Origin of the sequence: Chitinophaga sp. HK235, assembly GCF_018255755.1 — a bacterium.
In the GTDB taxonomy this organism is placed as follows: domain Bacteria; phylum Bacteroidota; class Bacteroidia; order Chitinophagales; family Chitinophagaceae; genus Chitinophaga.
Window position 1 is genome coordinate 4266274 of sequence record NZ_CP073766.1, and the last position, 115343, is coordinate 4381616.

The following is a 115343-nucleotide window of genomic DNA, read 5'->3' on the forward strand; positions in this document are numbered from 1 at the left end:
CGTACTTTTACTGAATTTTAAACGTCCTGCAAAGATAATCCTCACCCAATCCCAAAATTTGTAAATTTGCACACTTTAAACAAAATAAAAATATACATATCATATGGTGCCTATTCAGATGGTGGACTTGAAACGCCAGTATACGAAGATTAAACCGCAGGTGGATGCTGCCATTCAGGAAGTGCTGGAGAGTACTGCTTTCATTAATGGTGGAGCGGTGCAAAAATTTGCGGACGAGCTGCAGCAATACCTGGACATCAAGCATGTGATACCCTGCGCCAATGGCACCGATGCTTTACAGATAGCCATGATGGCACTGGACCTGCAGCCTGGTGATGAAGTGATTACCCCTTCATTCACTTTTATTGCTACCGCAGAAGTGATAGCGCTGTTAAGGCTGAAACCTGTTTTTGTGGATATTGATCCTAAGACCTACTGCCTCGACGTGGCTGCTGTGGAAAAAGCCATCACCCCTAAAACCAAGGCGATCGTTCCGGTACACCTTTACGGTCATGTGGCAGATATGGAGCCGCTGATGGCCGTTGCCGCCAAACATAACCTGTATGTAATTGAAGACAACGCACAGGCTATCGGCGCCAACTATACCTTTGCGGATGGCAGTGTGAAGAAAGCGGGTGCTATCGGCCATATTGGCTGTACTTCCTTCTTCCCTTCCAAAAACCTGGGATGTTATGGCGACGGTGGCGCATTGTTTACCAACGACGACGCCCTGGCGGCAAAAATCAGGATGGTAGCCAACCACGGCCAGTCTGCCCGTTATTATCACGATGTAGTGGGTGTTAATTCCCGTCTCGACTCCGTGCAGGCAGCTGTATTAAGGATCAAACTTCCGTTGCTCGACGAGTATATCGTAGCCCGTCGTGCCGTTGCAGACGCCTATGATGCCGCTTTTGCTGATATGCCGCAGATCACTACACCTTTCCGTGCGGCCAACAGCTACCATGTGTTCCATCAGTACACTATGCAGCTGCATGGTGCCGACAGATATAAACTACAGCAGTACCTGCAGGAAAAACAGGTGCCGGCCATGATATACTATCCAGTACCAGCCCACCGTCAGAAAATGTTCGAGCAATTTGGTGGTGCTACCTTTGAATTACCCGTAACCGATAGTCTCACCTCAACGGTGATTTCCTTGCCGATACACACTGAAATGGACAAAGATCAGTTAGATCACATTATTCACTCTGTCAAATCATTTCTAAACAATCCCCCAGCATGAAGATTACAGTAGTAGGCACTGGTTATGTAGGACTGGTAACCGGTACCTGTTTTGCAGAAACAGGCAATGAAGTTACCTGCGTAGATATCGATGCCAACAAAGTAAAAAAACTGTCTTCCGGTCAGGTTACTATCTATGAACCCGGACTGGAGAAGCTGTTTGAACGTAACCTCAAGGAAGAACGTCTGTTTTTCACCACCAGCCTGGAAGAAGGTATCCGCGAGGCGGAAGTGATATTCCTCGCCCTGCCTACACCTCCTGGTGCGGATGGTGCTGCCGATCTCTCTTTTATATTGAAAGTAGCGGACCAACTGGGTAAACTGCTGACAGACTATAAGGTAATCGTAGACAAAAGCACCGTACCGGTGGGTACAGCAGAAAAGGTCATCGCTGCCATCGCTCAAAACTGTAAAACGGAGTTCGACGTGGTGTCTAACCCTGAGTTTTTACGGGAAGGCGTAGCAGTAGACGACTTTATGAAGCCCGACCGCGTAGTGATAGGCACTAATTCTGAAAGAGCCCGTAAGATCATGGGCGAACTGTATGCTCCTTTTGTAAGACAGGGTAACCCGATCATATACATGGACGAGAAGTCCGCAGAGCTGACCAAATACGCTGCTAACTCTTTCCTCGCTACCAAAATTTCGTTCATGAACGAAATCGCTGTGCTCTGTGAAAAACTAGGTGCAGACGTAGACATGGTCCGCCGGGGTATCGGCAGCGACGATCGTATCGGCAAACGATTCCTGTTTCCCGGTATCGGCTATGGCGGCAGTTGTTTCCCTAAAGATGTACAGGCCCTGGTAAAATCTTCCCAGGATGTGGCATACGATTTTAAGATACTGAATGCTGTGATGGATGTGAACGAACGGCAGAAGCTGTTCCTTGTCCCTAAGATCAAAGCTTATTTTAACGGTGACCTCAAAGGCAAACATTTTGCGCTGTGGGGCCTGGCTTTCAAACCCAATACAGACGACATCCGGGAAGCTCCGGCATTGTACATCATCGATGCCCTGGTAGCTGCCGGCGCCACCGTTACTGTATTTGATCCTGAAGCCATGGAAAACGTAAAACAGCTGATCGGTGATAAAGTACAGTACGCCGAACACCAGTATACATCCCTGGACCACGCCGATGCGCTGATCATCGCTACCGAATGGAGCGTTTTCAGAACGCCGGATTTCCATAAAATATCTGCTTCTCTGAAGAACAAAGTTATCTTTGACGGCCGCAATCTGTTTGAAGTGTCACGTATGAAGGAGATGGGATATCACTATGAGAGTGTAGGCCGTGTCACTATTGCTTAACCATCACCACATACCTTGAATACATGGAAAAAAAGAGAATCCTGATAGCCGGTGCTGCCGGTTTCCTGGGCTCGCATCTGTGCGATCGCTTTATCAAAGAAGGTTTTCATGTGATAGCCATGGACAACCTGCTTACCGGGAATATCAAAAATATTGAACACCTGTTTCCCTTACAGGATTTTGAATACTATCATCATGATGTGACCAAGTTTATCCATGTTCCGGGTAAACTGGATTACATCCTCAACTTTGCTTCTCCTGCCAGTCCGATAGATTATCTCAAAATGCCGATACAGACCCTGAAAGTGGGTTCGCTCGGCACGCATAACCTGCTGGGCCTGGCCAAGGAAAAGAAAGCCCGTATACTGGTAGCATCTACTTCTGAAGTATATGGCGACCCTGCTGTACACCCACAGACAGAAGAATACTGGGGCAATGTAAACCCTGTAGGACCACGTGGTGTATATGATGAGGCCAAGCGGTTCCTGGAATCCATTACCATGGCTTATCATAACTTCCATGGCGTAGAAACCAGGATCGTACGTATCTTTAACACTTACGGCCCGCGGATGCGCCTCAATGATGGCCGCGCATTACCGGCATTTATGAGCCAGGCACTGAGTGGACAAGACCTGACAGTTTTCGGAGATGGCAAACAAACCCGCTCCTTCTGTTATGTAGATGATCTGATAGAAGGTATCTACCGTCTGCTGCTGAGTGACTATCACCTGCCAGTGAACATCGGTAATCCGGAAGAGATCACGCTCAATCAGTTTGCAGAAGAAATCATCGCGCTGACTGAGTCCAAACAAAAAATCGTATACCATCCGTTGCCTAAGGATGATCCTAAACAACGGCAGCCCGATATCACCAAAGCCCGTACCCTGCTGGGATGGGAGCCGAAAGTGAGCAGGAAGGAAGGTTTAAAAATCACCTACGACTATTTTAAACAAGCACTGAAATAATTTCATGAAGCGGAAACTACTTATTACAGGCGGAGCAGGATTTATTGGTTCACATGTGGTACGGTTGTTTGTTACCAAATACCCTGACTACCAGATTGTAAACCTGGATGCCCTTACCTACGCCGGTAACCTGGAAAACCTGTCAGATGTAAGAGACCTGCCCAATTATATCTTCGAAAAAGGAGACATTACAGATGAGGCCTTCATCGATCAGCTTTTCGGGAAGTACCAGTTTGATGGAGTGATCCACCTGGCAGCAGAAAGCCATGTAGACCGCTCCATCATGGACCCGCTGGCTTTTATCAAAACCAATGTGCTGGGAACGGCTGTACTGTTGAACACCGCCCGTAAATACTGGAAAGACAGTTATGATGACAAGCTGTTTTACCATGTATCTACTGATGAGGTATACGGCTCTCTGGGAGCGGAAGGTTTCTTCCATGAAACCACCCCGTACGATCCACGGTCTCCGTATTCCGCATCAAAAGCCAGTTCAGACCATTTTGTGATGGCGTATTATCATACGTATCACCTTCCGGCCATTATTTCCAATTGCTCCAACAACTATGGTTCCCACCATTTCCCGGAGAAATTGATACCGCTGGCCATCCATAATATCAAAAACAACAAGCCTGTTCCAGTATACGGTAAAGGTGAAAACGTACGTGACTGGCTATACGTAAATGATCATGCCCGCGCCATTGATACCATTTTCCATCGTGGCAGGATCGGTGAAACATACAATATCGGCGGCTTCAACGAATGGAAAAATATTGACCTGATCCAGCTGCTGTGCCGTATCATGGACAAAAAGCTGGGACGTCCCGAGGGGACCTCTGCCCAGCTGATCACTTTTGTAAAAGACCGCGCCGGACACGATTTGCGCTATGCCATCGATGCCACCAAGCTGAACAAGGAACTGGGCTGGGAGCCTTCTCTCCAGTTTGAAGAAGGACTGGAAAAAACAGTAGACTGGTACCTGACCAATGAAGAATGGCTGCAACATGTCACCAGCGGAGATTATCAGAAATATTACCAGGAGCAATACCAAAAAAGATAATTTATGGATAACGGATACTGAATCACCATATTCCTTATCCGTTATCCGTAATTCGTAATTATTTTAAACATGTCCTTTTCAGAAACAGGTTTACCCGGACTGTTAGTATACGAGCCTAAAGTATTCGGAGATAGTCGCGGATATTTTTTCGAGAGTTACAACGCTAATACTTTCCGTGATGCCGGCATTGAATACACATTTATCCAGGATAATCAGGCACGTTCTACCTACGGCGTATTAAGGGGTTTGCATTATCAGCTGGAACCCTATGCCCAGACCAAACTGGTGAGAGTACTGGAAGGAAAAATCATTGACGCCGTAGTGGACATCCGGAAAGGTTCTCCCACCTATGGCAAGTCCTTCACGATCGAATTAAGTGCAGAAAACAAACTCCAACTGCTGGTACCCAAAGGGTTTGCCCATGGTTATGCGGTGATCAGCGAAACTGCTGAGGTGATGTACAAGTGCGACAACTTCTATCATAAAGGCAGTGAAGGTGGGATCATTTATAATGACCCGGACCTGAACATTGACTGGGGCATAGAACTGAACAATGCGATCATTTCTGATAAAGACCTGGCATTACCCAGACTGACAGATATTAGCCACAACTTTGTGTTTTAACAGCTGATTATTGTTATGAAAAATATTCTTGTTACCGGCGGCCACGGCCAGTTAGGTCAGTCGCTGAAAAAAGCGGCCACCGCTTATCCTCAGTTCAACCTGATATTTCTGGATGCAACTGAACTGGATGTTACCGATGCAGATGCTCTGTCTGCCTACTTCAGCGCCAACCAGCCAGATGCCTGTATTAACTGTGCCGCCTATACGGCAGTAGACAAAGCAGAATCCGAAGAGGAAAAAGCTTTCCTGCTTAATTTCCAGGCAGTGCTGTTACTCGCCGAAATCTGTGCCGAACACCGCACTCAGCTGATCCATATATCCACTGACTATGTCTTCAGTGGTAAACAGAATGTTCCCTACCGGGAAGATGATGAAACAGATCCGCAGAGTATCTACGGTTCATCCAAACTGCGTGGAGAAGCTGCCGCCCTGGGCTATAATCCGGATACCATCGTGGTACGTACTTCCTGGCTGTACTCTGAATATGCGGTCAACTTCCTTAAACGCATGCAGGAACTGATGCGGGAAAAACAGGAGCTGAGCGTAGTATTCGATCAGACAGGCACCCCCACCTATGCGGGCGACCTGGCTACTGCACTGCTGGACATTCTGCAGTACAAAGCCGGCAACCCGGATGCGGCCACCGGCGGCGTATATCACTACAGCAACGAAGGTGTTACCAGCTGGTACGATTTTGCTGTTACCATCAAGGAACTCACCGCGGCCACCACTACCATATTACCGGTTACTTCCGACAAATACCAGACAGCCGCTGCAAGGCCTGCCTACAGCGTGTTGAACAAGGAAAAAATCAAAGAAACATTCGGCATCCATGTTCCATATTGGAGAGACAGCCTCAACAAATGCCTCAGGCGGATGTAAAAAGATATCATAAGAGAAAGGGCCATGCAAGTTGCATGGCCCTTTCTCTTTATTTCTTAAATCCCGTAATCAGCGTCCCTCCTGCCTCCTTGCCATCCATATATGACAATGTCTTCACTACCCCAAATCCCGGAGCAAACCACTCCACAGCATTGAGTTTCATGGGTACACCGGTGCCCATCATCTGCATTTTAAAAGCCAGGTCGTAGGAGATTTTATAGCAGTCCCAGCTACCGGCCGGTGTGGTGATTTTTTCCTTGCCTGCCACTTTGCGGTTGGTAATAGCATAATTAACACTGACATCCATTCCGCTGACATTACCTGCCATTTCAAATGCACCGCCTTTCAACTCCTGCCCGATGTGCATACTGGCCGGATAATCCAGGAAGGCGTTGGTTGTTTTGGCTTCCATCTTCAGGTCTTTCAACTGGGACATGGAAGGCATGCCCACTTTCATGTCTACGGCCACCCCGTCGCCACTGCATTTGAAGCGGCCTTCACTGGTGGTGAGCATCCTGTTGCTTTTATCGTATATGGTGGCAGTAAAATCAGAAACAGTACCAGTAGCCTCTTTATGCACATTGCTTACTTTGTAGATCGTTTTTCCACTGGCAGTGCCTTTAGCATCATATACGGTCATTTCCACCTCCGCATTGTTCAGCAGATAGTAATACCCGGCACAGTCCTGTGCCCATGATGAGGCGGCCATCAGCAATGCCGCCATCAGAAACAATAGTTTTCTCATAATAAATTAGGTTTGGAGGTAATGTATAACCTAGTGAATAAACCGTACTGTCATCCGCTGGCAGTGAGTCAGATTTAAAAATACAGCATTTCTGCAACGCACCGAAAAATCAGCTTCTCTCCCCCTGTTCAGACAATTTTGTGTAGGTTTGCAAAAATTGTTATTGAATCATGAATCTGATAGAAGAACTACGCTGGCGGGGTATGCTACAGGATATGATGCCTGGCACTGAAGAGCAACTGCAAAAGGAAATGACCACTGCTTATATTGGTTTTGACCCTACTGCAGAATCGCTGCACATCGGTAGCCTCGTACCTATCCTGCTGCTGGTGCATCTGCAAAAGGCAGGACACAAACCTCTGGCGTTGGTAGGCGGTGCTACCGGTATGGTAGGCGACCCCTCTTTCAAGGCAGAAGAAAGGAAAATGCTCGATGACGAAACCCTTCAGCGCAACGTAAACGGTATCCGTAAACAGCTGGAACGCTTCCTCGACTTCGATCCTGCCAAACCTAATGCGGCGGAAATGGTGAATAACTACGACTGGTTTCAACACATTTCCTTCCTCGACTTTATCCGCGATACGGGTAAACACATCACCGTCAACTATATGATGGCCAAAGATTCCGTGAAAAAAAGAATCGAAGGCGACAACGGGATGTCTTTCACTGAATTCACTTATCAACTCATACAAGGACACGATTTCTATCATCTGTATACCAACAAAAACTGTAAACTGCAGATGGGTGGCTCCGACCAGTGGGGCAATATCGTGACCGGTACAGAACTGATCCGCCGTAAGGCACAGGGACAGGCTTTTGCCTTCACCTGCCCGCTGATCAAAAAAGCAGATGGTACCAAATTCGGTAAAACAGAACAGGGCACCGTTTGGCTCGACCCAACACGTACTTCCCCCTACGCTTTTTACCAGTTCTGGCTTGGCACTACAGACGTAGACGCAGAAAGTTATATCAAAATATTCACCTTCCTCGAACAGGCAGAAGTAGATGCCATGATCGAAGAACACAAACAAGACCCGGGAAAACGTCTGTTACAGAAACGACTGGCACAGGAAGTGACTACTTTCATTCACGGGGAAGACAACTACAAATTTGCGGTAGAAGCGTCTTCTATTCTTTTTAATAAAGACACCGCCCAGATACTGCTTGCCCTGTCTGAAGAAGACCTCGTGGAAGTAATGGCAGGTGTACCTCAGCATGAGATTCCCAAAACCGATCTGGAAGCAGGTAAGGATATCGTAAGTTTCCTCGCTGAAACCGGTATCTTCCCAAGCAAGGGTGAAGCCCGCAAAACCGTACAGGGTGGCGGTGTAAGCGTTAACAAAGTGAAAGTGCCTGGTATAGACATGATTATCGACAACAGCTCTCTCCTCCGGGATAAATATATCCTGTTGCAGAAAGGAAAAAACTATTTCCTCGTAAAAGCTGTTTAAAACAACTTATCATAAAAGCAGAAAGCCCCGGACATCAGCATGTCCGGGGCTTTCTGCTTAATATACAACCACTATTTGATGTTGTACTTCTTCTGGTATTTTTCATACAGCTGATGCTGTTTGTTATCCAGGTTGATTTCCCTGCCCTGGATATAAGCGCGGGTGATGATACTGGACTTCATATCCAGCATATCGCCGGCACTCACCGCAATATTGGCATCCTTGCCAGTTTCGAGAGTACCGGTGATTTTATCGATTCCCAGTATTTTGGCGGCATTCAGCGTAACAGCAGACAAGGCTTCTTCCCTGCTCAGTCCGAAAGTGCTGGCAGTACCGGCTTCGAAGCCCAGGTTGCGCTGCTGCCAGAAACCTTCGTTGCTCAGACAGTACAACACACCTGCTTTCTGCAGCTGTGCAGCGGTTTTATAAGGCTGGTCGATATCATCGTCCTGCATCAGAGGCAGACTATGCGGCTGTGTAAGCACTACAGCGATGTTGTTTTGTTTCAACAGGTCTGCAATCTGCCAGGAGTCTGCTCCGCCAACAATCACCACTTCTACATTAAACTCCTTCGCAAAATCAATCGCCAGCAGCATCTCCCTTACCAGTTCACAGTGGATGAACAGTTTCTGTTCTCTGTTGAACAGCTTACGCATGGCCTCATAACGGAGATTAGTGGCTGTATGTTTGTTTTCCTGCTGATAAGCTTTTGCTTCGCGGAAAAACATACGCACTTTTTCAATCTGCTCCAGACCTTCTTTTACCGGATCTCTGGGCTGAGGACCGCGGAAACCACGTCCAGAGCCGACATTTACCAGACGAGGCATATAAAAGTGTACGCCGTTATCTGTTTTGTAGGCGGCATCTTCCCAGTTCCAGGCATCGAGTTGCACAACGGAAGAAGTACCACTTATAAGACCTCCTTCAGGTGTCACCTGGGCCAGCAGGATACCGTTGGACCGCAGGGTGTTGATCACTTTGGAATCTGTATTGTAAGAGATGATGGAACGGATGGAAGGATTGATTTCACCCACTTCCCTGGCATCGATGGTGGCACGTACGCTTTCAAATTCCACCAGGCCTAGTTTGGTTTCCGGGGCGATGATACCCGGATAAACATGTTGCCCTTTCATGTCCAGCACAGTGGCGTCGCTGGCTGCAGCAGGCACGCTGGCGCCTACCGCCGTGATTTTACCTTTGGCAAAAGCAATCGTGCCGTTTTCGATAACCTGACCGTTACCCACATGGATCACGGCGTTGGTAAGATATACCGGCTTGTCCTGCGGGCCTGCCGGGGAGATGGTCTCCTGTGCATAGGCAGTTTGTGCGCCAATAGCCAGGGCCAGTAGATATATGCTTTTTTTCATGATTTTATTTTTTTAGAACCCAGCACCTGTTGTTAATCCCAGACCTTCCTGGTGGCCACCCTGCAGGTCTTCGCAATGGTACATTTCATCCGGTGCAAAAGAAGCCTTCTGCATAGGAGTGCCTTTTTTCTTTTCGCCCAGCAGTTTCTGTGTCAGTCTGTTGCGTTCTGCCGCAATACGCTGACGCAGCTGCAGATCGTAATCGCGGTCAAATTCCACGATACCGTCTACAATGGTTTTTTCTGCTTTAGCGTAGATGCTCAGCGGATGGTCGCTCCACAGTACCAGATCGGCATCCTTACCTACTTTGATGCTGCCTGTACGGCTGTCTACATGCAACAGCTTCGCAGGGTTGAGCGTTACCATTTTCAGGGCCTCTTCTTCAGGTACACCGCCGTACTTCACGATTTTGCCGGCTTCCTGGTTAAGACGACGTGCCATCTCCGCATCGTCGGAGTTGATGGCGGTCACCACACCTACCTTATGCATGATGGCTGCATTATACGGGATGGCGTCCTGTACTTCCATTTTGTACGCCCACCAGTCAGCGAAGGTACCAGCACCGGCGCCATGTGCTTTCATTTTATCAGCCACCTTGTAGCCTTCCAGAATATGAGTGAAGGTATTTACGCGGAAGTGGAAGCTGTCTGCCACATGCATCAGCATGTTGATTTCGCTCTGCACATAAGAGTGGCAGGTGATGAAACGTTTGGCGTTAAGAATTTCCGCCAGCGCGTCCAGTTCCAGATCACGACGTTTGCCGGGACCTTGTTTTTCATAGTCACGGGCACGGGTAAACGCATCTACATATACTTGCTCTACCCCCATCCTGGTCTGCGGGAAACGAACGGTGTTACGATCCCCCCAGTTGGACTGCTTCACGTTTTCACCCAGGGCAAATTTGATGAAAGGATCCCATCCAGTTACTTTTAATTCTTCTGCATTCTGGCCCCAGCGCAGTTTGATGAGCTGTGACTGTCCGCCGATCGGGTTGGCACTGCCATGCAATAGATGAGAGGCAGTAACACCACCGCTCAGCTGACGGTAGATATTCACATCATCCGGATTCAGTACATCACCGATACGTACCTCTGCGGTCACCGCCTGAGAGCCTTCATTGACACCGTTGGAAATAGCGATATGAGAGTGTTCATCGATGATACCGGCAGAGAGGTGTTTGCCGGTACCGTCAATCACGCGGGCATTGCCAGCAGCCAGGTTTTTACCTATCTGAGCGATCTTGCCGTTGCGTACCAGCACGTCGGTATTTTCCAGCCTGCCTTCTTTTTCGTTGGTCCAGACAGTTGCGTTTTTAATGAGGATGTCTTGTTGCTGTGGCAGTTTATCCCAGCCATATCCACTGAATGGATAATACATAGGGCCCATATCCACTGCTGCTTTTTTCTTTGCAGAATCAGCTTTGGCAGGTGCAGTGCCGGCGAATACAGCATTCCATCTGATGGCGCTACCCGCGGTATCAATGCCTGTACCGGACCAGCCGTTATCGCTGATCAGACCACTCAACCGGATGTTGTTGCGGGCATTTTTTGCCAGCGGCAGCGAAAGGGTCACCAGCTTATTGTTGATGTCGATGCGGCCGGCAACGGTGTCTTTCTGCAATACAGCCACTGCAGGCGCTGCAGGTGTACCTTTTATTTCTATTTTAATGCTGTTGCCAGGTGTCAGGTTAATTGTATAAACACCGCGGATATCGTTCCAGGCGTCTGACTTGATCAGGTAACGATTGCCCTGCACCCAGTTTTGCAGCAGCACCGTATTTTCATTGAACACCGGTCCGGAAGTGATGAGGAAGTTGGCCAGTTTGCCTGCTTCCAGGCTTCCCACTTTATCATAAACTTTTAAAGTAGTGGCAGGTGTTTTGGTGAGGGCTTCCAGTGCTTTCTGTTCACTCAGGCCATACTCGATGGCTTTGCGTACGCTGCCCAGGAAAGACTTCACATCTTTCAGGTCAGCGGCAGTCAGACAGAAAGGGATATTCGCTTTTTCAAAAGCGGCGGGCTGTGAAGGGGCCATTTCCCAGTGTTTCATATCGGTGAGTGACACAAAACGGGCATCGTTGGGATCTTCCATATCGATGGCTCCCGGGAAATTGAGCGGCAGGATAAAAGTGGCTTTGGTAGCGGCTATTTCAGGCATACGCTGATATTCGTTGCCACCGGCTTTGATGATATACTGGACTCCGAATTCATCGCCGATTTTGTCGGCACGGAGGGCATCCCATTTATCTTTTACCTCGAAGATGGAGGGCAGCTGCTGATTGGCATTCCAGGCCTGCAGACTGAGGTTAACCCCTTCTTTAGCCGGCTGGGATTTATACCACTGTGCGTCAAGATAAGTCTGGCGCAGCAGGGCGATATAACCCATCTGTGAGCTGGGGTAGTTCTGGGTAGAACTGCCTTTATCAAAAGAATAGCCGGCTGCTATTTTTTCTTTGATGATCACTTTGTTTTCCTTGCCATTGGCGAGGGTCACCAGCGTAGCGGTACCACGGGCCACACCGTCTGTTGGCTGCGATACCACTGTACCAAAGCCCGCCTCGCGGAGGGTAGCTGCTTTAGTTTCATCAACAGCAAAGAGGTCTACTGCATTGATTTCACTTCTGATAGCCTGGTTCCAGCCATAGGCGCCTTTGGTATTGGAAAGAAATTGTGGTGCTGCATTCCAGGAGCCGCCGGTGCGTTTAATTTCAGCCTGGCCATAGCTGCTGAAAATGTCTACAAAGGAAGGATAGATGTACTTTCCTTTACAGTCCACTACCACCGCATCTTTAGGGATTACGGCGGCGGGGCCGGCATCCACAATTCTGCCATCACGTACCACCAGTGTGGCGTTGCTCAGGGTAGTCTGTGCATCTTTAATGATGGTGGCATGGGTAAATGCATAACAACCATCTTTAGGGTCCGCAATTCCATTAACAGGATAGGTTTCCTGTGCATGGGCATAGGAGCCAGCCAGCAGTAACGAGAACACCAGCAGCTTGCTGCGGTGCCGGTTCAGGGCATAGGCGACGCCACGGGATAGCAAAGCCCTCCCGGGTTTCTCAAAAGCTCTTTTCATGTACAACAGTTTTTTCGATTTAGATTCAGTTGCTCGGCTTAAATGTAATAAATGATTAGTCGGGGAGATAGCAAATAGCACTTTTTTTTATGAGTGGTAGCGGTTCCGGGGCCGAATAAGTTTTTGCATTAACACGAAAAAGGGATAATTTGAAAAGGGTTTACCCATTAAGTTTGTCTAAATTTGATATAATACTTGCTGACTATGAAGATATTCTCACTCTATACGGCACTTTTGTTGTGTTGCCTCCTGGGAGGCTTCCAGCTGACCACTGCTGCGCAAACCAAAGACAGCACCTCTCTGGGAGGCCGGTGGGGAGTGGAAGGCAGAGCAGACAAAATCAGTGATAAGATATCCAAACAGGTAGGCCTCAACAGAGATCAATATCAGAAGATCTATGCCATCAATGAAGACATTATCCGACGCATTGATGTGATCCATACCAATAAAGAACTTCCTAAAAAAGAGCGGATGCAGCAACTGAAAGCCCTGGACTCTGAACGCAGCCAGCGGTTTAAAGACGTGCTCACTGCTACCCAGTATAAAAGATGGAATGACTGGGAGATGCGCAAAAAAGAGCATCTCGAAGCCAAGATGGAGAAAAAAAGGCAGCGTAAACAAGCTGCCCGTGAATAGCGATACAACAAAATCGTTGTTATACTGTTATTCATTGTCCATCATCCCAAAAAACCAACATCACCATTTCAGCCATCCGGGACATAAAGACCATTTTCCTGCATGCCGTATCTGCTGTGCATCCCACTCAACTGGTACGCAGACATGTAGCGGTACGTGATGCTACTACCGTTGTTATTTCGGGAGATGATTATGTATTGCCCCCTGGCGGCCGTGTGATCGTACTCGGTGCCGGCAAGGCTTCCGCTGCGATGGCGAAGGAGCTGGAGCAGCTCCTGTCAGCACATTTTCCCCTGCAAGGACTGGTCGTCACTAAATACGGCCATGGTTTGCCTTTACAGCACCTTGACCTGCTGGAGGCCGGACATCCTGTACCGGATGCACGGAGTGTAGCCGCCTCCCAACGTTTTCAGGAAATAGCAGTCGGTACAAAAGAAGGCGATCTTGTGATACTATTGTTATCTGGCGGCGCTTCTGCCCTGCTGGCCGATGTGCCGGAAGGCTGTTCCCTCGCAGATGTACAACAAGTGTTTCAGCTATTGCTGGCCAGCGGAGCAGAGATCCATGATGTCAACATCGTGCGCAAACATCTCTCCCAAATCAAAGGGGGAAGGCTGGCACAAAAAATATATCCGGCCACGTTATGCTCCCTGATATTAAGCGATGTAGTAGGCGACGATCTGAGTGTGATCGGCTCGGGCCCTACAGTTCCCGACCCTTCTACTTTTGCGGACACCATGGCCATACTGGAAAAATATGAGCTGTTACCTCAGGTGCCGGCAAGTCTGCGCCATCACCTCGACAGTGGCGTGGCGGGTAGGATACCCGATACCCCCAAGCCCGGCGGCGAAGGTTTCTCTCATGTGCATAACTATCTGGTGGGCACTAATCGTATTGCCATGCAGGCCGCAGCAGAAAAGGCCCGCAGCCTGGGATATCATCCGCAGCTGTTATCCTCTGCCACTACCGGTGAAGCACATACGGTAGCAGCAGCACTGGTACAGGCAGCTATACAATACAATGGGCCACGGCCCGGTTGCCTGCTGATGGGCGGAGAAACGACCGTTCATGTCACCGGCAGCGGCAAAGGAGGACGTAATCAGCAACTGGCGCTGGCAGCGGCTATCAGCCTGGCCGGACAGCAGGGCATCACCCTGTTGAGCGCAGGTACAGATGGAACAGACGGACCTACCGATGCAGCCGGAGCCATTGCAGACAATCATACGCTACAAAAAGCGGCGGCAATGCAATTGGATGCGCAACAATTCCTGCAACAGCACGATGCCTGGACATTTTTCTCAAAAGCAGGCGGGTTGCTGATTACAGGGCCTACACAAACCAATGTGATGGACCTGATGATCGTACTGATCGAGTAACTGATATGATGAGTCATCAGCTTTTGATATTTAAACTTTGATTATCTGCTGATAGATTCTATTTTTGGGGTTTGATTCATAAGTTTTGGATATTACTAAAACCAATATTGCATTATGCTGAGAATGGAACAGACATGGCGATGGTTCGGACCTAATGATCCGGTAAGCCTGTCTGATATAAAACAGGCCGGCGCTACCGGAATCGTGACAGCATTGCACCATGTTCCCAATGGAGTAGTGTGGACGAAAGAGGAAATTTCACAACGTAAAGCGCTGATCGAAGCAGCAGGCCTTACCTGGTCTGTAGTGGAGAGCATTCCCGTTCATGAAGATATTAAAACGCAGAGCGGACAGTTCAGGGAGTATATTGCCAATTACCAGCAATCTATCCGTAACCTGGCTGCATGTGGTATCAACATCGTAACCTACAATTTTATGCCGGTGCTGGACTGGACCCGTACCGATCTGAGTTACGAAGTGGCCGACGGCTCCAGAGCACTGCGTTTTGAGAAAGATGCCTTTATGGTGTTTGACCTGTTTATGCTGAAGCGTCCCAACGCGGAGAAAGATTATACCGAAGAGGAGATCTCCCGTGCGAAAGAACGTTTCGACAGCATGACACCGGAAGAGAAACAACTGTTACAGAAAAATATCATTGCCGGTCTGCCAGGTTCTGAAGAAAGTTTTACACTTGAGCAGTTCCAGGCGGCACTCGACAAATACAAAGGTATTGATGCCACCCAGCTGAAGCTGCACCTGTTCTATTTCCTGCAACAGATAGCGCCGGTAGCAGAAGAAGAAGGGGTTAAACTGGCCATCCATCCGGATGATCCTCCGTTCCCGATTTTTGGGCTGCCCCGTATCGTGAGCACGGAGCAGGATGCCCGGGAGCTGCTGATCGCTGCACCTTATGCTGCCAATGGCCTGTGTTTCTGCACCGGTTCCTATGGCGTAAGGGCCGACAACGACCTGCCTGGTATGATCGAACGACTGGGTGATCATATCCACTTCATCCACCTGCGCAGCACCCAGCGTGATGCACAAGGCAACTTCCATGAAGCCAACCACCTGGAAGGCGACGTAGATATGTTTGCCGTGGTAAAAAACATCCTCCTCACCATGAAACGCCGCAATGTTTCCATTCCTATGCGGCCGGATCATGGGCATCAGATGCTGGATGACCTGCATAAAAAAACCAATCCGGGATACAGCGCCATCGGCCGCCTGCGCGGACTGGCTGAACTGCGGGGCCTGGAAATGGGTATAGCCGGGGCCTTAGGCTCTGATTGACTGACATCTACCAGCATCAGGTCTGCACAAAGAGTAAAGGTGGGGATAAGCAATACCATCGTCGGACTGAGATGCTACGCCAGGGCAGAAAGCATATTTGAAACCATACCGTAATGGCTGATTACGCGTACAAACAGCACTGTTCTTTATCATACTTAACGAAGGGTTGACAACACATGTCAGCCCTTCGTTGTTTCGACCTTACTAAACCTACATACTAAACCTACACAGTATCATGAGCACAGATGAAAGATACGAGGCCTCCCTTGCGCGGAGAACCTCCAGCCTGGGCCGTTTGCTCAGCCTCGTAAAAAAAGACCTCGACCAGCGATTAACTGAAAAACTGCTGGTACTGGGCTACCACAACTTCCGCCCCAGCGATATGGTAGTACTGATCAATATCGACGATACAGGCACTATCAACAATGAACTGGCTAAAAAAGCCCGCATCAGCAAACAAGCCATGAGTAAAGTGGTCAAAAACCTGGAAGCAGACGGTTATATCGCCACACGTAAACATGAAACCGACAACCGCGCCAGCCTCATCTTCCTCACTGAAAAAGGAAAATTGCTGCTGATGGACGCTTCAGAATCTATCCGGGAAATTGAAGTCACTTACATCGAAACAATCGGGGAAGAAGATATTGCCACTTTAAAACAGGTACTGCTGCGCCTGCACGCCGGCCTGAAACTATAATTACCCACTCTCCATTTACCACTTATATACTGTACTGTAGCTTATGGCCTGCTCCTACCGGTGCCAGCAGACTACCTATGCCTTTTTTATGATTACTTAAGTGTGAGGTAATACCTGTCTGTGCTGTCTTTAGCGAGATGTGCAGACAGGCTTTTCTGTAACAGGGAGATCATTTCCCGCTCTGATTTTTTTCTGAGGTCGATGGTCAGTTTTTTGTGAAGCAGTTTTTCTGCAGAAGGAGGTACGGAGATTTGTATTGCGTAACAGACACTGACAGCGTCCAGTATTTCCGAAGCTTCGATATTGTGGAAGCGAAGCATGCCTGTTTTCCAGGCCAGTGGTGCCTGGCTGGCCAGTTTTTTTCTGGTGGCTTTTTTCTCTTCAAGCGTTACCAGTGTATTGGCAGGGAGAACCATATCATCTGCTGCTTTACCTGATAAGGTTACCTTACCCCGTGATACAAACACCACGGCACCGGTAGCAGACACGTGCACATTAAAAGCGGCTGCAGCGGCATTCAGCGTATAGTCACCCGGCGTTACCACGGTACAGGGTGTTTGCTTCCGCAGATCGAAAAAAACATCTCCTTTCATCACTTCCGCATAGTTGTGATCCTGGTGGTTCTTATCGTACAAAATGGCTGCATTTTTGTTTAACACGATTCGGCTGCCATCAGGTAACCGTACAGAGTCGATATGAGTGGCGGAGTTGGTATAGGCTCGCAGTTTTCGGGGTGTTTTCCGGAAGCAGCAGAAGAGGACTACTGCCATGACAACGCCCACGGCACCCAACATCCATGGTCTGATGGCATGCAGTACAGATGGTCTGGAAGCTTGTTTGACCGTCAAGGTAGTCAGTGCAGCCGGCTCAATATCTTTCATGAGCCATGCCTGCAGCCTGCTTTCAATATAGCGGGCATGTTCTGGGCTGTTGGCTACCAATTCCGCAACAGATGCCTGTAAAGCAGGGTCCTGCGGGGATTGGATAAAATGCATAATCAGCTCGTCAATAGCTGGTATAGGCTGAAGCATAGGTTACTGTTACTGTCCTGTGGCTGGTAATCGGTATAACCGGCAATATACGAAAGCCTGCGCACAGAATAAATAATTAGGCTACCTCAGGAAGGTTTAATATTTTTAATACAGACGAAAAGGCAAAAACGAAAGGTATGTCACCTGAAACACTACATGACCAGGACTACATTGAGGGCTTGCTGCACCACACCCCAAACGTAATAGACGATATCTACCAGCGATTCGCATCCAAAGAGAAACGTTTTATCCTGCAAAAGAGCGGCACTGTCAAAGACGCAGCACATATTTTCGAAGAAGCATTGATGGACATCTACTTTTATGCACGGCGTCATCCGTTGCAGGTAAGTTCCTTTGAGCCTTTTCTGCAGCTGCTCTGCAAACGTATCTGGGAAAGGGAACTGGAAAGACACGGACAACGTATAGCCGGCCTGGAAGCAGAGGAAAATGCCGCCCTTAGCCGCGACGATATGCTGGATATGGAAGAAGTGCTGCGTGAAGGCGAAAAAAGACGGCTGGCCTACAGCTATTACCTGCAACTCAGCGACAGTTGCAAAGAACTGCTGCGATGGTCGCTCGCTGACCATTTACAGGAAGATATCGCGGTAGAAACCAAGATTCCGGTAGCAGAACTGACTGACAGAAGATGCGACTGCTACCTCTCTCTTTTTAAGGATCTTGAAAAAAAGAAACCGGGCATGCTGTCTGATGAAGACATGCAAGCCAGTGACCGCTACCTCTCCGGCCTGATGCCGGCAACTGAAAGAAAGGATTTCGATGCCCGCCTGAAATCAGACCCTGCACTCATGCTGCAGGTCAAACGTTTTGACATGTTCCGGCAGTTGCTGGCCCAGCGCATATGCAAAGACACTTCCCGCGATGAGTTGCAACATCTGTTGTTTTCTCACCGCAACGCCTGGTTTTCTCCCAAAGACAGTACTCCCACGCCTATACGTAACACCGTGATCTTCATCGCGATATTTGCAGCAGGCGTGGCCATTATGCTGTACATCAGTCCCTGGAGAAAAAATTTCTATAAACAGTTTGCCTCTACGGAAATGCAGGTGCCCGACACGGACAGCCTGCGGGTGCCGGCAGAAGTCATCCAAAAATTCAACCGCGGCCACTTCAGCGATGCGATCATGCTGCTGGACAAGGTATTGCAACAGCATCCCGGCAACCTCTACGCCCGATACTACCGGGGTGTTTGCAAAGTAGATCTTAACCAGATGCAACCAGCCAGAACAGACCTCTTACAGGTATATCAGGAAAGCAGTGACCTGCGCTACGAAGCAGCCTTTTATCTGGCGCTGAGTTATCTCAAGGAAGGACACAAGCAGGAATGTCTGGATTGGTTACTTAAAATACCACCCCAGGCAGCCAACTATCTCAAAGTGAAGAAACTGAAAGAAGAACTAGGCGGATAGCAGATATGGTCTGCTACTGTAATGGATAAAACTCTCCACTTCAACCTTAATCAGTTCATAAACAGGGGCCTTTTCCCTTTTAATATGTAAAAGCTGCTGTAAAACCAGGAAGTAGATCCCTCCCCTGGTGCAGCCATCTATCTGAGCTTTAAGTATATCATTTTTTACCTCTTCACAACTGTTGGCATCCAGTTTCTGGTAAATAACATACAAGTCGTTCATCCAACTCATACCTCTAAAGTTTTTATTTCATAGGACTTTAAAGATATTAAAAAAAATTCTTAATCACAAATAAATCACAGGGTTACGAACGGGCAGATTACGCAGTACTTCTTCTACCTGAGGATCATGATTTAACAACAGCCAAAGCCGGTAGTATTCTTCATTATTGAACGCGCTTGCCCCAAAGAGCAAAAAGGGATGTGCCACCGGCCATTCGCTCCAATACATCACATCTTTATCATTAGGCCAGGTACTTTTATCCTTTACATAGGGATACATAAAAGTGAGGCCTTTGCCCATATTACGCTGCTGATCAGCAGTATAGCGCCATAGGTCGTGGTCCTTATCACTCAGCAGCTGACAGATGGTGCTCATTGCATCGAGATTAAACAACGAGTAGCCGTAAGGTTTAGTACGCCGCAGCTCCTGTGGAAAACTGCCGTCTTCGGCCATCTGAGAAGGTAACAGCACCGTTTTGTAACGGTTGATACAAAAGTCTGTCCATTCCTGGTTGCCGGTAAATTGCGCGAAAGCAGCCACCTGCATCACCCAGCAGGTACCGTGATTATTTTTGGCATTCATTTCATCCTTTCCGTAAGGGTGGGTGGTCATCCATTGCAGATAATCGGCGAACCAGCCTTTGAGGGCCGCCAGGTCTGCCGGAGGTATCATCCCTGCTTTTTCCATGATACGCAATGCCTGCACTACCTCCAGAAAATGAATGGTGTCAATGATACCGATGCCTCTTCCGGTAGCCCTGCCTTTGATGGCCTGTGCATACAGCAGATTGGGATTCATCCGGGTGGCGCTGTTGATGAACCATGCCCTGGCATGCACCAATGCCCGCTGCAGATAGGTTTTGTCTTTGGTGGCCACATATCCTGCTGCCAGCGCGCCCATCACCCGGCTGAAACGGATCATCACCTGCCGATGTGCCACAAAGTTGGCCGGATTACTTTGCCCATCCCGCTGTATATAAGGACTGTCGGTACTCACCGGGTCCGGCCACCAGTAATCCCCTTCCGAATAAAAATCATGTTTACCGCCGGCACTACGCTCACACCTATACGCAGTAATCGTCTTTGGGGATTGTTGCAAAGCCCATTTGGCATGCTCCAGTATAATTGGCCGGGTATCCGTCAAAACCCGGCTCAGATACGGTGATTGGGCCTGCAGCAGACAAGGCAGCAAAAGCAGTATTAAGAAGCTGTATCGCATAATATACAATTGTGAGAAACAGCAAAGACACAAAGTGCGATAGGAGCGCTCTTTGAGCCTTTGCTGATGAATGCTTTATTATTTAAACGTCAATACCTTACCATCGTGGCCGGCCACTTCCATGGTGAAACTGCCGCTGTGTTTACCCAGGCTTTTACCGGTCCAGTAGTCCAGTATTTCGCAGGGTTTATCCAGTTTTACCGTTAATTTTTTGGGAGATGTTTGCCAGTTGAGCAACACCACTTGTTTTCCTTCCGCAGTTTTGACTTCTCCCACTTCAAAATCAGTATTGGCAAATGCTGCAGCCCTGGCTGCAGGCGGCACGGCCTTACGCAGCATATTCAGGCGCTCGGGCGTGATTTTGGTAAGATCGTCGCCACTCAGCAGCATACCACCGGTAGCGTATATCAGTGCTGCATGGAAATTAAATTCATTATCGGGCATGTTGCCGGTGAGCACAAGACAATCCGGGTCGTTCCACCACAGACGGCCGTTTTGCCAGGCGCGGTACAGGTTTTCCCGGCCCGAACGTTCAAATACAGACCAGGTGCGTTTAATATCCATGCTGCTGCGGGAACCATGCACCAGCCCCAGAGAAGGCCACAGCGGATGATTACAACCGAGAATAAAGGCGTCGCGGGTGCCTTTAATGATAGCTTCCATACCACGACGGTAAGCTTCTACCCGGGTAGCATTTTTATCATAAAAAACACCGCCATGGATAGCACCCCAGAAATTGGCGTCCAGCTTAAAATAGGTGACACCCCAGTCGTTACGCATGGTCCGGAACAACTGTTCAAAATGCTGCTGTACTTGTGGATGAGTACCATCCAGCACATACCAGGGTTTCAGGCGCCAACCGCCAAAAGTAACGAGGTCGCTGCGCAGCGGCTTACCTGTTTTGTCTTTCACCAGCCAGTCCTGGTGTTCTTTGAAAATAACGGAGTTGCTGTCGCAGATAAAAGGTGCCACCCAGATGGCCGGCTCAAAACCTTTATCCCTGATAGTATGCAATACCTGTTGCACATTGCCACCAAAGGAATTACCTACCGCCAGCCAGTCACCCATATGTGGCTGGTAACCATCATCCAGTTGGATGTATCGGAGGTTGGGTATATTGGCTTTGATATAATCCAGGTTATCGTAAATATTCTGTGCGGTCACTTTAGGACCGAAACAATACCAGGAGCACCATCCGGTAGGCGGGGCCTTGAATTCCAGCCGCGGATGAAAATGATGAATACGATCAGCAAACCTATCAAGGAGGATGTTGCCGTCTTTTCCACTTAGCACCATCAGCTCTTCCAGCTTAAACTCCCTGCCAGGGGCGAGTTCCAGGTTTTCCAGATCTACCACCGCTTTGATTGTATCGGCAGAGAGATAAAACTTACCTACAAAACGGTTGCTGGAAGTGTATCCCAGCAGTAACTGCGCATCTTTGGCCGGATACAGGCGCAACAGATTGTATACCGCCAGATATCCTTCCGGCTGTGGTATTTTATAATGCCCTGCATCGGTGTAGTTACCCAGCGTTTGGGGCTGTGCCAGTGTACCGGCAGTTTGGGTGAGCATCTGAAAACCTTCTGCATAAAAAGGCGTAGCCGGTGCCAGTACCTTACCTACTGCTCCCAGCACCACTTCTTTCAACCTCACAGGGGTACTACCGGTATTGACTACACGAACATCACAAAGTTCTCCGTTCCATTTTCGTACTACCTTCACCGTAGCAGGCGCCATCGCGCCGTTGGTCTGAAAAGCCGTAGCAGGACTTGCTTTCAGCGATTGAATAAACCGGTCTGTTTCGCCTGCCCGCGCCAGCATATTGCTGAGCAGAAAACAGCCCATGAGCACCAGGGATTTTTTCTTCATAACGATTAAGAATTTGGTTGCATAGTGATTTCAAATAATTTCATCAGTTCCGATCCGCTGATCTGCGTGGGTTTCACCGTGATCTCGTATTCTCCGGCGGGCAGCTTAACTTCCTGCAATGCCTGTGTAATGATCTCCTGTTTTTTCGCAGCATTTACTTCAGCACGGATAACATTTTTACCGATGTGTATTTCGTAAGTATTGCCCGGAGGCTGATCTGTAGCGTATTTGATGCCGACTTTAAATACTGCATCGCGGGTAGTCCTTACTTTCCAGCTTATATACTGATCCGTTTTTTTCCAGCCTTGTACAAAGTAGGCAGCCTTTTTACCGTCGCCGTATCCGAAGCCTTTGCCGTGGAGTGTAGCATCGAAGGCTCTCAGCACGTTGGTAATATTGCGGGTATCCAGCACTCTCACAGCATCGCCTTTCATATCTTTCATTTCCAGCACAATCACGCTGCAGCTACTGTCCGGCGCTGTTGCCGGCAGGCTGATACTGATATCTTTCGGATTTACGCGGAGTACTTTCAACGGCTGTTTACTAGTCAGCAAATAAGCTTTTTCCACTTTACCGGCAAGACCACCTACATACAGCGGGTTGCCCCATTGAAATACATGCAGGTACAGTTTATTGCCTTTACGGGTGGTTTCGCCCCAGGGCTGCACCGGCAAAGGAGTAGCGGTCGTGCCATAAATACTTTCACCGTTCTGTTGCATCCAGGTACCGATGCTGTGGAGGATAACGGTATCACGCGGATCGATGCTGCCATCGCCTTCAGGGCCGATGTTCATCAGCAGATTGCCTCCTCTGGCGGCAGCTTTGGACATCAGCCGGATAAAGAAAGCAGCCGGTTTATGACTGTTATCAAAACGGGAATAACCGTAAGACTCATTGGTAGTAGGAATCGCTTCCCAATCACCATCAACCGGATAAAACTCTGCCGGCCTGTCGGAAGTATTTTTGTAGTCGCCGAAGGAAATGCTGCCGCTGCGGGCCAGGCGGCCGTTGACCACCACATTTTTATCCACAGCCCGTATCGCTTGCAGGATGCGGATGTTTTCGCTCAACGGTAATTTATGCGGTGTATCAAACCAGAGTATATCAGGATGATATTTACGCAATAGCTCCTGTATTTGCGGGATGGATTTTTCATTGACATATTTTACCGCTTTGGGCAGCAGTTCGGGATGTACGTCATACCAGGTGGCGCCTCCATGCAGGTTTTTATCGCCACCGGGATTGTTGTAGTCCCAATCGTTGCCTGGTGCATCCGGATGTTCCCAGTCGAAGGCATGGGAATAGTAGAAGCCAAAGCGGATACCATATTTCTTACAGGCGGCAGACAGGGCAGCCATCGGGTCTTGTTTGAAAGGAGAACGGCTGATGCTGTAATCACCGATAGCAGTGGGATACATGGCAACTCCGTCGTGATGTTTGGCGGTGATGATAAGATAACGCATCCCTGCATCTCTGATCATTTTCACCCAGGCATCTGCATCAAATTTTTCCGGGTTAAAATGACTGATCAGTTTATCTGCATATTCCTGGCGACTGATTTTTTCTTTTCGCATCAGGTGTTCGGCATATCCATCTACCTTCTTACCATTCCATTCTCCACCGGCTACGGAGTATACGCCCCAGTGGATAAAACATCCGAATTTAGCTTCCCGCCACCAGGCAATACGACTGGCATGATCCTTCATAGAGGCTGTCCACCAGCCATTTACGGCTGAGTCGATGGCTGCTTTGTCGCGGTTAGCTGCCTGCTGGGCGAGGATACCATCATCATCTCCCTTCACCTGGGCCATAGTTGTTGAGATGATAACGCTAACGGCTATACTGAGTAATGTTTTTTTAAGGCTCATTTTATATCATAGGTTTTCCCTGCTACTGTAGGCACATCGTATTCATACACTTTTTCAAGAGACAGTTCGGCCAGTTTACCGGCATCTTTTACGATTGTTTTCACAGGGATCGGTAGTGGATAAAAAGGGTTGTTGTTATTGCCGGTAGCGGTTCCGGATGTAGCACCATTTATCTGTATAGGTCTGCTGGTGCGCACCCGCAGATTGCCGCCCAGTGCGGAGCGTACTACAGCATGAGTGAGTTGTCCGTTTTCCCATTCCATATCTACTTCAAAACCACCACGGGCTTTCAATCCTTTCACGCTGCCGGAAGGCCATGCGTCCGGCAGGGCGGGCAGCAGCTGTACTACGCCATCGTGGCTCTGCAGCAGCATCTCAGTGATGCCGGAGGTTACGCCGAAGTTGCCGTCTATCTGGAAGGGCGGATGTGCATCAAAGAGATTGGGATAGGAGCCACCGCTGTTGTCGGCTACGCTCACAGCCTGACCACCAGCGAGGAACAACTGTTTGTTGAGCATCGTGTAAGCGTGGTTACCATCTTCCAGACGTGCCCACCAGTTGATCTTCCAGGATTTGGACCATCCGGTGCCCCCATCGCCGCGCAGCAGCAGGCTACGTTTAGCCGCTGCCGCGAGTACCGCATCCCGGCGAGGGTTGATAAAGTTACCCGGAAACAGGCCATACACATGAGATACGTGGCGGTGTGTGTCATTCGGGTCGTCCCAGTCTTTATACCATTCCTGCAACTGGCCATGCTGGCCTGCCTGGAATGGATACATATCTTTCATCTTATCCTTTATACGGGCCACCAGGTCTGCATCCTTTCCCAACACTGCCGCTGCACGAATGGTGTTGGTAAACAGGTCGTGGATGATAGACAGGTCCATCGTGGATGCAATGCTCACAGAGCCTTCCCGCTTATCCTTGATGAGGAAATTATTTTCGGGAGAAGTGGAAGGATTGGTTACCCACCGACCTTGCTCATCTTTGACCAGCCAGTCGAGCATAAACTCCGCAGCCCCTTTCAGATCAGGATACATTTGCGTGAGTTGTTGTTTATCACCGGTAAACATATAATGCTCCCACAGGTGACGGCTCAGCCAGGCCCCGCCCATGGGCCATATCGCCCATTTAGGGTTACCATTGGGATCCCCGAAGTCGAAACCGCCGGCGGGGTTGGTCATCGCCCAGATATCGGTGTTGTGATGGGCTGTCCATCCTTTCGCTCCGTAGTTAACGGTAGCGGTTACACGCCCGCGTTTAGCCATCTTATGAATGAAGTCGAACAGTGGCTGACCACATTCCGACAGGTTAGCTGTTTCGGAAGGCCAGTAGTTCATTTCGGTGTTGATATTGATGGTATAGTTGGAACCCCATGGTGGCTGCATTTCCTTGTTCCACAAGCCTTGCAGCGTCATGGCCGGGCCACCCTTACGCGAACCGGCGATCATGAGATAACGGCCGTACTGATACAATAAAGTCGTCAGCTGGGGATCGCGGTTACCACCATTTTTCGTGTATACTTGCAGACGCTCATCGGTAGGCAGCTGTTCTCCACCATCTGTGCCCAGGTTAAGGTTTACCCTGTTGAAAAGACGCTGATAGTCTGCCAGATGTGCCTGTAATAATGTTTTATAAGGGAGGAGCTGTGCTTTTTTCAAAGGAGCTATGGCGGCGGCAGCAGGATCGCCTGCCCAGTCTTCCGGGCTTTTGTAGCTGGTGCCTACAGATACCAGCAGCACTGCTTCTGTAGCGCCGGACACCGTAATGCCAGCTGTATCCGTGGTCACTTTTCCACCGGTAGTGCGGGCATCCACATGTACTTCGTAATTGATACCCTTGTCGCCGTAAACAATCTGCCGGGGCTCATAGGCGCGGCTGGCCACATATTCGGGACAACGGCCTTTCATCACCAGATAGTGGTTGCTCACCACTTTGTTGGTATGCGGCATCGGATTGGCGAAAGCGGTATGAAAACGCAGCATGCCCGGTTTACTGGCGGTATAACGTATTACCAACAGCTGCGCAGGATAACTGGAAAAAACTTCGCGGGTATAATCCACACCGGCTGCTGTATAAGATACTTTGCTGATGCCACGGGTGAGGTCCAGCTCCCGGTGGTAATTCATCGCATCATGAGGCACATCATTATCGATGAACATGCTGCCCAGTGTAACATACCGGGCACTATAGGTGCCCATCATTTTTTTGGCCAGCTTATCTGCCTCCATGTATTTGCCTTCGACCAGCAGCTGCCGCATGAGTGGCAGTGTTTCCTTGGCTTGCGGATTGTCGCCGTTACGGGGTGTTCCGGACCAGAGGTAACCTTCATTGAGCTGCAGCTCTTCCCGTTGTATACCACCAAAAACCATGGCTCCTATACGGCCGTTACCTACAGGCAATGCTTCGACCCACTGTTTGGCGGGCTGTCTGTACCAGAGCTTCAGCAGGGAATCCGCCGGTGTGGCGGCGTTGACCTGCCATGAAAAAATCAGCAGCCCTATCCCGGTAAAAAGTTTTTTCATTTATCGCGTTGTGTTTGAGTCTTCTTAAAAAGTAATAGTCGTTAGCCCTGTCTGTAATTCTTTGCCGCTGGCTGCTACTACAGCTGTTCCCTTGTTGCCGCCTGTCTGAAGGTAGATACAGGCCTGACCGTTGGCCAGCTGCACTTTGCGGGAACCGCTGGCCGTGCCCTGATCTATCTGTAACGCACCATCACCAGCCTGCGAAAAAGTAATCTCGTTGGCAGCATCCAGGCATAGTACGCCTTTTTCATCCACTGCCTTTACACAGATCTTTCTGGTGTTGTTGCCACTAAACGTTTTATCTTCTTCCACCATCAGTTTTACAGGTTTGGACCAGGTATCGGTTTGATATTGCCAGGTTACTTCATCGGTGATGGTTTGTTTGGCGTTGCGGGCCACTACTTTCACCTGATTACTGCCGGCCTGCAGTGGTACATTCCAGCGCAGTCCTGCTGCCGGAAAATCCTGGCTGTTGCGCTTTTTCACGCCGGCGCTTTTACCGTTCACAAACAGTTCTGCTTCCTGACAGTTGGAGTATACACGTATCTCTTTAGCCTCTCCTTCCCTGCCCCAGCGTATAGGCCAGTTGTGCCCGTAAATATGGACCATAGGGGTTTTGAGCCAGTAAGACTGGAACACATAATATATTTCCTTGGGTGTAAGGTCTCTTGCTACAATACCTTTCTGGTTGACATAGGGCACCGGATTTTCCGGTCTTAGTGGTGTGGAGAAATCTTTGAATACCCAGTAAGCGGTGCCGGTCAGCTGTGGCATAGTCTCCTGTTCCTTCAGGTGCCAGTCTACGAGGTTGACAGCATAGGATTCTGACCAGTCGCCATCTTTGGAAGCTCTTGCGTTGCCGCCGCTGAGGGCGAAGTCGCCGCTGCGTTCATCAGCACCTTTGCCGGTGGCTACTTGTCTGACAAACTTTTCAGGATCTTCTGCAAAGCGGCCCTGATGGCTGTCGGCGCCCCACTCTGCATGGAAGAAGTGTGGTACTTTTTCTATTTCCTTCAGGCTTTCCTGTTTGTATTCCGTATAACGGCCACGGTACCAGCCCGCCCAGATAGAAGGGGAATACACATCTACAATATCCTTACAGAAATCACAACGGCGGATGGTTGTTTTCCGGGTGCTGTCCAGCTGATGAGCGAGTGCATTTAGTTCCGACATAAAAGCACGGATCTGCTGTTTATCAAACTCGGGAAAGTCGCCGGGCCAGTCGTTTTCATTACCCAGTCCCCAGAGGATGACGGCCGGATGGTTGCGATGCTGGCTGATCATATTGGTGAGCATTCTCCTGGCTTGTTCTTTATATACTTCACCACCGAGACCTCCCCTGCACCAGGGAATTTCTTCCCATACGAGAATACCCAGGCTGTCACAGAGTTCCAGTACAGTGCGTGACTGTTGATAATGTCCCAGGCGGATGAAGTTGGCGCCCATTTTTTTGATGAGCAGCATTTCCTGCCGGATCATGTCTTCTGTCATGGCAGCAGCCACGCCGGCGTGGTCTTCATGGCGATGGGTACCTTGCAGCAGCAGGCGTTTACCATTAAAGAGGAAGGGGCCATGTGTCACAAATTCAAAATGACGAAAGCCAGTATGGTCGGTCCATTGGGCGGTTCCGGCAGCAGTCGTTAGTGTTGCATGGACAGTATATAACTGAGGTTGGTCAGGTGACCATAATACCGGTTTTTTCAGGGAGATGCCAGCCAATTGCTGTATCCCTTGCTGTATACTGATTTCCTGGCGGACCTCTTTGACCACTTTGTTTTGCGGGTCGAGTACACGCAGTTCCAGCGTGCCTTTGGAGAGGTTGCCGGGATTGCGGAAAGCGGCGCTGACAGTGAGAGTGCCACTGTTGCCGGCAGGATCGGTTTGTGCCTGTAACTGCAGCGTTTCGAAAGATAACGCCGGCGCATATACGAGATTAACATACCGGTATAATCCGCCATACACGTTAAAATCAGACATATCGGAAGGGATCATTTCCAGGTCACGGGTATTATCACAACGAACAGATACCGGTATTTTTCCTTTGAAACGTTTGGCTTCGGGTGATTGCAGGAAACGATTGACAGCTTCAGTGATATCCGCGGTCCATTCGTCATAGCCGCCGGTGTGGGAAGTTACTTTTGTCGTGTATACGTATACGGTAGTTTTCTGTCCGGCACCTTCAAAATGCAGCAGGGTACGGCCCTGCGTATAGGGATTTTTTATATCCAGCAAAGTGCGGTACCAGCCGGGACCTTCGTAGTAGTTGTCTTCGGGGCTGACAGCATCAGTGGCATTAAAACAATGTGGCAGGGTTACTTTTTGCCACAGGGGCACTGATTCCGGACTGCCTTCCGTAGCGGGCCTGACGGCTTCCCAGATCCCGCCCAGGTCTCCTTTAAGATATTCCCATGTCTGGGTAATCCGTGCTGATTGTTGCGCCCGGGAAAGTTGACTGCATAATAATATGCCCCATAACATCCACCAAAATCCTGTTCTTTTCATATTCCTGTTTAATAGGTTGTTATTTTAAGTTGACCAGGTAAACCCTTCCGGCGGCCGGTGTTGGGCCGTTTCTATTGTATCTCTCCTGTTGGTAACCTTGTGTTTGGCCGGTTGGTTGATGACCGGCTTTTTCAATCGTTGTTTTCTCCCTTAAAACAGGCCTGTTTATCTTGTTGATCTTTCATAACGTATCGGTGTTTCTGCTGGCCTGCCGGGTTCTATTTTCCCTGCCTGGTGTTTCTCTCATAACGTGTGTACAGCAGGTTTAAAATAGAATAGTGAAAGTTATGCAAACGGTTGCATAACTTTCACTATTATTTTGTCTTTTATCGGTGTTTTTTGAGCCTGTAGGGCAAAAACCGGACTGACAGCCATTTTACATGGCTATCGGTGTCTTGATTTTTCAGAAGAAGCTGGCTGATTGGCTGGCGCGGGTCAGGCAGTTGGCAATTAGGACTTTACTACATTCCGTTAACAGGCATCCGGGGAAATTACACCAAATTTTCTTTCATCGCTTTCACAATGGCATTCGATCGGGAGTTCACATCCAGTTTGCGGTAGATGTTCATAATGTGGGAACGTACAGTACCTACACTGATGTGGCAGTGTTCAGCGATCTGTTTGTAAGTATCACCGCTTACCAGGCACCGCAGGATTTCCTTTTCACGGGGTGATAAGCCATAAGGATCGTGATAACTTGCACGTTCTTTCCGGAAAAATGCCAACACTTTGTTGACTGCGACCAGATTAGATTGCATCGCAGTCTCATAGACCTGCGTAATAAACTCTGACAGGGATACCGGTGGTATGTGGTCCACCGCCAGCCCCTCTTCCTGAACAGGCATCTCTTTCAAAGATTTCCCCTTCTCATTCAAAGTCAGCAAAATCACATTTATATCCGGATATGCAGCTTTTACAATACTCGCAGCTTCTATCGCGGTCAATCCAGGTATCTCTATATCCATAAAAACCAGGTTACAGATATCTTTAGCTAATTGTTGTAACACGTTCGTTGATTCATTGTGTAATGCCGCAACCTCATAAATCTTCCCTTCTCCTAAATGACCAGCATTTAAAGGCCGCACTTTTTTCATATTATTCTTTTTGGGTTATGTATATTTCGTATGAAAATCTTCCATTTTAAACCGTAAGTCTGGAAGTTGGTATGGCTGATTATTTTGTATAATGGAAAGTTCACACGGTTTCCATACCCCAAACAAATTTGATACAATTACAAGCAGTAGTCAATCGGATACGTATATGGTTTTTCAATAAATATTAATATACAATTTGTTCAATATTAGACAAAAAACTAACAACTAACGTGGTTAAAATCAACAACTTAAGGATTAACTGCATTACAATCAACTAGTTATCAACTGCTTGAAAGTTGCTTCTTCCCGCAATTCTAACAAATTATATTTAATCATATATATTATTTTTTAACCAATTCCGGCATTTTTCTATCGCTTTCGCCTGTACTATTTCAAATTTGATTTTCCGGAACTGATTCACATAATCCCGAAAAGTAGTCATGGTTTGTTCCTTTCCACCCCTTCAGCCAACCACTTATTTTACACATGCATCCATACAATTACTATAACAGCTAAAACCCATCCACACAAAAAGCATCATCGCTTTTCCAATATTGCATTCCCATTACAGAATCGAGCTACATAAGGTGGTTATACCAGCGAAACCGGTATCCTGAAGCTGAAGAAATATTGCCGGCATACAAGAAAACCCGGCTAAAGCGCTTCATCCCGAATGTTTAACAATAAAGAAATGGTGCACTAAAAATAATACCTTTTCTCACAAAAAGAAATAATTCCCACCAGGACAACATGTTAATCATTTAAAACATGGTCAGCGCTTCACACAATCATGGCAGGTATCTGCATAAAAAAGCGGAGCGCCGTGTACAACCATACACAGCGCTCCGCTCCAGGATATTTGTAATGTTTACTCCATCACCAGCTCAATCACCGGTATTTCCACATCCGGCTTCCGAACCGGCAAATCCAGTACCAGCGCACCTTTATCTGTACCTTTCATCTTCACCTCTGAACCATCATGCAACAACTGCGCATACTTTACCTTGCCTTTTAATCCCGGTAATTCAATGTGCTGCAATGGATAATCCAGCAGATGCACGTACAACCGCTTGGTGTCCGGGTTGTAGGTCAACAGCGTATTATCCGGCCGCTGAATGCCTGCCGGCGCTTCTGTACAACCGTAAATGGAACGGCTGTTTACCTTCATCCACTCTCCCATACCTTCCAGTCTGTTTTGTGCACGGGTATCAAACAATCCTCTGGAAGTAGGGCCTACATTAAGCAGCAGGTTACCACCTTTGCTCACAGATTCAATCAGCAGCACCAACAGCTGTTTGTTATCTTTCCAGGAGGTTTCATCCCGATAATATCCCCATGAACCGGAGAAGGTCTGACAGGTTTCCCAATGCACCCGTTTTCCGTTGCGGGTGGGCCATTCAGACACCTTGTATTGTTCCGGCGTCACAAAATCGCCTCCATCTTCATACTCACCCAGGTCCAGCCTGTCGTTGATAATAATGCCCGGCTGCAGCTTACGCACCATCTTAATCAGCTCGATGGAATTCCAGTCGTTATGATCTTTCCCATGTTCTCCGGGATAGGAAAAGTCGGTCCACAGGATGTCTATTTTACCGTAGTTGGTCATCAGCTCCTTTACCTGATTATACAGGTAAGTGCGGTATTTGGCCATATCCCTGCCTTTATTGAGGCGTTCGTACTCTTTGGCATCATTCACACGCTGCGGATGTACACCGTCGATTGTAAAGTCAGGATGGTGCCAGTCAATCAGCGAATAATAGAAGCCTACCTTCAGGCCCTCTGCACGAAAAGCATCCACCCATTCCTTTATCAGATCTTTTTTGATAGCTGTATTAGTGGCTTTGTAGTCTGTAAATTTGGAATCAAACAGGCAGAAACCCTCGTGGTGTTTGGTAGTGATCACCGCATACTTCATCCCTGCTGCTTTGGCCATACGGGCCCACTCCTTCGGATTGTACAGGTCGGGATTGAAATTATCGAAGTATTTCTGATAAGCGCTGTCGGTAATACGCTCATAATTTTTAATCCACTCATGACGGGCAGGCAGGGAATACAGACCCCAGTGGATAAACATACCGAAACGGTCATTCAGCCACCACGACAGCCGTTTCTCCATCTGCTCCGGCGTTTCATTAAAGATCTTCTTCTGTTGTGCCTGTATCTGCAGACAACAGAGGAAGGTAATAACAGCAAGCGTTAGCTTCTTCATAATAACTAAATTATACAATAAAAAAATATGAATTACTCCGCCACCAGCCAGGTGTATCCTGATGCCGGGATGGTCACTTTAACGTGGGCGGTATAGTTACGGTCAAGGGAATACGATATCGGACGGCCTTCTTTCTCCCGGATGCTGACCGTGTTGGTAAGCCCGCTATAATACAATGGCAGGGCTATCACCCGGGTAACAGGCTGCGTAGTGGGATTATACAGCATTACCAGCGCTCTTTGTTTCAGCACCGGGCTGACATGCATGATCCCGTCCCAGTCACGCCCATCCGCGCGGCGCAGATGGATCACATCCGTATTGAGGATATCGCGGTATTTTTTGTACCAGCTGATCACCTGTTGTACCAGGCGCTGTGTGCTAACGTCGTCGTATAAACGTGGACCACGGTAACAGGCCTGTACGCCAGCACCATAGTATTGCATCATCAGTTGCTCGTAGGCATCCAGATGGTCTTTCAACGGTTCCAGTGTAGCCGCGGCTCCGCCGCCCTGGTACTCGCTGAGCGGCACAAAACCCCAACTCATGGAAGGCGTTTTTTCCCAGGTACCATCAAAAATATTCTGGCGGTTCAGGATCAGCTGCTCGGCGCGTGGCAAAGAGAAATTGACTTCCCGATAGCCCAGCGCTATCTTATTGGTACCATCCATGAAGTACCAATCGGGCGCGTTGATGTATACACCGCGCTCATTCAGGAAATGATACAGTCCTTTCTGCAGCTGTATCTGTTTCCATTGTGAATCGTCTTTGCCGATATGTCCAGGGTGGGTAGTAGAAGCGCATACATCACCGGGATAGGGACCGTCGTTTTCGAATATATCGAAGCCGGTAGCGATAATGAAACGTTTTAATTTAGCCAGATAACCGAGCCCCCATTTGCTGCCCAGACAGGGCGCATTGCCGAAGAAAGCGCCACCCGGCTTACCGGTGGCCGGGTTGATCACATCATCTTCATCACTGATACGCCTGCTCGAAAACAGGGAATAACCACCCAGCAGTACCTTTTTACTATGTGCATAATCAGCCAGGGCTTTGAACTTTGCGATATTCACCTCACTGGTATCTTCCATGTTCAGTCCGCTGCCAAAGCTCAGGATCACCCCTTCATAACCGGTGGCGGCGCACTGGTCAATGATATTTTTCACTTTTACCGGATCGGTGCTGACCAGGTGCATGAAGATGGGATTTTCTGTTGACCAGGGTGCAATCGTACGGTACATGCGACGTTTGGCCAGCCCGTTGCGTTCCCGGTCATAACCATCCAGCAGCAACTCATAGGTACGGATAGACTCAAAATGTTCACCGGCAGCCAGCGCTATGCCCACCGGCACTTTAGGGTGTACTTCCAGCAGACAAGGCGTTTGCAGATCGTAGTTCACTTGTGAAGTATAGGTGCTGTCTGTTTTCCAATGGGTAGTCTGATCGCTCAGCCTGGCAGTCATCGAGTTATTGAAAGTGTAATTGCTTTCCACATATATCCCGTGCGGGGTCCGGATCTTATCGGGCTGACCCACTACGGTAGATTCTTCTTCCGGTGTGGCCAGTATTTCGTTGACTACCTGATCGAGTTTCAACGTTTGTGCGGCACCGTTAGTAATCTCCAGCCACTTGGCCAGCAGGGGGATGCCGTCAAACAGTTCGTAATGCACTTTTACGGTGATACCCTGCAACGCAGGCGCCTGTGCACGATAGGTGAAGATCAGTGCTTTACCAGTAGGCATATGGGGATTGGAACACCAGCCTCCGGGTTTCCAGTTCAGCATTGGCTTAATTTCAGTCAGCTGATGGCCGGTATATATAAAATCTGTTTTACCGGACTGCAGGCTGTCCAGCCAAACAGGCAACAGGTAAGCTTGTTGTCGTTGGCCGCTGGCGCCACCGATTTGGTAGTCATGCCCATCGATGGTGAGCCTGGCTTCCGGTTTCACAGAACGAAGCAGCTGTTCTCCGCTGGTCAGGTTACGGAAATCGGTACAGATCACGTTGGGGGCTGTACGAAAACTGCGGCTCAGCAAACCGTTGCTGAGTACAATTTCTTTCCCTTTTTCCGTAACGGTGGCCGTATAACCTTTGGGGTCTATGAGCCAGTCACGGGCCGGCGGTTTTGTCTGGGCCACTGCCAGCGTGGAATATAGCGCTGCAGACAGCAATAGCGGTTTCATTTGTTTCATTGTCACCATGCTTTAAAGAGGATATACTTATTTTACAGGTTGCAACACGATCTTCCGGAGGCGGAATAGTTCCTTTTTATTGCCTGATACAGGTTTCACTGTCAGGTTGTGTTTGCCGGGCTTGTCCACATGCAGGATACCGATGGCATGCTGAATAAACATAAAAGGTTTATGACTGTCGTAGGCGCCGGTAAACAGTGTCAGAAAGGGCAGCTGCTGTCCGTTGAGTGTGACTACTCCTTGCTGGGAGGCAGCAGACTGGTCACAGGCGTAGTCGAGTATGATCTTATAATCACCTGCCTCCTGGATGTCGAGCGGGAACACCAGCGCATCTTCCGGATCTTTCATATCATAGGCGCAGTTGTCGTGTTTCCAGTCGCCGAAATAATGAGAATAGGTGAACAATTTGTTTTTGGCAGCACCGTTATAAACAGCCCATATGGAAGGAATGTCTGCCTGTGGATACTGACTGCTGACGGTTTGTGTACGCAGCTGCGACAGATCAGCCTGTGTACCGCCGTATTCCATTACCAGCACTGTATTACGTGTATCCGGTAACGTTATCGGCAGTTGTATAGTTGTTTCATCAGCACCTTGTGTAAAGGCCAATGTTTTATTACTGCCAAGGATTTTTACCGACTTTACTTTAGCGTTGACACCGGGTACGCGGAGTTGCCTGTTAGCCGGGGCTTCCCATACATGCAAAAACAGTTTTCCTGGTTTGCTGGTCGTAACGCCCCAGGGCTGTGCTGGTATCAGGCCATAAGTAGTGCCATAGATACTTTCTCCGTATTGTTGCAGCCACTTACCGGTAGCTTTCAGGTATTCGACAGAATATGTTGGCCATTTACCCTCTCCATCAGGACCTACATTCAGCATCAGGTTACCACCCTTTGATGCCGCGGTAGATAACAGATGAATGATTTCTGCCGGAGATTTGAAATTGAGATCATGTTGAATATAGCCCCAGGAATCGTTGTGTGTATAGATACATTCCCAGGCGCCGGAGATAGGCACTGGTGGCATTTCAGAGTCACCGAAGTCGCGGTAGTCGCCCAGGCCATGGCCTACCCTGCTGCTGAAGAGGCAGTTGGGTTGTAACAAACGCAGACTATCTATCATCTGTCTGGTTTGTTCAGGTGTAAGACCTCCGGGCATATCAAACCATATGAGGCCCAGCGGACCGTAGTTCGTCAGCAGTTCTTTCAGTTGCGGGATAGATTTACTACGATAGTATTGCTGATAGTCTTTGTCTTTTACTTTGAAATCCCAGGTGTTACCGCCACCGTTGGGCTCATGCCAGTCGAGAAACTGGGAGTAATAAAACCCGAATTGTATGTCTTTATTACGACAGGCTGCGGCCAGTGCTTTCATTGGATCCTTTCCATACGGTGACGCATCTACGATATCGAAGTCGGTCACTTTGGAATCAAACATGCTGAAGCCTTCATGATGTTTGGCTGTGATCACCATGTATTTGATACCGGCTTCCTTAGCAGTCTGAGCCCATTGGTTAGCATCAAAACCTTGCGGGTTAAAGGTTTTAGCGACCTGAGCATATTTATCAGCAGGTGCTTTAGCGCGGTTCATCAGCCATTCTCCGCTGCCGTAGTAGCTGCTGTCGTTCCATCGGCCGCCTAATCTGGAATAAAGTCCCCAGTGGATAAAGAGGCCGAATTTAGCTTCAGTAAACCATTTCAGGCCGGGATGCGTGTTGTTGTTATTCCCCGATTTTGTCCACATATCGGGCATATCCTGTGCGGAAAGACCATGGCAGAGGCATACCATGCATAATAGCCATACAATTCTGTTTTTCATAACGCCGGATTTTTTATAGCACCGGGGAAAAAATATACATAAGCGCCGGCATCTGCAAGCGGCTGGAAAATGCTATCAGGGAAAGGGAAAATGATACAAGTAAAAGCAAGCGGTGAAGGCTATACGCTTTCATTAACGAACGGTTAACCAATAATACAGAATGGAATTTCTATCTTCGGTACAAGAAGTTAATCGGTTGCATGGCGACATGATAATTTCCAAATACTAGCATTATATTATTCAACATATTAGTAGGCTTCAATTTTGATTTATTACATCTGTCAGTAACTTTTTTATTTCTGCAGATGACATGTGAATGTTTTTTTAAGCCCTTGCTGTTTCAGCAAGGGCATTTTTGTGTGTGATGAATTATGATGATGGTGATGAGTATGATACTGCGATGTGATAGCAGGGTTATAGGTTTTATATCAATATGCCATCCGTTTATCCGTTTCTTTGTTTTTTAGTGTGTATTATTTCCTTTTTCGGATGATTTGTTCCTTCGGATTTTTAAGCGTCGATATCACGCTTCTATTTTCATCAACATCAACACCTTTTTGGGGTCATGCTCTTTCCTTTGCTGGCAGGGCTTTTCGCTGTGTCAATTTTGGATTTGTGGATATCATTTCCCGGACGGTGTTGTATTTCCCGATAAAAATTTGTTCTCCGCAACATATGGCCTTCGCATCAGCAGTGCGTTTCATTAGTTATTAACACCCCATGTGGATATCGCGTGTGGATTGATGTGGATAACTGTGGAAAAATACCCCAACTTTCAAAACACTTACCAGTAAAGGCTTTCAGGTCATTTTACCAGTCCTAAAATTTGTTAATCCGACCCCATTTAGATTCTGTTAACTAAACCAGGATGGATTGCCAGTAATATTACGGTACTAACACTGCGTTACGAAAAATAGTAACAAATGAAATGCATACATCTAACAAATATCTCAGCTAAACCCCAATCGGCTTGTCCAGGCCAGTTGGATTTTTTTAATCAATGGTTGACTAATTTAAACATGCTGTTTAAAACAGGCTACCACCAAAGCCTGGTTTAATCAACAAACTAATACCCCCGTGGTATAAACTACGGGGGTTTATCAGAAGGGGTTGGCTTCCCATCGTCTTTCCTTCACCCGCACTTTCTGCTTTACACAATAACTCCGGATATCATATCCACCTTTGCTGTTCTCCATAAAACCATTTCTACCACACTTACATCCATCAGAAAACCGGGACTTTTACAGTTCCCCGCCCCTGACAAACCCAGCCTCCAAAGTACCGCCCACAAAGCGTTTACAGCCCCATCCATCCGTTAGACCTGCCCTGTTGGAAGTACGACAAAGAGATGACACTTATCATTTTTGGTGAATAATTATTCACTTATATTTGTAGTGTGAAATTGAAAGACGATAAGAAGTATGCCCGGATTTTCAGGGCTGTGCTCAAGCTGGTGGCTAAAAAGGGGCTAGCCGGCATGACCATGGGCGACATCTCCAAAGAGGCCGGTATTGCCACCGGTACTCTGTATGTATATTTCAGCAGTAAAGATGAGCTCATCAACGCCCTCTTCGCCGCCTGCCGCGAAAACTCCGTTACCATCTCCTTCAAGGGATATAATGCGCAGCAGCCGTTTAAGCCCGCATTCCGGAATATCTGGATGAACATACTCCGTTACCGCCTGCAGAACTTTGAGGAATTCATTTTCCTGGAACAATGTTACCACTCCCCTTACATCACCGCAGCTACACGCGAAAAAGCCAGACAGCTGACCGAACCGTTCTACGCGCTGATCTCCAGGGGACAATCAGAACAACTGATCAAAAACATTGAAACAGATTTGCTGATCACATTTATCATCGGCAGTATGAATGAGCTGGTAAAACAAATCCATTACAGCGGCATAGCCCTCACCAGATCAAGGATGAACCATACCTTCGACCTGTGCTGGGATGCTATCAGAGCCTGATGGTCCATCGGTTTTAAAATGAATAATTATTCACAATAAATTCACCGCATATGTCAGAAATATTGATCGCAGTTGACCTGGGGCCCTTCTCCGAAAACGTTATCCGCACAGGCGTGGAACTGGCCGGCAAAATGAACACTTCCGTAACATTGTTTACCGTGATCGAAATCGGCATCGGCCTGGGCCTCCCCGAAGCCGGTCCAGTATTTACCGATGATATCCAGGGCAGAATCAAAGAAGCGGAAGATATCCTGCAGACATACAAAAACGACTATCCTGATGCCAATATCAATATTCAGGTAACAGCCGGCAACCCGAAAAACGAAACCCTTGATCAGGCGCACAACGGCCAGACCTCCATCCTCGTTGTTGGCACCCACGGCCGCACCGGCCTCAATCACATGCTGGTGGGCAGTACCGCCGAATACATCATTCGTCATGCCCGTATACCCGTACTCGTTGTTCCTTACAACAAGGAAGATCATTAAAGTAACCACTCAACAATCATAAAAAACAACTACAACGGCCCTGTCTGTTGTTGATCCCGGCTCTCAATGGCCGGGATTTTTTTATTTAAAATTTTACCCGACAAGCCCATCCAATCCCTATAAATCCCCCTTCCCCTCGCACTTCCTAATGAAAATGGACAGATTATACATACAAAAAAAATCGTATTAATTGATTTCCTACAATATTAAAATCCGCTTAAACTCGTGCTCATTCAAGTTCTGCACAGTCTGATGGCTTAACTTTGTGAGTTAACAAAATCTCAAGTTACCATTTACCATGCCTCTTGAAAAAAAGATCCTGTCTGCGGCTTTTTTGCGGAAACTCCACTGGAAGGAGTTATTAGCATTGTTGTTTATTCTGTTAGCCATCTATTTTTTCCGTTCACAACGCCATGAATTATCCTCTCTGGTGCCTGCCATCGAAAAGGCAGACCGGGTATGGGTGTTTATCGGTATTGCTGTAACAGGCATATACATTCTGTTACAGGCCCTCATGTATGTATTCAGTTTCCGTGCGATAGGCTCCAGGCTGAGCACCTACCTGAGCACTGAACTTTTTCTGAAACGTAACCTGCTTTCCGTGTTTCTGCCAGCCGGCGGCGTTAGCTCCCTGGCTTATGTACCGCAGAGTTTGCGGCGTGCACAACTCCATAAACAACAGATACACCAGGCATCCGGTATTTATGGATTTGTAGGGATCCTGTCTGTTTTTCTGGCAGGCATACCGGTAGTGATGTATGCCATGCTGCATACCGGCAGTATGAAAGACGCCGGCTGGGGACTAGCCGCTATCTGTGTATTGCTGGCCGCTGTAGTGTGGGTGGTACATTCCATGCAAAAAAGGGGAAAAGCCTATCAGCTGTTGATAAAATATTTTCCGGCCACTGCCCATAAGGTTGATGAAATCTTCTCCTTTCAGTTGTCCATGCCTTCTTTTACGTATACCGTGCTGGCATCGGTGCTGATTGAAGTCACCGGTGTGGCCCATCTGTACCTCAGTATGTTGGCAGCAGGGGTAGCCCCTTCGCTGGAAGCAGCCTGTGTAGGGTATATTGTGGCCACTATCTTCCTGATCATCTCTCCGTTTCTGCGGGGCCTCGGCGCCATCGAGCTTTCGCTGGCGTACCTGCTCAGCAATTATGGTTACTCGACACTGGAAGCACTGGAGATCACACTGTTGTTCCGTTTGTTTGAATTCTGGCTGCCCCTGGCGGCCGGTATCGTGGCTTTTGCACTGAAAGGCCGGGACCTGGCGCTGCGGCTGCTGCCGCCCATCCTGATCTTTTTACTGGGGATGGTCAATATTTTCTCAGTACTCACCCCTCCGCTGGCTTACCGTATGCATCTGTTGCGGGCTTATATACCTGGTACTTCCATCCATGCCTCCAACCTGCTGGTGGTATTTTCCGGGCTGATATTGCTGGTAACGGCCACCTTCCTTTTCAGGGGGCTGCGCAGCGCCTGGATCGTAGCGCTATCAGTATCCCTGATATCTATATTTGGTCACATGGGTAAAGCGCTCGACTATGAAGAGGCATCCCTGGCGCTGATCACCAGCATCCTGTTACTGGTCACTGCCAGACATTACCGGGTGAAAAGCAACCGGCAACTGGTGAATATCGGAGTCGTCACGGCGGTGGCCACTTTCCTACTGGTATTGATATTTGGAACCGTCGGTTTTTATTTCCTGAATGTGCGGCATTTCGGTATTGACTTCACCTGGCAGCAGTCCTTACGGCATGCCTTCCACTGTTTTATGTTGCTGGAAGATGATGGCCTGCGCCCAGGGACCCGTTTTGCACGGGAGTTCATGTCGGCCATCCGTGTGCTGGGTGTCAGCTCCTGGGCCTTCCTGTTTTATACCATTATCCGTCCATACCTTCAGGTGGCCAAGCCTACCAACACATCTCTTGAAAAAGCGAAGTTTTACCTGAGCCAGTATGGCGATTCTCCGATGGATTATTTTAAAGTAGGACAAGATAAGATCCTGTACGTATCTGATCAATATGAAGGTTTTATTGCCTACCGGGTAGCCAGTAGTTTTGCTATTGTGCTGGAAGAACCGGTTTGCAGCGAAGACAATAAACTGATGTTGCTCGAAGAATTTGAGCAACAATGCCGGAAGATGGGCCTGCGGCCCGCTTTTTACCGGGTAGATGAAGACAGCACCTATTATTTCAGCCAGCTGAAGAAGAAAAAAATGCTGATTGGTCAGGAAGCCATTATGGATATCCGTGATTTCACCCTCAGTGGCAAAGACAAAAAATCGCTGCGTAATGCGCTCAACAGCCTGGCCAACAAAGGGTATGTGACCACCCTGCATGCAGCACCTCAATCAGCGGCTATGCTGGCTGAGCTGAAGCAGGTAAGCGATGAATGGCTGGAACAGTATGAGGTGAAGGAAATGACTTTCTCACAGGGCCTGTTTGATGCTACCGCCATGCGGGAACAGGACATGATCACCGTTACAGATGCCGAAGGCAAAATAGTGGCGTTCCTGAATATTATTCCCGACTATACGCCGGGAGAATGCACCTACGATCTTATCCGTAAGCGTACCAATGCGCCCGGTGGTGTAATGGACGCACTTATCATCGCATTAATACAGGATGCGCAGCAGAAAGGGCTGCAATACCTCAACCTGGGCATGGTACCGATGTCCGGTATCAGTCAGCCTGAAAACACGGCCGAAAAAATGGTGAAATATGCCTACGAGAAACTGCGTTTCTTCCGGCATTACCAGGGCTTAAGGGAATTCAAGGATAAATATGCCACTGTGTGGACCAACAAATACCTGATTTACGAACATGACTTTGACCTTCTTCAGCTGCCAGCGGCCCTGAGCAAGGTGATGCAGCCTTAGTGCGGAACAAATTTTGTTTAAGAAGAGGAAGATATATTTGTATATGCGAACCAGAGATTTAATACATGCAGGAAGGTTTTTGCTGATAGGAATGTTGTTTTTTTCAACTGTTCAGTTGCGGGCCCAGTCCAACGTGAACAATTTACCTGTACAGGCTAAAGCCCCGGCACCTGGCACTACGGCCCCGTTGATATTGTATATAACGGGCGACGGAGGTATGAAGAAATTTTCGGTCAATATGATCGAGGCATTCCGGCAGCACAACTACCCTGTGGTGGCGCTGAATGCGTTGAAGTATTTCTGGAACAAAAAGACGCCGCAGCAGGCGGCATCCGATGTAGCAGAGCTGATCCGGCATTACCAGGCGGCCTGGAATGTCAACAACGGCGTGGTACTGATTGGGTATTCCATGGGCGCCGATGTGTTGCCCTTTATCTACAATCATCTGCCTGCCGGTATTGAATCGCAGGTTACCCAGATCATCTTTCTTTCCCCTTCCCGTTTTACTGATATGGAGGTACATATTTCCGATATGCTGGGCAGATCGGGCAATAAGGGGATGAATGTAACGGCGGAGATCAACAGGATCACCAATAAGCCGGTACTGCTGGTATTGGGGTCGGAAGAGAAGGATTTCAACATCGCAGACCTCACCCTGCAGCATTATAAAAAGCTGGTGTTACCGGGCGGGCATAACTATGATGAAGATGCCAATGGGGTGGCCGGTAAGATCTTATCGGCTATCCGCTGAGTAGCCGGCCATTCCGGCAGCCAGGGCCAGGAGCGCCTGACGGGTCACCGGGATTTTGACCGAGCCTATCATCACATGGTCTTCCCCTAGTTGGGTAATATGCCGGTAAGACACTACAAACCATTGGTGGACCCGCTGGAAGGTGGTGAGGGGTAGTCTGGACATGATCCAGTCCAGTGTTTCCAGGGTAGCCAGGTGATATCCTTTCATATGTAACAGGATGTGATCGTTCATTACTTCGAGGTATTGCAGTTCATCATACCGGATTTTTTCGTGCCGATCACCACACCGGAGGATAAAGTAGTCATTTTGCATAGCCATCAGTTCTCATTTGCAGGTTATGAATGTGAATATGTTTAAAATGGGTAACGCGCTGTTCTTTATGCAGTTTAAAGAAGCAGGTGACTGGAGAGAAACCTGCGTGTAATCTAAAATCTAATCTAAACCGCGTTATAAAAAAAGTCGTTTTATGTTATCCTCCCCGGGTAACAGGTGTATCCCCGGAGTGCAGGTGTATTTCAGTGAGGGTAAATATGGGGGGAATAAAGAAGGATTTTGTTAACCACTTGTAAACATTTAAAGAATAATAAAAAAATGGACAGGGCAGGTATGTGGTACATACATTCCCTATCCATTTTAATGAATTTAACAAAAGATTCTGTACGGGTCGGAGTTGAGGCCGGCCAGGGTAAAATCTTAGGCCCACAGGGGGCAGCTGAGGCGCAGTGACAGCTTCCCGGTTTCCCGGCAGGCAGGTCAGGCGCGGACTTTTACCAGAGATTAATCAGGAGGAGCATCATTACTGTACCCACGGTGACGAGGTTCTTAGAGAACCGGATGTTGAAACCACCTTTTTCTGAGTAGTAATAACTTTCTTTGTACCGGTCGTACTCAATGGGAGCACCTAACTCCTTCATCATTTTGAGGAATTCATAGAGTGTTCGTTCGGAAATACGAAGCCGCTTGGCTAGTTGAGCGGGTTTACCGGTCCCTTTGATCCTGATGAGGTAATCAATGGTTTGTAGTCGATCAAAATAACGCTTTGGCATGTGGCATAGAGGGGCTTAACGGTTATTAATTGAATTTACGATAATGTTCAGGATTAAACCAAGATTCCCATATATATATTTTATTGTAAATATTAGTAATCTGATTTAAACGGGTTTCTCAAAAAAATCGGCTGCGGGTCAATGGCGTCAATGCGGTTGTTCTGCGTACTTTTTATTAACGTGGAGAAGGGTAAATTATTGGATATAAGGACTGAAAGATGTCTACTGCAATAATGCTGCATAGATTATATCGGCAAGTGCTGCGCCGTGATCGGCAGTGGGGTCTGGTGGCCGGGTAGCATAGATGTTACCATTCCTGCCTATCACAATCAGACTGGGATACTGACTGATATTGTACTGTTCCAGTATCCCCGCACCCTGGCCACCAGCCTGCAATTGCACACCGGGATATTTGCGTGGCACACCCTTGTTGCAACAGATATGTACAAACACTACATCGTCTTTATTAAAGCAGGTATTGATTTCAGCGAGTGAGGGCAGCAACTGGTCACTATCATCATAAAAATGCAGGAGCACTACCTTTCCGGTAAAATAATTCAGACTGATATTATGTCCACTACTATCGGGGAACGTGAAAGGAGGCGCAGGCGCCCCTTTGCTGAGGCCTTTCTTTAACTTGCCATATTTGGTAGCAATAGCCTGCCTGCATGCTGCATGCTGAACCAGCGTCAGATAATCTTCCGCACATCGTGCCAGCTCCTCCGGTTGCCCGCCGGCAGCAAGGCTTTGCAGCAGATGATGCGCCAGTAGCTTATCCCGCATCACTCCTGTGTAATGTGTTTTTATCCATTCATAGATATCGTGCTCAGTACACTGACTGTGCTGTTGCATAAAGTAGTCAGCTTCCGCCTTCTGCAACAGGTAATTTAAATAACGGACAGCCACCGACGTAGTATCCGAAGGTATGATCGCCGGTAATGCAGGCCTGATCATCTGTTGGTATAGTATGGTTTGCTGCGCAGCCGCATTACCGTCCTGCGGGATACGCCACAAACAACTCACCAGCTTGCCCGCTGTTTCCCCCAGCACATTGGCACGGACTACCGCATATACAGCCGGTGGTAAACTATCGCGATAAGCTTTCAGCACACTTTCTGCAACCCGCAGCTGCTCCCGGTGCCAGGCAGCCCTTGATGCCGCATCTTCATCCACAGGCACGGGAATACGCTCCTGTATATGTCTGGCAAGATATTGCACCCGGCAAGCCAGCGCACCACGTCCAGCAAACACCATCGTATCTTCCTCAAAAAATAATTGTACACTATCCCCCGCACGAAGCATCCCGTAAAAATTGCCGGCACTGCCCGCATCGATATACACAAAGCCCTCCCTCACCTGGTCTGCAGGCAACCGGAAACAAAAAGTATCCTGCTGTAACGGCGCCTCCTCCGTCACTGCCTGCGATACACCAGGCTCACTCCACCAGGATACCGATACCTGCTGGCCATTATGCCCTTTCACCTTTCCGGAGACTACTGTATAAACCTGTGCAGTCACTGCCTCCACCATCATCAGGAATCCTATTGAAAATAAAAATGTCCGTTTCATGGGGTGTTGCATACTAGATAATTTTAAGGGGCAAAAAAAATCCCCACAGTAAAAACCGCAGGGGGTTGTATTCACAACGATAGTAAATGAAAACTCTGATGTTTTGAGCTGTTCTAGTTTTTTTAGGATGCGGCCATTGTGTTTTTACGGATCACAATGATAGAAGGAATTACGAATAGATATGTTAACGAGATCTAAACATCTGCTTATTAACAAATTTTCAGACAGACTGAAAGGCAACAAAAAAGACAGGGTATGCCCCGAAACCGGCGCACACCCTAAATAAACCGTCACGAGACCGGCTATGGAAAATACTATTGATTAAATATTAAACCAATACACCAGCTTCAGCACCAACGCCCTGTTTTTAACATGCAGCGGCTCCGGAAGATAGTTGTCGGTATACACAATAAAGAGGTCGGAAGCCGGCCGGTAACGCCACTGGAAACGGGTATTCAGGTTCATGTTCTTCTGCTGCTCGTTATACTGCATAAAACCGGTAAAAAACAGGGTATTCGTCATCGTCACATCCAGCCGGGGACCAACGAGCCAGAAAGAAGTATTGCCCCAGGGCTGAGGAAGCCGGATATGGTTGTAATTGGCACTCAACGCAATACTCACATAAGGCTGGAAACGATATCCCAGCTCGGCGTTGGTCATCAACCGGGTCCCTCCTTCATAATACCCCCCATAACGGGCAGAAAAAGCATAGGTAAAAAGGCTTTGAGGCTTGGATACATAGTCTGCCCCCACCGTATTCCAGTTATGCCGCGTACCGGTCTGTAAACTGTCTTTATCCGTATTGGTAGGATCAAATGGATTCAGCAGCCGGATATAAGTGTTGGAACCCCATACATTCAGCGTATTCCGCTGCCGGAAAACGATCCCGTAGGTAAACATCGTTTCGTTATCAGTACGGTTAAAACGTTCATCCATAAACCAGGTAGTATTCAACTGAGGCCCATGGCTCAACACCCCACCCAATTGCGGAAAAAACAGACGGGTCACCTGCGGCATCAGCTTGATGTATCCCTGCCGGGGCACATACCCCACTTCGGCATTATAGTTCCGGCCCACATATTCGTGCTGCCAGCTTACATTCCATACTTTGCTGGTATACTGGAGATTGGCCGCATGGGCAAAGTCATGGCCTGTTTTACCAGGACTATACGACTTGAGCAGCATCGCCTTACCCGTCCAGAAATTATTGGACGAAGCCAGGTTATACTCCAGACCCATGTTACGGTTGTAACGCGAATACACCGGCTGGTCCTCCACTTTGGAAGGATCGTAGTTCAGCGATTCCTTATTGATAAAAATGAAGCCCACATTAGACCTTGCAAACACTCTCCGCTGCAGGGCCGCCACTGTGAAATTCTGTGCCGGCAGGCCAATCTCCTCCTTCTTTCCCGTTTGCATGTTCATCACACCCAGTCTCCAGTCCTTATTCAGCTTGCCACTCAACCGGGCGCCAAAATGTATAGGCGTTCCCAACCCGATACGCCGGGAGAAAAAGGGCCGGATATTAGCATAACCGAAGTTGGAGAGCTGATCCCCGTTTTCCAGGAAAAACTGCCGTTTCTCAGGGAAGAACAACTCAAAGCGATCCAGGTTGGTCACCTGTTTATCCACATCCACCTGAGAGAAATCAGGGTTTACCGTGAGGTCCAGATTCAGAGAGGAAGTCACCGCTACCTTGGCATCCAGACCTACATCCCTGCGGAATTTGGCAGGCGTGCCCTTATCATAGTCTTTGGCAACACCACCCAACAGATACGGTATCAGGGAAATATTAGGCCCTGCTGCCGGCGGCACCGTATCCCAGTCGAGGCTACCGGTATACGCCAGCGATGCAGTGGCAAACTGCCGCGGCACCGGCGCCCAGGCCGATTTCTCCGTTGTCTTCAGATCATTACGGCTGAAGTTAATCCCCCAGTGGGTTATCCCTTTCTTATAACGGATCGTCTTAAACGGAATAGCCGCTTCAAAAACCCATTTGTCATCATAATTTTTAACAACAGAAGTCCATTTGTTATCCCAGCTCAGGTCTACCTTACCTCCATCATACATAAGGCCATCCCATTGCGCTCCCGCAGCATTGGCACCGAAAGAAAAACCATTTGTCTGATCATCAAAAGGGTCCATAAAAAGCAGGAAGTTGTCGTTCTTCAGAAAAGCAAAGTCCCGCCGCAACGACTCCACCATATAAGGCCCATCACCCAGCTTGTAGTTTTCCACCAACAGATAAATATGCTGCTGATCATAGGTCATCCTTACTGCTGTCCGCACGTTGGCAGCACTGGTATCCATCGGTAATACCATCCTAAAGTTAGTGGCCACTTCGGCATCTTTCCAGGCCTGTTCATCAATTACACCATCAATCTTTACAGGTGAAGTTGCCTTTCTTATCTTCAGATGATAAGATTCATTTTTCTTTTGTTGCTGAGCCATCACAGTAACCGATACAGGTATGCTTAACAGGCAGCAGCACAATAAACGTGGAATTGTATGCACTGTCAGAAATTAAAAGGGTCAGAGAAACAAAATACAACAGTGATTTTTATGATGGGGGTGATTTATATGATGAGGGTGTTTTACATGATGAGCGGAGATTGAGTAGTGATGATTGAGGTAGAGATTACGAATAAATAAAAAAGAACGTCCCCATTGATGTGTATCAATGGGGACGTTCTTTTATTTTATGTAGTATATAACTAGTTCTTATTGTTGAGTAACTGCGTAGTAGGCTGCGGCACTTTTACGGTAGTAGTACGGCTGCTGCGGCCACGGGTGTTGAATACGCGGAATTTGACAATTTTTCCACCCGCTTTGACAGGTCCTGTATACACCGGGCTTTTTATCGTAGGCTCTTCACCGTTAGTAGTGTATCGGATTACCATTCCCGGCATCTGTACATTGGCACTTACTACACCCTCTTCAACAGAAGTGCCTGCTGTGGGGATACGCCAGTTATAACCACCGTTGTAATAGTCGAGACGTGGCATTTCACGTTTGCCCAACACGTTGGAGAATACACTCCAGGCCTGTGCATACATCGCATCTGATTTGGCTGTGTCTTTTTCGGTAGCCCATGCCGGATCCTGTGCCCAGGCACGTTCTGCCAGTCCGAGTAACTTAGGCAGCATCATATATTCCATACGGTCGGAAGTGGTAACCGTTTCACTCCACAACAAACCTTGAATACCGCGGATATTGGACTGTCCGAAACCAGTGAGACGATCTTTACCTACAAACATAGCAGGCGTCACCGGATTGCCTCTTCCATCCACTTTGGAATTCCTGTAGTAATCGAAAGGAATGAAGTAGAAAGGTTTATCCACATCTACAAAACCACCCCAGTAAAAACCTGGTTCATCGAAAGATTTCATGGCAGCCATATCAAAGTAGAAGTTGCTCACACCGGAGAGAATCACCTTGTAACCCGCATTGGCCAGGCGATAGGAAAGATCTTCCTGACCACCGCCGATAACATTGTTCCATACGTTCAGCTGGAAATTATCATTAGCGAAATCGGGATTCGGAATACTGGACACTTCTCCGTCGAGGGTGGTTTTACGCATACCTGTTTCTTCCCAGCCGGCCAGTTCCATACCACGGACTTTAAGCAGATCGTTCACCTTACGGTAAAAATAATACCACAGGTCGTTTACATTTTTCACGCTCTTATCCTGTTGCATCAGCGCCAGGCAGGCAGGTGATTTTTCAAACACACCATGTGGCACCTCATCTCCGCCCATATGTACGGCAGGCAGTGGCGCACCAGCTTCTTTATACATCGCCTGCAGCTCTTCCACTACTTTATCGAGGAAATGATAAGTAGAGGGCAGGGCTACGTTCATTACGTTGTCATTCCAGTTTTGTACGGAACGGTACTGGGATTTATCTTCCAGGTCTGTCAGCAGATATTCGCTGGCTTCCTTGTCTTTACCCACCGCTTTCAGGCGATAGTAGCGGGCTTCCATAGATTTCACCGCAGCACGGGCATGGCCGGGCGTTTCTATCTCTGGCAATACGCGTATATGCCTTTCCGTTGCATAACGCAGCACTTCGATAAAGTCGTTGCGGGTAAGGTAACCGGTACCGGCAGCATTGCTGGTGTCGGGGCCGGAGCCGTAAGAAGGCGGCAGCATGTTTTTCCAGTCAGTGCTGTGCCCGCGTTTGGCACCTACCTGTGTCAGTTCAGGCAGAGAAGGTATTTCAAGACGCCATCCTTCATCGTCGCTGAAGTGGTGGTGCAGCACATTCAGTTTGTACAGAGCCATTACATCGAGGATACGGAACAGGTCACGTTTGCTGTGATAGTTACGGGCCACATCGATCATAAAGGCGCGGTAGTTGAAGCGGGGATAATCTTTCACCTGGACAGCCGGTATGCTGATAGATTTCTGCACACCGGACCATGCCGTAGGTGTTATCAGGGATTTCAGGGACTGTATACCATAAAAAGCGCCTTCGTCGCTGCCGGCAGTAATGATAATGCCTTCAGGTGTTACCTGCAACGTATAGGCGTTAGCAGCCAGGGTTTTGTCGAGGTGAAAAGCAACGGTCTTTTTACCTAAACTACGTTTACCCAGCAACGTTATCATTTCTTTTTCCAGAAACTTACCACTGGCTTCCAGTGCGGGATCTGCGGTGATCACCGGAGGAGCGTCCAGCAGCAGGTTTCCGCCGGAGTTGGTAACAGATACCGGCGTAGGGAAAATCGGAGGCAGCTGTGCAGCAGGGATATCCTTAATGGCAGCATTCTGTTTAAATATATCCGTTGGCGTTACTACGGCAGTTTTATCACCGGGATAACGCATGAGTTGTTTGGCGGTAGTAGAAGGGCGGATGCTGTAGTCTTTAATCGGCATGCCTGTTTCCTTCTGGTCATCCCATACGATGTACAGGCCGGAGGGTGCGTCGGTAAAGTTAACAGCCCAGGCATCTCCTACGATGCCCAGTTTCAGGGAATCTCCGGGAGCGATACCGGCAAAATTTTCTGCTGGTGTAAGACGAAACAGATCACCGTTGATATGTTCTACTTTCACATTTCCTGGCAGTACACCAGCTTTCACCATGCGCACAAAGTTGAAATACAGTTCCCAGCCTTTGGTGGGAAAAGGTTTATCACTGTTGTTAACAAAAGTGAACGTCGACAGAAAATTGGCTTTGCCCTGGTGGTTGTTTTCAACTACTTCCCAGCTGGTTTTTAAGCGCGAAGGATCAAATGGAGCTGATTTCCTGGTCTGGGCAAACACGGTAGTGCTGGTGAGCAACAATCCCGTTGTCATGAGTTTCCCTAAAAACTTATGCCTGATCATGGTTTTGATTAAATTAGAAATAACGATATAATGAAATGCTACAATGGCAATTAAATACAGGCGGATGGTGAAAAATGGCAATTATCCCGGTCGTGTCTACCACCATCAATAGAATCCGTGTAATATAAAACGTATAATGCAAATATGCAAATAAGCGTATTCTGCGCCCCTGTTGGGAACAATACAAATTATTCCATTGTTAAGGAATACTGATGGTGGATACCTCCTGCGGATAATTTTTTTAACTTTAGTGATATAACGATTAAATGATTCATTATGGCAAAAGCGTTTATTGGATTTTCGATTACAAGCCTGTTTATCATTATCGGTCTTGGTATGTTTTTCCCTTGGGTTTACTGGTTGCTTATTCTTGTCTTGCCTGTTATTGTAATGGGCATACTGGATATGCGACAAACCAAACATGCCATTATCCGTAATTACCCGGTAGTAGGGCGAATGCGTTACTGGATGGAAGCCCTGCGGCCCAAGATCTATCAGTATTTTGTGGAGAGTGACATTGATGGAAGCCCGATTAACCGTGTAGACCGCTCCACCATCTACCAGCGTGCCAAAAGAGAACTGGACACCCAGCCTTTTGGTACTCAGTTCAACGTATATGCGGAAGGGTATGAATGGATGGCGCATTCCATTCAGCCACGTGATTTTGAATCCATGAACAAAGACCCGCGGGTAACCATTGGAGGAAAAGATTGTCTGCAGCCCTACGCTGCCAGCATCTTTAATGTGAGTGCCATGAGTTATGGCTCTCTTAGCTCCAATGCCGTAGAAGCCTTAAACGGCGGCGCGCAGATCGGCAACTTTGCCCATAACACCGGCGAAGGCGGTATCAGCGATTTCCATCTGAAACAAGGTGGCGATATTATCTGGCAGATTGGTACCGGTTATTTTGGCTGCCGCGATGAAGAAGGTAATTTCTCTGACGCTCTTTTTGCAGAAAAGACTGCCCTTCCCCAGATAAAAATGATCGAGCTGAAACTGTCACAGGGCGCCAAACCCGGCCATGGCGGCATTCTTCCGGCGGCTAAAAACACTCCTGAAATTGCAGCCATCCGCCATGTAAAACCTTATACTACCGTTTACTCCCCTCCTTACCATAAAGCGTTTAACAGTCCCCGTGAGATGATGCTGTTCATCAAACGCCTGCGCGACCTGAGCAAAGGCAAGCCGATAGGTTTTAAACTGTGTATCGGCCAGCAGCGGGAGTTTTATGCTATCTGTAAAGCGATGATGGAAACCGGCATCTACCCTGATTTCATCACAGTAGACGGTGGAGAAGGCGGTACCGGCGCAGCACCGCCGGAGTTCTCCAACTCTGTAGGCATGCCACTCATGGACGCACTGGCTTTTGTACACGACACACTAACGGGCTTCGATATACGTCATCAGATAAAGATCATCGCATCTGGGAAAATACTGACCGGCTTTCACCTGCTGCGTGCGCTGGCACTGGGAGCAGACACCTGCAACAGTGCCCGGGCCATGATGATGGCCATCGGCTGTATCCAGGCCCTGCAATGCAATACCAACAAATGTCCTACCGGCGTGGCCACACAGGACAAATGGCTGGCCGCGGGCCTTGTAGTGGACGACAAAAAACACAGAGTAGCCAACTACCACCGCGATACCATCGAGAGCGCAATAGAGCTGACAGCCGCCATCGGACTACCGGAACCACATCATATCACCCGACGCCATATTTTCCGCCGGGTGTTTATGAACCAGATACGCACCTTTGAAGATATCTACCCCAGCACTCCTGCCGGTTTCTTGCTGGACGGACAAATGCAGCTCACGATGAAAGAAGAGCTGCAGGCGATGACGATAGACAGCTGGGCTTCCCAGGGCTGAAGCCCTGGGCTAAAATAGATTTGGGACTTGGGGCACACAGATGAGGAGAAATTGCTGAAGCCCTGGGCTAAAATAGCTTTGGGGACTTGGGGTACGCACAGATGACGAAAAATTGATGAAGCCCTGGGACCCAAATAGCTCTGAACCAAAGCTAGCCCAGGGCTTTAGCCCTGGGAAATATGATACAAGGCACGGGCATTTTCGCGGCAGATCTTTTCTGCCAACGGTAACGGAAAATTTTTGGTGATCAGTTCCAGGTCGGCCATGGCAAAGGACTTTGGCGCTCTCGTAGCAGGTAGGTCTGTTCCAAATACCAGGGCAGCCGGATTGATGGCAGTGATCTGTCGCATGGCGGTGAGCACATCAAAATCACAGCGGCTAAAACCGGTAGCTTTTACAATAGCACCTTTTTCCACCAGCGGCAGCAGGTATTTGAATCCAGCCTTGGACAGGCCAAGATGATCGATCACTATTTTGGGCAATTTGTGCAGGGTGGTGGATATTCCGGGCAGTTGTCTGGAATCGATATACAGTTCCACATGCCATTTTACCAGGTCATATACTCTTTTTCCCAGTTTTTCCAGGTGTTGAATACTTTCAGACCCTCCGCGCTGCACATTAAAGCGTACGGCGCGCACGCCGGCTTGGTGCAGGGACATAATTTCCTCGTCTGTGGTATCTGCCGGTATCTGGGTAACGCCGGCAAAGCCAGGGCCCAGCGCATGAAGAGCTGCCAGCAGGTATTGCTGGTCAAATCCCTGGAAAGATCCCGATACCACAGCACCACCGGTAACGTTCAGGTGTAATGCCGCTACACGCTCACGGTAATCAGCAACGGTAAAGGGAGCAGGTACGTATCCCTGGTTGGGGGCCACTGGATACTGAGGATCAATAATATGCAGGTGTGCATCAAAAATGGGCTTATCAAACATATGCTATCGCTTATAAGACACAAGCTACAAAAAAGGACTGTGATTTTAACTGATGTAAATTGATAGCCCTGATATATCTAACAAAATACATCAGGGCCATCGGTATATATCATCAAAAAATCATCAATACTTCGCTCCTATCAAAAAATACATCAGGAGCATCAGCATCATCACAAAAAATCTCCGTTACAGTTCCATGGCGGAAGCTGCGGCTTCATCTACAAACCAGTGCAGTTCACCATCCTGTGGTCTGATCAGCTGTGAAGGGAATTTATCTGCGTCAAAGGTACCTTCAATAACACTTTTCAGCGTCATAGCTTTATTGGCACCTGTGGTCAGGAACAGCACACAGGCAGCCTCGTTGACTACCGGTGCGGTGAGGGTAATGCGGTACATATCCTGTGCTGCCAGGAAAAAAGCTTTCACCCAGGCATCTTCTTCGTGTACTACGGGTGTGCCGGGGAAAAGGGACAGCGTATGTCCGTCGTCTCCCATTCCCAGTAATACCAGGTCGAAGGTGAAGTCTTCATCTTTAAAATACGTCTTCAGTATTTTCTCATATTCGGCGGCTGCCTGCTCGGGTTCAATATCAGTGCGCATCACGTGGATATTGTCCGGGTTTACCGGTACTTTGTCCAGCAACACATCAAAAGCCATGCGTGCGTTGTTACGCTCATCTTCAAAAGGGACAGCACGTTCATCGCCCCAGAAGAAATGTATTTTTTCCCAGGGGATGATTTGTTGATAGGGTTCTTTGGCCAGCAATGCATACAACTGTTTGGGAGTATTACCGCCGGACAGTACAAAGGTGAATTGTTCCTGGTCCTGTAACACTTCCTGTATGTAGTTGCTAATCCAGGCGGCTACGTTGTCGCTGAGCTGGGCCGGATCTTTGGCGATATGTAATTCCATAGTATGTTGGTGTTTCCGTTAAAGACAGAAAGCAGCAAAGAGAAAAGTGAACACCTTTTGCGTCTTTGCTGCTTTGTTATTTTACAGGATAAATTATTTAGAAGGTAAATTAATCCATGTATGACCATCTCTGGCGATGAGTGCGTCCGCATCGTCGGGGCCCCATGAATCGGGGGCGTAGTTCGGGAAGTCCTGCGGTGTGCGGTTTTCCCATGTTTCCAGGATAGGCATGATCACTTTCCAGGCGGCATCTACCTGGTCGCCGCGCATGAACAGGGTAGCATCTCCTTCCATTACGTCGAGCAGCAGTGTTTCGTATGCTTCCGGAGCGTGTTCACCGTTGGCGTCTTCGTAGTTAAAGGTCATGTCTACCGGGTCCAGGGTCATGGTCTGACCGGCACGTTTGGCCTGGAAGCGGATACGGATATCCATTTCCGGCTGAATGCTGATGGTGAGCCTGTTGGGGCGCCATGTCTGGGCAGCTTCCTGCGGGAAGGCGTAGTGTGGAGCTTCCTTAAACTGCAGGATGATGTTGGTAGCTTTCTGGTTCATGTATTTGCCAGTACGCACGTAGATGGGTACACCCTGCCAGCGCCAGTTGTCGATATAGAATTTCACAGCAGCATAGGTTTCCACGTTGGATTTGGGCTCTACGCCCTTTTCTTCGCGGTAGCCTACTACTTTCTCTCCTTTCTTCCATCCGGAAGCATATTGTCCGCGTACGGCGTATTCATGCACTTTATCAGGCGTAATACGGCGGATGGCGTTGAGCACGTCCACTTTTTTGTTGCGGATTTCGTTGGCATCGAAGGAAACAGGTGCTTCCATACCTACCATACAAAGGATCTGCAGGATATGGTTTTGTACCATATCGCGCAGGGCACCGGCTCTTTCGTAGTAACCGCCACGGCCTTCGAGGCCTACGCTTTCAGCGGCCGTGATCTGGATATTTTCGATGAAATTGCGGTTCCATACCGGCTCGAAGAGCGCGTTGGCAAAGCGGAACGCCAGGATATTCTGGACAGTTTCCTTACCCAGGTAGTGGTCTATACGGTAGATCTGTTCTTCTGTAAATTTCTTTGCCAGCAGCTCATTCAGCTCATGTGCACTTTTCAGGTCGTGGCCGAAAGGTTTTTCGATCACGATGCGGGTGCAATGTTTATCACTGCAGAGGTTGAGATTACCCAGGCAGGTAACGATGTTGGGCACCAGTTGCGGCGCTACGGCCAGATAAAAGATCACGTTGGGATGTACGCCCCATTCCTCTTCCTTCTGCTTTACGTAGTCGGTGATTTTGGAATAGGCTTCCGCATTTTCAGCGTCCATCTGGAGATAGGTCACATGCTGACTGAAATCTTTCCAGTGACCATTTTGTTCACCTTTCCGGCGGGAAAATTTCATGATGCCGTCGAGCAGGTGGGTATTATAATCTTCGTTAGTGTAAGGACTGCGGCCCAGGCCTGCGATAGCAAATTGCTCGGGCATCCAATCATCTAAAAAAAGATTGTATAACGCAGGTGATAATTTCCGGTAGTTTAAATCGCCGCTGCCTCCAAAAATAAAGAGGATGGAAGCAGGAGGGCGTTTATGGATCTGCATATATTAAATTAAGAATGAAATTTATTTGTTGTTACGCTGCCATTCGGTATGGAATGTTCCGGGCAAGTCTATACGTTGATAGGTATGTGCTCCGAAGTAGTCGCGTTGAGCCTGTATCAGGTTGGTAGCCATTCTGCCGGTACGGAAAGCGTCGAAGTAAGACAGTGCGGACATAAAGCCAGCAGCCTGAATACCGGTTTGTGCTGCCTGTGCCACCACACTGCGGGTGTTGGCTTCTACAGACTGTACCAGCGCAGCTACGCCCTTGTCGAGCAGGATATTGCCCAGGTAGGCGTCTTGCTGGTAGGCCTGAGAGAACACTTCCAGGAGGGTGGAACGGATGATACAACCGCCTCTCCACACTTTTACCACTTCCGGCAGCGGAATTTCCATCTGCAGGTCGCGGGAAGCTTCGTGCAACATGGCCAGTCCCTGTGCATAACTCAGGATGGTAGCGAAATACAGCGCATCGTGCACCTGTTTGATCCACATCTCTTTGTTTTCGTGGATAGCAGGGTCCGGAGCGGGGTATAATTTTTCGGCTGCCAGTCGCTGATCTTTGTAACCGGAAAGGGTGCGCATAGCCACCGCTGTATCGATTACCGGTACTGCCACCGGCAGTTCCATTGCATCCTGGGAAGTCCATTTGCCAGTACCTTTTGAACCGGCTTTATCAGAGATCACATCTACCAGGCGGGCTTCTGTTTTATCATCCTGCTGTTTGAAAATGTCGGCAGTGATTTCTACCAGGAAAGATTGTAAAGCGCCATTGTTCCACTCATTAAATACTTCATGCAGCTCGTCGTTGTTCAGTCCGGCGCCTTTCTGCAACAAAGCATAACTTTCGCTGATCAGTTGCATGATAGCATACTCGATGCCATTGTGCACCATTTTCACGTAGTGGCCGGCACCTTCTTTACCCAGGTATGCCACACAAGGGGTACCGTTTACTTTAGCAGCAATTGCTTCCAGCATGGGTTTTACCTTGCCATAAGCTTCGAGGTCACCACCCGGCATAATACTGGGGCCGGTGCGAGCGCCCTGCTCACCACCGGAAACGCCCATCCCCATAAAGTGGATGCCTTTTTCACGGAGGTATTGTACACGGCGCAGTGTATCTGTATAATGGGAGTTTCCTCCATCTATCACCACATCACCCTGCTCCAGCAGCGGTATGAGGGAAGCAATCACATCATCTACCGGCTGACCCGCAGGTACCAGCATCATCAGCTTGCGCGGACGTTCCAGCAGTTGTACCATTGTAGCCAGCTCTGCAACTCCTTTAACAGTTGTTCCCGGTGTAGCGGCAGATTCCAGCGCAGCATTCTTAGCAGCGTCCTTATCAAAGCCGATCACGGAAAAGCCATGATCCGCCATGTTGAGTAACAGGTTCCGGCCCATTACCCCCAGGCCAATCATTCCAAAGTCATATAAGCTGTTTGCCATATTGAAGTGTAGTTATACTAATAGGAGATGTAAAAGTAGGTAAGAATTGGGAATTCTGCTCACCAATTATGATTTCCTATGTAGAAGAAGACCTTAGCAGAGACATGCTCTGCTAAGGTCTTCACTGTTATCTTATTGTTATAATACTATTAAGCAACTGAGGCATCAGGCCGAATTCCTGCCGGCATTGATAATGCCAAAAGAACAGCGCATGATCAGTTTCTCATACGTTTCCCTACCATGGCTGTTGTTGGAATCAGCATCCAGTTCCCGCAAACGGGTAAGGGCATATTGCTGTGTGGTAAGCAAAGGCAATACAATCCTTTCCCGCATCTGAATAGACAGCTGGTCTATCGGACTGGCTTCCATCAGCTCAGCTTCACCCGTAAGGCGGAGCAGGTATTTTTTGGTCAGCTCAAATTCGTCATAAATCATCTGCCATACTTCACCATACTGCGGATGTTTGGCCAGGTAAGCGGTGAGCGGGAAATAACTCTTCTTCATCGCCATTTCACAGTTGTCCAGCAGGGTCCTGAAAAACAGAGAGTGCTGGTACAGGTGTTCCACTTCGTTCCACTTGCCCAGGTCATACAACTGTTTGAGGGCGCTGCCCACACCGTAATAGCCAGGCACATTCTGCTTCAGCTGACTCCAGGCCCCTACATAAGGTACGGCCCGCAGATCATTGAGATTGAGTTTGGCACTGGCGTGGCGCTTACTGGGACGGCTGCCGATATTGGCTTCTGCGTAATAACGGAGCGGACTGGCGTGGTCCAGGTATTCCAGAAAATAAGGATGATTTTTCAGTTTGTTATATGACGCATAACCGGCGTCGGCAAGTGATTGCAGCAGATCTTCCTCCTCCGCCGTAAGCGTCACTTCCCGGGAAGAGAACAGTTCATTGGTAATACCGGCATGTATCAGCTGTTCCATATTAAACTGAGCAGCGTCTATGGTGCCGAAGTTGGAACTGATGGTCTGTCCCTGAATGGTCTGCTGTATTTCCTCGTTGGCAATATTGCGGCCCATAGAAGCGTAGAACTGGTGCGTTTTTCCGCCGCCACGTGCAGGAGGGCCTCCCCTGCCATCGAAAAAGACCACATCAACCCCGTATTCCTTGGAGATGCGGGTGAGCTCTTCTTTGGCTTTATAGATGCTCCAGTTGGCCATCAGGTAACCACCATCTTTGGTACCATCAGAGAAACCAAGCATAATGGTTTGCTGACTGTGACGACGACGCAGATGCTCACGGTATTCAGGGTTTTCGTACAGTTCCTTCATCACCTGGCCTGCATGATGCAGGTCATCGATCGTTTCAAACAGCGGTACAATGTCGATGGTCATTGTTTCTTTCTGCCATCCGCTGAGCAGGAACATGCCAAACACTTCCATCACATTCAGCACGCTGGTAGTGTGACTGATAATATAACGGTGGCAACCTTCTTCTCCATTAGCCTCCTGAATCTGTTTGATAGCGGCGATGGTCTTCAGGCTGTCCTGATGCAATGGATTCTCCAGCAGCTGCGGATCTACGGCAGCTTTGATATTCGCCAGGGCATTGATTTTCGACAGATCATCGAGCGCAGTGTAGTTTTGGGGCAGCGCATCCGTTTTTCCTGCGATGGCATTCAGCAGCTCCACATGCACGGAGCTGTCCTGGCGCACGTCGAGGGATGCGAAATACAACCCGAAGATCTCCACTTTGCTGATCAGGTTGTCTACCAGGTGAACGAACAGGCCGTTATGCTGTTCTATAATCGTATTTCGTATATCCGTCAGCGTATCCAGAATGATCTGGCGGCTGATATCCGCCTTATGGCCGGCAGTAAAGAGGTTGCGTGACAACCTGGCTTCCAGCGCTGCCACCACGTTTTCCACACCTTTGAAAGTAAGGCGGCGCTTCAGGGTACGTACTTCCCTGAAATAACATTTCATGATGGAAGCACGGAGGGCAGCAGCTACTTCCAGGGTGGTAGCGGCATTCACGAAAGGGTTGCCATCGCGGTCACCGCCGGGCCAGAAGCCCATGCGGATAACGGGATTATTGCTGGTGACAGCTCCGGGGAACTGCGCTCTCAGGAATGAGAGGATGCGGCCACCGGCGCGGTAAAATATATTTTCGAGAAACCATACCAGGCTGATAGCTTCATCATATGGTGTAGGTTTTTCTTTTTTGAAGAAAGGTGTTTTACCCAGCTGTTGCAGGTACATATTCACCTCTGAGGTGTTTTCTTCTACCAGTGCGCGGGCCAGGTCGTTGATGATACCCAGCACTTCACCGGGATAAAACTGGGTGGGGTGAGCTGTGAGTACCAGCCTTATACAAAAGTGCTCCAGCTTTTCCTTGAGTTTGTCCTGTGCCTGCTCCTGTAGCACCTCAGACTGCAGATGGCGAAGGGTACCGGCGCCCTGCAGGTCGCGGATATAGCGGAAGGCGGCGTCTTCCAGCGCGTCGAACAGCACCACCTGTCTTTCCGCATACTGTACAAACCGGAACAACAGATCGGTCCGCTGTTGTTCATCGCGGTAGGTGGTGTATTGCTCAAAGAAAGAGTCCATGATGGTTTGGGGGCTGTTTCCGCGGGCATATCCTTCTTCACAATGCAGGAGAAAGAGGGATAAAAAGATTCCTGTCTTCTCTACCCGATGAAAGGGCAATGAGGTGAAGAGGCTGTTATACAGCTGGAACTTGGTACCAACAAGGTTTTTAAACTGTTGCAGCGAGTTGTTAACCGGCGCTTCCATACTAAAAATCCATTTATAGTGCTGAAGAAGAGAACTAAGCGGCCGTTAAATTAATAATTATTTTGTTTAGTTGTTTATTTATTAAACGCTTTATTTTTTGATTATTATTTTACATAAAAGATAAATGTTTGAATATTTTCTAATAAGAATGTAAAAAAAAATCCCGGCTGCAAAAAGCAAACCGGGATGCATAGGTATTAGAACTGGCGGAAAGAGATGACAGGACATAAAACTCCCTGTACAATCTGTCGATTGAATTTTTTTTTTAAAAGATCAACGATAAATAATCAGTGAAAAAGGTAGAGAAGTGGAAAGGGAAGTATATGTATTCAGGTTAAATGGATGCAGGCCGGCATTATTGATTTTCCAGGGAGAAGCGGATCGGCAGGTTGTACAGTACGTTCACAGTTCGGCCATTCTGTTTACCGGCCTTCCAGTTGGGCATTTTATTGACAACCCTTACTGCTTCTTCTTCCAGCCCGCCACCTTTAGCTGCACCTACTGTTTTTACCTGAGAGATAGTGCCGTCTTTGCTCACCACAAACTGCACGTATACAGGGCCCTGTATACCGTTCTCCACGGCCATATTCGGATAGCGGAGATTCTTTTGCAGATATTTACGCAGCGCCTCTTCTCCACCAGGGAACTCCGGCATGATTTCAACGAAAGTCAGTGTTTCTTCTCTCTCAGGTGCTACGGGAGCAGTCACTACGCCTGGTGTGCCTGCAGATACATCTGCTAAACCATCTGCCACACCATTCAGGTCACCTTCGGTATTCTGCAGCCCTACTGTTTTATTACCGATATCACTGATTTTGGGTGGCTCATCTTCAGGACTTACCTGATCATTGGGCACCACTTTCAGGCTGGCAAAATCAATGGTTGGTGCAGCAGCGGGAGGCGGTGTAGCCTGCACTGGCGGCGGAATTACCGGATCTGGCTCCGGTTGATCGATTTGTGTAAGGGTGGTGGTTTTGTCGAGAAACACCGGTTTGTTGATGTTGTCTTTAGCGCTTAATGTATTATTCAATACATAGCCACCTACCATCACCAATACGATGGAAGCTGTACCCATTACGGCATTGCGTACACGGCGGTCGTAACGGCTGCGTAATGCATAGGCCCCATAATCTTTGTTCCTACCATCGAAGAGGATGTCGAGGAAATCATTCCCCTGGATTTTAGCTGAGTCCATGGTAATTTGTTTTTTAACTAGATGAGGCAGGAAAATATTTTCCATAACAAAATGGAAAAATATTTTTTCGGGGATATATAAAAGAGAAGCCCCGGCTCGAGACCGGGACTTGCTGGCACTGGGAGCCTTACCTGGAAACAGGTGGTTCCTTCATGATAAATTAGGCTTTCCGAAAAAAGTATAAGCGTTTACGTTAGCAGGTAGTCATTCATTTATTTCCTGTGTGTTCAAAACAGGAGTTGCCATAGGATAAAAATAATATCGTCATAGCAGTTCTCCGGCTGTCGAGGCAACTACCCCACAACACCCACCAGTATTGCCGTGGATAGCGCCCCTTATGACCGGAGTATATATAGCTTCCGTTGTTATTTTGTTGCGACAGCATTAGCCGGATGAGCGGTCAGGAACCCGAAGTGATGCAGTTGTGTCTGTCCTTCCCGTTGTATATACTGTACCCAGGATGCGATCACCGGTTGTGTTTTCTCCAGTGAGCGGTCGTAGCTCAGCACCACCTCTTCTATCGGGATACCCGGTGGCGGTGCGGTTTCCAGCCGATTGATCAATACATCCAGGTTAGTATAGAAATTTTCTTCCTGCTCTAAGCGCCCGTTGTTGTTGAGGTCGAGCGGAATAACGGCAATATCATGAACGGGTTTCCGGTTGCGCAGATCGTAGATAAAACCGGGGTTATTAAAGGATACTGCGGCGGGATCTTCCTGTACTGCTTTCAGCAGCTGCTGGTCATCGCCGGGCACCTGTTTTCCTTTTATATCTTCAAAAGCAGCACCATAAAAGGCTGCGAAAGTAACCGGTGCACAGGATTTTTCCAGCCGGTTGTATACGACTACCTGTTCAACGGCAGCATCTTTTTGTTCCCGTTTAAAATACAATTCCTTCAAATGCTCTACTGTCAATGATTTTCCGGCATGTGTACTGCGGATATTGGTAACAGGTAACAGTGCATAACGGGCAACTGCTACATACTGATATTGTTCTTTATGTTGCGGGATACGCTGCGCAGTAATATGTATCACTGCCTGCGCTGCGGCTGGATCTCTGGGAGACACCAGGCGAAATACTGTTCCGGGGTGGGTTTGCTGGAAATCGTCGATCCAATCCTGTACCAGCGGAAAAGTAAAACGTGTACCCGTCACAGTTATAGTATCTTGATTAGTGGCAGCTTTTGCAGTGTTGGCAAGGGTTATTACTAAAAGAGCTGTCAGCAGGAAATGAGCATGAGTTTTCATGGCAAACAATTTTGTGTGAACGATATGCCGGGGAGGCGCGGGTAGGTATGATACTGAAAAATTTACCACCAATAAATTTGCAGCATACCTTTCCCGCAAGCCCGACCAGGCATTCTATTTACAGCTTACAGAACGCAAGACTTCAGTGTCAGCAACTACTGCTACAACAGCAGTGCAGCACAACGATGTAACGGGAACAGGTATTGTTTACCTTTGCTGATATCAACGCTTGGGAACGTAGTCCACAGTCCTGAGTATGCCGGTTCATAGTGTATCGTTTTACACAATTGTTCAATAATGGCGGCTGCTCTTTGCTGGTGGATCAAAAGATGCCGGGAGTATTGCCTTATTTCTCCCTGTTGTGGTTGTAAACTTATTAGTCTACTGATTTGGTAGACAAATATACATCGAGTTTTATTAATTACAAATAATTTTTGTGTTTTTTTTCATACATGGATATTCGTTTGTAAAAGACGGTCCTATTTCCGGCCCCCGATTATTAACTTTCGGGAAAGTCCTTTACGTAAGCGTCTTTGAGCTCCATCATTTGCATAAAAAATAAGCTATTTTTGCCCCATGAAATCACATGTGAAGAATATCCTGCTGCTCATTATCGGTGCGCTGATATTTGCCGTAGGCATTAATTATCTGGCCATCCCCAACAAGCTCTCTGAAGGCGGGGTAATTGGTATCACCATCGTTACCTATTATTATTTCGGCTGGTCTCCGGGTATCACCAACCTCATCATTAACGTGTTCCTGATCATAGCAGGGTACAAACTGCTGGACAAGCGGGGGATGTTGTATACGATCCTGGGTATTATTTTTTGTTCGTTGTTCCTTTATATCACGGAAAACCATCTCACACCGGTAACTTCCAACCCCTTGCTGGCAGCCATTTTCGCCGGCTTACTGGTAGGCATTGGCATAGGACTCGTATTCCTGTCAGGCGGCACTACCGGCGGCTCAGCCATTGTAGCAAGGATGTGCAATAAATACCTGGGCTGGACCCTGGGCAACGCTATGCTGATATTTGATATCGTCGTGATTGCTGCTTCTTCCTTTATCATCGGCCTGGAAAAAACCATGTATACCTTTATCGCTGTATACATTGGTGCCAGAACAGTAGATTATATAGTAGACGGTCTTAACACCAAACGGGCCATTACCATCATCTCCCAGCATACCCCACTCATCGCACAAAAGATCACCGGCGAAATGGGACGTGGTGCAACCGTACTGCATGGACATGGTGCCTACACCGGCGACAGAAAAGAAATATTGTATGTTGTTATCGGCAAACAAGAGCTGATGCACCTCAAATCCCTTGTACAGGAAGCTGATCCCGAAGCATTTGTGGTTATCCACGAAGTACATGAAGTACTGGGCCGGGGCTTCTCGATGTAAAAAATTTCCAACTCTTTTTTCCCCGTATTTGGATTTTGAAAAAGAGATGTCTATATTGTAGACACTCAAATGCGGCCCATTTCCTTACCATCTTATCAACCAACTTAATACGGGGAAAAATGACACAAAGCTCCCAACGCTTTTTACCGCTGGATGTATTCCGCGGCATGACAGTCTGTTTCATGATCATTGTTAATACCGGCGGCACAGGGGGTACTTACTGGCCGCTGGATCATGCCCCCTGGCACGGCTGGACACCCACAGACCTGGTATTCCCTTCCTTCCTTTTTGCTGTAGGCAATGCCATGAGTTTCAGCATGAAAAAATATGAACAGCTGGGCAACGCAGCTGTGCTCGGTAAAATCTTTAAACGCACCCTTATCATTTTTCTGCTCGGTTACCTGATGTACTGGTTTCCCTTTGTGGAGCATACCAGCACGGGACTGAGCTTCAAACCCTTCAGCCATACCCGTATCCTGGGCGTATTACAACGTATAGCCCTCTGTTATGGTATTGCCTCCCTGCTGATTCATTATCTTCCTAAAAAAGGCGTGTGGACGGTCAGCGCCCTGTTCCTCTTCGGCTACTGGGCCATCCTGTGGTTTGCCGGTACACCCGGCGACCAGTACGGCATCCACGGCAATGCCGGCATCGCACTTGATAAGCTAGTAATGGGCGACAATCATATGTATCATGGAGAAGGTTTTGCCTTTGATCCGGAAGGTATCCTCAGCACCTTCCCTGCTGTGGTGAATGTAGTAGCCGGTTATTATGCAGGCCTGTTTGTACAGCAGCAGGGCCGCACCCAGTCCGGCCTGCTACGGATGATAGCCACCGGCGCCGTGCTGATAGCCCTCGCCTACGCATGGAACACGGTATTCCCCATCAACAAAAAACTGTGGACCAGCTCCTATGTGCTGCTCACGGTGGGCATCGACCTGATACTTTTATCCCTGCTCATTTTACTGATCGATATTGCCGGCTTAACCAAAGGCACCGGCTTTTTCACCATATTCGGCAAAAACCCACTGTTCCTATACCTATTGTCAGAAGTGCTCGCTATCCTGATGTACTTCTTCCGGATAGGTAACCAATCATTGTATCAATGGATCAATGATCAGATTTTTCAGCCCTTGTCTCCCGGTAAATTCGGCTCTCTGCTGTTCTCACTGGCGTTTATGCTGCTGTGTTGGACAGTAGGTCTGATACTGGATAAGCGGAAGATCTATGTAAGGGTATAACAGATAAAGCGGATTATCATTTTATTGGGATATTTGATATTCCAATAAAATGATAATCTATGAACCTATCCTTAAAAGATAAAACCGCACTGGTGTGCGGCAGTTCACAAGGCCTCGGCCTTGCCACCGCCATAGAGCTGGCTTCCCTGGGCGCCACCTGCATCCTCACGGCCCGGAACGAAGAAAAACTAAAAACCGCTGTAGCACAACTCTCTGCTGAAGCCGGACAAGCCCACCGGTATATCGTATCCGACTTCTCAGACCTGGACGAAGTAAAGGAGCTGGCTGCCGACCTCGCTCTCGAAGGCCTGGTACATATCCTGATCAACAATACCGGCGGCCCTTCCGCAGGCCCTATCCTGGAAGCCTCCACAGACGCCTTTACAAATGCTTTCTCCCAGCACCTGCTCTGCAACCAGGTACTGGCGCAGGCGTTGGTGCCAGGCATGATCCAGGCCGGCTATGGTCGTATCATCAATATTATATCTACATCCGTAAAGGCACCGCTGAAAAATCTCGGTGTGTCCAATACTACCCGCTGGGCTGTTGCCGCCTGGGCCAAAACGCTGGCCACAGAACTGGCTCCTCATGGCATTACAGTCAATAATGTATTGCCCGGGTCTACCCGCACCGCCAGGCTGGAAAGTCTGTTCAGCAGCAGTGCCGCTGCCCGTAACGTCTCTCCTGAAACGATCGCAGCCGAATGGCTGGCAGACATACCCATGAAACGTTTTGGCGAAGCCCAGGAAGTAGCCGCCATGGCCGCTTTTCTGGCTACACCCGCAGCCGCCTACGTGACAGGCACCAGTATAGCAGTAGACGGAGGAAAAACACCAGTCTCCTGATTTTCCGGTCAACCAACACAGCGACTTGGCTGTTATGCATAAGTATATCATGCAAATAGTCCTGCGTATGAAAGTTGGTTTGTTTATTCCCTGCTATGTTGACGCTATCTATCCGGAAGCCGGTATCGCCACACTGGAGCTGCTGGAACGTTTTGGCCTGGAAGTGGTATATCCGCTGAACCAGACCTGTTGTGGCCAACCTATGGCCAATGAAGGTGACCAGCAGCATTCGGCCGCCGCTGAGCAACTGTTTATCGAAAACTTCCGGGAGTTTGAATATATCATCGGTCCTGCCGGCAGCTGTGTGAAACACGTAAGGCATCACCTGGATGCGATCCCGCAGGAACCCGACGTACTGCATGTACGGCAACGCACCTACGAACTGGTAGAATTTCTTCACGATATACTACAGGTAGAAAGTTTCCCCTGGGCTTATTTCCGCAATAAGGTAGGGTTGCATAACAGTTGCAGCTCCATCCGCGGCCTGAGCATAGCCCTGCCCTCCGAAATCATGGGTACTCCTTTCAACAAAACCGCCCGGCTGCTGCAGATGGTAGAAGGCCTGGAACTGGTACCCATGGACCGTCCTGACGAATGCTGTGGTTTTGGCGGCACCTTCTGTGTGACAGATGAAGCGGTAAGCGCCAGTATGGGCCTGGATAAAGTCCATGATTACGTCCGGCATGATGCTGAATTTATTGTGTCTCCTGACATGTCCTGTCTGATGCACCAGCAGGGTATTGCCCGCAAAGCCGGTATACGCATAAAATTCCTGCATGTGGCACAGGTACTCAATGGTGGTCCTTTTTAATATTTTTTTATGGGAGAAGAAAAAAAAGTAGATGTAGCCGCCAACGCCGCCGCCTTCCTCGAACAGGACGAGGTACATGAGCCCATGCACGATAAAAACCTGTGGGCTGCCCGCATGCACCGGGACGCCGCTGCCAGAGCGGTGCCCGAATGGGAAGCCCTGCGCGGGATCGCCTCACAGATAAAGGAACATACCCTCACCCACCTCCCACATTACCTGCGTGAATTTGAAAGCAATGCCCTGAAACGGGGCGCTAAAGTATACTGGGCCAGAGATGCCGCAGAACATAACCAGCATGTATGGGACATCCTGCAAGAGAAAAACATCCGTGCTGTCATCAAAAGCAAATCCATGCTGCAGGAAGAATGTGGCATGACCGCCTTTCTGGAGCAATGGGGCATTACCGTTACAGAGTCTGACCTGGGCGAACGGATACAGCAACTGGACAACCAGCCACCCAGCCATATTGTAATGCCTGCCATTCACAAAACACCGGAAGATGTAGCACAGCTGTTTGCCCGCAGCATCGGCACAGACCCCGGTAATACCGATCCGCATTATCTGACAGAAGCCATGCGTAACGATGCGCGGAAAAGGTTTCTGGAAGCCGGTGCCGGGATGACAGGCGCCAATTTCGCCATTGCGGAAACAGGCAGTTTTGTGGTTTGTACCAACGAAGGCAATGCTGATATAGGCGCTGCCGTACCTCCTGTACATATCGCCAGCATCGGTATAGAAAAGCTGCTGCCTAAAGTGAGCGATCTGGGCATCTTCATCCGGATGTTGTCGCGTAGCGCACTGGGGACGCTGGCCACACAATATACTTCTCATTTCAGCGGTCCCCGCCGTGGCGGCGAGCTGCATATCATTCTGACAGACAACGGGCGCAGCCGGCGGCTGGGCATGCCCGACTTCTGGACATCGCTAAAATGTATCCGTTGTGGCGCCTGCATGAACACCTGTCCGGTATACCGCCGTAGTGGCGGGTTAGCTTATGGTGCTACCTATTCCGGGCCTATCGGCATTATCCTCGACCCGACCTTCGATGAGTCCAGATATAGTGAATTACCGTACCATTCCTCGTTGTGCGGCTCCTGCACAGAGGTATGCCCTGTTAAGATTGACATCAGCGACCAGATATTAAAATGGCGCAAAGTGATGGCTGCCAAAAAATATCTGCCTGTCAGCAGGCGGCTGGCCTTTGGTGCCGCCGGCAGGATCTTCGAACATCCTCAATTGTTCCGCAGCGCCGAAAGCATGGCCAGCGGAGCGTTACGTTTCACGCCTCATTTCCTTCTGTACAACAAGGTACTGAATCCGTGGGGGCGTCACCGTGAGTTACCCCATTTCGCCGGACAAACATTCCGGGAGTGGTATTTACAATACAGAGCCAAAAACAACGATCATGGAGAACAACACACGTAGCCACGTACTGGCAGCTGTAGAAAGCCAGCTGCCGCTTAACCGTATCGCCTACCCGGCCATTCCCGCTTTCCCCAAAACAGAGACCGATCTGCTGGCAGCATTCGAACAACGTGTAGCCGACGCCGGTGGCCAAATTTTCAGGCCCGCAGATGCAGTGGCCGCACAAGCCTTGCTGGCATCCCAGTACCCCGGTGCCAGCGTGATCTGCTCCGTAACCCCGGAGATAAAAGGCAATCGCGACATTCATGCCGTGCAGAACCCGCATGAGCTGGCAGATGTGGATGTAGCGGTGATCCGGGCCCGGTTTGGCGTAGCAGAAAACGGAATGGTATGGCTTACCCAGGAAGACCTGGAAGTAAACGCACTGGGCTTTTTATCACAGCATCTGGTGATCCTGCTGTCTCCCCAGTCTATCGTATGCGACATGTACGATGCCTACCTGCGGGTACACCTGGAAGATACGGCCTATGGCTGTTTTATGATGGGGCCTTCCGCTACCGCAGATATCGGAGCTGTGTTGGTACATGGAGCACAAGGGGCCAGAAGCCTGAGTGTTTATCTGTTGTAATACTTAACAGGGGATAAAATAAACGATCCGTACCAGTATACCATTTTCAAAGAAAAACCGTACACTGCTATCACTCTCTTTCACATCCGCGTCCCGCAGGGTGATCATATCCGTATAACCTTCATTCTCCGCCTGGCGCACGGCTTTGGGGAAACGTTTCTTCATATCGGCCCAGGTAGTATTGTGGCTAAAAGTAATGCCTTCATAGGAAACCGTTTGCGCGGGTGTAAGCCTGAATTCATCGCAGGCCAGGGAGTCTTTATAAAGTTCAAAACGGGAACCGTTTTTATAGAAGTATTCAAATTCTTCTTCAAACTGGGCATCGCAGATATAAGTCCAGTCAGGTGTTACAAGACTATCCGCCTCTCCAAACGCAGCTTTAAAACGCGACAGGCTGGTATGTAACGGCACTTTATTATTGATCATCACCCTGGAGAGCTGAATCCCTTCTATCTCATCCCAGGCAATATCTTCATGCGCTTTAAGTACTGAATCCTCTTCTTCCAGTGATGTTACCACAGATTCGGATGGAGCAGGAACAGCAGAGGTTTCGTCATCGGCCGTATTGTTGTTATTACTGCAGGCAGTGGCACCTATGAGCCATAAAGCTAAAAATACTCTGTACATATCATTCCCCGTTTTCGACTACCTATCTATCGTTGAAGGCAGGCTAAAATTAAAAACTTTCTCTATTATATGTAAAATTTCTACATGTATATTTTAAAATTTTTTCATAATTTTCCATTGGATATCCTCTCCGAAAAAGTCAGGCCATGCTTTCAGGAAACCCGTGCCATTTATCGACAAAGCATATGAGAGAAAAATCAGGGGAGATCTATAACCACGTGCTGTCACTTTGTTTTCCTTAAAATAAATCCCAAAATAAATACCACTTTAATCAAACCCATCCCCTTTATGCAAGACATACACAACGAAGTAAAACGGCTGCGCCGCCAAATGAATTTTTTCCGCTTATACGCTATTATCTCATCTGTTTTGATATTCGCGTTTATCAGCTATGGTTTTCGGAGAACAGAACAACCTGATATTATCAAAAGTCTGCGCGCTGAAAAGATTGATATTGTAGAACCAGACGGAACTGTTAAACTTTCACTCTTCAACAAAGGTCACCTGCCTACTGGTGTTGTTAATGGGAGAAAGCTACCCCGCCAGGGCGGAGATGAGTCAGGACTGATGTTTTACAATACAGAAGGAGAAGAATGCGGCGGCCTGACCTATTCAGGGAAGGGTGAAAACGGCAAGGGCCAGAACGAATTAAGCCTGACATTCGACAAATACAAGCAAGACCAGCAGGTATCACTAACTTACACTCAACGTGAGAATGGAAACCATACAAAGGGATTGACGATTTCCGAACGCCCTGATTTTTCCCTCGATAAAACAATGGCTATCATCGACTCTGTTCGTAATCATGTAAAAGATGCACAGGAACAAAGCAGGGTAATGGAAAAATTATATAAAGAAGGAGTGTTTGGATACCACCGTATGTTTGCTGGTCAACAGGGACGACGGACTGGCGTCTTTGTGAATGATGATAAGGGTAGGGTGCGCCTTGAGATGATCGTTAATGAAAAGAATGAACCGGAGATACTGTTTTATGATGAAAAAGGAGCAGTGCATAAGAAGATCACTTATTAAGAAAGCAGGATTGCTCCAAATATATAACCCAGGGCTGAAGCCCTGGGCTATGTATTTATTTTATGGCAAACAGGATTTATCAGTACATATCAAACCATAATTTGGTGGTCAGCAGATCAGCGCCCTGCCTCGCTACGGCAGCTTTGTAATTGGTTCCGTTCAGCGCCTGTTCGCTCGAGGGATACTTAAAACGCAGGGGCATATTGCCATTCAGGGCACCTGCATAGGCAGCCTTCAACTGAGGATAATCCAGCCTTCTCCATTCTGCAAAAGCTTCCAGGCCCTCACCGAAAAGTGCCAGCCATTTCTGTTCCCCAATAGACTTTTTGAAATTGGTTGCATCATAAGCTACTGCCGGCTGTAGCAGATAGGCAGCTGCTGCGGTGGAAGACAGCCCATACTGAGCAAAGGAAGCTGTCACCGCCTGATTGTACAGATCGGCCGCATTACCATTGGTGAGGCCACGCTGTGCGGCTTCTGCCAGGATAAACAGCTGTTCTGCATAACTGAACAACACCGCCGGCGCCATGGTAGCCGTAAATACAGCACCGGCATCCGACGTTTTGCTGAAGCCCAGGCGAGCAGCAGAATCACTGGGCAGTCCGTTGGTCACCCCAATGATCACGTTGGTATCTTTGGGTACGGTAGCGTATATGGGTAACCGTGGGTCATTGAGCGCTTTGAGTTTATCTACTATTGTTTTGCTGATGCGGTAGTCGTTGCGGGTTTCGCGGTTGCGCCCTACAGGGTTCTGGTTGGGAGAAGCCTGGTAAATCAGCTTTACATCAACACCCTGGGGCAGCAGCACATTACCGCCGGCAGCTACCTCATCAAATACCGCTTTAGCCGTATTGAAATCGCGGTCGGCAATACGTAATGCGATACGCAGCCGAAGCCCGTTGGCAAACTGTTTCCAGGTATTCATGTTACCTCCCAGCAGGATGTCTCCATTGATAGCATTACCGGTGGTGGTAATGGTGGTCACCGCGTCTTTCAGTTCTGCCAGCAGCCCGTTGTACACAACTTTCTGGCTGTCGTATACGGGTGTAAGGTATTGCTCGATTTTACCGGCTTGTTTATAAGGAATATCACCATAGAGATCTGTGAGCTGCTGGAAGATCCAGGAGCGCATGATCACCGCTGCGGCTTTGTAGTTGGGGTTATGCAGACTATCTCCCAGCTGGGCCAGGGTGGTGAAGTCTTCGATGCCCTGCGCGTAAAAATTACTCCATACGGTTTGGGTACCAGTGGCACCGGCAATGTAGCGGTCTGCATCGGTATACTGGATTTTAGCCCAGTACTGGATATAGAGCAAACTACCGTCCATAGCGGCATCGGGGCCCCAATAGGTATCTACGTTTGCTTTAATACCGTTGCTCAGGAGATAGTCCGGTTGCACGGTAGTTGGTTCATTCGGGTTTTTGTTGATCCGCTCCAGCTCCTTCCGGCAGGAAGCCAGCAGGATGATGGCGAACAACATATAACAAGGTATCAACAACTTTTTCATATCCGGTGCTTAATTAAAATGAAACATTCAGGTTAATGCCAATGCTGCGGGTAGTCGGTATCTGCAAGGTTTCCAGCCCCTGGCCGTTGCCGGTGTTAAAGGCGGTCTCCGGGTCGATATTGGGCACATGCTTCTGCAGATATCCCAGGTTTCTGGCTACCAGCGCAACGTTTACGGCTTGCAGCTTCCACCGGCTTGTCAGTGATTTAGGCAAAGTATATCCCAGTTTGATTTCACGCAGTTTGATAAAGGAAGCATCATACACACTGCTTTCATTCAGACTGCTATTATAAACAGCTTTGTAATAATCTTCTGCACCCAATACCACCGTGTTCTTTTTTCCATCTGCCGCATAGCCGTCGAAGATGATACCATCGTGGTGCACTTCAGCGCCATTGGGAGCTGCAGCAGTGTGTGATGGCAACTGTATATTCTGCTGGCCGCTGCGGTAATAAGGCAAACCACCATGTTCTTCATCTCTGCCAGGCAGTGTGGTAGCCAGTACGCCGGTGTAATTGCCGGTGTAGTTGGTACCGGAGTAGATAGAGCCTCCTTGTTTGGTATCAATCAGGAAACCAAGGCTGAAACCTTTAAAGCTGAAGGTGTTATAAATGCCTCCGGTCCAGTTGGGTGTATAATAACCCAGTACTTTTTTGTTGGGATCGATGGCTGGTGTACCATCCGCATTAACGATGATTCTGTTTTGCGCATCCCGCTGAAATCCGGTACCGTACAGGGCGCCATAACGTTTACCTTTGCTGGCCAGCACCTGCATGTTACCGGTACTTCCCAGCACATAGTTATTAAGAAAACCTTCTTTATCCAGTTCCACTACTTCGCTCACGTTGCGGGCATAGTTGATGTTCAGGTCCCAGCGGAAACCGGAGCGTGTAGACATCGGCGTTAGTCCCAACATTGCTTCCACGCCTTTATTGCTGATTTCACCGGCATTCATCAGTTTCTTCAGGTAACCGGTGGTAGGACTTACATCAGCCAACAGTATCTGGTTGCGGCTATTGGAGTGATAGTAAGTGAGATCCAGCCGGATACGGTTGTTGAGGAAAGCAGCCTCCACACCGGCTTCTGTAGAAGTGGTGATTTCCGGTCTGAGGTCTTTTTTCAGAAATTTATCGGACACGGTCAGCAAAGGATTTGGTCCAAAAGGCTGATTGAATGGATAGGTATTGATCAGCTGATAAGGATCTGTGTCTTTACCTACCTGTGCCCATCCGCCGCGTATTTTGAGCAGTGTCAGCACTTTACTTTGCAGGTGCAGTGCTTCGGACAATACAAGGCTACCGTTGACAGACGGATAGAAGTAAGCATTATTTTCCACCGGTAATGTAGAAGACCAATCGTTTCGGGCGGTTACGTTCACAAACGCATAATTGCGATATCCCAGCTGTGCGGAGCCGAAGGTGCTGTACACTTTTTGTTTGGAGAAATAGCTGGTGGAGAGGAGCGGATCGCGGGAGTTATTGAGCGTATACACATCTTTCACAGCCAGTTTGGGCGCCTGCTGGTAGTTTTGTTCGAACTGGTTGGTGCGGATGTTTCCACCTGCCAATACATCGAGGTCGAAGTCACTGCCCAGTTTTTTCTTAGCGTTGAGGGTAAACTCTCCGTTTGTTTCACCTACGGTGTAAGCATCTTCAGTATAGGAACCGAAGGGTGTTCCGTTGGTATAATAGGCAACTTTGTATTTTCTTCTGTCCTGGTAATAGTCTGTACCGATACGAAGGTTGGCTGTTAACCAGTTGTTGATTTCGTAAGAGAGACGGGCATTACCAAAGAAACGGTTGCGCAGCTGCCCTACTGTATTTTCGTTCTGTATCCAGTAAGGGTTGCTATAGTAGCTGTGGTTCCAGTTGTAGTCGGTACCATCCGGATTTTTATAGTCTTTCAGTCGGGATACATCTACCTGGCGGCCAAACCAGATGAACTGGAGGGTAACGCTGTTGCCTCTTCTACCATCTACACCGGGCAGGTTATCGGCGCTGGTGCGGATATAGTTGGCATAGGTGCTGAGGGTGAGTTTGGGTGTAATACGGAAGGTATTGCTGGCCGTGAAGGTGTTGCGGGTGATGCCGGTATTAGGCAGAATGCCGGCCTGTTTGGTATTATTATAGGAAAAGCGGTAATCGATTTTATCGGTACTGCCGCCTACAGCCAGGCCGTTGTTCAGCGTATAGCCGGTCACGTAAAAGTCCTTTACGTTGTTGGGATGTGCTACAAAGGGCACTGCTTCTCCGTTGGAGAAAAACTGCGGGATGAGGCGACCATCCATTTTAGGGCCCCAGCTTTCATCTGTGCCGTCGTTGAGGCCACCGCCTTTACCATCTTTATAGGAAAATTGTCCACCGGCACCCTGACCATAAACGTTCTGGAAGTCGGGTAATATCAGTACACGTTCGAAGGTAGCGTTGGAGTTGACAGTCACGCCCAGTCCGCCTTTGGTGTCTTTACCGGTTTTAGTTTTGATGAGAATCACGCCGCTGGAGGCGCGGGAGCCATAGAGGGCGGCAGCGTTGGGGCCTTTGAGTACGCTGATGGACGCGATATCATCCGGATTAACGTCAGATATGGCGTTGGCGAAATCGCGGCCGGTGCCGATGCCCAGCTGGCTGTTGTCTACGGGGATACCGTCGAGGATGAACAGGGGCTGGTTGTTGCCGGCGATAGAGGTTTCACCGCGGATAACGATACGGGAAGAGCCGAGGTTACCCTGGCTGTTGGTCACCTGCACGCCTGCAATTTTTCCGGACAAAGCGTTGACCAGGTTGGTTTCCCGGGCTTCGGCGATATCTTTTGATTTCAGCTCCTGCACGGCGTAACCAATTGATTTTTTCTCGCGGGAGATGCCGAGTGCCGTCACCACTACTTCCTGTAGTTTGCTGTCGGTATTTTCCAGTGCTATGTTGATAACATGACTGTTGTTGATGGCGATCACGGTTGTTTGAAAACCGATGGAAGAGATTTGCAGGGTGTCAGTGGTATTGGCGCTGATGGTGTATTTACCGTCTGCATCCGCCTGTGTTCCACGGCCTGAACCTTTTACTCTGATAACAGCGCCGGGTATACGCTGAGCATCGCTGCGGGAGGTCACTACACCGCTTACCCGGATTTCCTGGGCAATACCTTGCTGCAGCCACAATAATGCGGGCAGCAGGCATAGAAGCCTTTGTAAGTACTTCATTCCTGAATATTGATTTAAAGCTGTTGTGGTCGTTGGCGGATAATTATGGATCTTCCGTTTACTACCGATTTGGTTTTGGTCTTTTCAGTTGGTGTATGATCGCAGATATCTACCGCAAAAATAGTTCACAATTATTAATCCACAAAATTTATAGACTAACAGAACTAAGATAAATGCTGATGTTTTATGATTCTCCTGATGAGCGGAGATGAAAGTGGGGATAAGAGCGAAGACCAGGCAGATAAAGAAAGATGAAATGGAGCGGGATGGTGCCAGGGCTCAACAAGATGTTGATGGTAATTTTTACCGGCTCCTGAAAAACGGAAGCCCCGCCGCAAACAGCAACGGGGCTTCCAGCATTGGGTTGCAGGCACCTTTAAAAATCATCCTTAAGCAAAAACAAATATGCATTTCGCATATCAGGAGAATCATAAAACATCAACACTCATCACAGTTACGGTTACTTACCGATAAGTTTTTGCAGCTCCGACTTGCAGGCATCAATATTTTCGGCAATGAGTTTATCATCGCAGACAGTGCCTTTGTATTTGATGGTAATTTTGTTTTTCCGGAGTACGATCTGGTAGTATTCCGGCGCATCGGGAGAGTTTTCCCAGGTGGTGATACCTTTTTCATCGATACCGCCGGCGACTTTGTCTTCAATAAGATCATGTACTTTTTTTCGCAGGCCGTCAGGGAATTCGAAGGCGGTTTCATGTTTGACCAGGCAACTGGTGTCTGCTACAGGTTGGTAATGGATTTTCGCGGAAGCGTACTGAGGACCGGCAGCGAGCAGTAGTAGCACGATGGATGCCAGCAACAGTAAAGGAAATTTGTTGGTGTTTTTCATGGCAAGAGAAATTAATATAACGATGGAAAAGAGGTAATAACAAGTCCGTAATAATTCAGGTCTCAGATTTTGGTATGTTGGCCGATTTAACTCATTATTAAAATACTCGATTTAAGGCAGATCACAAAATAAAGTATTGGGTAGCCTTATAAAAGACCGGCGGCCTGCTCACTGGTAGCAGGCCGCCGGGCATCGGATAACGGGCAGGGATATACTATAACCGTTACAGGTATTTTTTCATTACGTTAAACAGTACTTTGTTTTCGGCATCCGGCGAAGGGCTGATGGTATCCTGCGGCATAAAATGCCGTTTGAAGGCTTTCATGGCGGCAGTGGTATCTTTCAGGTCGTAGCCGATGATACGGAGGGCCTGCCATTTATCAAAAGAGGCCGGCAATGTGGTGTTGGTGGTATCACCGTACCAGAGGCCAAAGCCTTTGTCTGCCAGCTGTTTCCAGGGGAAATAAGCGCTGGGATCATTTTTCCTGGTGGGTGCAATATCTCCGTGTCCGATAAAATTGGCTGCGGGGATACCGTGGCGATGCTGCAGCGTATCCAGCAGTATGAGCAGGCTGTTGATCTGTGCGGGCTGAAAAGGTTCTGCCCCGTTGTTGTCCAGTTCGATACCGATAGAATTGGAATTGATATCAGTGATCCCGCCCCATTTGGAAAGTCCGCCATGCCAGGCACGGAGGTAATCGTTCAGCATATGATGAATGGTCCCGTCGCGGCATACTACGTAGTGGGCACTTACCTGTGTTCTTTCCAGGGTAAATGTTTTGAGGGTTTGTTCACAGGAATTCTGCGCAGTATGATGGATGATCACCATATTCGGTTTTCTCATGTTGAAGTTGATGGTGCCAGCCCACCAGGCAGGTCTGATACCATTATCACCGGGCAGGGTACCAGGCTCCTCCCGTACTGTACGGGCGTATCCTTTAGCTTTTTGTTTGTAGATTTTATTGGTTTGTGCATACGGCGAGCGGGCGCAGTAAGTATACAAACAAAGAATAGCGGCCAGACAGCCCCATCGTGTCAGGTGTTGGATAGTATTCATCAGCATCAGTTAAAGTTTACAAAACATACACGGATAAAGATAATAAAACATAGTAATCCCTTGTTTGTTAAAGCCTTACCCCGCATGTTTTGTAAAAGCAGCTACCTGAGCTTATGGTTCCGGTGCTGTGGGCATCCCTTGTTTCTCCAGCAGCTCCCTTATAATGGCTCTTCTTTTTTCCAGCATCAGTTTGGTCAGTTCCCGGGTAGCCTGTAATACGGGCGTGCCGGCGGTATGTGGCGAACCAGCCCTGAAAGGCGGAGCCGGATTATATTCCAGCTGCAGCTGTACGATCCGCGCCAGTTCCTCCCCTCCTATCATGGCGGTAAGTGTAAGTCCGAAATCGATGCCGGCAGTAACGCCGCCACCGGTGATACGGTTACGGTCTTTCACTACTCTCTCCTCCACTACTTCCACACCCAGCATCCTTAAAAGGTCCAGCGAACGCCAGTGTGTAGTGGCTTTGTAACCCTGCAGCAGTCCTGCTGCCGCCAGTACCAGTGCGCCGGTGCAAACGCTGGTAATATATTTCGCTCCCAATGCCTGCCGGCGCAGGAAATCCAGCACGGTCCGGTTGGTCAATAGCTGATTAATACCTTTGCCTCCCGGCACAAAAAGAATATCCAGCTGCGGGCTGTCGGCCAGCGCTACCGTGGGTTGTACCATTAAACCACCTTCCACTTTGAAGGGTGCCGTTGTTTCTCCCAGCAGTACCACTTCAAAACAGGGTGCTTTCACAAACACATCATAAGGGCCGGTGAAATCCAGGATGGTCATGTCCGGGAAAAGGAGCATACCGATTTTCAGCTTTAGCATATTATGGGGACGTTTGATGCTTTACAATTATACGGGATCTGCCTGCACAGCCATTAGCGGTACTGGTCATATTTATTAACAGACAGCACCTGTTGCAGCTGCAGTATTTCCGCTGGCGTCAGTGGCGGAGCAGTAACTGCTTTAAGCGCGTCTGTCACCTGTTCGGGCGTGCGCATCCCTACCACAGCGGATGTTACGGGCGATTGCTGCAGCACATACCGCAGCGCTGTTGCCGCCGGACCTCTATCGGGGGTGGCTATACGCTGAATGGCTTCCGCTACCCGGGCCACCGCTGCCGCATCGTAGTTCAGATAGGCTTCCGGCGTTTTGCCAACGAGCAGTCCTTTGGCTACTGCGCCTCTTACCAGCACGCCGATACCTTGCTGTTCCAGCAGCGGAAAACAGCTCTCTTCCGGCCTGCGGTCCAGCAGACTGTATTGCATCATCACACTCACGATATGGGAACGGTCTGCAAAAGTGCGTACCACATTGGGCCTTATGGAAGAGATACCATAATACCGGATTTTGCCCTGCTGCTGCAGGGTTTCAAAAGCCGAAATGGTTTCATCTGTCGGGTCTTCGATGGTGCCGCCATGCAGCTGATAGAGATCAATGTAGTCCGTATTGAGCCGTCGCAGGCTCTCTTCTACGGCGGCCAGGATATATTCCCGGCGTGGATTCCAGTCCCATCCGCTACCGTCTGCTCTCCACTGGTTGCCTACCTTGCTGGCGATGATGACCTCATTTCTTTTGCCTTGCAGCGCTTTTCCCAGCGTGGTTTCATTCCGGCCATGGTCATACAGGTCGGCTGTATCAAAAAAATTGATGCCGCCAGCTATGGCCTGATGTACCAGGCGGGCATTGTCTTCGTCGTTGCTACCCAGGGACATACAGCCATAGGCTATTTCGCTAATATGGAGATCTGATGGGCCTAACTGATGATATTGCATAAGAAACGGGTTTAAATTTCCGGAGAAACAAACGATGAACGAAGGTATAAAAGCGGGGCAGTTTAAACAAGCGTCCCCTGCTTAACCCATTAGTCATCATTAACTGATAACTAATGAACAGGCCGCCTGGAAAAGCAGCCTGGATGATATTGATCTTACCATTCTCAATCCGTCCTTAATTATTAACTTCTTTAAAGGGGACCGCCTGGAAAGACGGTCCCATCCATAATCCACCGTTTCGCTTATGAATAGCACATTTGATATATGATGAAGATTGCCGGGGCAATCTGAATTGTCTGGCAGGGGACTGTCTGAAAAGACGGTCCCTGTAGCTGAATCAATCGTACTGCGAACAAATCAGCGGAAAGCGGTTGCTCACAGGGTTCATATGGCACTTTACATTTCTTTTCTACTGCCATGCAGGCCGGGAAACCGGACCATCTTGAAAGATGGTCCTTTTCCTATCCTTCTATACATGGCATTCCAACACGTTTATAGCGCAAGTCCGCAGCAGGCAGGGATGGCTGCTTTCCGAAGGGGGACTACCTGGAAAGGCAGCCCCATCAGCATTCATCTTATATTACCTGCATTTGGACTCAGAACATTTCTTTAGAGAGGACCGTCTAAAAAAACAGTCCCTTTTCATCCACCTATTCCCATAAAACTTGCTGCCGAATTAATCAGTAAGGGGGTAATGGCTGGTCATCATTTTTTCTGTTGCCGGCTAATTGAGCCAGACAAAAGAAAAAATGGTGCAATGATATTTACCAAGGAAAGTGCATGTCCTCGCATGCGTATTAAACAGAAAAGCGTGCATATTGGTCTTAGTTTTGGGCATCTTCAAACAATGACATTTAAGGCATCTCAACAATAAAAAACAACAGGGGCAGTTATTTCTGCCAGAAGTACAGTATGAGGTTAACAACGGGTGATAACATCGGGTGATTTTTCCGTACATGCTTCCGGGTTACCAAAAAAGTTTACCGGGTGACTGCGGGTAACAGTATTAAATGTTACAATGCAAAGATAAAACGCCAACCGTACAAACAGACAGTCATCGGGGTCATAGTATGAATGAACAAGACTGAACATACCGGAAATCGCTGAATAGACTGAACTACTCCAGCGGCTTTCACAAACCTAAAACATTTGTTGGCACGTTTTTCTGTGTATATTAACTGTATAAATCCCCATTCTATGCAACAACATATAACAGGTGCATTTCTGGGTATCGCCATAGGCGACGCATTGGGTGTTCCGGTTGAATTTAAGACCAGGGGCTACCTCAGAGAAAAACCTATACTTGACTTTATCGGTTACGGATGCTGGAACCAGCCTCCGGGAACATTTTCAGATGATACCTCCCTTACTTTTTGTACAGCGGAAAGTCTCACCCACGGATATAATCTCACCCTGATGGCCACTACCTTCCTGAAATGGTACCGGGATGGATACTGGGGCGCACATGAACAGGTCTTTGATATTGGTCATACCACCCGCCGTGCTTTACAACGAATTGGCACAGGTACTTCTCCTTTGTTTTCCGGTGGTTTTGAAGAATTTGAAAACGGCAACGGCTCCCTGATGCGTATGATGCCGCTGGCGCTCTACCTCGCGAAAGAAGATAATATACGCCAACGTTATCATGTTGTTAAAGAAGTTTCCGGCATTACCCATATGCATTTCCGGTCTGTAATGGCCTGTTTTATTTATGTGGAATTTATCCGTAATCTTTTAACCGTAAAGGATTTACAGGAGGCTTACCAGATTACGCAGGCAATCGTGAATGATTTTATTATAGCCAATCAGTTCAACCCTGTTGAGGTGAAAATTTTTGACCGCATTCTGCAGGATAATATCACCAATCTGAAAGAAGATGATATTCTGAGCTCCGGTTATGTGGTATACACCCTTGAAAGCGCGCTCTGGTGTCTGCTGAATACCGATAATTACCAGGATTGTGTGCTGAAGGCAGTCAACCTGGGCGGAGATACAGACACTGTCGGAGCAGTGGCTGGCGCCGTTGCCGGCCTGCATTACGGGATGGGCAACATTCCGCCGCACTGGATAGTAGGTATTGCCAAATCCGATAAAATCATCGAATTGTCACAACAGTTCTCAGATGCATTGAGCACGCCTTCTGCATAAATACCGCTTCATCCTTAAACTATTTGACACCGATCCAGTCTAACAATTATAACCCGTAAGACGATGAAAAACAGATTTTATATGCTGTTTGTGTTGATTGGGCTGTTATGCACAACTACAGCAACCGGCGCCTTTGCCCAAAGACACGGTGGTGGAGGCGGACACATGGGAGGCGGCCATATGATGGGAGGTGGCCACATGATGTCTGCACCTCATTTTTCAGCTCCCCGTGGCAATTTCTCTTCGCCCAGAGCCATTGCTCCTGTAAACAGAGGATTTTATCATGGCTATCGCGGCCCGGTATACCATGGTGGCGTTTATTATAGCCACGGATGGTATGGACCTGGTTACCGCAGATTCTATCGGTATCGTCCTTATTACTTCCCTCCGATAGGCTTCTATGTTTCTACCCTGCCTTACGGTTACTTCGCACTCGGTACCGGGTTCGGACCTATTTACTACTATAATGGTATCTATTACGAATCTGAAAACAACGACAACGGTTACCGCGTAGTAGACCCTCCTATGGGCGCTGCCGTTCCGGATCTGCCGGATGGCGCTTCTGAAGTACAGGTGAACGGTAACAGCTACTACGAACTGAATGGCACCTTCTATCAGGAAATCATGACTGAAAACGGACGACGCTTTAAAGTAGTAGGTAAGGATGGTAAAATCGGGGATACCGTAGTAGATCCACAGACCAACGGCAACAATAATGATAGTGGTAACATTAACAACGATAACAACAGCAACAGCAACAACAACAGTACCGCTCCGCTCCCAGGCAATATTATAAAAGACCTGCCACAGGGCAGCCGCTCCGTACAGATCAACGGACAACAGTACTTCCTGTCACCCGACGGTATGTACTATCAACAGGTTAACACCAATAATGGCACAGGATACCAACTTGTAGGAAAGATGGATGCCGGCCAGTAATTCAGGAACATTATTTACGAAGCACATAACAAACAAAAGGCTGTCTCTTAAAAGAGATAGCCTTTTGTTTGTTATGTCGGCTTTTACCAGCTGCTGCTGGCACCACCGCCACCGGAAGAACCTCCGCCCCAGCTGGAAGAAGAAGATGATGATGAGGAAGACGAGGAGGAGGAAGACGAGGAGGACTCACGGATACGCGGTATCTCAAAAGTATAATCATGTATATAGGTGCAAGCAGCACAGGCATAGGTTTTGACACCCCATCCTGCCGACCTGGTGGTAGCCCGTTTTTTAGTGATCACATGGGTACACTCCAGGGTTTTATGAGTGCAGGCCGGACACTCGGCCATTTTTGTTCTCACACTGGTATAGTCGAGCACCAGTCGGTAATCGCAGGTATCACATTTCCATACGTCGTAATCCACAGAAGAAAGGTTTTCTTCTATCACCTGTGCCTTATCCAGATAAGGGTCTTCATCTGTTTCACTGAGCTTGTGCAAGGTGGTACGGCAGTGCGGACATTCATACGGATCATTGCGCATCTGGTCTAACCGGCGTTTGCGCCAGTACAGATACAACCAGAGAAAAGGCAATGGGAAAATATAACGGGCTATCCGCAGTTTATCCATCGCACGGGTCCAATCCTGCCAGCGGCCATGCCGGTCTTTTCCACGCAAAACCACGGAAGCCCTCAGCTCCATCAGCAACACCGACAGGTGTAAAAACACCGTCCAAACCACATAATATATCAGCATGATCTGCCCGAGGTTCAGGGACCAGTGTCTTTTATAATACAGATATCCCAGCACAAAAAACGCTGTAATATGGATCAGTAATAATCCCAGCCAGCGGGGCCGGAGAAAGGCGTTCGGCAGCTCATTCATTGCTATGGGCATGGGCTCGCCTTTCTTCTGCCCTGGCTTTTTCCCAAAAAATACGGACATCATTGCTGCCGATACCAGCAACCAAAAGAAGACTCCAAAAACCATCCAGCCGGTAGGTTCGGGCAGTTGAAAACCTCCTGATGGGACCTCGGCCGCCGGCGGTATGGCTGCCAGTGACTGTACCATTTCCACCGGTTCCGATGTATCCGCTTCGTTCGATGTGGTCACCGGTTTGCTGTCTGAAACAGCCATCAACGAACTATCTTCCGGTGATGCCGGCAGCTCGTATGTTTCACTATAAGCGTAGTTGCCTTTATACAACAGGGAGGAGATGGATTTAAGTCCTTCCTGAAAAGCCTGATCATAATCACCTTTCTTGATATAAGGGATCATATAGTCCTGCTGAATACGGAAGCAGAGCACATCGGGCATATCCGCTTCCAGGCCAAAGCCTGTTTCAAATACAAGTCTGTGGGCATCTTCTACCAGCAATACCAGCAGGCCATTGTTGGTGCCGGCATTCCCTATTTTCCAGTAGTTGAACAGTTTATGCGCAAAGTCACGTGGTTCGTTATCACCAATAGAACGCAGCAGCACCATGGCAACCTGTGCTTTTCCGCCCGCATCCAGCGAGGCCAGCTGGCTATTGAGGTTGTCTGTCATCTGGCTGGAAAGGAGATGATCGGGGTTACTGATATATCCACCACCATTTTTTTTGGGGTCCGGCACATCAGCTACAGTATACTTTGTTTTTTTACTGGTACAGGACAGCAGCAGGGAAATAAAAAACAGGAACAGGACATTTCGCATTATAAGGATGATTCTGACAACAGTTAATAAAAAGCGGGCCACTGTGCCCGGATGGATTTAAAAATACTATATTTTAGTATCTGTACGTTTTAGATATTCCGGCTGTTACCACAGTATTTTCAATGGTAATGGCAAATATTACATAATTTAGTGATTCTCAAAGTAGTCACCTTTTTTCACTATTACTATCATTCAATACCGCGCACATGAAAAGGTTTTTTGTATTGATTGCCCTGATCCTACCGTTAGCTTTAAGCGCGCAGACGAAGCTTTCAGAGGCCCTTGCAGATGATTTCTCCACGAGGGTGGCACATCATTACCAGCTAAAAAATGATTCCATCTCCGGGTATATTGCCGAGCAGCTAACCCGTAGCGGTGCCGGAGGGCTGGATATCGACTCCACCATGTTTAACCTGAAAAACGACCCTACCGCCCTGGACGCAGCCCTGAAATATCTGTACCAGTACAGCGACTGTAACCGGCAACGGTTTATCAGCAATCTGCGCAGTATGAATGTGCAGGGCAACAACGTTTTTCCACTGGCCACCTATACGGCCAACAAGTATAAAAACGATACCAAAGCGCTGTTAGAGGATAAAAGCGATTTTCTGAAGACCTATACCGGCCCTGTGACTGGTAAAACGCCGCCGGTAGCTGTTTCCGCAGCTCCTGTGGCCAGCAGCACTTCAGCAGTAGCCTCAGAGACAGCCGCTGCCGGTAGCACCACAACCGCCACAGAGACCAACACCGCCACTCCCACAGCAGCTGTAACACCTACTGTAACGGATACACGCAACTGGGAAGTAAGGCCACTATTCCAGATCCGCAACCCGGAACAGCTGGTTGAAATGTACGGCAAGGATAATATTACCAAACGGGATGCCTCCGACCTCGCCGGCAACAAAGAAGGAGAAGCCTATGTGATCTATCCCGACAGCGACGATGAACTGGAAATACAGTTCGACGGGGAAAACGGTAACATCCTCACTTTCTCCCACTTCCCCTCCAAATGGAAATCGCCCTATGGCATCAAAGCCGGCGACCCGCTGGACAAACTGTCCAAAGTAAACGGCCGTCCCTTTAAAATCAATGGTTTTGAATGGACCAATGGAGGCCTGGTAAGCGACTGGCAAGGTGGTGCCCTGCAAGGCAAAGGCGTGACCATCCTGCTCAAAGCCAACAATACCGGCGATCCCAAACAATACGACCAGGTGACCGGCGACAAAACCCTGCGCTCTGACCTCCCCGTATTAAAAAAACTGGATGTCATTATCCAGTCGGTAGCCTTCAAAAGCAACTAACATCTACTTCTTCATACACACAAAGACCCGGGCAGTATCCAAACTTTGCCCGGGTCTTTGTGCTTTTATCCGCCGGTATTTTTTTCTATCTTGTTTGAATGAAAAACACGATTCTTCTTCTTTTCTTTGCCATCATGGGAATTTCCACGAGCATTCAAGCACAGACAAAAAAATATCCGTCACTCAACCACATCGCTATCTATGTAGTCAACCTGGAAAGCAGTACCACCTTTTACCGTGATGTAATAGGGCTGGAAGTGATGGATGAACCTTTTAAAGACGGGCGCCACAGCTGGTTTAGAGTAGGTGAACACAGCCAGCTGCATATCATTTCAGGAGCTGCCAAAGCAACAGAGCATCCCAAAGACACCCACCTCTGCTTCAGCCTGCCTTCCATGAAAGCGTTTATTGCCGTACTGGAGAAAAATCATATTACGTATGAAGACTGGCCCGGCAGACCCAATACCATCAATAAAAGGGTAGATGGCGTACAACAGATTTATTTCCGGGATCCCGATGGTTACTGGATTGAAATCAATGACGATAAATACTAGTTATTTCAGCTCTTTTTCGAGCGCGGCCGCTTTACCCGCTATAGCCGCGTCTGCAGGTATTTTGCGCAGCCATGCCAGGGCATCTTTTTTGTCCTGCTGCTGCGCATAATACAATGCGGTATAAAAAGCAGCATCATATTTAAAGAGTGATGCACCCCGGAATACCTGATCCAGATCGTTCAGCCCGTCAGGAATGGCGCCGGAACGCAGCCGGGCAATACCGCGGTAAAACAAAGCGGTAGCACTGCTACTGTCTGCCCGCAGGTACTGGTCGAGGATAGGAACGGCTTTATCGTAAGCCTGCTCATTAAAAAAAAGCGCGGCCGACTGCAACAGGGAATCCTGATTGCTACCCCGTTCCACAGACACCTGCATATCGATATGGCCATAGGTGCCCATATAATCTGTTTTTCCCGTATGCCGCAATAACAGTATCACCATCACAATGGCAGCCGCTCCCGCCGCTGCCGCCACCAGTCGTCTGATAGCAATGACCTTTCCGGAAGGACCGAAAAACTCCTGCCGGCGCCGTTTCAGCTCCCTGCGCAGCTCAGCAGCATGGACATCTTCCGGCAGCCGCTGTGATAATGTTTCCTTCAGCAGCTGATAAGTAGACACCGCCGCAGATAACTCAGAATCTTCTGCCATAGCAGCCACAAAACGCCGCCGCTCTTCCGGCAGCATATCATCTTCTACAAAACGGATAACATCTTCGTTACTATAAGCCCCCATAAACCTGTGATTAGTGTGATTTTACTGATTCTTCTGATGAGAGAAGACCGATACGAACCTGTAAGAAGACCGATGCGGACTGTGCGTGAAGGTCCTTGCGGATTCAGCATTACAGCCTGGTTTGTTGTTTCTGTACATATGATAACAACGTTGCCATACATTCGGATTTCTTTTTTCGCAAATAACCATAAGTTACGCCCATGGCCTGTGCTATCTGTTCCTGTGCTTCTCCGGCCAGGTAACGCCCGAGTATTTCCCGGCATTTTTCCCCTAACCTGGCAAACTGTTCCAGGAACATTCCGGCCTGCGCTTCCTCCTGCACCACCTTTTCCGCCGCGGCAAAAACATCTTCTCCTACATCATATAAATCGTCGAGCTTTTTTGTTACCGGCTGACGGCCTCTTTTTTTCAGCTCATTAAGCCACTTCCGTTTACAGATCAACAGGAAAAATGGTTCAAAAGGGCAGGTTAGCCGCAGCTCCTTATGCCGGGCCTGATGGTACAGATCCATAATAGCCTCCTGAAAAATATCGGCCGCATCTTCATCCGACCCCTGGTGCTGTGTAATAAATCGCCTGATTTTTCCGGCAAAACGCTCATAGATTTCCTGTACCAGCCTGGTGTCGTTGCTGAGCAGACCATCAAGATACCGCTGATCGGGGTGAGTAGTCATCAGAGATGGATTTGCATTTGGTTGACAAGTATACTGCACCTAAAGTACATCATTCCAAAAATATTTTTTTCAAACAGGGGTAACAAAAGTAAAAAACGGTTGATCTACCTGTAAACAAGCAAAAATTCATCATCAAAAACAGATAATATGAAAACGCTCTTTCTACGCCCTGTCCTTGGTTTACTGGCTGCCACCCTTGTTGTATCTTCCTGCAAAAGAAACAACACCGAGTTACCCGATCTCCAGAAAGGAGTTGACGGGAAAATGCTCTCCGACCTGCTGCAGAGCCGCGCCCCCCAGTTCGAAACATTCTCCGTGGACGCTGCCGCCGGTGGAGTATTAACCACCGCCAAAGGAACAAAATTCACTATACCAGCTAATATATTCACTACAGCCGGCGGGGCACCTGTTACCGGCGCTGTTTCTATCACCATCCGGGAAATCAGGGACGCAAGCAGTATGATACTGGCCGATAAGCCCACCACCACCAGTGATGGCCGTATCCTGATATCATACGGAGAGTTTTTTGTTCAGGCAAAACAAAACAATCAGAACCTGGTGATACAACGCGGCAACAATGATGGCATCAGAGCACAGGTGCCCGCCAAGCCGGCCAACGGCCAGCGTGAAGTGCCTATGTGGACCGGCGACACGACTGTCACCTATTCACTCAATGGATACAGCTATATTAACCAACCGATCACTGTCACCTCCCAGGTATCTGTCAACAAAGGCATCCTGTGGAACCAGAACGCCAGCAGCTATGCATTGTTCAACTCCACCAACGGCACTATGGATTTCCGGCTCGACAGTCTGATCAGATGGATCAACTGTGATGCACTTTATTCCAACCCTAACCCCAAAACAACTGTGATGGCCTATTTCACCAATCACTTCAACTCCGAAACCGGCAGCATGTACAGCGGAGAACAGCCCAGCATGTTGTTTTTCAAGCCCCGCAATCAGAACACATTGATCAAGTTCTATAACGTTATTCTCACCCCTCCTGCTGGCAAAGAAGGCTTCCATAGCTATCAAAACTCCATCCCCATCGGGCAGGAAGGCACTTTTCTCGCTATCAGCGCTGTCAACGGACAATTCTATGCGGAACAGAAAGATGTCACCATTGCTGCACCGGATAGCGGCAACAACTACACCACTGTGAGCTTCAACCTGCAACCGGTAGACGCCAACGCCTTACTGGCATTGATCAACAGCATGAATACAAAGTAGCAGGCCTCTTATCCGTTTACATGTACTCCAGGCGCAATAAGTCAATCTACCGGTTGACTTATTGCCTTTTTTGCTGATATTTATAGCACAGTTGATAATCCCCTTACTTTATGCAAAAGACCTTCGTCGCTGTCACATTTTTTTTCCTATGGCATCTTATCTGCCCGGCACAGTCGCGGCAACAGCCGTTGCCACCGCCTTTCCCGCAAGATACCATACCGGCGGAGATCAGCGTACAAGGCAGCGATGACAGCCTGGTGCTTGCACCCGCGCTGCGTCCCCTGCGACAGATAGCCGGCGCGCCCGGCGCCTTCTACACCTACTTCTGGGAGATGGGCGACGGTACCTTCAGCTTCAGCAAAAATCCAGTATTACAATATGCTGATACCGGCACCTATCAGGTAAGGCTATACGCTACCAACAACTACGACGATGGTAAAGCTCCTCCTACCCGGCCCAGACCTATCAAAATCAAAAAGCCGGTAAAAAACAGTAACTGGGCCTCCCACTTTTTCCGTGGTGGAGGTAACATAGAAATGAAGACCAACCGCAATCCCAGGCCCGGCGAGCATTTCATGACCCTGATCGGTTACCGCAACCTGTCTGGCGATGTGGGCAGCGGCTCGCTGGTGCTCTTTTACAATGAAAAACAATTCGGACGCGATGGTTTTCAGCTCGCCGAAAAAAGAAGTTACCATGGAGAAGACAGCAGCTCCATGCAGTCGCTGATGGCCCGGCTGTACCTCGCAGACAACCACCCCGAAACAGCCATCGCCAAAGGCCCCGCAGCTAATATCACTACCGGCAGCGAAGCCGCCCGCAGCATGGTACAGTCCATGCTGAGCACCTACAGCGGACATACCGTTTTACACTACAGTAATGCCAACACCAGCCAGGAACATTTTCTTTTCGCAGAGATGTACACCCTGCCGGAGATGATACAGGACACCAACGCCACCGTAACCATGACTGCCATGCTGATACCAGACAATCCTGCCTTGCTGCCGGAGACGTATCAGCTGGAAATGGCCGTAGTAGCCTCCCACGACCCTAACCGCTTTCAATTGAAACGACACCGTATCAATTACCGTTTTATGGGTAAGAAAAAAGAGCTGACCTATAAAATCCAGTTCCAGAATACCGGTAAAGGTCCTGCTAAAAAAGTGGCCATCGGTATCGCCGTTCCCCGCCAGTTGAATACAGAAACAGTGAAACTACTGGAAGTAAGCCCGGCCTGTATACACTGTGATTCCGCCTATGCGCAACAGAGCTGTATCGACACTATCCGTACCCGTGACAGCCTTTACTTTGTGTTCCGTAACATCTACCTCCCGGGTCTGCAGCAGGAAGGCGTTACAGACGAAGACTCCACCAAAGGGTATGTACGATATGCGCTGATGTTTAAAAAGAAGCCCCGCAAAATTCCTTTCAGCAGCAGCGCCGCCATCATCTTCGATAAGAACGAACCCATTTACACCAACAGGGCCACCGCCCGTTTTATCAAAGGCATCTCCCCGGCTATCATTGCCGGTTACAATTTTTCACCAGGCAACAGGGACCGTACCTTACAAGGTCCTATACAACTGGGCGTAGCCCTGGCACCCTTTGCACCCGACCGGCCCTATTTTCAGGGAGAAGCCTATGCAGTACTCCTCGAAAAAGAAACCATCGACGAAGTGCTGACCCGCGATAAAAGGGATACCGTGATAGGCAGGCAGCCTTATCTGATTGCCGGCCGTGGCAGGCAGGCGACCATCAGCCGCAATTCCCTGCAGCTGGTTCCGTTGCATTTCCGGTATAATATCAACCGCTGGCTGGCCATCGGTGCAGGAGCCATGGCACAGGTTTATATCTCCTCTCAAACCACCACCCAGTCCAATGTCTACCTGACCGATCCGCAACAAACACAGGTTATCATCAGAACTGTCAATACGCAGGAACGGGAACCTGTACAGTGGCTGGGCAGCTTTAACGCCGCTCCTTTTGCCGATATACAACTGGGCAGGGTAAAAACCGGTCCAGCACTGGGTTTGCGTTATCTGCGGCAACTCAGCGGAGATACGCCCAATCGTTTATTCGTATATGCAACCTATAAACTGTAATAAATCATAACTTCAGCCCCTGATGGCTGAAGTTGGCATATATATCCCCCTGTTGAGAAGATGGTTGCTGCTGATAGCAATCCCTCTCCTATGTTCCGCTTTTCAGGCGGCTCCTCCCGACAGCCTGTCCCTTTTACTACGCCAGTACCGCAGCAACAACCAGCTGGCACCCTGGATCTACGCACAACTGCAATGGCAGGCATCTCCTTCCCGTAAAGCAGCCCTGTTGCAACAGGTACCGGCCAACGCATGGCGCGCACCACAAACCGACGAAGAGCAACAGGCATGGCTGGACCTGCTCATCAACCAGGGTTATATGCTGCTATTGAGTGGAGATATTGTATCATCTACCGACGCTTATCAACAGGCATTTGAATGGGCCGGGAAACATCCTGCCATTGCCGATGAAAGTCTGGTGCTCGAATATATCCTCAAACCGCTGGGCAACAACTACACCCGCCTCGGCGATTATGAACAGGCCCTTTTTATTCACCAGAAAGCGCTGGCTCTGGCCACCAGCCTTCAGGACAAAACCGCGCTGGCAGGCACTTACAGCAATCTCGCCAACACCAGCGCCAGTATGGGCAATCTGCAACAGTCGCTCCGCTATTGTCAGGAAGGATTTAAAACCGCCAGCCCTAACAGCGCCCTCTATGGGCTGCTGCTCTCAGAAGAAGCCGATGCCCTCTCCCGCCTGCATCAGGATAATGCCGCCAGACGCAGCATACAGGAAAGCATCCGTATCCTGCAACAACAACCCGCTACCAATAAAGAAGCTGTACACTGGCTGTTTATGGCTTACCAGCAGGCAGGAGATATTTACCTCTCTACTCCCGTCACCGCAGAAACCTATTACCGTAAAGCACTCCTGTATGCCCGGCAGCAACATCTTGTCCGGAAAAGAGAGCAGGCCAAACTATACCTGCGGCTGGGACAACTTTATATTCAGCAGCGGCAACCCGTTACCGCCCTGGCCTGGCTGGACAGCTGCGCCACTATCCTTTTGCCCGGAAAAACACCCTCCCGGTTACAGTCAGCAGACATGTATGGTGAATACACCCTGCTGGACATGCTGTTTGCCCGCGCCACCGCCTATGTACAGCAGCAACAGCCACAGGCTGCCATGCAGGCCTTCCACCTGTGTTTTGCGGTAGAAAACAGGCTACGGAACGAATATGTATCAGCAGCCTCCAAAGAGATGGCGATTTCAGACAGCCGTTCCCGTTACGAGGCAGCTATCGATGCTGCCTGGCATTACTGGCAGCAAACCAAAGCGCAACCGTATCAGCAGTATATCCTGGAGTTTATGGAAGGCAGCAAATCGCAGCTGCTGTGGGAAGAGATGCAGGGACAGAGTATCCTGCGGAATGATAGTACCGGCAAACGTATACGCCGCCTGGAACAGGCGCTGGTGTTTTACCGTAAAGAGGCATTGCAGGATGGCGGTGCCGACAGCCTGTTACAGACACAACAACAACGGATAAGCTGGGAGCTGGCCACCCTGAAAAAGAAAATGCCTGCACCTGTCAGTGATACCTTGCCACTGCCGGCCATGTTAAAACTATTGCCTTCTCAACAGGTGGTGCGCAGCTACTTTGCCGGTACCAATGCCCTCTATACCATAGAGCTGGATGCCCATGGCATCCGCTTTACAGACCGGCAATCGGTATCTGCACAGTGGTATGACAGCCTCCTGTATTTCCGGCAACACTTTTTTGACAACGGCCCACAGGCCATGATCAACGCCCCCCGTGACTGGTACAACAGTGCCTACCGTATCTATCATCAGCTGTTCAGTCAACATCCGCTACCCCGTAACACTACCTGTATCCTCATGCCCGACGGGATACTGGGTCTGCTTCCCATAGAGGCACTGGTGACCAAAGCAGAATATCCCGCCGCTGTCAGCAAGTGGCCTTTCCTGGTAAAGGAAGCCACTATCGCCTACGCCTACTCGTTGCGTACCTGGCAGGCACAACACCACACCCAGGCCAACAACAGCGGATTCAGTGGTTTCTTCATCGTACAGCAGCCCAACGGGCTGCCCGACCTTAAAGGCGTGGGAGAAGAGAAAGAACGGATTGCACCGGCGATCAACAACGGCACCTGGTATCTCAACGAACAGGCTACCGTGGCCGATTTCCGGCGTGCGCTGTCGCTCTCGGCCGTCGTACATATCAGTACCCATGCCTTTACCCGGCAACATAATATCCCTGCTCCGCATATCGCCCTGTATGATGCGCCCTTTTACCTCTTTGAGCTTAACGGTCTGGAGCGCCGCCCGGCCATGGTTGTACTGAGTGCCTGTGGCACCGGCGATGGCAGCCTGGTGACAGGTGAAGGTATCCGCAGTATGGCACATGCCTTTATCGCTGCCGGCACACCTGCCGTAGTGGCCGCCTCATGGAATGTACAGGATGCCACCACTCCCCGCCTGATGCAGAACTTCTACGCCGCCCTCACCACACAGCCCGACGCCGCCATCGCCCTGCAACAGTCCAAAATCAACTGGCTGGAGAATCTCGACGAAACAGACCTGCACAAACTACCCTATTACTGGGCAGCACTCCACTTCGAAGGCAATACCCTGGCCCTTCAGGAAGGTATCACAGCAAAACAGCGCCCCAACTGGTATTGGCTGGTGCCCGTAGCGGGCATGTTGATAGGATGGCTGATCATCTCCCGTAAAAAAAAATAACAGACAATAGTCCTCTTTTTTCGTTAAATTCAGGTAGACCTCATTCCAAGATTATGTCATTACTACTGAATGTTCCTGCTGAAGAGGAAACCGAAGCAAAATCAAAAGGGGCTTTGTGGGACGCCAACCTGCAAACCTGGTACCTGCCGGATATCAACTACGATCATATCATGGAGGTAGATAAGTGGATCACTGACAAGGATACTGCCATTATCCTATCTGACGAAGTGATTATTGCACATGGCCGGCATTCCTGCCAGCATTGTCAGCAGATCACCCCGGTCATCGCTCTCGGCAGTGATTTTTTTTATGAGAAAGATATCAATGAGAAAGATGAAGCCGTATGGTTTGAACTGAATTTCTTTACCCTGTTTCAACAGGTATCGGTGATATCCCCTCACCTGTTTAATTTCTTCCGGGATAATTATCCGCATTACAAACAGGGGCCAGCCAGAAGTGCCGATGGATACTACTGGTGCAACCATTGCGAGCATTGTGGTCAGGGCATTGATGACACCTTATTGTTTGCCGATGCAGGCCATGTATTTGCCCCCGAAACATCTGAAGCGGCAGGCTCCATCACCTTAAGGACCTATCCATTTAAATACGCTCCGCATATCGATGCTGATTACAACAACAACCATCATCTCCAGCTGATCAATGAGTTTGCAGTACGGAGTCATTACAGCATATAAAACGGGGCTGACCAAAAAGTAAAAAATACTTTTGGTCAGCCCCGAATGCAACAAAAGGTTATCAGGGTTTGGAATAACCGTCTTTCTTAGCTTTTTCAGCCATGGTCACCATTCTTTTTTCTGTGTCAGGGTGAGAAGAAAACAGCTGTGAGCCTTTTTTCTTCTTGTCGCCATTGGCTTCCTGAGAAGCTTTCCACAGTTTTTCAAAAGCGGTGGACATACCCCATGGGTTGAGTTTGTTGGCTTTCAGGAAATCGTAACCGTAGTTGTCGGCCTGACTTTCCTGACCACGGGAATAGGCAGAATTAGCCACTGCTTCACCCAGGTCACCCAGCTGAGAATCGCTCAGCGCGCCTGCAGTACCGCCCTGGGAAGAAACACCATCTTTCAGTGCGGAAGTCATCAATGCTGTTTTGAAAGCATCTTTGGAATCTTTGTTTTTAACGTGACCGATCTCATGACCAATCACACCCATCACTTCATCATCGGTCATTACCTGCATCAGGCCGGCACATACCCGTACACTGCCATCTGCGCAGGCAAAGGCGTTAATATCCCTTACCAGGTATACTTTGAAGTTGAGGTTCATGCCTTCGTAGTTGGCAGCTTTGGCAGTAAGCTTAGCCAGCCGCTGAGCCAGCGGATCGCTGGCAGGAGCTACCGGATTATGCTCATCCATCCACTGGATGTATTCTTTGGTGTATTTGATGACTTCATCATCACTCAGCGTAACTGCTTTGGCAGCTTTTACACCGGCACCAATCGTTTTGGAATTGAGCTTAAACTGGGCATTGGCAGTAGAAGCTAAAGCAAGGGATATAGCAACAACAAGGCTACAGCGAGTACGAACAAACATAGACATTCGTTTGATTAGGAAAATGGAATTAAGGTTACAAAACTTTTTGCGGCGCGAAGATAAAGGAAAATATCTCACAACTCTTTCAACAGGTGATTGTTTTATTTTTGAGTATTAAAGGTATCTTCCGAATATGAAAAATCTCGTGTTGTTAATGGTAACCCTGATGGCTGCTGTTGCAGGATATGCTCAATCCATCCCTTCTTATGGTGAAAAGATAGATCGCGCCAGCCATATACTACAGCCAGCCCTGCAGCGTTTCAAGACCGATGTCATTACACATGATCTGGACTCCTGCATACAACAACTGCTGCCCCTTGCCGACGACCCTGCTAAAAAATTTGTGGTAGGTAACTTCTTATTCAATATAGACGTGGATCACTCCTACCGGCTACACGAAGCAGCCTGGCAGGCAGATAGCAGTCAGTACAACTACCTGCTGGAATACGCCATGGAACTGCAACGCAGAGGCAGTTACAGTCAGGCTACTCCCCTACTGGAAAAATTTGCCGCCTATGCACCAGACGACTACCGTCTGCAGGTATGGCTGGCTGACTGCTATATCAATACCGGACAACCGGAGAAAGCCATTACAGCCTGGAAAAAAGCTGATTACAACAACCATCATAACCATAACACCATTGACCAGGCCATCTGGACAGTATATGGACAGGCTTCCCAGCTCCGTCAACGCAACAGCTGGAGAAAAGAAGTGTCTGCCGGTAAATCAGCCAGTGCCTATCCGCTCATTTTTCTAGACAGCAACTGGGAAACAGACTGGTGGAATACCATCGCTATGGATTCCTTTCTGATGGCTGATCTTCAGCTGGCACAGGAGAAAGGCTTAGCAGCCAGAGACCTGCAGGTATTGCAGTTTTATGCCGATCTGAAACAACTGCCGGAGATCACTTACTCAAAACTCATGGACATGCTGGCCATCAACCAGCTGATCCTAAACAACCATCCGCTGCCTGCTAGCGGCAAACTGGCCGGCAGCTTGCTGGACGCCACCTTCAATCTGACCATTGCAGACCCCGATGAATTTTTTGCACTGAGAGGAGATGAACTGCTGCGCCTTGCTAAAAAACACAAGGATGTAGCATATCTGAATATCTACAGTAAACTGCAAACAGCTATAAAAGGGAAAGTAGCGCCCGAAATAGCCCTGACAGGCTGGAAAGAATATCATGATGAAGGTTTTGCCGTCAGTTACCTGAACGGGAAAGTCCCCAAAACAACCTACGACGATCCGGAACTGGACCAGGCCCTGAAAGCCTTCCCGGACGCTCCACTGCTGTATTTCATGAAGGCGAGCCTGGCCAACATCGAAAAGAAACCAGACCAGCAGGAACTGCTGATAAAAACCATCCAACGGGAATTCAGATCATTGGGCAGTGATCCTCACCGCTACGCCACCAAACTGAATCAGTACTTCGATTATCTGAGCCAGATACAATAAAGAGCTGTCCCGCGTTCTAACGGGACAGCATATACTTAGAATATTAAACGTTCTCTGTTCTTGACGTATACTGTCTGCAGTTTCTTCAACTGTTTAAAATCAAAAGTATTGGCAGAAAGATCGTTGCAGGTCAGGTCGAACTCTTCCAGCTCCTGCAGCTGATAAAAGGAAGCAGGGATCTGTGTGATACCGGTATTTGTCAACTCCAGCCGCTGAAGCCCGCTCATGGAAGCAATAAATGACACCTCTGGCAGACTACAGGAAGACAAATTGAGATTTTTTAACTGCTTACAAGCCACCAGACGCTCTGCATGCAGCAGCGGCGTATTATATATTCTCAGATCAGTGATGGGGACATTCAGTCCGTCCAGCACCGGAATAGTCAATGAGGTGGCTGATCTGGTGGTGATCGTCAGCGTATGCAGTAACGGCATGGCAAACAACGCAGCGGGCACCGTATCAGTGGTTAGGCGCAGCGATAGATGGGTGAGCGGTAACTGTTGAATATATCCTACCAGCCGTGGAAAATCCAGTGTATCCTTCAGGTCGAGGTTCAGATAGGTGATATGCCCGAAGTCGGTCAGTATTTCGCTGATCCCGGCAGCCGGCACATCCCGTAACACCAGACCGGTAGGGCGACGGGGATTTCCCGGCTCATGTATTCTCACCATATGAAAAGCCAGTAAGAAAGCACAGACATCCAGTTCAGGATGAATATACAAGGGCCGGCAGTCATCTTCTGACCTGTCTTTGTATTTGTCTTTCCAGTTGGATTTGATATGATGCTGTAAGGTGGCGGAAGCATATTTCCGGAACAATGTCCTCGACTGTTTTCTGATATCCGCATCCTTATGGAAAAGATGGATGGCCGCCAGGTAGCTCAGCAATACTTTGCCGGCTCCTCCGCCGGCAATCATTTCCAGCACCAGCGGGATATTATCTGTTTCCTGCTGTTTCAGCAACCTCGTGATCTGCGTGGTCAGTTCGCTGTTTTCCTCCATCATCAGGAAAGGCGTATCGTCCTTTATCTCCTGGGCTTTCAGGTGGTCTTCCAAAATATATTGGTGGTCTTCCCTGAAAATATCTCCGATAATCGCAGGGTTGATATTCTGCCCCAGGAAAATATGGGTGGCATCTTTCACCTCCTTTGCAATGCCCGCTCCTCTGTTGACCAGCATGGCCGCCAGGTCTTTCTTCATACTCAGTGTAGGCGTTCCTGTGATAAACACACGAGCTCCCGGTATGTTTCCTGCAGCATCAAAAGGATATGGCAACAGTTCTTTCAGCGCAGCATAGCGGTGTGCCAGCAGGCCGAATGCGATTTCCCGCCGTCTGGCATCTGTCAGGCCCAGGGTAGCCAGCTGTTCGAAGGCTGTTCTGAAGGGGGCAGCCGCAGGAGCGTCCGGTAATCTGATCTGCCCATCTCTGGTATTGGCCAGCGCCAGTGGTACATCCAGCTCTTTCCGTCCATCCCGGGCCCGATCATAAAGACATTCTGAGCTAAATCTAATCTTTACCCTTTCCAGATGCGACAGCTCCAGCAGACTGACAGGAAGCACCGGACTATCTACGTAGATAAGCACCCTTTTCAACAAAGGCAGCTCTTTTAAACGGCTGATATACCACTCAAAAGGCCGATAAGTGTTGCGGTTGAAAATCAGCCACTGAAGGCCAGGCATACGTTGCAGACTGGATAGTATGCTATCAGGGTCTATTTGAGGATAGTCGTTAAAACTGAAGGTATGCACCCCAGGTAGCTCATAGAACGCCTCCGGCAGAGAAGTAACATCCCAGGCGAGCTGTACATGGCTGAGGCGGGGAGCCTGCTGCAAAAGCCGTAGGTCCGTATCCGTTATATGGCTGATCTGCAGTTTCTCCAGCTGAGGCAGTTGCGCCAGCCTGGCGAAATCAGGACTCACGGTACAGTTGTCCAGTGTAAGACTCTTCAGTGCCGGCAGTTTGTATATAAATTCAGGGAATGTCGTCAGTGTCGTATCTGAGAAGGAGAGATTTTCCAGTGCTGTAAGGCCGGACAAATCCGGTAGTGAAGAGAAATCACACTTATTAAACGCAAGGGATATCAGTCCGCTCAACCGGCCCAAGGAAGCGGGTAAAGCCTGTAGCTTACGCAACTCCATGGAAGTGACATAGCGTAATGACTCCACATTTTCAGGCAGGGACGCCAGCCCGTTATGCATATAGGGCTGTATGCGGTAATAGCTGAAGGTGGTAATATCCGTCCGGTCTTTGATCATATCGATATAGAACGGAGCCGGCAGTTCTCCGAACCCAATGATTTCCTTCAGCTTTTTTAACTGCCCCAGCACTGGTGGCAGCTCTTTGAACCGGTTGCCTTCCAGGTCAATGGATTCCAGGTTTTCCAATAACGTAATGGAATCCGGTAATGTTTCCATGGACAGGCCTTTGAGCCGCAGCTTCCTCAGCTTTTTACAATTGGCCAGCACACGGATAGCCTGGTCGACATCCAGTTTTTCATTGCCGTTGAGGGCCACTACTTCCAGTTCCTGCAGGGAGCCCAGCTCCTCCGGCAGACTAGTGAGCTTATTGTATTTTATATGCAGCTCTTTCAGTTGTGTCAGGTCTTTTATTGCCGGCGGTAATGCCGCAATGCCATTGGAAGAAAGTTCCAGTATCTGCAGCCGCGGGAATTCGGAAAGATCTTTGGGCAGTGTTTTGATTTCATTAAAGCGGAAACTCAGCTGCTCCAGCTGATGCAGGCCCACCAGGTTTTTGGGGAAGGTAGTAAAACGATTGGTACGCAGGTTGAGTATACGCAGGTTTTTCAGCTGTCCGATACTGTCGGGCAAGGCCTTTAGCTTGTTACCGGTCACTTCCAGCGCTTCCAGCTCCTGTAAGGTGCCGATATTGTCCGGCAGCACTTCCATTTCGGTTTTGGTCATGCCCAGCCCTTTCAGGTGGGGCAATGCCGACAGCTCAGTGATGACTGTTGCATGGTCCAGCCCTGAATTGTAGCTGAGGTCAAACTGCACATGCGGTATATGAGCCGCCGCTTCGAATCCTTTAGGCATCGTTTTCAACCGCTTGCGCTGGAGATTGAAACGTACTTTGGGATGTTCACAATCTTTTGCATCTTTTATTTCGCCGGTTTCGAAGATACCGGGTTCTTCATACATCTGTCTGTATTCCATAGGTATAAAATGTCTGTTATTTCCGCTTGAGGTATTTATGATTCAGATATATCAGCCCTTTCAGAATGAAGGCCTCCACATCACTTTCCGTTATTTCATTACCGGTGATAGTCAGCTCCTTCAGTTGCTTCAGCTGGCCCAAGCCCCCAGGGAGCGCAGTGAGTTTATTATTTTCAAGGTCCAGTTTATCCAGTTTGCACATGGAGGCAAGAAAGTCTGCTGTTTCAAGACCACAATCAGACAAGGTGAGGCCGATCATCTGCCGGCAAGCTGTCAGTCTTTCAGCATGCAATATTTTGCCCTTTGTGATAGACAGATGGAGCACTGTTACATCGGCATCATCCAATACAGGCACTGTAAAACCGGCAACATCCTTCAGGTTCAGCGAAATATTGCTCATCGTAGGCATAGTCCATACTGCAACCGGCAACGTGGTCAGTGGCGCTGTAACCTCCAACCGGTGTAACTCCATATGTTGTATACTATTCAGCAACCGTGACAGTTCTCCATCACGGGGGCTATCGATATACAGTGCTTTAATAAAATCCAGGTCCTTCAGACTATCTGTCACAGCATGGTCCGGGATATGAGGCAGGTACAGGAAGGAACTATCGTTTCTATTGTCAATGATTTTCACTGCCAGTAAAAAAGCAAAAACATCCAGTTCCGGGTGCAGGTATACTGATGAATAAACATCTTCCCGTTTATGGGTGTATTCATCTTTCCAGGTAATGCGAATATGGTGCTGTAAAGCGGCTGAAGCATATTGCCGGAACAGCATTTTTGCCTGCAGGGCAATCTCTTTATTGCTGTGAAAAAGATGAATGGCTGCCAGATAACTGAGCAATATTTTATTCGCACCTCCTCCCCTCACCATCTCCAGTAACAACCACATATCATTCTCTTCTTTCGATTTCAGCAGTCGTGTTACCTGAGTTGTAAGTTCCTTGTTTTCTTCCTGCATGAGGAATGGCGCAAGGTCTTTTATTTCCAGTTGTTTAAGATGATCTTCCAGAATGAAACCCAGATCCTGGTGGATGATCTGTTTGATGGCGTTGGTGGTCACGTCCAGACCGAGATAAACGTGGGTGGCTTCTTCCAGCTCCTTCACTACCCTCGCTCCTCTGGCTTCCAGCATGGCTGCCAGCTCTCTCCGGGAGCCGATGGTGGATTGTCCGGTTATATACACACGAGCGTCCGGCAGTTTGCCTGCTGCATCAAAAGGGCTGGGCAACAGTTCCTTCAATGCATCATAACGGCGCGCCAGTACCCCGAAAGCGATCATACGTAGTAAGGGCTCTTCCAGGTTCAGCAAAGGCAGCTGTTCAAATGCATGGAGGTAGGCGGCAGTATAAGCTTTCTTTTCCAACACCATCTGTCCTGCAGGAGTATTGGCGAGGGCCAGCGGCAAATCAGGCACTGCTGTCTGCCCTTCGCTCCATTCCAGCCTGATCTTATCGAGATGTGTTAATTCTGCCAGCGATGCCGGTACCTGCTGTTCATCTACATACAGGGTCACATCGCGCAGCACTGACATTTCTTTTAACCAGTTGATATAGGTTGCAAAAGGACGTCTGTCGGAAGACCGGAACACCAGTGTTTTCAAGTGCGGCAACCTTTTCAGATACAGCATGGTTTCGTCCAGGTTCAGTTTATTACGGCTGTTAAAATCAAATGATTCCACACAGGGCAGGTCATAAAAGGCTGCTGGCAAAGGCACGGCTGTCAGCACCACATTGATATACCTTCCATTCACCGGCTGCAGAAAGGGTTGCAGGTCTTCATCCGTCATATGTGTAGTCATGAGTGTTTCCAGGGCCGGCATCCTGGATATACGCTCGTAATCAGGGCGGCCATTACTGTCTGCAATCAGCAGGCTTTTTAATGCCGGTAGCTGATATACAAACTCCGGGAAGACCTCCATCTGTGCACCGGAAAACGATAAGTTTTCCAGGGCTGTCAGTCCCGACAAGTCGGGTAGCGTATGATAATTTCCGTTGAAGAAAAGAATATTCTTCGCTTGCGTTAAGCCTCCTACTGCAGCGGGCAACTCTTCCAGCTCATAAAACGTGAACGATGTCACATATTGCAATGCTGCTATATTATCGGGCAGGGTTGCCTTTCCGTTATTGTAATAACGCTGTATTTTACTTTGGGAGAAAGAAGTGATGTCGCGCCGGTCTTTGATCATATTGATATAAAACGGCGCCGGCAAACGCCAGTCACATTCAATAGCTGTGATATTGGGCATTTCCGGCAGACTGGTCAGCCCATTTTCCCGCACATCGATGGACACCAGTTGTTGTAACAACTTAAAGGAATCAGGCAGCTTAGTAATGCCACAATTACGTATAGACAAATGTCTCAGGGCTTTACATCCGGCCAGCAGCTGAAAGACCTCGTCCATGTGCAGGGCGGTATTACCATCCAGCACCAGTGTTTCCAGATGTGGTAAGGAGGCCAGTGTCTGCGGAAGGCCGATCAGATGGGCATTGCTGACGTCCAGTATTTTCAAGGACGGCAACACCGAAAGGTCCTGTGGCAAAGAACAGATGGTATTATTACCCATGTAAAGTGCTTCCAGCTTTTCCATGGGCTGTGAAAATACCGGGAATGCAGTCAGTTTATTTTTTTCAAGATGTAATACCCGCAGTTGTTTCAGGCCAGACAACACATCATGACAATCACCCATTTTGTTATCAGAAATATCCAGTATCTCCAGGTTTTGCAGCCGGGCAATATTGTCGGGCAGTTCCTTTAGGGCTGTTTGTATCATGGTCAGCCCTTGCAGCTGAGGTATTGCCGTCAGCTCCTCTATTACAGTCCTGTGTTTCAGAGCATCATTATAACTCAGATCGAAATGTATATATGGAAGTCTTGCAGCAGCCTGGTATCCGGGCGGCAGTTTGACAAGTCTTTTACGTTGCAGGTTGATACGACCATCTTCCCGTACGTCTTTCATGATGTGGTTCTCAAAATATTCCATAGGTGCGGGTTATCTGTCTATAAAGAAATGAAACTTTCGGGTAAAAGCGAAGCCCGCAGGGGTTTGAGAAATATAAATCTAAAAAAACGTATACTTATACTATGGAAATGAAACGATCCCGAAGCTTCATGGCTGCGTTGTCCCTACTCGGATGGTTTGCGCTGATAGCCCAGTTTTACCTGATGATCAACAGCGGAGTTGCGCCCGTACCGGAACTGACCATCCGGTTTTTCAGTTATTTCACTATACTCACCAATCTGATGGTGGCAGTCTGTAGTACCACGCTGTGGCTGTATCCCGGCTCCCGTTTCTTTTCCAGAGCCGGTACACTTACCGCTATTACGGTTTATATCCTGGTAGTAGGTATTATTTACAATGTGGTTCTGCGTTTGTTATGGCAGCCACATGGCTTACAGAAAATAGTGGATGAACTGTTGCATAGTGTGATACCCCTGCTGTTTCTGTTATACTGGGTTTTGTTTACCGCCCGTCGCCGGATGGACTGGAAACAGTGCTGGACATGGTTGTTATACCCGCTGGTTTATTTTATTTTTATTCTTGGCCGGGGTTCCTTTTCCGGCTTTTATCCCTATCCGTTTGTGGATGCCGCCCGGATAGGGATACCGCAGGTATTAGTCAACGCGCTGGGCGTTACGGGCATTTTTCTTTTGCTGTCGCTCTTGTTTATCGGTATCAGTCGTTATCTTACTTCAACACAAAAGTAACCAGCAGGGCTTTATGATCGGTAGACCATACGCCTTTAGGCGCCATAAACGGGTCTTTTGATGTTTCTTCTTTAACAGCTCCATATACCACCGAAGCACGGGGTCCTACGATCACGGCATCTTTCAGCTGTAATCTTTTGTCAGGATAAAAAAAGATAAAATCGATGCGGTCGCGGTCATCAGCATCAGGCGCCCAGGCCAGTTTACTAACGGGAACGGCTGTATTACCCGCCGGAAATGTAAACCCCGGATGGGTAACCGGATTAGGATACCGCTTGCGGTATGCATCGGTAAAACCCTGTTGTTCCAGCGACATCGTCACATTCCAGGGGATAATGGTACCGTTGTGGTCAAACAGGTCTTTGGTGGCAGCTATCCAGTCACGATGGGATGGCTCATTAAAATCACCACCTAATATCACCAGATGGCCTTTAGCGATCTCCTGGCGGGCATCAGAGAGGAACAGCGCTATTTCCTCATCCCGCAGGGAGGCACGATTATCGGCCAGTACACTATCTACCTGCGTTACCGGTGCCGGTAACTTCTTCCAGGTACTGCTATGGTAACCTCTGGGCAGGTAATTGGCCGAATGCAGATAATCCAGATGCGCCGTATATACGGCTACGTTAGTACCTTTTACTTTGATCACTGCTTTATATACCGAACCGTGGTCGTCTTTCTCCGGACTGATAGTGGCAAAGCTCTCCAGTGGATAAGCCGATAAAATACCTGAGTCGTAGCTGTATTCGGAATAGAAAGTCCTGCCCCTTGTTGCCAGTGCAGCCTTGATACGTTCGCAGAAACGTGTCTGATGGTAGTTGCGCACCTCACTGAAGGTAACTACATCTGCACCGGTATGAATGATTTCATCAGCGATCGCTTCGAAGCCGCCGGGCACCACAGTGCCTTCCTGCCAGATATTGAACTGTAATACTTTTAAAGGGGTGACTGCCTGTACCTGCCAGCAAAGCAGCAGTAGCAGCATGGGTAAGGTCCATTTCTTCATGTTTGTTCACTGTTTGCAATAAAAATACATCATAACTGCTCATATTAAAATCAATATTTTTACGCCAAACAAGAACCATGTCAGACGATCAATGTCAGCATCTTCCTGTATCAAAGGAAAAAATACAGGAGAAAATAAATCAGTATGGATGCTTTATTGTACAGGTTCCGGAAGATGACTACCTGCCTGCTTTCGCCTATACCATAGGGTTATATCAGCAGTACGGACACCCCGAAATCATTTGTTTCGGGCTTTCTGTTGAACTGATGGCCAGCCTGTTGAACGATACCTGTGATCTTATCAAACAAGGCCAAGCCTTTGCTCCTTGTACATCATATGATGATTTTCTGGACAACTACCCGGTTCAATTCCTGACAGTAGATCAGGCTTATTACCCTTACTATCTGGGAACAGGTTGTTTTTTCTATGACCATAGCCGTTTTCCTGCCCTTCAGCTGATATGGCCCGATAAACAATCTCTGTTTCCATGGGAACCGGAATTTAATCCCAACTGGCTGCGGAAACAGCCATTGCTTGACCGTAACAGTGATTTTATGTTTCAGGAAGAGAAAAATCTTGCTGTATTCACCTCCCGTCAAATACTGGAAGGCAGCCCGATTCTCTATGTATACCATGATGAAGACGGAGACTGGCAATTCCTCAGCGAAGAAGAAACCGATGAGCAGGATGTTCGGATAGTAGCACTTTCTGAAATCGTAAAGATAGATCCCGGTATAAAAGAATTACATCTGCTTTCATATGATCAAAGGGCCTGGAGGGCTTCCGCTAAGGATAAGTGGGAATGGGAGTGATATCACATCTTCCGCCTGAAATTCTTTCCCAACCCGAAAACGCCATTGATATACCGTCCTGACTTCTCTACTGCATAGCTTTCAAAAAACATCCCGAGGGCGGTGGGATTTTTTGTTGTAAACTGTGTAAAACGCTGGTGCCAGTCGCTTTTATAATATTCTCCCAATTCACGATAGCTGAGCCAATAGCTGACCATCACTATCTGCAGCGGACTTACCAGTGCGGGAATACACTCATAAGCACCGTGATGCCGCTTCACCGACCGGATGATCCCGGGCAGGTTGAACCACAGCCAGCAGAAGCCTTTCAGATTCTTTGCCCTGATGCTGTTTACGAAAACAACCGTTTCCCTGTTCGTAATATCTACTTCGTACATCATCTTAAAATCCTTGAATGGAAAAGAAATATACCCAGGCGATAAAAAACAGCTGTTCGGGGATCCGGTACCAGAGGTAGCCAGGACCAGGACCGTCAAAGGTGCCCTTTTCCAGGTTCACATGTTTGATGGCGGCATAAATATTAGCGGGTAGTATCAGGATAAAAAAGAGAATTAAGATATAGGCTGCCAGCATCCGCTGTGATGGTATCATCAAGGCAATTCCCATCAGCACTTCCGCCACGCCGGTGATATACACCCAGGCTTTCCTGAAGGGGATAAAGGGAGGGATCATCATGGTCATGCCTTTGGCAAACATAAAATGTCCGAGGGCAGTGAAGCATAACATACAGCACATGGCGAGGTTGCCGCTGAATGTCAGCTGCCAGGCGCCGGTGACCAGTTTCGCCACCAGCAGGGCCGCCACAAATATTACCACTAATACGATCTGAGGTTTCATGATTGTGTTGTTTTGTCTGGTACAAAATTCCACATTCCTGTCCCCGATGAAAATGATGTATGTTAGTTTCGGGACTGTTGCCTGCGGATACGGCTCAGGCTCTCGGGCTGGATGCCCAGGTAGGAAGACAGATGTTTAACGGATATCTGCTGTATCAGCGCCGGATTCCGCTCCATTAGCGCCGCATAACGTTCCTCTGCCGTACGCGACAGCAGGTCCATCTCCTTCTTCAGCCGCTTCATATACTGGTATTCCGCAATCAGCCGGCCGATCTTCTCCCCGTTATGATATTTCGCGTAAAACTCCTGCAAAAACCGGAAAGGGATCGCTATCACTTCAGCATCTTCCAACACTTCAATAAAAATCGTGCTCGGCTCCCTGGAGATAAAAGAATAGTAAGCGGTCACCATCTCCCCTTCAAAAAGAAAATCCACCGTAAACTCTTTCCCATCTTTGATAAAATAGTTACGGGTAGCCCCTTTCTGCAGGAAATAGATAAAATTCTCTACCTGCGCTTCCCTGATGAGGAAATCACCTTTATTAAATTTTTTGATGATGACTTTGGTGGAAAAATCTTCCCATTCCGCCGGAGAAAGCGGATAAAATTTGTAGATGGCGTGCTGGAAGGAAGAGAGGTCTGTCATCGATACAAAGATATGTCAGGAGAAATTAGTATTATAAGGTTCATTTTTATACTATGATCATTGTCGGAGACCTTCATGGCGGCTATCCTGAAATGTTATCCCGGATTCAAAAGCTGGGGTTGGAAAATACTACATTTATCCAGGTAGGCGACTGGGGCTTAGGGTTTCAGCCAGTTGACCACGACAAAAAAGCACTGGCCCAGGTGGATAAGTTTCTTCAAAAAACCCAAAACCACCTTTACATCATCAGGGGCAACCATGACAATAAGTGGTTTTGGGATCACCGGGATCAACTACATCTGAAAAATGTACACCTCATACAGGATTATGAAGTGAGAACAATAGAACAACACAAAATACTGTTCATTGGCGGAGGCATCTCTATTGACAGGACCAGCAGGATACTAAACAAAAATTACTGGGCGGATGAAACCGTGGTTTACAACGAGCCGTTATTAAAGGCTGCCTGTGCCAACGGTATAGATATGGTTATCAGTCATATCGCTCCCAGGGAAGTATGGCCACACACTTATAATCCTCTTGTATTGCACTTCATCGCCAAAGAGTTGACTGCAGGCAACGACCTTTCAGCGGAGCTTAAAAATGAAAGACTGCTTATGAGCCAGGTATATCAACATGTCTGTGCAGCGGGGTGCAGAATGTGGTATTACGGGCATTATCATGAATCACATGTAGAAGAAAAAGAGGGGATTGTTTTCAGATGTGTGTCTATTCAGGAGATGTATGATACGAACAGTTAACCTGGTAAATCGGGCCTCTTCCGATTGGCTAAAAACATACCCTTAATGGCCTTTTCTAATATCTATTACAGTTCCTTTTCTCCATTTTCCTGGTGATGACTGTATTTCTACAATCCGTTCTACTTCTCCCCCAGGCATCTCACGAACTACCCACCCTTCTTTCAGGTAAGTCACGGGTAATTCCATTGCTTTATTCTCATTAATTGCATTGGTAGCTGCTCTTTTACCTATTATAGAAAAGAACTCGTAGATATTCACCTCTTCGCAAAGGCACAAATCATCTTTTGGTCCAAAATCACGCATTTGCAAATACTCACTCTTTGTTACCTTCTTTTGGGGCATATCAATTCAATATGATTAAATAGATTACTGCGAATCACAATTTTTTAAAATTAACCCACTTGAAAAACATAGACAAGTTATGTTAACAGCTCGATGTATTAATACATCAATAAATCAAGCTATACCAACTCTTCATAGTCCCTGATTTGGGGGATTCATGAATAAACCTTAATAATCTTCCCATTCACCGCCCCTTCTACACTCAATAAATAGGCATTGACCAGCTTCTCCATAGGTACCAGGTTGTATCCAGGGAACATAGCGCCATAGCGCTCTTTGCTATCTTCCACCAGTCCGGGGCTGACAACATTGATACGCTGATCTTTTTTCAGTTCCTGGGCGGCGCCCAGCACAAAGCTATTCACTGCACCATTAATCATGGCCACGGTGGTGCCGTTTTTGGCGGGATGTTCTGCAGCGATACCGGAGGTTAGTGTAAAAGAGCCCCCTTCAGAAAGATATTGTTTCCCGATCAGCACCAGATTGACCTGTCCCATAAGTTTTCCTGTTATACCGGCGAGCATGTGCTGCTGCCGCATCGTCTGAAAGTCGCCGTAATAGCCGGTTCCGGCGGTGCAGATGCAGGCGTCTACCATTTTCAGCTGGCTGAACATGTTTTCAATGGATGTTTCGGAGGCAATGTCGACCTGTATATCGCCGCTGTTGCGGCCGGCAATAATCAGTTCGTGTCTGGGGGCCAGCGCTGCTGCTACTCTTTTCCCGATGGTACCCTGACCACCAATAAGTATAATTTTCATGCTATCTGATTTATAACACGAAATTAGGTAGTGCTTCAGGAGCTGGATAGTCCGGATAGCTCAATTGATAGTCGTTTCGGCTCGTAGTGCCTGCGGGGTGCTGCCATACTTCTTTTTGAAGATGCGGATGAAGTAGGAGATATTGTCGTAACCGCATTGCCAGGCTATCTCCGAGACCTGCAGCTGGGTATTGTCTATCAGCAGCCGGGCATGTGCCAGCCGCTGTTCATTGATCCATTGCCGGGGAGGCATCTGGTATATACGTTGAAAGTCCCGTTTAAAGGTCGCCAGGCTACGGTTCGTAAGATCGGCCAGGTCTTCTATGGTCACGGGTTGCAACAGATAGGTACGGACAATATAGTCCAGATCTTCCGGGTCGGTGCTGAGTGCACCGGTAATAAACTCGCATACATCCCGCTGATGGCCGGAGTTCATAAGCAGCAACAAGATCTCCCGCTGTTTCAATGACAGCAGTTGATCTGTATGCAATAACGGTTTGTTGAAATACATCCGCAGCTGCTTTTTGAAGGCCTGCACCAGTTCTCCACCGGGGAAGACCACACAGGGTGCTGCTGCCGCTACTTTCCTGCTGTTAAAAAATGGCTCTGTGGAAACAGCCTTCAACAGCTTTACCGGCAGGAACAACATCATTGCTTCAAAATTCAAACCTTGCTCAATGTATTCTGCCATCACATAGATCCCTTTCTTCAGCAGTACCACTGTTTCCGGGCCTGCTTCTATTGTCTCTCCGGGCAAATGCAGCAGTTTGATCCCTTTGGTCACAAAAATGAGGGTGTGCTCGGTCAGGAAGACCGTACGTTTACCCGCCTTGGATTCCTGCTTCAACTTGGCAAAGGTTTCACCATCGAAGGTTAGATAAGTAGGATCCGCAACAGGTGCGTCTATAGGAGGAAAACGGAATAGCATAAGTAAAACAAATATACCAAAAGCCCGGCATACCTATTCCTCCGCTCCTTTCAGCCGGGATTTTATGGTACATGTCGCTGCAGCAACCGCCTCACCAGGTTATGGAATGCGTTATTTTTTTATTATCGGGGGCACTTTATTATCAAGCACTTCTATCCGGGCCATTTCGTTTGCCGGTTTAGCCTGCAGTTTATTGAGCAGGAAGGTACTGCCGGCCTCTGCTTCTGCACCGAAGTATACCTTTCCCTGTTCAAAAATATGGTAGACATCCTCAAAGCTGCCTGCCAGTATGTTATTTACATAGTACTCGATTTTATTGCCACTCCTTTTCACCATAAACTGTATCGTCTTCGGATCACCGATGTCTACAGTATGCTGTTCTATGACTGATTTTCCATCGCGGATAATGAGATGCATCATTTCGTCCTTTACACCGATGGCAATGGATTTACCTTCCTGTTTCCATTCATCGTAGCTATCAGGAAGCTGTCCACAGAAATAGATCATTGCGCTTTTCCGGGATTGTATGGTGATGGTGGCAGAAAGGATAAAATCACCTTTTACTTTGAGATAAGGCAATTGCAGGTTATACGGCGGATTGGGAGTAGTGTTGTTATCGACACCATCCGGGATTGTTTCTCCCGGTACCGCAGGCTTAGGCACAGTACCTCTGTCCAGGCCCTGTATCAATATACCCTCAGGCTTTATAGTGGCGCCGGAAAAACGCCGCCAGCCGTGCCCGTTTATGAGGTCAACATACGGGATATCTTCACCATTGAGGTTTTCTGCACTACTATAGGTTTGTTTCTGGCAACCGAAAGTAATGCCGAATAATGTACATACTGTAAATAGCATGCATTTTAAATACTTTTTTATATACATAAGCATGAGTACAGAATACTTGTCAGGTTTTTACAGATCAGTGCTGCTTACAGATACCGGGTTTCACAAAGATGTGCGTGATCTTTTATAAACATCGTTTCGTCATACTAATACATTGAAATATGATGGTTCCCTCTATACTGCCGAAGTACTTTAACAAAACCTTAATGCCCCCAGGCAGGGACCGGGGAAAAGCGGCAGGCAATTAACAAACATAAAAACAGGGACTGCACCAAACGGGCAGTCCCTGTTTTTTAATAAAGATAACCTTTTGCGTTATTCCGCCAGCAGCGGATTGTTGGCTATGGCATCTGTTGGTATCCGGATAGTGTATCTTGGATCACCAGCCTGCAAAGTGACTGTTTTACTTTTTATAGTATGCACAATCTGTGGCTGTGTGGTTCTTCTCAGGTCAAACCAGCGGTGGCCTTCAAAGGAGAGCTCACGGAATCTTTCATCATAGATCTCCTGCAGGAGGGCATTACCGCTGAGGGATGCCAGCCTGGTTACTTCTGTCTGGTAAAAATCAGGCGTGAGGCGGTATTGTTTAAGCTGGTTCAGGTAGTTGCGGGCCTGTTCCGGCTGGTTCAGCTGTGCAGCTGCTTCTGCCGCGATCAGGTACATTTCAGCTACGCGGAAAGACTGGCGGTAGCTGTTGTTGTTAGCTGTCTTCAGAACGGTATTGTTGTTTTTGCTGTCTTTGCCGTAGAAGATTTTCAGGCGCAGGTCACCGGTAGTATTATACGAAGCATACAATTTATCTGATACCAAAGCTGTCAATGTTGTAACAGAGTTATAAGGCTGCTCAAAAGCCTGAAGGGTTTCTACAGAATTGTAGAGGGTAGGCTGAGTGTTGGTCTTGTTAAAATCCACCAGGGCAGACTTTTTATCCAGCACAGCTTTGGCCGCTTCCAGGGCTTTGTTCCACTGATGGGTATACAGGTACACCCTTGCTGACAGCGCCAGGCCTGACAGTTTAGTAAACCGGAACGAGGTAGCTGTTTCATACTGGTCTACATTCACCAGCGCCAGACCAGCTTCCAGGTCTGCGTTTATCTGATTGTATACTTCTTTTACCGTATTACGGGGACTGGTTTTTTCCAGGTCTACTTTGGTAATTACCGGTACTGCCTTGTCAGATGCTGCAGTAGCTTCATTGTAGGGCTTACCATAGAGGTTTACCAGGGTAAAGTGGGTGTGTGCACGCAACAGGTAAGCTTCTCCTATCAACTGGTTTTTCTGCTCCTCTGTACCTTCCTTGGCGCCAGGTGCTGCATCAATGATATGGTTGGCATAAAATATCTGCTGATACTTACCTCTCCAGTCATAGGTCAGGATATTGACACCATTGTTCTCATCCCAGAAATAATTGGGCTGGAGCTGGTTTACATCACCGCTACGGGCTTCATTGATTTTTATTTCATCGCCGCGGTAAGAGGATAGCCCCTTATCGTAGCCGCTGGTAATGATGTATGCGGCATCCAGCTCTTTACGGAAGTCTTCTACCGTAGTAGGGATCACTTTCCCAACCGGCACAATGTCCAGGTATTTTTTGCAGGAAGAGAAGGCAGTCAGGGCAGCCAACAGTCCGGCGGTATATATTACTTTACGCATTGATCACAATTTTTAGAAAGTGGCATTCAGGCCGATGGTGAATGTTTTAGGAATAGGCTGTGCATAGATGTTACCCATGGTCTCCGGGTCCATATAACCATCATAGTTGCGGGCAAACACAAATGGGTTACGCGCTTCAGCAGTCACCTTCAGGCCTTTCAGACGGATACGGTTGCAAACATCTTCCGGCAGACGATAACCCAGGGTGATGTTACGTACACGCACATAACCACCGTCTCTCACCCACATTCCCAGGGAGGCGTACTGATAATAGTTGTCTTCCAGCCAGTGGCCCAGTAATCTGAGTTCTTCACTGGTCTGGGGACCACTGCCAAACAGTGGCGGCGACTGTCCATTCGGGTTGGACGGAGTCCAGCGGTCCAGGATGGCAGTAGGCGCGTTGGCACCACGGTCAAAGACGATCGGATGATAAGGAGGCTGTACCTTCACCTTCTGGCCTAAGTTGAACAACAGACCTACAGACAGGTCAAACTGCTTATAGGTAAAGTTGTTGTTCAGACCACCGGTGTAAAGCGGATCGGAGGTGCCCATGTTGCGGAACAACGCACGCTGCTGATCGCTGGTCAGCTCAGAGTATGGGAACAAACCACCCAGGTCAGGATCTCCGGCAAAATCATCCTTCAGTTTAAGCAACTCAGACAATGTCTGTGTTTTACCCTGGTAATTCACCATGATCATACCATGTTCATTCAAACCGGCATAATCAATACCCCAGATAGTACTGGCAGGGCTGCCCTCTCTGGACGGAAACTTGGAGTTGCCTCGCAGGGTCTCCCGTAGTACTTTGTTTTTATTGTAAGAGAAGTTGAAGTCTGTTGTCCAGCGGAAATCCTTGCGGATGATGTTACGGGTGCTGAGGCTCAGCTCCACACCACTGTTACGCATCTCTGCCCAGTTGATCATCATTTCCTCAAAACCGGTTTCCAATGGTAACGCATATGTGTTGATCAGATCTTTACCATGACGATCATAATAATCAGCAGTGATGCTTACCCTGTTTTTCAGGATACTGATATCGATACCGATGTTTTTGTTGATGGTTTTTTCCCATCTCAGTTTGGCATTCGGCGGTGTTTCTACTCCGATGATCTGCAATGGGTCTCCCGGCAGGATCGGTACGTTGTAATAAGTACCCTTTACGAAAGGAGAAGTGTTTTTATCCACATTACCCTGCAAACCATAAGAAGCACGCACATTCAGCATATTGATGAAACGAACATTCTGCATGAAAGGCTCTTCCATCACACGCCATAATCCGCTCACAGACCATAAAGGCAGGTATTTGTATTTGGGATCCACGCCAAACAGGTCAGAGCCATCAAAACGAATGCTACCTCCTAAAGTATAACGGTTGCGGTAGGTATAGCTACCAGTACCAAAGAAAGATACGAATGCATTTTCCACATAGCTGTTAGTATTCTTCTTGGTATACAGTTCATTGATATCGTTATCATTCTGGAATTTGATCGGAATGGTGGTCAGTGTCTTAGGATCATAACCATAACGAGTGGTATTAGCATTTATATCTTTCACTCTTCTCACCTCATTACCCACCATAAAATTGAAGTCATGGTTTTTATGCAGGTTGAAACTGTATTCCGCCATGGTTTTGAGGGTATACTGCTGCATGTTGCGGTTGTTATTTTTAATCACACCGCCTTTAGGGATAATGGTTTTCTGCATACCGGAGGCTGGATCAAAACGCATGTTCTGATCGGCCAGCAATCTTTTATAGTAGGTATCTTCGAGAGCTATCTGTTCACCGTTGGTGATATCTGACTGTATACCCAGTTGAGAACTCACGTGCAGGCGGGGAATCACTTCATAGTCCAGTTTGAAGTTGGTATTTACAGACTGGGTTTTCAGCATATTGCTGGTATTTTTACGTTCTTCCAGCAGGTTGAAATCTACAACATTTCTATCGCCGCCAATGTTTCTGTCGTATACATAATTTCCTTTGTTATCATACACAGGCGTGTAAGGATTAGCCAGACGGGAATACTGTACCGGGTTGGTATTACCGGCTTGGTTAGGATTGAAGGAACTTTGCTGACGCTGATTAGCAAAGATACCGGCAGAGAACTTCAGTTTGTCCGTCAGGTCATAGTCGGTTTTCAGGGTGATGTTATAACGATTAGCGCTGGTACCAATGGTAGCACCTTTTTCGTCATAATAACCACCGCTGAAATAATAGGTAGCTTTATCACCACCTCCGGAAACACTGATTGCATGTTCCTGGGTGAAGGCACTGCGGAAGATCAGGTCATTCCAGTTGGTATTAATACCTCTGAGCGCATTGATTTCATTACGGGCAGCAGCATTGATGCCATCCAGTCCTTTTGTGGAGAGGTCTTCCGGTGTAACATTGTACTTGTGGAGGATACGGGATACCTCACCATTGTTATCATGATAGGTGAAATCAGAAGTAAACAGGTCCAGTTCCAGGTTTACCTTCTGGTCGCTGTTCATCAGATTAAGGCGGCCCAGGTCTGGTTTCTGTGTAAAGGTGAAGTTGTTGCGGTAGTTGACAGACAAACGCTCACCTTTTTTACCGGATTTAGTAGTGATCACAATCACACCGTTGGCAGCACGCGCACCATAGATAGCAGTGGCGGCAGCATCTTTCAGTACAGTGATGCTTTCGATATCAGAAGGGCTGTAACCTGCGATAGAAGAAGTGTACAGCTGATCGATGGATTTGGCATCATCTGCGGTAGGCAGGTTGGTACCTTCTACAGGCAGCCCGTCAATTACCCACAGCGGGTCCTGAGTGCCTTGCAGGGAAGAAGTACCACGGATGCGGATCTTGGCGGCCTGGCCAGGAGCACCGGACTGTGGTGTGATCGCCACCCCGGACAACTGTCCTTGCAGCATCTGCTCCACGCTCATCACACCTCCTACCTCTATCTTATCCATGCTGATCTTGTCGATAGCACCGGTAGATTTATTCTTTTTGACAGTCTGATAACCGGTGAACACAAATTCGTTCAGGTTTTTGCCAGCTGATGACAGTGCTACCTTGTAATGGTTGCTGGAATTGAGTGTCAGCAGCTTGGTTTCATAACCCATGAAACCGATGGTCAGTTGTTTTACGGAAAGCGAATCCGGCAGCTTCAGGGAGAAATCGCCCTTTTCATCGGTGATAGCGCCGATGCTGATATTTTCGATAATGTTTTCCGAACCGGTAGTAGTACCGATGGTTTTATTGCTGGCGTATACAGACACGCCTGGTAATGCTTCACCGGAAGTGGCGTCCACTACTTTCCCCTTAATGACGCGCGAGCTGGTTTGTGCCTGGGCCCACCAGGGAGAAAGGCTGACAACCAGGAGCAGGCAGCATATCTTCATCCACAATTGACTTTTTTTCATTGTTGACTGATGTACAGATTTATTGGTTTGATTGATTGATTTATTTGTTGTTCAACGCTTGCTGCATACGAATGATCAGGTCATTGTAATGATCAGCAGTGGCTCTGTCTCCGCCGTTTTTACGGCTGTTCAGTAACTGTATCAGTCGTGTCATTTCTCCACGTTTGGCACTAACGGCGTCAGATACACGATGAATGGAGAAATAGTTCAGGTTACGGGAAGCCCGTTCTGCCTCTTTTTGCGGCTGCAGGGAGAAAGAACAGAATCCGTCGGTACCGTTAAAGGCAAAATCGTCCTGGAATTTTTTAGCGTCAGGGCGGGCGGTGGATTTGTCGATGCTGACAATCAGTGCATCTATAAAACCTTTCTGGCTGTTACGTTCAAAAATATCCAGCGGCTGA

86 protein-coding genes (1 of these 86 running past the window's edge) are annotated in these 115343 nt (G+C 48.4%); 36 read left to right on the plus strand and 50 right to left on the minus strand.

The window, feature by feature from the left end; translation table 11 throughout:
- The first annotated feature begins 103 nt into the window (after positions 1-103).
- The 6 genes from KD145_RS15560 (at position 104) to rfbD (ending at position 6081) form a co-directional block, all read left to right on the plus strand.
- Positions 104-1243 carry a DegT/DnrJ/EryC1/StrS aminotransferase family protein gene (locus KD145_RS15560; RefSeq protein WP_211999737.1) on the plus strand — a complete coding sequence of 380 codons (1140 nt, stop codon included), beginning with the start codon at positions 104-106 and terminating at the stop codon, positions 1241-1243.
- Complete coding sequence (locus tag KD145_RS15565; protein ID WP_211999739.1) at positions 1240-2550, plus strand: UDP-glucose/GDP-mannose dehydrogenase family protein; 1311 nt, start codon at positions 1240-1242, stop codon at positions 2548-2550. Before KD145_RS15560 ends, KD145_RS15565 begins: the two co-directional genes overlap by 4 nt.
- Before the next feature lie 23 nt (positions 2551-2573).
- Entirely contained in the window at positions 2574-3515 is a 942-nt protein-coding gene (locus tag KD145_RS15570) for a UDP-glucuronic acid decarboxylase family protein (RefSeq protein ID WP_211999741.1), read from the plus strand.
- Positions 3516-3519: 4 nt separating this feature from the next.
- Positions 3520-4575, plus strand: a complete 1056-nt coding sequence (gene rfbB / locus KD145_RS15575) for a dTDP-glucose 4,6-dehydratase (protein WP_211999753.1) — start codon at positions 3520-3522, stop codon at positions 4573-4575.
- A 69-nt stretch (positions 4576-4644) separates the two neighbouring features.
- Positions 4645-5199 carry a dTDP-4-dehydrorhamnose 3,5-epimerase gene (rfbC, locus tag KD145_RS15580; protein WP_211999755.1) on the plus strand — a complete coding sequence of 185 codons (555 nt, stop codon included), beginning with the start codon at positions 4645-4647 and terminating at the stop codon, positions 5197-5199.
- A gap of 15 nt (positions 5200-5214) precedes the next feature.
- Positions 5215-6081, plus strand: a complete 867-nt coding sequence (gene rfbD / locus KD145_RS15585; protein WP_211999757.1) for a dTDP-4-dehydrorhamnose reductase — start codon at positions 5215-5217, stop codon at positions 6079-6081.
- A gap of 49 nt (positions 6082-6130) precedes the next feature.
- Here the strand turns inward: rfbD and KD145_RS15590 are convergent, their stop codons facing one another.
- Positions 6131-6826 (minus strand): hypothetical protein, encoded by a 696-nt coding sequence (locus KD145_RS15590; RefSeq protein WP_211999758.1) that lies wholly within the window; start codon positions 6824-6826, stop codon positions 6131-6133.
- A gap of 170 nt (positions 6827-6996) precedes the next feature.
- On the opposite strand from KD145_RS15590, the gene tyrS reads away from it, so the two are divergent.
- Positions 6997-8277, plus strand: coding sequence for a tyrosine--tRNA ligase (gene tyrS / locus KD145_RS15595; RefSeq protein WP_211999760.1), 1281 nt, complete (start codon positions 6997-6999; stop codon positions 8275-8277).
- Between the two features lie 71 nt (positions 8278-8348).
- On the opposite strand, the gene KD145_RS15600 is transcribed toward tyrS, so the two are convergent.
- Together KD145_RS15600 and KD145_RS15605 are read right to left on the minus strand one after the other, a co-directional pair.
- Positions 8349-9644, minus strand: a complete 1296-nt coding sequence (locus tag KD145_RS15600) for an amidohydrolase family protein (RefSeq protein ID WP_211999762.1) — start codon at positions 9642-9644, stop codon at positions 8349-8351.
- Positions 9645-9656: 12 nt separating this feature from the next.
- Complete coding sequence (locus tag KD145_RS15605; RefSeq protein WP_211999764.1) at positions 9657-12722, minus strand: amidohydrolase family protein; 3066 nt, start codon at positions 12720-12722, stop codon at positions 9657-9659.
- A gap of 204 nt (positions 12723-12926) precedes the next feature.
- Between KD145_RS15605 and KD145_RS15610 the strand changes: the two genes are divergently transcribed.
- The 4 genes from KD145_RS15610 (at position 12927) to KD145_RS15625 (ending at position 16721) form a co-directional block, all read left to right on the plus strand.
- Positions 12927-13358, plus strand: a complete 432-nt coding sequence (locus tag KD145_RS15610) for a hypothetical protein (protein WP_211999766.1) — start codon at positions 12927-12929, stop codon at positions 13356-13358.
- 92 nt (positions 13359-13450) lie between these two features.
- Complete coding sequence (locus KD145_RS15615) at positions 13451-14734, plus strand: glycerate kinase (protein ID WP_256441314.1); 1284 nt, start codon at positions 13451-13453, stop codon at positions 14732-14734.
- A 114-nt stretch (positions 14735-14848) separates the two neighbouring features.
- A complete protein-coding gene (gene uxuA / locus KD145_RS15620; RefSeq protein ID WP_211999769.1) occupies positions 14849-16024 on the plus strand; it encodes a mannonate dehydratase in 1176 nt (391 codons plus the stop codon).
- A 235-nt stretch (positions 16025-16259) separates the two neighbouring features.
- Positions 16260-16721 carry a MarR family winged helix-turn-helix transcriptional regulator gene (locus KD145_RS15625; protein WP_211999771.1) on the plus strand — a complete coding sequence of 154 codons (462 nt, stop codon included), beginning with the start codon at positions 16260-16262 and terminating at the stop codon, positions 16719-16721.
- A gap of 92 nt (positions 16722-16813) precedes the next feature.
- Here the strand turns inward: KD145_RS15625 and KD145_RS15630 are convergent, their stop codons facing one another.
- A complete protein-coding gene (locus KD145_RS15630; protein ID WP_211999773.1) occupies positions 16814-17752 on the minus strand; it encodes a FecR family protein in 939 nt (312 codons plus the stop codon).
- A 137-nt stretch (positions 17753-17889) separates the two neighbouring features.
- Between KD145_RS15630 and KD145_RS15635 the strand changes: the two genes are divergently transcribed.
- On the plus strand, positions 17890-19179 hold the full coding sequence (locus KD145_RS15635) for a CDC27 family protein (RefSeq protein ID WP_211999779.1): 1290 nt from the start codon (positions 17890-17892) through the stop codon (positions 19177-19179).
- On the opposite strand, the gene KD145_RS15640 is transcribed toward KD145_RS15635, so the two are convergent.
- From KD145_RS15640 to KD145_RS15685, 10 genes are all read right to left on the minus strand, one after another.
- On the minus strand, positions 19168-19410 hold the full coding sequence (locus tag KD145_RS15640; RefSeq protein ID WP_211999781.1) for a hypothetical protein: 243 nt from the start codon (positions 19408-19410) through the stop codon (positions 19168-19170). The two genes, KD145_RS15635 and KD145_RS15640, sit on opposite strands and share 12 nt — an antisense overlap.
- Before the next feature lie 54 nt (positions 19411-19464).
- Complete coding sequence (locus tag KD145_RS15645) at positions 19465-20619, minus strand: alginate lyase family protein (protein ID WP_211999782.1); 1155 nt, start codon at positions 20617-20619, stop codon at positions 19465-19467.
- 78 nt (positions 20620-20697) lie between these two features.
- Positions 20698-22488, minus strand: coding sequence for a glycoside hydrolase family 36 protein (locus KD145_RS15650; RefSeq protein ID WP_211999784.1), 1791 nt, complete (start codon positions 22486-22488; stop codon positions 20698-20700).
- Positions 22489-22493: 5 nt separating this feature from the next.
- Positions 22494-24356 (minus strand): alpha-L-fucosidase, encoded by a 1863-nt coding sequence (locus KD145_RS15655; RefSeq protein ID WP_211999786.1) that lies wholly within the window; start codon positions 24354-24356, stop codon positions 22494-22496.
- Entirely contained in the window at positions 24353-26881 is a 2529-nt protein-coding gene (locus tag KD145_RS15660; RefSeq protein WP_211999787.1) for a glycoside hydrolase N-terminal domain-containing protein, read from the minus strand. The genes KD145_RS15655 and KD145_RS15660 overlap by 4 nt, the downstream gene beginning before the upstream one ends.
- Before the next feature lie 24 nt (positions 26882-26905).
- On the minus strand, positions 26906-29383 hold the full coding sequence (locus KD145_RS15665; protein WP_211999789.1) for a glycoside hydrolase family 2 TIM barrel-domain containing protein: 2478 nt from the start codon (positions 29381-29383) through the stop codon (positions 26906-26908).
- Positions 29384-29874: 491 nt separating this feature from the next.
- On the minus strand, positions 29875-30477 hold the full coding sequence (locus KD145_RS15670; protein ID WP_113617013.1) for a response regulator transcription factor: 603 nt from the start codon (positions 30475-30477) through the stop codon (positions 29875-29877).
- 868 nt (positions 30478-31345) lie between these two features.
- Positions 31346-32686, minus strand: a complete 1341-nt coding sequence (locus KD145_RS15675; RefSeq protein ID WP_211999791.1) for an alpha-L-fucosidase — start codon at positions 32684-32686, stop codon at positions 31346-31348.
- 32 nt (positions 32687-32718) lie between these two features.
- A complete protein-coding gene (locus KD145_RS15680; RefSeq protein WP_211999792.1) occupies positions 32719-34875 on the minus strand; it encodes an alpha-galactosidase in 2157 nt (718 codons plus the stop codon).
- A 27-nt stretch (positions 34876-34902) separates the two neighbouring features.
- Complete coding sequence (locus KD145_RS15685) at positions 34903-36693, minus strand: alpha-L-fucosidase (RefSeq protein ID WP_249219381.1); 1791 nt, start codon at positions 36691-36693, stop codon at positions 34903-34905.
- A gap of 1396 nt (positions 36694-38089) precedes the next feature.
- On the opposite strand from KD145_RS15685, the gene KD145_RS15690 reads away from it, so the two are divergent.
- The 4 genes from KD145_RS15690 to KD145_RS15705 all read left to right on the plus strand — a co-directional run bounded on the left by KD145_RS15690 (position 38090) and on the right by KD145_RS15705 (position 42785).
- The gene (locus KD145_RS15690; RefSeq protein ID WP_211999798.1) at positions 38090-38662 is read left to right on the plus strand and encodes a TetR/AcrR family transcriptional regulator; all 573 of its coding nucleotides are present in this window, start codon (positions 38090-38092) and stop codon (positions 38660-38662) included.
- Positions 38663-38712: 50 nt separating this feature from the next.
- On the plus strand, positions 38713-39150 hold the full coding sequence (locus KD145_RS15695; RefSeq protein ID WP_211999799.1) for a universal stress protein: 438 nt from the start codon (positions 38713-38715) through the stop codon (positions 39148-39150).
- A 298-nt stretch (positions 39151-39448) separates the two neighbouring features.
- A complete protein-coding gene (locus tag KD145_RS15700) occupies positions 39449-42034 on the plus strand; it encodes a phosphatidylglycerol lysyltransferase domain-containing protein (RefSeq protein ID WP_211999801.1) in 2586 nt (861 codons plus the stop codon).
- Positions 42035-42077: 43 nt separating this feature from the next.
- On the plus strand, positions 42078-42785 hold the full coding sequence (locus KD145_RS15705; protein WP_211999802.1) for an AcvB/VirJ family lysyl-phosphatidylglycerol hydrolase: 708 nt from the start codon (positions 42078-42080) through the stop codon (positions 42783-42785).
- Here KD145_RS15705 and KD145_RS15710 read toward each other — a convergent pair.
- The 5 genes from KD145_RS15710 to KD145_RS15730 form a co-directional block, all read right to left on the minus strand.
- Entirely contained in the window at positions 42768-43106 is a 339-nt protein-coding gene (locus KD145_RS15710; protein ID WP_211999803.1) for a LytTR family DNA-binding domain-containing protein, read from the minus strand. The two genes, KD145_RS15705 and KD145_RS15710, sit on opposite strands and share 18 nt — an antisense overlap.
- A gap of 449 nt (positions 43107-43555) precedes the next feature.
- Complete coding sequence (locus KD145_RS15715; RefSeq protein WP_113617006.1) at positions 43556-43834, minus strand: HTH domain-containing protein; 279 nt, start codon at positions 43832-43834, stop codon at positions 43556-43558.
- A 222-nt stretch (positions 43835-44056) separates the two neighbouring features.
- Positions 44057-45415, minus strand: coding sequence for a hypothetical protein (locus KD145_RS15720; protein ID WP_211999804.1), 1359 nt, complete (start codon positions 45413-45415; stop codon positions 44057-44059).
- A 309-nt stretch (positions 45416-45724) separates the two neighbouring features.
- Positions 45725-47917 (minus strand): DUF5916 domain-containing protein, encoded by a 2193-nt coding sequence (locus KD145_RS15725; protein WP_249219383.1) that lies wholly within the window; start codon positions 47915-47917, stop codon positions 45725-45727.
- A gap of 200 nt (positions 47918-48117) precedes the next feature.
- Positions 48118-50727, minus strand: a complete 2610-nt coding sequence (locus KD145_RS15730; protein WP_249219385.1) for a family 20 glycosylhydrolase — start codon at positions 50725-50727, stop codon at positions 48118-48120.
- A gap of 276 nt (positions 50728-51003) precedes the next feature.
- Here KD145_RS15730 and KD145_RS15735 point away from each other — a divergent pair, with 276 nt between their 5' ends.
- Positions 51004-52596, plus strand: a complete 1593-nt coding sequence (locus tag KD145_RS15735; RefSeq protein WP_211999805.1) for an FMN-binding glutamate synthase family protein — start codon at positions 51004-51006, stop codon at positions 52594-52596.
- Positions 52597-52760: 164 nt separating this feature from the next.
- On the opposite strand, the gene KD145_RS15740 is transcribed toward KD145_RS15735, so the two are convergent.
- From KD145_RS15740 to KD145_RS15770, 7 genes are all read right to left on the minus strand, one after another.
- Complete coding sequence (locus tag KD145_RS15740) at positions 52761-53528, minus strand: amidohydrolase family protein (protein WP_211999806.1); 768 nt, start codon at positions 53526-53528, stop codon at positions 52761-52763.
- A gap of 186 nt (positions 53529-53714) precedes the next feature.
- Positions 53715-54440, minus strand: a complete 726-nt coding sequence (gene pgl, locus KD145_RS15745) for a 6-phosphogluconolactonase (RefSeq protein ID WP_211999807.1) — start codon at positions 54438-54440, stop codon at positions 53715-53717.
- 93 nt (positions 54441-54533) lie between these two features.
- A complete protein-coding gene (gene zwf, locus KD145_RS15750; protein ID WP_211999808.1) occupies positions 54534-56039 on the minus strand; it encodes a glucose-6-phosphate dehydrogenase in 1506 nt (501 codons plus the stop codon).
- A 21-nt stretch (positions 56040-56060) separates the two neighbouring features.
- Positions 56061-57485 carry an NADP-dependent phosphogluconate dehydrogenase gene (gndA, locus tag KD145_RS15755; protein ID WP_211999811.1) on the minus strand — a complete coding sequence of 475 codons (1425 nt, stop codon included), beginning with the start codon at positions 57483-57485 and terminating at the stop codon, positions 56061-56063.
- Between the two features lie 165 nt (positions 57486-57650).
- Positions 57651-60230, minus strand: coding sequence for a phosphoenolpyruvate carboxylase (locus tag KD145_RS15760; protein WP_211999812.1), 2580 nt, complete (start codon positions 60228-60230; stop codon positions 57651-57653).
- Positions 60231-60585: 355 nt separating this feature from the next.
- Entirely contained in the window at positions 60586-61425 is an 840-nt protein-coding gene (locus KD145_RS15765) for an energy transducer TonB (protein WP_211999813.1), read from the minus strand.
- A 365-nt stretch (positions 61426-61790) separates the two neighbouring features.
- Positions 61791-62672, minus strand: a complete 882-nt coding sequence (locus tag KD145_RS15770; protein ID WP_211999814.1) for a hypothetical protein — start codon at positions 62670-62672, stop codon at positions 61791-61793.
- 576 nt (positions 62673-63248) lie between these two features.
- Between KD145_RS15770 and KD145_RS15775 the strand changes: the two genes are divergently transcribed.
- The 6 genes from KD145_RS15775 to KD145_RS15800 all read left to right on the plus strand — a co-directional run bounded on the left by KD145_RS15775 (position 63249) and on the right by KD145_RS15800 (position 68969).
- Positions 63249-64079 (plus strand): YitT family protein, encoded by an 831-nt coding sequence (locus KD145_RS15775; protein WP_211999816.1) that lies wholly within the window; start codon positions 63249-63251, stop codon positions 64077-64079.
- Between the two features lie 119 nt (positions 64080-64198).
- Entirely contained in the window at positions 64199-65320 is a 1122-nt protein-coding gene (locus KD145_RS15780) for an acyltransferase family protein (protein WP_211999817.1), read from the plus strand.
- A gap of 59 nt (positions 65321-65379) precedes the next feature.
- A complete protein-coding gene (locus tag KD145_RS15785) occupies positions 65380-66165 on the plus strand; it encodes an SDR family oxidoreductase (RefSeq protein ID WP_211999818.1) in 786 nt (261 codons plus the stop codon).
- A 67-nt stretch (positions 66166-66232) separates the two neighbouring features.
- Entirely contained in the window at positions 66233-66976 is a 744-nt protein-coding gene (locus tag KD145_RS15790) for a (Fe-S)-binding protein (protein ID WP_211999819.1), read from the plus strand.
- A gap of 9 nt (positions 66977-66985) precedes the next feature.
- Entirely contained in the window at positions 66986-68401 is a 1416-nt protein-coding gene (locus tag KD145_RS15795; RefSeq protein WP_211999820.1) for a lactate utilization protein B, read from the plus strand.
- Complete coding sequence (locus KD145_RS15800) at positions 68382-68969, plus strand: LUD domain-containing protein (RefSeq protein WP_211999822.1); 588 nt, start codon at positions 68382-68384, stop codon at positions 68967-68969. Before KD145_RS15795 ends, KD145_RS15800 begins: the two co-directional genes overlap by 20 nt.
- 3 nt (positions 68970-68972) lie before the next feature.
- On the opposite strand, the gene KD145_RS15805 is transcribed toward KD145_RS15800, so the two are convergent.
- The gene (locus KD145_RS15805; protein WP_211999824.1) at positions 68973-69596 is read right to left on the minus strand and encodes a hypothetical protein; all 624 of its coding nucleotides are present in this window, start codon (positions 69594-69596) and stop codon (positions 68973-68975) included.
- A gap of 288 nt (positions 69597-69884) precedes the next feature.
- Between KD145_RS15805 and KD145_RS15810 the strand changes: the two genes are divergently transcribed.
- Entirely contained in the window at positions 69885-70628 is a 744-nt protein-coding gene (locus tag KD145_RS15810) for a hypothetical protein (RefSeq protein ID WP_211999826.1), read from the plus strand.
- A 79-nt stretch (positions 70629-70707) separates the two neighbouring features.
- Here KD145_RS15810 and KD145_RS15815 read toward each other — a convergent pair whose 3' ends face one another.
- From KD145_RS15815 to KD145_RS15840, 6 genes are all read right to left on the minus strand, one after another.
- A complete protein-coding gene (locus KD145_RS15815) occupies positions 70708-72135 on the minus strand; it encodes a SusD/RagB family nutrient-binding outer membrane lipoprotein (protein WP_211999827.1) in 1428 nt (475 codons plus the stop codon).
- 13 nt (positions 72136-72148) lie between these two features.
- Positions 72149-75331, minus strand: coding sequence for a SusC/RagA family TonB-linked outer membrane protein (locus KD145_RS15820; protein ID WP_211999828.1), 3183 nt, complete (start codon positions 75329-75331; stop codon positions 72149-72151).
- Positions 75332-75791: 460 nt separating this feature from the next.
- Entirely contained in the window at positions 75792-76181 is a 390-nt protein-coding gene (locus KD145_RS15825; RefSeq protein WP_211999829.1) for a hypothetical protein, read from the minus strand.
- Positions 76182-76404: 223 nt separating this feature from the next.
- Positions 76405-77238, minus strand: coding sequence for an N-acetylmuramoyl-L-alanine amidase (locus tag KD145_RS15830; protein WP_211999830.1), 834 nt, complete (start codon positions 77236-77238; stop codon positions 76405-76407).
- A 111-nt stretch (positions 77239-77349) separates the two neighbouring features.
- On the minus strand, positions 77350-78054 hold the full coding sequence (locus tag KD145_RS15835) for a DJ-1/PfpI family protein (RefSeq protein ID WP_211999831.1): 705 nt from the start codon (positions 78052-78054) through the stop codon (positions 77350-77352).
- A 53-nt stretch (positions 78055-78107) separates the two neighbouring features.
- Entirely contained in the window at positions 78108-79004 is an 897-nt protein-coding gene (locus KD145_RS15840; protein WP_211999832.1) for an aldo/keto reductase, read from the minus strand.
- Between the two features lie 1197 nt (positions 79005-80201).
- Here KD145_RS15840 and KD145_RS15845 point away from each other — a divergent pair.
- Entirely contained in the window at positions 80202-81152 is a 951-nt protein-coding gene (locus KD145_RS15845) for an ADP-ribosylglycohydrolase family protein (protein ID WP_211999833.1), read from the plus strand.
- 63 nt (positions 81153-81215) lie between these two features.
- Positions 81216-82091, plus strand: a complete 876-nt coding sequence (locus KD145_RS15850) for a DUF6515 family protein (RefSeq protein WP_211999834.1) — start codon at positions 81216-81218, stop codon at positions 82089-82091.
- Between the two features lie 83 nt (positions 82092-82174).
- Here the strand turns inward: KD145_RS15850 and KD145_RS15855 are convergent, their stop codons facing one another.
- On the minus strand, positions 82175-83785 hold the full coding sequence (locus tag KD145_RS15855; RefSeq protein WP_211999835.1) for a YgcG family protein: 1611 nt from the start codon (positions 83783-83785) through the stop codon (positions 82175-82177).
- Between the two features lie 206 nt (positions 83786-83991).
- Between KD145_RS15855 and KD145_RS15860 the strand changes: the two genes are divergently transcribed.
- Both KD145_RS15860 and KD145_RS15865 read left to right on the plus strand, forming a co-directional pair.
- Positions 83992-85086: a hypothetical protein gene (locus KD145_RS15860; RefSeq protein WP_211999836.1), complete on the plus strand. Its 1095-nt coding sequence runs from the start codon at positions 83992-83994 to the stop codon at positions 85084-85086.
- Positions 85087-85184: 98 nt separating this feature from the next.
- Entirely contained in the window at positions 85185-85640 is a 456-nt protein-coding gene (locus KD145_RS15865) for a VOC family protein (RefSeq protein WP_211999837.1), read from the plus strand.
- Here KD145_RS15865 and KD145_RS15870 read toward each other — a convergent pair whose 3' ends face one another.
- Both KD145_RS15870 and KD145_RS15875 read right to left on the minus strand, forming a co-directional pair.
- Positions 85641-86372 carry a hypothetical protein gene (locus tag KD145_RS15870; RefSeq protein ID WP_211999838.1) on the minus strand — a complete coding sequence of 244 codons (732 nt, stop codon included), beginning with the start codon at positions 86370-86372 and terminating at the stop codon, positions 85641-85643.
- 109 nt (positions 86373-86481) lie between these two features.
- On the minus strand, positions 86482-87045 hold the full coding sequence (locus KD145_RS15875; protein WP_211999839.1) for an RNA polymerase sigma factor: 564 nt from the start codon (positions 87043-87045) through the stop codon (positions 86482-86484).
- Between the two features lie 147 nt (positions 87046-87192).
- On the opposite strand from KD145_RS15875, the gene KD145_RS15880 reads away from it, so the two are divergent.
- The 4 genes from KD145_RS15880 (at position 87193) to KD145_RS15895 (ending at position 93773) form a co-directional block, all read left to right on the plus strand.
- Entirely contained in the window at positions 87193-88278 is a 1086-nt protein-coding gene (locus KD145_RS15880; RefSeq protein WP_211999840.1) for a hypothetical protein, read from the plus strand.
- Positions 88279-88388: 110 nt separating this feature from the next.
- Positions 88389-90380, plus strand: a complete 1992-nt coding sequence (locus KD145_RS15885; protein ID WP_211999842.1) for a PKD domain-containing protein — start codon at positions 88389-88391, stop codon at positions 90378-90380.
- Between the two features lie 22 nt (positions 90381-90402).
- Positions 90403-93078 carry a CHAT domain-containing protein gene (locus KD145_RS15890; RefSeq protein ID WP_211999843.1) on the plus strand — a complete coding sequence of 892 codons (2676 nt, stop codon included), beginning with the start codon at positions 90403-90405 and terminating at the stop codon, positions 93076-93078.
- 53 nt (positions 93079-93131) lie between these two features.
- Positions 93132-93773 carry a DUF5710 domain-containing protein gene (locus KD145_RS15895; RefSeq protein WP_211999844.1) on the plus strand — a complete coding sequence of 214 codons (642 nt, stop codon included), beginning with the start codon at positions 93132-93134 and terminating at the stop codon, positions 93771-93773.
- 61 nt (positions 93774-93834) lie between these two features.
- Here KD145_RS15895 and KD145_RS15900 read toward each other — a convergent pair whose 3' ends face one another.
- Positions 93835-94629, minus strand: a complete 795-nt coding sequence (locus KD145_RS15900) for a M48 family metallopeptidase (protein WP_211999845.1) — start codon at positions 94627-94629, stop codon at positions 93835-93837.
- Positions 94630-94762: 133 nt separating this feature from the next.
- On the opposite strand from KD145_RS15900, the gene KD145_RS15905 reads away from it, so the two are divergent.
- A complete protein-coding gene (locus KD145_RS15905) occupies positions 94763-96088 on the plus strand; it encodes a M48 family metallopeptidase (protein WP_211999846.1) in 1326 nt (441 codons plus the stop codon).
- A 35-nt stretch (positions 96089-96123) separates the two neighbouring features.
- On the opposite strand, the gene KD145_RS15910 is transcribed toward KD145_RS15905, so the two are convergent.
- Together KD145_RS15910 and KD145_RS15915 are read right to left on the minus strand one after the other, a co-directional pair.
- Complete coding sequence (locus tag KD145_RS15910; RefSeq protein WP_211999848.1) at positions 96124-99258, minus strand: leucine-rich repeat domain-containing protein; 3135 nt, start codon at positions 99256-99258, stop codon at positions 96124-96126.
- A gap of 16 nt (positions 99259-99274) precedes the next feature.
- Positions 99275-102244, minus strand: a complete 2970-nt coding sequence (locus KD145_RS15915) for a hypothetical protein (RefSeq protein WP_211999853.1) — start codon at positions 102242-102244, stop codon at positions 99275-99277.
- Positions 102245-102351: 107 nt separating this feature from the next.
- Between KD145_RS15915 and KD145_RS15920 the strand changes: the two genes are divergently transcribed.
- The gene (locus tag KD145_RS15920) at positions 102352-102969 is read left to right on the plus strand and encodes a Pr6Pr family membrane protein (RefSeq protein ID WP_211999854.1); all 618 of its coding nucleotides are present in this window, start codon (positions 102352-102354) and stop codon (positions 102967-102969) included.
- On the opposite strand, the gene KD145_RS15925 is transcribed toward KD145_RS15920, so the two are convergent.
- Complete coding sequence (locus tag KD145_RS15925) at positions 102950-103975, minus strand: endonuclease/exonuclease/phosphatase family protein (protein WP_211999856.1); 1026 nt, start codon at positions 103973-103975, stop codon at positions 102950-102952. The two genes, KD145_RS15920 and KD145_RS15925, sit on opposite strands and share 20 nt — an antisense overlap.
- Positions 103976-104052: 77 nt before the next feature.
- Here KD145_RS15925 and KD145_RS15930 point away from each other — a divergent pair, with 77 nt between their 5' ends.
- Positions 104053-104787: a DUF4262 domain-containing protein gene (locus KD145_RS15930; RefSeq protein WP_211999857.1), complete on the plus strand. Its 735-nt coding sequence runs from the start codon at positions 104053-104055 to the stop codon at positions 104785-104787.
- 2 nt (positions 104788-104789) lie between these two features.
- Here the strand turns inward: KD145_RS15930 and KD145_RS15935 are convergent, their stop codons facing one another.
- The 3 genes from KD145_RS15935 to KD145_RS15945 form a co-directional block, all read right to left on the minus strand.
- The gene (locus KD145_RS15935; protein WP_211999858.1) at positions 104790-105167 is read right to left on the minus strand and encodes a hypothetical protein; all 378 of its coding nucleotides are present in this window, start codon (positions 105165-105167) and stop codon (positions 104790-104792) included.
- Position 105168: 1 nt separating this feature from the next.
- Entirely contained in the window at positions 105169-105624 is a 456-nt protein-coding gene (locus tag KD145_RS15940; RefSeq protein WP_211999859.1) for a hypothetical protein, read from the minus strand.
- A 62-nt stretch (positions 105625-105686) separates the two neighbouring features.
- Positions 105687-106268 (minus strand): Crp/Fnr family transcriptional regulator, encoded by a 582-nt coding sequence (locus KD145_RS15945; RefSeq protein ID WP_211999860.1) that lies wholly within the window; start codon positions 106266-106268, stop codon positions 105687-105689.
- Between the two features lie 53 nt (positions 106269-106321).
- Here KD145_RS15945 and KD145_RS15950 point away from each other — a divergent pair, with 53 nt between their 5' ends.
- Positions 106322-107029: a metallophosphoesterase gene (locus KD145_RS15950; protein WP_211999861.1), complete on the plus strand. Its 708-nt coding sequence runs from the start codon at positions 106322-106324 to the stop codon at positions 107027-107029.
- A gap of 42 nt (positions 107030-107071) precedes the next feature.
- Here KD145_RS15950 and KD145_RS15955 read toward each other — a convergent pair whose 3' ends face one another.
- From KD145_RS15955 to KD145_RS15985, 7 genes are all read right to left on the minus strand, one after another.
- The gene (locus KD145_RS15955; protein WP_211999862.1) at positions 107072-107371 is read right to left on the minus strand and encodes a hypothetical protein; all 300 of its coding nucleotides are present in this window, start codon (positions 107369-107371) and stop codon (positions 107072-107074) included.
- A gap of 155 nt (positions 107372-107526) precedes the next feature.
- Complete coding sequence (locus KD145_RS15960; protein WP_211999864.1) at positions 107527-108129, minus strand: short chain dehydrogenase; 603 nt, start codon at positions 108127-108129, stop codon at positions 107527-107529.
- Between the two features lie 60 nt (positions 108130-108189).
- Positions 108190-109056 carry an AraC family transcriptional regulator gene (locus KD145_RS15965; RefSeq protein ID WP_211999865.1) on the minus strand — a complete coding sequence of 289 codons (867 nt, stop codon included), beginning with the start codon at positions 109054-109056 and terminating at the stop codon, positions 108190-108192.
- 111 nt (positions 109057-109167) lie between these two features.
- Positions 109168-109911 carry a hypothetical protein gene (locus KD145_RS15970; protein ID WP_211999867.1) on the minus strand — a complete coding sequence of 248 codons (744 nt, stop codon included), beginning with the start codon at positions 109909-109911 and terminating at the stop codon, positions 109168-109170.
- A 303-nt stretch (positions 109912-110214) separates the two neighbouring features.
- Positions 110215-111552, minus strand: coding sequence for a RagB/SusD family nutrient uptake outer membrane protein (locus KD145_RS15975; protein WP_211999870.1), 1338 nt, complete (start codon positions 111550-111552; stop codon positions 110215-110217).
- 12 nt (positions 111553-111564) lie between these two features.
- On the minus strand, positions 111565-114942 hold the full coding sequence (locus tag KD145_RS15980) for a SusC/RagA family TonB-linked outer membrane protein (RefSeq protein WP_211999871.1): 3378 nt from the start codon (positions 114940-114942) through the stop codon (positions 111565-111567).
- Between the two features lie 40 nt (positions 114943-114982).
- On the minus strand, positions 114983-115343 hold the 3' end of the coding sequence (locus KD145_RS15985) for a zinc-dependent metalloprotease (protein ID WP_211999872.1). It continues 2264 nt past the right edge of the window; the window shows 361 of its 2625 coding nt (coding positions 2265-2625); its start codon lies beyond the right edge, outside the window; it ends in the stop codon at positions 114983-114985.

Coding starts and splice junctions, on each gene's coding strand:
- KD145_RS15560 (WP_211999737.1), top strand. CDS start 104: ATGGTGCCTATTCAGATGGTGGACTTGAAACGCCAGTATACGAAGATT.
- KD145_RS15565 (WP_211999739.1), top strand. CDS start 1,240: ATGAAGATTACAGTAGTAGGCACTGGTTATGTAGGACTGGTAACCGGT.
- KD145_RS15570 (WP_211999741.1), top strand. CDS start 2,574: ATGGAAAAAAAGAGAATCCTGATAGCCGGTGCTGCCGGTTTCCTGGGC.
- rfbB (WP_211999753.1), top strand. CDS start 3,520: ATGAAGCGGAAACTACTTATTACAGGCGGAGCAGGATTTATTGGTTCA.
- rfbC (WP_211999755.1), top strand. CDS start 4,645: ATGTCCTTTTCAGAAACAGGTTTACCCGGACTGTTAGTATACGAGCCT.
- rfbD (WP_211999757.1), top strand. CDS start 5,215: ATGAAAAATATTCTTGTTACCGGCGGCCACGGCCAGTTAGGTCAGTCG.
- KD145_RS15590 (WP_211999758.1), bottom strand. CDS start 6,826: ATGAGAAAACTATTGTTTCTGATGGCGGCATTGCTGATGGCCGCCTCA.
- tyrS (WP_211999760.1), top strand. CDS start 6,997: ATGAATCTGATAGAAGAACTACGCTGGCGGGGTATGCTACAGGATATG.
- KD145_RS15600 (WP_211999762.1), bottom strand. CDS start 9,644: ATGAAAAAAAGCATATATCTACTGGCCCTGGCTATTGGCGCACAAACT.
- KD145_RS15605 (WP_211999764.1), bottom strand. CDS start 12,722: ATGAAAAGAGCTTTTGAGAAACCCGGGAGGGCTTTGCTATCCCGTGGC.
- KD145_RS15610 (WP_211999766.1), top strand. CDS start 12,927: ATGAAGATATTCTCACTCTATACGGCACTTTTGTTGTGTTGCCTCCTG.
- uxuA (WP_211999769.1), top strand. CDS start 14,849: ATGCTGAGAATGGAACAGACATGGCGATGGTTCGGACCTAATGATCCG.
- KD145_RS15625 (WP_211999771.1), top strand. CDS start 16,260: ATGAGCACAGATGAAAGATACGAGGCCTCCCTTGCGCGGAGAACCTCC.
- KD145_RS15630 (WP_211999773.1), bottom strand. CDS start 17,752: ATGCTTCAGCCTATACCAGCTATTGACGAGCTGATTATGCATTTTATC.
- KD145_RS15635 (WP_211999779.1), top strand. CDS start 17,890: ATGTCACCTGAAACACTACATGACCAGGACTACATTGAGGGCTTGCTG.
- KD145_RS15640 (WP_211999781.1), bottom strand. CDS start 19,410: ATGAGTTGGATGAACGACTTGTATGTTATTTACCAGAAACTGGATGCC.
- KD145_RS15645 (WP_211999782.1), bottom strand. CDS start 20,619: ATGCGATACAGCTTCTTAATACTGCTTTTGCTGCCTTGTCTGCTGCAG.
- KD145_RS15650 (WP_211999784.1), bottom strand. CDS start 22,488: ATGAAGAAAAAATCCCTGGTGCTCATGGGCTGTTTTCTGCTCAGCAAT.
- KD145_RS15655 (WP_211999786.1), bottom strand. CDS start 24,356: ATGAGCCTTAAAAAAACATTACTCAGTATAGCCGTTAGCGTTATCATC.
- KD145_RS15660 (WP_211999787.1), bottom strand. CDS start 26,881: ATGAAAAAACTTTTTACCGGGATAGGGCTGCTGATTTTTTCATGGCAG.
- KD145_RS15665 (WP_211999789.1), bottom strand. CDS start 29,383: ATGAAAAGAACAGGATTTTGGTGGATGTTATGGGGCATATTATTATGC.
- KD145_RS15670 (WP_113617013.1), bottom strand. CDS start 30,477: ATGAAAAAAGTGCGGCCTTTAAATGCTGGTCATTTAGGAGAAGGGAAG.
- KD145_RS15675 (WP_211999791.1), bottom strand. CDS start 32,686: ATGAAGAAGCTAACGCTTGCTGTTATTACCTTCCTCTGTTGTCTGCAG.
- KD145_RS15680 (WP_211999792.1), bottom strand. CDS start 34,875: ATGAAACAAATGAAACCGCTATTGCTGTCTGCAGCGCTATATTCCACG.
- KD145_RS15685 (WP_249219381.1), bottom strand. CDS start 36,693: ATGAAAAACAGAATTGTATGGCTATTATGCATGGTATGCCTCTGCCAT.
- KD145_RS15695 (WP_211999799.1), top strand. CDS start 38,713: ATGTCAGAAATATTGATCGCAGTTGACCTGGGGCCCTTCTCCGAAAAC.
- KD145_RS15700 (WP_211999801.1), top strand. CDS start 39,449: ATGCCTCTTGAAAAAAAGATCCTGTCTGCGGCTTTTTTGCGGAAACTC.
- KD145_RS15705 (WP_211999802.1), top strand. CDS start 42,078: ATGCGAACCAGAGATTTAATACATGCAGGAAGGTTTTTGCTGATAGGA.
- KD145_RS15710 (WP_211999803.1), bottom strand. CDS start 43,106: ATGGCTATGCAAAATGACTACTTTATCCTCCGGTGTGGTGATCGGCAC.
- KD145_RS15715 (WP_113617006.1), bottom strand. CDS start 43,834: ATGCCAAAGCGTTATTTTGATCGACTACAAACCATTGATTACCTCATC.
- KD145_RS15720 (WP_211999804.1), bottom strand. CDS start 45,415: ATGCAACACCCCATGAAACGGACATTTTTATTTTCAATAGGATTCCTG.
- KD145_RS15730 (WP_249219385.1), bottom strand. CDS start 50,727: ATGATCAGGCATAAGTTTTTAGGGAAACTCATGACAACGGGATTGTTG.
- KD145_RS15735 (WP_211999805.1), top strand. CDS start 51,004: ATGGCAAAAGCGTTTATTGGATTTTCGATTACAAGCCTGTTTATCATT.
- KD145_RS15740 (WP_211999806.1), bottom strand. CDS start 53,528: ATGTTTGATAAGCCCATTTTTGATGCACACCTGCATATTATTGATCCT.
- pgl (WP_211999807.1), bottom strand. CDS start 54,440: ATGGAATTACATATCGCCAAAGATCCGGCCCAGCTCAGCGACAACGTA.
- zwf (WP_211999808.1), bottom strand. CDS start 56,039: ATGCAGATCCATAAACGCCCTCCTGCTTCCATCCTCTTTATTTTTGGA.
- gndA (WP_211999811.1), bottom strand. CDS start 57,485: ATGGCAAACAGCTTATATGACTTTGGAATGATTGGCCTGGGGGTAATG.
- KD145_RS15760 (WP_211999812.1), bottom strand. CDS start 60,230: ATGGAAGCGCCGGTTAACAACTCGCTGCAACAGTTTAAAAACCTTGTT.
- KD145_RS15765 (WP_211999813.1), bottom strand. CDS start 61,425: ATGGACTCAGCTAAAATCCAGGGGAATGATTTCCTCGACATCCTCTTC.
- KD145_RS15770 (WP_211999814.1), bottom strand. CDS start 62,672: ATGAAAACTCATGCTCATTTCCTGCTGACAGCTCTTTTAGTAATAACC.
- KD145_RS15775 (WP_211999816.1), top strand. CDS start 63,249: ATGAAATCACATGTGAAGAATATCCTGCTGCTCATTATCGGTGCGCTG.
- KD145_RS15780 (WP_211999817.1), top strand. CDS start 64,199: ATGACACAAAGCTCCCAACGCTTTTTACCGCTGGATGTATTCCGCGGC.
- KD145_RS15785 (WP_211999818.1), top strand. CDS start 65,380: ATGAACCTATCCTTAAAAGATAAAACCGCACTGGTGTGCGGCAGTTCA.
- KD145_RS15790 (WP_211999819.1), top strand. CDS start 66,233: ATGAAAGTTGGTTTGTTTATTCCCTGCTATGTTGACGCTATCTATCCG.
- KD145_RS15795 (WP_211999820.1), top strand. CDS start 66,986: ATGGGAGAAGAAAAAAAAGTAGATGTAGCCGCCAACGCCGCCGCCTTC.
- KD145_RS15800 (WP_211999822.1), top strand. CDS start 68,382: ATGGAGAACAACACACGTAGCCACGTACTGGCAGCTGTAGAAAGCCAG.
- KD145_RS15805 (WP_211999824.1), bottom strand. CDS start 69,596: ATGTACAGAGTATTTTTAGCTTTATGGCTCATAGGTGCCACTGCCTGC.
- KD145_RS15810 (WP_211999826.1), top strand. CDS start 69,885: ATGCAAGACATACACAACGAAGTAAAACGGCTGCGCCGCCAAATGAAT.
- KD145_RS15815 (WP_211999827.1), bottom strand. CDS start 72,135: ATGAAAAAGTTGTTGATACCTTGTTATATGTTGTTCGCCATCATCCTG.
- KD145_RS15820 (WP_211999828.1), bottom strand. CDS start 75,331: ATGAAGTACTTACAAAGGCTTCTATGCCTGCTGCCCGCATTATTGTGG.
- KD145_RS15825 (WP_211999829.1), bottom strand. CDS start 76,181: ATGAAAAACACCAACAAATTTCCTTTACTGTTGCTGGCATCCATCGTG.
- KD145_RS15830 (WP_211999830.1), bottom strand. CDS start 77,238: ATGAATACTATCCAACACCTGACACGATGGGGCTGTCTGGCCGCTATT.
- KD145_RS15835 (WP_211999831.1), bottom strand. CDS start 78,054: ATGCTAAAGCTGAAAATCGGTATGCTCCTTTTCCCGGACATGACCATC.
- KD145_RS15840 (WP_211999832.1), bottom strand. CDS start 79,004: ATGCAATATCATCAGTTAGGCCCATCAGATCTCCATATTAGCGAAATA.
- KD145_RS15845 (WP_211999833.1), top strand. CDS start 80,202: ATGCAACAACATATAACAGGTGCATTTCTGGGTATCGCCATAGGCGAC.
- KD145_RS15850 (WP_211999834.1), top strand. CDS start 81,216: ATGAAAAACAGATTTTATATGCTGTTTGTGTTGATTGGGCTGTTATGC.
- KD145_RS15855 (WP_211999835.1), bottom strand. CDS start 83,785: ATGCGAAATGTCCTGTTCCTGTTTTTTATTTCCCTGCTGCTGTCCTGT.
- KD145_RS15860 (WP_211999836.1), top strand. CDS start 83,992: ATGAAAAGGTTTTTTGTATTGATTGCCCTGATCCTACCGTTAGCTTTA.
- KD145_RS15865 (WP_211999837.1), top strand. CDS start 85,185: ATGAAAAACACGATTCTTCTTCTTTTCTTTGCCATCATGGGAATTTCC.
- KD145_RS15870 (WP_211999838.1), bottom strand. CDS start 86,372: ATGGGGGCTTATAGTAACGAAGATGTTATCCGTTTTGTAGAAGATGAT.
- KD145_RS15875 (WP_211999839.1), bottom strand. CDS start 87,045: ATGACTACTCACCCCGATCAGCGGTATCTTGATGGTCTGCTCAGCAAC.
- KD145_RS15880 (WP_211999840.1), top strand. CDS start 87,193: ATGAAAACGCTCTTTCTACGCCCTGTCCTTGGTTTACTGGCTGCCACC.
- KD145_RS15885 (WP_211999842.1), top strand. CDS start 88,389: ATGCAAAAGACCTTCGTCGCTGTCACATTTTTTTTCCTATGGCATCTT.
- KD145_RS15890 (WP_211999843.1), top strand. CDS start 90,403: ATGGCTGAAGTTGGCATATATATCCCCCTGTTGAGAAGATGGTTGCTG.
- KD145_RS15895 (WP_211999844.1), top strand. CDS start 93,132: ATGTCATTACTACTGAATGTTCCTGCTGAAGAGGAAACCGAAGCAAAA.
- KD145_RS15900 (WP_211999845.1), bottom strand. CDS start 94,629: ATGTTTGTTCGTACTCGCTGTAGCCTTGTTGTTGCTATATCCCTTGCT.
- KD145_RS15905 (WP_211999846.1), top strand. CDS start 94,763: ATGAAAAATCTCGTGTTGTTAATGGTAACCCTGATGGCTGCTGTTGCA.
- KD145_RS15910 (WP_211999848.1), bottom strand. CDS start 99,258: ATGGAATACAGACAGATGTATGAAGAACCCGGTATCTTCGAAACCGGC.
- KD145_RS15915 (WP_211999853.1), bottom strand. CDS start 102,244: ATGGAATATTTTGAGAACCACATCATGAAAGACGTACGGGAAGATGGT.
- KD145_RS15920 (WP_211999854.1), top strand. CDS start 102,352: ATGAAACGATCCCGAAGCTTCATGGCTGCGTTGTCCCTACTCGGATGG.
- KD145_RS15925 (WP_211999856.1), bottom strand. CDS start 103,975: ATGAAGAAATGGACCTTACCCATGCTGCTACTGCTGCTTTGCTGGCAG.
- KD145_RS15930 (WP_211999857.1), top strand. CDS start 104,053: ATGTCAGACGATCAATGTCAGCATCTTCCTGTATCAAAGGAAAAAATA.
- KD145_RS15935 (WP_211999858.1), bottom strand. CDS start 105,167: ATGATGTACGAAGTAGATATTACGAACAGGGAAACGGTTGTTTTCGTA.
- KD145_RS15940 (WP_211999859.1), bottom strand. CDS start 105,624: ATGAAACCTCAGATCGTATTAGTGGTAATATTTGTGGCGGCCCTGCTG.
- KD145_RS15945 (WP_211999860.1), bottom strand. CDS start 106,268: ATGACAGACCTCTCTTCCTTCCAGCACGCCATCTACAAATTTTATCCG.
- KD145_RS15950 (WP_211999861.1), top strand. CDS start 106,322: ATGATCATTGTCGGAGACCTTCATGGCGGCTATCCTGAAATGTTATCC.
- KD145_RS15955 (WP_211999862.1), bottom strand. CDS start 107,371: ATGCCCCAAAAGAAGGTAACAAAGAGTGAGTATTTGCAAATGCGTGAT.
- KD145_RS15960 (WP_211999864.1), bottom strand. CDS start 108,129: ATGAAAATTATACTTATTGGTGGTCAGGGTACCATCGGGAAAAGAGTA.
- KD145_RS15965 (WP_211999865.1), bottom strand. CDS start 109,056: ATGCTATTCCGTTTTCCTCCTATAGACGCACCTGTTGCGGATCCTACT.
- KD145_RS15970 (WP_211999867.1), bottom strand. CDS start 109,911: ATGCTATTTACAGTATGTACATTATTCGGCATTACTTTCGGTTGCCAG.
- KD145_RS15975 (WP_211999870.1), bottom strand. CDS start 111,552: ATGCGTAAAGTAATATATACCGCCGGACTGTTGGCTGCCCTGACTGCC.
- KD145_RS15980 (WP_211999871.1), bottom strand. CDS start 114,942: ATGAAAAAAAGTCAATTGTGGATGAAGATATGCTGCCTGCTCCTGGTT.